The organism is Erwinia persicina, from assembly GCF_019844095.1.
Classification (GTDB): Bacteria; Pseudomonadota; Gammaproteobacteria; order Enterobacterales; family Enterobacteriaceae; genus Erwinia; species Erwinia persicina.
The window spans coordinates 1,379,340-1,494,196 of sequence record NZ_CP082141.1; the positions used below are offsets into that span (position 1 = coordinate 1,379,340).

Genomic DNA, 114,857 nt, shown 5'->3' on the forward strand with positions numbered 1-114,857 from the left:
TACCCCGGAAGGCCGGGCGCGGAACCGTCGTGTCGAAATCAGCCTGCTACCCCAGGCCGATGCCTGCCTGCTCCCGGGCAAACCTTCAGCATCAGCGCAGGATGATGACGTTTCACAACACTTTCGAGAGTAGTCCAGGGACCGCATCCTGACGGGCAGTCTCTTCTGCCCGTTCTTTGCTCAACGCCTGGCCGCGCGGGTTGAGTAAGGAAGCCCTCAAACTGCCAGCCCGACCGTATGCGCTTTGGTCCCCTTAAGAGGAAACAGCGATGGGCGGTAGCGTGTCCGGGAACCGACAAAGAAAAGGATTTATGGGACATCCAGCCATTCTGTTGCGACGTCTGACCCCTACTGTGCCCGTGCGGTGGAAGGCGCGGCTTCGCTCTGCCAGACCCGTGCCCATGCGGAAATTCACGCCGGGCTGACGCGAGGAAAAGGGTATCGGGCTGGCGTTTGATCTTACACAAGGAGTGTACATATGAGCAGTAATCCCACCATCATATTCAGCCACAGCCACCACCTGCTGGCGGTAAAAGGGTGTGAGTCAGCCCTCGACGTACTGGCCTTTGAGGGCGATGAAGCCCTGAGCACGCCGTTCAGCTACCGGATTGAATTTACCAGCGGTGACCATGCCATCAGCAAAGAGATGATGCTGATGAAAGCGGCCTCCCTGACGCTGCAGGCCCCGGTTGACCAGGGTTTCGGCATCAAAATGCAGCAGGTGGTGCGCACCCTTCAGGGCGTGGTGAGCGGTTTTGAACGCCTCAGCACCTCCAGGGATGAGACCCGTTACGCCCTGACGCTCCGGCCCCGCCTGGCGCTGCTCGACCGTTCGCACCAGAACGCGATTTATCAGGACATGTCGGTCCCGCAAATCGTCGAGAAAATCCTGCGCGAGCGTCACAGCATGCGCGGTCAGGATTTTCTGTTTTCGCTTGCAAAAGAGTACCCGCGACGCGAGCAGGTGATGCAGTACGGCGAGGATGACCTGCACTTTATTACCCGCCTGTTGGGTGAGGTGGGTATCTGGTTCCGCTTTACCACCGATACGCGCCTGAACATCGACGTGGTGGAGTTTTACGACGGTCAGCAGGGGTATGAAAAAGGCCTGACCCTGCCGTCGGTGCCGCCGTCGGGCCAGCATTCGGCAGGGGGGGACTCGGTGTGGGGGATGGAGAGCCATCATAACGTGGTGCAGAAGCAGGTCAGCACCCGTGATTACAACTACCGCCAGGCCACGAACGACATGAACACCCGGGTGGATGTGACCCGCGGGGATGCCACCACCTACGGGGATGCGTATCACTATGCCGACAACTACCTGACGCCGGGAAGCCACTATGACCGCAACCCGGCCCCGGAGTCGGGGGCGTTCTTTGCCCGCATCCGCCATGAGCGCTACCTGAACGGACAGACGCAGACGCGGGCCGTCACCAGCTGCCCGACGCTGGCCCCCGGCCAGGTGCTGAGGGTCACCGGCGGCATTGAGGTGGCGGAGGTCTTTGCTCATGGGGTGGTCGTTACGGCGATGCACAGCCATGCGCGGCGTGACGAGGACTTCTGCGTCAGGTTTGACGGCATCCCGGACAGCCCTGATTTTTGCTTCCGCCCGCAGCCCGGCACCCGCCCGGTGATGGCCGGCACGTTACCGGCCCGCGTCACCAGCACCACCGAAAACGACACCTACGGGCATATCGATAAAGACGGCCGCTACCGCGTCAGCATGCTGTTTGACCGGGATAACTGGGATGCGGGGTTCGAGAGCCTGTGGGTACGCCAGTCCCGCCCGTACGCCGGCGATACCTACGGCCTGCACCTGCCGCTGCTGGCGGGCACCGAAGTGGCGATTGGTTTCGAGGACGGCAACCCGGACCGGCCGTACATCGCCGGCGTGCTGCACGACTCTGCGCACGGCGACCACGTCACCATCCGCAACTACAAACGTAACGTGCTGCGCACGCCCGCCAACAACAAAATCCGCCTCGACGACGAGCGCGGGAAAGAGCATATCAAGGTCAGCACCGAGTACGGCGGCAAAAGCCAGCTGAATCTCGGCCATCTGGTCGACGGCGAAAAACAGCAGCGCGGCGAGGGCTTTGAGCTCAGAACCGACAGTTGGGGAGCCATCCGCGCGCAGAAAGGGATATTTATCAGCGCGGACGGGCAGGCTAAGGCGCAGGGCCAGGTGCTGGCGATGGAGCCAGCACTTGCGCGGCTGTCAGCGGCATTAGTGGAGATGGAATCACTGGCAGCAAGTGCACAACAAGCCCAAGCACTGGCTGCCGATGTCAGCCGTCAGCAAAAACTCCTCAAGCAGAAAATCGAACAGCTGCATGAAGAGGTCATCTTGGGCAGTGCGCCGAAAGGGATGGTGCTGGTGAGTGGTGAAGATATGCAGCTATCGGCCAGTGAGAATCTGATGCTGACAGCGGGTAAGCAACTGGATATCGGGGCCCAGAAGGATTTCACTCTGGCTGCTGGTAAACAACTCAGTCTATACAGCCGTGAGGGTGCAAAACTATTCAGCTCGAACAACGATATTGATATTCAGGCACAGGGCGGGAATATCACCACCTGGTCCACGCATGACACGCATATTTCGAGTGGCAAGAAACTGGTTGTTACGGCACAGGATGAGCTGACGATGATATGCGGTGGTGGTTATATCAAAATAACAGGTGGAAACGTTGAGATTGGCGGACCAGGCAAATTATTCATTAAGAACTCGGGTATTAAGAAAGCGGGTTCAGGGAGTCTGCAGGGGGTGATGAAGTCGTTTGAGCCCTCTACGTTTGATGAAAAGTTTGTTATCAGAAATGCGCTAACAAAAGAACCTGTACCAGGTAAAGCGTACAAAATAACTATGCCAGATGGTTCTGTTGTTTCAGGTGTGACGGATGCTTCGGGAGCAACGTCACTGAATTCATCTGATGTTATTGACAATATGCTCATTACTCTGATTAAGGCGCAATAATATGAAATGGAATCAGTCAGACAGAAAAGTTATTACCATTATAGTAATTACAGGTATTGTGCTTTACGCCATTTACAAAGGCTTGCAGTTCCTGGCAGGCGTCAGTATGGGGGCCAGTTTTGGTGTTGGGCTGGGTGGGATGAGTGGAACTCAAAAGGTAGAAGAGTCACGAAAATTTGAAACCGATGCCCCATCTCAAATTATTTATCGTATAGATAAAAATCGATACCTGACACTGGAGAACTACATCGCTTGTGATAAGGGTGGGCAGGTTTATTACAATGACTCTCAGCGGGGAATAAAAACCCAGTTGGGATGGGATACGGATTTTTATGATTTCTCATATCGGCGGGGTAATAATATTTCGGCTTATCAGGGGACCATTATTAATGGCGCAGACAATGGTTACCTGGCATTTCCAGGCGCTTCTACCAGACAATATTGTGGCAGTGGTCGTTCAGAAACAGGTTGCCCTGTGTTTTTCTTCTTTTCAGCGGATTATGGGAAAACCTTTATATATAAAATTGTGGCTAAGGAATACAGCACCCCTGCACGTTTTAGTCAGCTTAAAGTTGTAGTGGCGAATGATGGGGTTTATTTAAGGGATGAGTCAAAGGATGAGCCTTTATATGATAACTACAGACGATCTTACGATGATATTTCAAGGGTTGTTCACTATAGCTATGATTCCGGAGCGTTAATTAATGATTATGATGTTTGGAATAAGAAGATTAGTGATTTAGTGAAAAAAGAGCTTTTGAGAAAAAAAGTTCCTTATGCTGAGTTGTATAGCTCACGGTTTGACATTTATTCATATGCTCGTGCACTTAAACCGGCCCTATCGGATGACGATGTTAATAATATGGTCGATGAACTTAGCGATATCATATCTGATGTGGAGAAAAGCTTTTATAAGAACAAGATCACATTTCCTTCATTGTTGGATTTTAGTGTTAATGATCAGTATCAATGTAATGTAAGTAATAAAGCAACATATGCTACCTATGTTTCTAATAATGGCAAGAAAGAGGTGATTAAAGTTGACTAGTAAGATTGAGCCTGTTCGGGAGCTTGAGTGTCAGTTTGATGACAATGGACATCCTTCATGGTCTTCTTTTCCCTCACATAAAAACTGCCAGATTAGAGGCGGGTGTGATCTACCACCACACTTGCCCGGGATTATTATTTTAGTGCATGGTGTAAACTCTACGGGAGAATGGTTCAAAAATTCTGAAGATAATTTATGTTCCGGATTAAATAAACGTTTAGGACTTAGTGACTCATGTTATGCCATTAAACCAAAGAGTTACGATAGTGATGAAAAAATAGCGTATGAACCGCTAGTCGAACGGACCATTCCACTGACACGAAAAGAAGAGAGAGACTCTCCTGTTATTCGATTTTATTGGGGATACTCATCAGTTAAAGGTGAAGAGGATAAGTATATTATTCCTTTGGCGAATAGACAGGGTGTTGATTATCACCAACTAAAAAGAGATGGGATGCCTCACGACATTATTTTGAAGCAAGGGCCATTTTTTTGGGGCGGTGGACCATTCCAAAACGGTACAAATAATCTGCACTCTTTATGGAGTGAAAAAGGGTTTAAAGAGAGAGTCGCAGGTTTCAAAGTTCAGTGGTTTAATGAAGACAAAGATCGCCTTTTAACCAATGCCCCACCGCGAAAATATTACTCGCATGCGGCAAAACGTCTTGCGGATCTTGTCGACAGTATTCGTGACAAATATCCCAAAGATACGGTTACCATTATTTCTCACAGTCAGGGAACGATGGTAGCAATGGCTGCGGTCGCGATTGCTGGGCAAGCACCTGATGCACTGTTTGTGCTTAATTCCCCTTATGCACTGGATCACAACGATCTCAATGGCGCCTCGCTTCCTGCTGAAGAATGTATTTCTCCTGAAGGGCGGCAGAGCACATTATCTGCGATCGTTGACAAGGTTGCTTCCAGAAAAAATCACCTGTCATCACTCGGCTATGAGGGGCTTTGCGTAGGTCAGACAGCAGATAAAAAAAACTGGCGACCTGATGTTTCTATTACTGGTGAAAATAGCGCCAGTCTTGCCGAACGAGATAACCATGGGCGCACATATATCTACTTTTGTCCTCATGACCGTGTTATGGGGTCACGCCCGCTACGTTCAATCGGCTGGCAAGGATTACCCAATGATTCTCAGGGGCAACCCCATCCTTTACTGAAAAAACATCAGGGAAATTTATTTCAGCGCATGCTTGCACGCAGTACACCCTGTGGCGATGCACCTAATCCCGAAACACCATTCACAAAATTGCCGGATGGAAAACCGTTCTGGGATGATAAAGGTGACAAGTATCAAAGCAGCAGTTTCACCTATCCGGACCCTCCTGAATGGCAAACGGTTTTTATTAATGCTGAAAAAGTCCCTGAACCTATATATGCGGAAAAATTAGCTGATTTTGATGTATCACGAGTGGGAATGGAACATGACGCCAGGCAAATAGATGGCTGGGGAGAGGTCAACCCGGATAAAAAAATTAAAAACGACAATACCTATGACAATTACATCAATTTATACCCCAATCAGGATATTGTGATTGGCTTTAAAAACGTGGGTACGGAAGCGGAACCCCGAATGGTTCCCATAACCCGTAAAGAAACTTTTGAAGAAAAAGATCTTCGCCTGCGAACGTATGTTTCTCAGCCAACGGATCATAGCACTCTGCCAATGCATGCAGAGTTCATGTCGCAGGTGGTTGCATATGATTTACCTATTGGGTATTGCGATGCTACCTGGGATAAGGCATTTATGGCCGATTTACGACGAAAAGCGGACTGGGTGCAGGGTGAGGATCCTTATCTCTTCAGTGGAATGCCCGACAAAGTGCCTGAACCTGACTTAATTAGCCGAGATACGGTCACTGATGAATTTAATAAAGCGCAAAGTAATCTTCCTGCTTACAGAGCTGTAAATAAGGCATAAATATATTTTACTGATTTGGCGTGCTTTATAAAGTTAAATGAAATATTTAATTATAAAGAAGGGAATGGAAAGTGGGGAAAAACGTTGTTGTTTTAGGAGATGCCACTACACATGGCGGTAAAGTCACATCAGCCTCATCCAGTTTCGATATTTCAGGGAAGAATGCTGCTCTTTTAAACGATACAGTATCTTGCCCTGAGCACGGCACAAATAAAATTATTGAGTGCGATATTTCTGCGTATGAAGAAAATGGCCGAGGGATCGTTTTGCATAACTGTAAAACACAGTGCGGGGCGAGCCTTATCGCAAGCATGCAGGATATGGAGGTTGGCTGATGGGATGGTCTCTGCCGGAGGTGACTGAAAAAGAACAGGCACCGGTCTGGTCGCCGTGGGTTTGTCTGCTGATTATTATCCTGGGTCTTTTCATTGGGTTGCTTGTAGCAGTGTTGAAATCACCATCAACAGGGTTACCTTCGTTGAGCAGCGGGTACTGGTTACCACTGACGGCTAGGACATTTGCAGGCATTTTTGCAGCTATTGCTATCTACAGCTTCTGGTGGGAAACGCTGGCAATTGGTGTCTGGAACTGGAATGAATGGTGCCGTAACACACGTCTGAAGTGGCGCTTACGTGCGCACCAACATCACGTCATTCTTAGCCATGTTTTTATCGCTGCCGATACGGGCTTGTTGTCTCGCCTTGCACATACACAGGGAGGAGATAGCGCGGACACGCCGCCTTTAACGTTGTTGCCGGATGCCGCCATCACGCCCGGCATTTCACGTTTTGAGCAGCTACTTCGTCATCTTATTGCTCAGATAACACCTTCGATTCGGCGGCGATATCCTTCTGGCCTGCTCCAGATTATTGTTCTGACCAATGGCAGCGACAAAGATCGTGAATCTCAGTCTTTCCATCGTATCTGGACAGCAGGATCCCACCCCTGGAAAGTCGAGATTCATTTTCAGGACGCAGACTCATCCTTTGATGAATGGAATAAATTTGTCGGGTCCTCAAAGAGAGCAATACTAGTTCTAGCGATGCACTACCGCCAGCCCGACGATGTTCTGCAGGAATTTGCCACTGCGTTATTTTTGATTCCCCCGTCAATGCTGAATCCTGGTGAACAAAAAAGTACCTTACGGTTATTCCGGGCAATGCCGCTGAATACCAGTGCGCTCACAGCTGAACTCTGTGAGTTGCGCGATATGGCTGACCTTCCTGCAGGTAAAAAACATCTTGTCTGGTACAGCGGGTTGTCAGATGCACCGCGGCAGTCAATGAACAGAGTACTAAACGACCTTTCGATCTCACTTTATGACGGTATTGGCACTGGTGGCGTCATTGATTATGACACTGCATGCGCCCGCTATGGCTGTCTTGCCAGTTGGGCCATGGTGGGGGCTGCCGCTGAAATGGCCGAATATGGACCCGCCTGCCAGTGGTTGTTGCTGGAAGACGAACATGATGCATGGGCTGTTACGCTTGGAAATGCCGCTCCCGTGGTTGGGCAAGATCATTTCGTTATCCCGCCCCCCTTTCCCGGGGGCTCTATTCTGATGGCATTGCTGCTTAATATCGGACTGTACAGCCAGATAAGTCGCTATTTCCCTTCAATGGCATTTTCTTGGTCGGGGATCACTCTCTTGTTGTTGTCACTGGTTGTAACATTACCCGGGATCGCCTTTTTGCTGCGACGTGTTACAGCCCGTCTCCAGCGCCCCTTATTTATTAGGGCTGCACGACAGTCCGGAAAGGAATAACCGGCATGAAAAAGTCCTCAAATCTCCTAGGGGTGGGACTCCTGATCCTGCTCGTTCTGCTTCTGGTGCTCTTTGCTCTGGCACAGACAACGCAGTCACCATCCGGAGACGATGAAAATATGTTCTGGTACGTGGTGGCATTCTTTGTAGCCCTGACTGCGCTGTTGTGCACCCTTATCTTCTTTACGTTGTCCCGACAAAAAAATCCGTCTCCTATCACGCCTGACGACGAGATCAACAAAAATGAAGAGCAAACGACGGATCCATATGATTTTTCAGCGCTTAATAAATATCTCCGAAGACGTTACTCTCTGTTCTGGCGCCGCAAGGTCCGTCTGCTGCTGATCACCGGCGACGAAGCCGCCATCGAACAGCTGATCCCCGGCCTGCAGGAAAGTCAGTGGCTTGAAGGCAACCGTACCGTGCTGATTTACGGCGGCAGCCTGGCAGCAGAGCCCGATCGCGAAAAATATACTGCACTGCGCAAACTGCGCCGGGGTCGTCCACTGGACGGAATTGTCCGCGTATTACCGGAGTCGCTTAACCTGACACCACAAATCAGCGACAACGATTTACGCGGTCTGGAAAAAATCAGCGAGCTGCTGCGTTATTCCGCCCCGGTCTGGCTGTGGCAGCTGTGCGGCAGTAGGTGGTCGCAGGCAAAACGCACTGAACAGACGGTAGGGGCCAGTTTCCCGCTGCGGGCCACAGCCGGTGATATTACCCGCCAGCTTGAGCTAATGCTGCCGGCCCTGCGGACGCAGGGGGTGAGTCAGGTCGCGGAAAACAACAGTCACGACTTTCTGCTGCGCCTGGGCCAGCACCTGAAAGAGGGCGGTATCGCCCGCTGGACGCAGCAACTGGTACCATGGCTGTCCGTCTCACAGCAACGCGTTCCGCTGCGAGGCTTGATGTTCAGCCTGCCGGAGAATACCTCTGCTGATATCGCAACGTTAACGGCCAGCGCGGAGGGATTAGCCCCGGGATCACGGCGTCATGCGCTGCCCCTGCCCGCCACCTGGCAGGGTATCGTTGACGACTGCACCCGGCTACGAGGCCGCCGTGTCGGTATGGCCTGGGAGCAGACGCTCGCCTGGACACTGATGGCCATAATCGGCGTCTGGGGCGCGGGGCTGTTGCTCTCGTTTGCGCTGAACTACGGACAAATTTCTTCTGTAGCGGCAAAAGCCCGAAACCTGGTGGAGCATCCCGCTGTTTCCGATAGTCAGCTCACGGCCCTGCACATCCTGCGTAATGATGCCGGTCGGCTGCAGCACCGTATTCAGGATGGGGCCCCCTGGTATCAGCGCTTCGGTCTGGATCATAACCGGCAGCTGCTCGCTGCGGTGCTGCCCTGGTATGGCGTGGTGAATAACCGCCTGATCCGCGACCCGGCCAGTGCGGCCCTGACGCAGAAGCTCAGCGCGCTGGCAGGCTCTGCACCCAACAGTGACCGGCGGGCACAGCTGGCGAAGCCGGGCTATAACCAGCTGAAAGCCTGGCTGATGATGGCCCGTCCGGATAAGGCCGACGGCGCGTTTTACGCGCAGACCATGAAAAGCGTGCAGCCAGCGCGCACGGGTATCTCAACCGGCCTGTGGCAAAGTCTTGCGCCGGATTTATGGGCATTCTACATCGCCGCACTGCCAGAGCAGCCGCAGTGGACAATCACGCCGGACACGCAGCTGGTCAGCCAGAGCCGCCAGGTGCTGCTGCAGCAGATAGGACGGCGCAACGCGGAAAGCACCCTGTATGAAAATATGCTCAAATCCGTGCGGCGTAATTATGCCGACGTGTCTCTGGAAGACATGACCGGCGGCACCGATGCCCGCCGTCTTTTTACCTCCGGGGCTGTGGTACCGGGCATGTTCACCCGCCAGGCCTGGGAAGGCGGCATTCAGCAGGCGATCGAAAAAGCGGCGAACTCCCGCCGGGACGAAATTGACTGGGTGCTGAGCAACAGCCGAAAAGCCGTCTCCTCAGACCTGTCGTCGGAAGCGCTGAAAGCACGTCTGACGCAGCGTTACTTCACCGACTTTGCCGGCAGCTGGCTGAGCTTCCTCAACAGTCTGCGGCTTAACCCGGCAAAGAATATTGCAGACGTCACCGACCAGCTGACGCTGATGAGTGATGTCCGCCAGTCGCCGCTGATTGCCCTGCTGAATACTCTCGCCTGGCAGGGGCAGACCGGCCAGCAGAGCGAAGGCCTTTCGGACTCCATCATCAAATCGGCTAAAGACCTGGTCGGTGGAAAAGACAGACCGGCGATTGACCCGTCCGCGTCAGGCCCGCAGGGGCCACTGGATGAAACCTTTGGCCCCCTGCTGCAGCTTCTGGGCAAAAATAAGGGGCGTAACGTCATGTCGGCGGATAACTCTCTGAGCCTGCAGACCTATCTGACCCGCATCACCCGCGTGCGCCTGCGCCTGCAGCAGGTGGCGGGCGGCTCCGATCCGCAGGCGATGATGCAGACCCTGGCCCAGACGGTATTCCAGGGCAAAAGCGTGGATCTGACCGATACCCAGCAGTACGGCAGCCTGATGTCGGCAAGCCTTGGCGAAGAGTGGAGTGGCTTTGGCAACACGATGTTTGTGCAGCCGCTGACTCAGGCCTGGGAGACCGTGCTTCAGCCATCGGCAGCCAGTCTGAATGACAAATGGAGCCGCTCGGTCACGACGAACTGGCACACGGCCTTTGACGGACGCTTCCCGTTTGCTGCGGGTAAGAGCGATGCGTCCCTGCCGATGCTGGCCGAGTTTATCCGTAAGGACAGCGGGCGTATTGAACGCTTCCTGACCACGGAACTCAGCGGGGTGCTGCACAAGGAGGGCAGCCAGTGGGTGCCGGATAAGGTCAACAGCCAGGGGCTGAGCTTTAACCCGGCGTTTCTGCGGGCCATCAATCAGCTGAGCCAGCTGTCGGACATTCTGTTTACCGACGGCAGCCAGGGCATCAGCTTTGAACTGCAGGCGCGTCCGGTAGCGCAGGTGGTCGAGACTCAGCTGACCATTGACGGACAAAAGCTGCACTACTTTAACCAGATGGCCGACTGGCAGTCCTTCCGCTGGCCGGGAGACACGTTTAAGCCGGGGACGCTGCTCACCTGGACGTCAACCAGCGCAGGCGCACGCCTGTTCGGGGACTACAGCGGCACCTGGGGCTTTATACGCTGGCTGGATCAGGGCAGGCGCCAGCAGCTTGACCGCAGCCAGTGGATGATGAGCTTTAGCGCCCCGGATGGTCGCACCCTGCAGTGGGTGCTGCGCTCACAGCTGGGAAAAGGCCCGCTGGCGCTGCTGGATCTGCGCGGATTCACGCTGCCGGATCAGATATTCAGCGTCGACAGCGAGGCGGCGGCGCAGGCGCTGATGGCCAACGCCGCAAACCGTGATACAGACGGGATGGAATAACGGGGAGTTTGCATCACCCACCCTCATCACTGTCAGGCTGCTGTGCATGAAAGCCGTACGCAGCGAAACCGATACCTCACGGCTTCAGCCTGAGATGGATTTGCTGCTGTCCGGTCTGATTGCGCCCGACCCGGCAAGCCGTTCGGTGCTTCGCGGGAAGTGACACGTGGCATACCTTTAAAACACAATTACTCAGGTTCTTATGGATGATTTAACCTTACGTTATTATGACGCTGAAATGCGCTACCTGCTGGAAGCCGGCGAAGAGTTTGCCCGCGCTCATCCCGAGCAGGCGGCAATGCTCAATCTCGATAAAGCGGGCGCGCGCGACCCGTTCGTGGAGCGCCTGTTCGAAGGCTTTGCCTTCATGATGGGGCGGCTGCGCGAGAAGCTTGACGATGATTTGCCGGAGCTCACCGAAGGGCTGGTCAGCCTGTTGTTGCCGCATTACCTGCGCACCATTCCATCGATGTCGGTGGTGGAGTTCACCCCTGACTGGCGCGAAATGAAAGAGCATATGCGTATTGTTAAAGGTTTTGAGGTGCTCTCGCGGCCGATCGGTGAGAAGGGGACGCGCTGCCGCTACACCACCACCAAAGAGATAACCCTTCAGCCGCTGTCGCTGGAGTACGCCCGCCTGTCGACCGATCCTGACGGACGTTCGGTCATTAGCCTGCGCATCAGCTGCAGCCCTCTTGCCGACTGGAGCCGTGTCGATCTCAGTCAGATTCCGTTCTATTTCAACGCCGATGCCCCACTGGCCTGCGCCATGCACGAAGCCTTCACCATGAACACGGCCCGCCTCTGGCTGCGGATGCCGGGTGACGTGGACAGAAGACCGCTGGACGGGTATTTCACCGCACTGGGATTGGGCGATGACGACGGCCTGTGGCCGAAAGGGGACAGCAGCTTCAGCGGTTATCAGCTGCTGCTGGAGTACTTCACCTTCCGCGAGAAATTTATGTTTACGGGCCTGCGCGGGCTGGAAACGGTGATGTTTCCGGCTGAGCTCCCCTGGTTCGACATCGACGTGGTGCTGGCAGAGCGCTGGGAGCATGACTTCAGCTTTACTGAAAAGCATCTGCGCCTGAACTGCGTGCCGGTGATTAACCTGTTCCCGCTGGAATCTGACCCGCTGACGCTCAATTCTCTGCAGACCGAATACATGCTGCGCCCGATGCGCGTGCAGGATGGCCATACCGAGATTTACGCGGTGGATTCGGTGCAGTCATCGAGCCAGCATACCTACGTGCCATTCTCAAGCTTCCGCCACAAGGGGGGGATGATGCGCCATGAAGCACCGGAATATTACTACCACACCCGCGTGCGTCGCGGCCCGTCCGGGCTGCATAACACCTGGCTTATCCTCGGTGGTGAAGCGTTTGACAACCACACGGTGCCGCAGGACGAAAGCCTGTCCCTGACGCTCACGGGTACCAACGGCCAGCTGCCACGCCGTGCGCTGCAGAGCACCGTACTCGATACGGTAATGAAAACGACCTCGGCCAGTATCGCCGTGCGTAACCTGTGTGCGCCAACGCTGCCCTGTTATCCTCCGGCGCAGGACCGTTTCCACTGGCGCGTGCTGAGCCACCTCGGCAGCGGATTCCTGTCCATGATGGACAACGCTGACGTGCTGCGCGGAACCCTGGCGCTGTACGAGTGGACCGACAGTGAGATGAACCGCCGACGCCTGGAAGCCATTATCGACGTGAAGCACGGTGAAACCGAGCGCTTTGAGCAGGGCTACCTGGTGCGCGGCGTGCAGATTGAAGTGACGCTGGACAGTCACGGTTTTGCCGGGCGCGGGGACATCTGTCTGTTTGGCGAGATGCTGAGTCGCTTCTTCGCGCTGTACACCGACATCTATCTGTTTAACCGCCTGATTATCATCCTGCAACCGACCGGAGAGCGCCTGGAATGGGAAGAGAAGCACAACCGCCGCATCCCCGGCTGACCCCGCGGCTGGAAGCCGATCTGCACCGCATTAACTTTTACCGTTTATGCCAGCTGCTGGAGAAGCGGGATCCGGGCAGGCCACTGATGGGGTCGACCAGTCATCCCGCCGACGACCCGGTGCGGTTTGCCCCGCATCCGGGGATGGGGTTTCCGGCCAGTGAACTGAAGGCCGTCGAGTACGATGAGGACGATGACAGTAAACCACCGGTCATCCGCGCCACGTTTATGGGGATGTACGGCGTGGATTCGCCGCTGCCGACCGCCTATCTTGATGACATCACCCGGCGCCGGGAGGGGCACGAAGCCCTGCAGGACTTTCTGGATATCTTCAGCCACCGCATCCTGACGCAGTTCTATCGCATCTGGCGGAAATACTCGTATCCGGCCACGTTTGAGCCGGGCGGTAGCGATACTATCTCGCAGTCACTGCTGGGCCTGGTGGGGCTGGGCATTCCCGGTACGGCAGAACATATCGCCACGCCGGTGTCGCGCTTTCTGGCGCTGCTTGGCGTACTGCGCCAGCCGGGCAAAACCCAGGAGGGGATGCAGGCACTGGTGAGCCTGCTGGCACCCGATACCAGAGTACAGGTGAGTCCTTACTGCCTGCGGCCTGTAGAGATTGCTCAGCCCCTGGGCTTCTGCGGCGATGATGACTTTCTGCTGGACGGCAATACGCCGCTGGGCGACGAGGCGATGGATGCCAACAGCCAGCTGCTGGTTGCGCTGTCCAGCGATAACGAACAGGAGTCGCAGGGCTGGAAACCTGACGGCCTGCTGTATCAGGACTTTCTGGTGATGCTGCGGGTCTGGCTCGGCTGGCGCTTTAAGGCAAAAATCACCCTGACCACCCGGACCCGCCTGCTGGCCGCTTCGCCGCTCGGCGAGGGCCCATTCTGGCTTGGGATGAACGGCGTGCTGGGCGCGGAAGACGAAGACCTCCCGGACGATTTCCCGCAGACCTTTACAACGGAACTGGGCTATTACACCGGCCTGCAGCCCGCAACACCACAACAAGGAAACCGACGTGTTACGTACAAGCTTGACTAAATCCACGCGCTGGCTGTTACCCGTGCTGGCCATCGCACTTACCGGTTGCGGACTGACGCAAAGCGTCAGCGATGGCACCCAGTCGGCCTTTCGCGCGGTGTTTTATAAAAAGATTAAGGTGCTTCATCTGGATTTCACCGCACGCGAGGCCCTCAATACCGACGCGCGCGAGAACCACTCCTTGTCTGAGTCGGTGGTGGTACGAATTTATCAGCTCAAAGACATTAAAACCTTTAACAGAAGCGTCTATCAGCAATTGTTGCATGAGGGAGAAACGACGCCTGGCGCGGATTTACTGGTCACTCGCGATGTCGTGGTGAAGCCGGGGGGCGATGTGTCGCTGGATATGCCCATGGAAAGCGATGCGAAATATGTGGCGGTTGTGGGGCTGTTCCGTCATCCGGATACGCTGAAAAACAGCTGGAAGCTGACGATTGACCGTGAAGCGCTCGATGCTGACAAGGCGCGGGTGATTGAAGCCAGGGATAACCAGCTGCTGTTGTTACCGCTTAAGGATCAATAAAGCCTCATCCCCCTAACGCACCCCCGCGGTATGAAATGCTTTACGGCAACTACAGCGGCGGACTGGGTTTGCATCACGTCCGCGCCTCAACAGGCCATGACAGACTCGCGCCATTGTTAAGCTGATGAGGGTTTTCATGTGTTTTAGCGTCTTTAACGGGAATGTCAGATGTGAGTGATTTATCTGGTTATCAGGGATTTTTAGACTTTCTGGAACGTGCCGGGAAGGGTAAATGGTGTCCCCTGCAGGAATCGAACCTGCAACTAGCCCTTAGGAGGGGCTCGTTATATCCATTTAACTAAGGGGACAGCGGCGCGCAGTATAGCGCAATTCATGCCGCAGATTAACCACTTACCGCGCTGACTGCGCGATTAACCATCAATTGTCCTGTTCTGCGGCCTCTTTTTTCTGCTGGCGCTTCGCTTCTGCTTCTGCTTCCGCTTTGGCTTTGGCTTTGTTACTCATATCGTTGCGAATCTGCGCATGGCTGATCAGCGCGAAGATAAAGGTACCGCCAATAATATTGCCTGCCAGCGTCGGCAGGGCAAACGGCCAGATAAACTCCTGCCACGGGATATCGCCGTTAAACACCAGATAGAAGATCTCGACCGAGCCCACCACGATATGCGCCAGGTCGCCCAGCGCCACCAGCCAGGTCATCAGGATAATAATCCAGATTTTTGCCGCACCCGCTGAGGGGAACATCCACACCATGGTGGCAATGATCCAGCCGGACACCACCGCGTTGGCAAACATTTCGCCGGGAGTATTCTCCATCACTTTCTGACTGATGGTGACAAAGGCACCGCGAACGGCGTCGTCGAAAATCGGCATATGGTTAAAGGCCAGCGCGGCCAGCGCCGTGCCGATCAGGTTACCGAGCAGCACCAGGCCCCACAGGCGCATCAGCAGCAGCACGTTACTGCCGCTGGGTTTGTGCATCACCGGCAGAACGGCGGTCACGGTGTTTTCGGTAAACAGCTGCTGGCGCGCCATAATGACGATGATAAAGCCAAAGGTGTAGCCCAGATTCTCCAGCAAAAAGCCGCCGGGGACATCATGCAGATTCACCTGGAAGATCCCTTTCGCCATCAGCGAGGCTCCCATCGACAGCCCGGCGGCGATGGCGGAAAACAGCAGCGCCAGTCCGTCACGCTCCAGCTCCTTCTCCCCCTCCTGACGTATCTGCTCGTGAACGGCGGCAGCGCGGGAGGGAAGGGCATCTTCATCCACCTCAATCTCCTCACCCTGTTCGCTTTCCTCACTTTCTACCTGGTTTTCATTATCGTTTTGTGTGGTTTTCATCATCGTTCCCGAAAAAATAGTTATCCCCTAAGCGTAGCGGGTATTTGCTGATGTGATGTCAGGTCACCCTGTTTAAGATTAAGAGTAACAAAGCTTTAACCACAGGCTACAATCGTTTAAAAAGCCGCCATTTCAGGGGGTTTTAAGGGGGGAGACGGCCACAGACCGGGCCTGGTCAGCTTAGGCAGACACACTCTTTGTGGTACTATCCCGCCATTAAATTTAACACTGTGCGATTTTCCTCTCATGCTGGCAGCCCAAAATCTGACATGTGTTCGCGATGAGCGAACGCTCTTTAGCGATCTCAGTTTTACCGTTAAAGCCGGCGATATGGTGCAGGTGGAAGGGGAAAACGGCGCGGGCAAAAGCTCCCTGTTACGCATTCTGACCGGTCTCAGCCAGCCCGAGCAGGGGGCCGTGCTCTGGCAACAGCGCAACATCCGCCAGCAGCGCGACGCGTTTTACGCCAGCCTGCTCTACATTGGCCATCTGCCGGGGGTAAAAGCCGTACTGACCCCGCTTGAAAACCTCCGTTTCTGGTATCCGCACGCGTCGCAGGACGAACTCTGGCAGGCGCTGGAGCAGGTCGACCTCACCGGCTATGAAGACGTAGCCGTTGCCCGGCTGTCGGCCGGTCAGCAGCGGCGCGTGGCGCTGGCCCGGCTGTGGCTGTCCCGTGCTCCCCTGTGGATCCTCGACGAGCCGTTAACCGCTATCGATCAATCCGGTGTGGAAACGCTGATGTCACTGTTTATACAGCACGCCGGGCAGGGCGGGGCGGTGATCCTGACCACGCACCAGGCGCTGCCTGCGGCGGCGGCCAGCCTCAGCCGCATTCGCCTGACGTCAGGCGGGGTCGTCTGATGCTGTGGCCGGTCATGAAGCGGGAGCTGCGCATCGCGTTTCGCAGCGGGGCGGAAATCGTTAACCCTCTGTGGTTCTTTCTGATTGTCATCACCCTGTTTCCTTTAGGGATCGGGCCGGAGCCTGAGCTGCTGGCGCGGATTGCGCCCGGCATTATCTGGGTGGCGGCGCTGCTTTCGTCCCTGCTGGCGCTGGAGCGTCTGTTCCGTGACGATTTTCTCGACGGATCGCTGGAACAGCTGCTGCTGCTGCCCACGCCGCTGCCGCTGACGGTGCTCGGTAAGGTTGCCGCCCACTGGATGGTCACCGGCCTGCCGCTGTTGATCCTTTCGCCGCTGGTGGCGCTGCTGCTGTCGCTGGATTTTACCACCTGGCGTGCGGTGGCGCTGACGCTGCTGCTGGGGACGCCCACGTTCAGTCTGCTGGGGGCGATTGGCGTCGGGTTGACCGTCGGGCTGCGTCGGGGCGGAGTATTACTGAGTTTACTGGTGCTGCCGCTGGCCGTGCCGGTTGTCATTTTTGCCAGTGCGGCGATTGAAGCGGCCAGCCAGGGGCTGCCGGTTGATGGCTATCTGGCCCTGCTGGGCGCTCTGCTGGCCGGCAGTGCGACGCTGGCACCTTTTGCCACGGCGGCGGCACTACGAGTAAGCGTACACTAACCGGCTGATAAGACAGAATAACAGGCTGACGTACGTACGATTGACGAACAACACCAGAACGATGACTTTTTGACTGTGAGCAAAATAATAATGTGGAAATGGATACATCAGCTGGGCAAGCCGGAGCGGCTGTACCAGTTATGCGGTCGCTTTGTACCGTGGTTTGCGATCCCGGGCGTGGCCGTGCTGTTGCTGGGCTGGGTGTGGGGCTTTGGCTTCGCCCCGCCAGCCTCTGAGCAGGGTGACGGTTTTCGTATCATCTATATCCACGTGCCGATGGCCATGTGGTCGATGGGGATCTATGGCTCCATGGCCGTCGCCGCTTTTATCGGGCTGGTCTGGCAGTGGAAAACCGCCGATCTTGCCGCGATGGCCATGGCACCCATTGGCGCGGTGTATACCTTTATTGCGCTGGTGACCGGGGCCGCCTGGGGCAAGCCGATGTGGGGGGCGTGGTGGAAGTGGGACGCGCGTCTGACCTCTGAGCTGGTGCTGCTGTTCCTCTATATCGGTGCTATCGCGCTGTATCACGCCTTTGAGGATCGCCGGGCGGCCGGACGTGCCTCGGGCATTATGATCCTCGTGGGGGTCATTAACCTGCCGATTATTCACTACTCCGTTAACTGGTGGAACACCCTGCATCAGGGCTCCTCCGGGGTGCTGTTACAGGCTGTCGACCCGAGTATGCGTCCGCCGCTGCTGTGGGCGGTGCTGGGCGTCTGGCTGGTGTTTATCACCCTGACGCTGCTGCGCCTGCGCAATCTGCTGCTCCACAGCGAGCGCCACCGTCCGTGGGTGGCGGCGATCGCGGCAAAAGGAGGGCGCAGCGTATGACCCCTGCCTTTGCATCCTGGCATGATTTTTTTGCCATGGGCCACTATGCCTTCTACGTCTGGCTGGCCGTTGCCAGCACGCTGATCCCGCTGGCTCTGCTGGTGCTGCACACGCTGTGGCAGCGTCGTCGCCTGCTGGCCGGGATCCGCCAGCGCCAGGCACGTGAACAACGCATTCGTGCGGTAAAAATGAAAAAGGCCGCCCCCGCCGCGGCAGGAGAAAAATCGTGAATCCCCGTCGTAAAAACCGCCTGATTCTGGTGACGCTGGTGCTGGTCGGGTTGGGGCTCGCTACCGCGCTGGTGATGTACGCGCTGCGATCGAACATCGACCTGTTCTATACCCCGGGTGAAGTGATCAACGGCAAGGGGGACCAGCAGGTGAAACCGGAGCCGGGCCAGCGTCTGCGCGTGGGCGGGATGGTACTGCCGGGCAGCGTGAAGCGCGATCCGCATACGCTGAAAGTGTCGTTCAAGCTCTATGACGCGGTGGGAGTGATCAGCGTCAGCTACGAAGGGATCCTGCCGGATCTGTTCCGTGAAGGGCAGGGCGTAGTGGCGCAGGGCGTCCTGCAGGACGGCACTCACGTGACGGCCTCCGAGGTGCTGGCAAAGCATGATGAAAAATACACCCCGCCGGAAATTGAAGACGCAATGAAGAAAAATCACCGTTCCCCGGCGGCCACCGCAGCCACCGCCGCAGCGGGAGGCCAGCCATGATGCCGGAAGTGGGCAGTTTCCTGCTGTGCCTGGCGCTGGCACTCTCCCTGCTGCTGAGTGTTTATCCCCTGTGGGGGGCCGCACGCCAGGACCGGCGTCTGATGGGGCTGGCGCGTCCGCTGACCTACGGGCTGTTTGCGTGCATCGCCGGGGCCTTTGCCATCCTCGTCCATGCGTTTGTGGTGAATGATTTCAGCGTTGCCTATGTGGCCACCAACTCAAATACCCTGCTGCCGGTCTATTACCGTATTGCCGCTACCTGGGGGGCGCATGAGGGATCGCTGCTGCTGTGGGTGCTGCTGCTCAGCGTCTGGACGCTGGCGGTGGCGCTACTCAGTCGTTCCATGCCGGAGGATGCCATCGCGCGCGTACTGGCGGTAATGGGGATGATCAACCTCGGCTTCCTGCTGTTTATCACCCTGACGTCCAATCCGTTCACCCGCACGCTGCCGGACTTCCCGATCGACGGCAGCGACCTGAACCCGATGCTGCAGGATATCGGCCTGATCTTCCATCCGCCGCTGCTGTATATGGGTTACGTCGGTTTCTCCGTGGCCTTTGCTTTTGCCATTGCTTCACTGATGGCCGGGCGGCTGGATACGGCCTGGGCGCGCTGGTCGCGACCCTGGACCACGGCAGCCTGGGTGTTTCTCACCATCGGCATTGTGCTGGGGTCGGCCTGGGCTTATTACGAGCTCGGCTGGGGTGGTTGGTGGTTCTGGGATCCGGTAGAAAATGCTTCCTTTATGCCGTGGCTGGCCGGCACCGCACTGATTCACTCGCTGGCGGTGACGGAAAAACGCGGCACCTTCAAAGCCTGGACGGTGCTGCTGGCGATCACTGCTTTCTCCCTCAGCCTGCTGGGCACCTTCCTGGTGCGCTCCGGGGTGCTGGTATCGGTTCACTCCTTTGCCTCTGATCCGGCGCGCGGCATGTTTATCCTTGCCTTCCTGATTATTGTGATTGGCGGTTCGCTGCTTCTCTACGCCATTAAAGGCGGCAAGGTGCGCAGCCGGGTACAGAATGAGGCCTGGTCGCGCGAATCGTTCCTGCTGGGCAACAACGTGCTGCTGATCGCCGCGATGCTGGTGGTCCTGCTCGGCACGCTGCTGCCGCTGGTGCATAAGCAGCTGGGGCTGGGCACCATCTCTATCGGCGAACCCTTCTTCAATACCTTATTTACCTGGCTGATGGCACCGATGGCGCTGCTGATGGGCATCGGCCCGCTGGTGCGCTGGCGGCGGGATCAGCCACAGAAACTGTGGAAACGGCTCGGGCTGGCGCTGCTGGTCACGCTGCTACTGTCCGTCCTGCTGCCGTGGCTGATGCAGGATCGTATTGAGGCGATGACGGTGGTGGGCCTGCTGATGGCGGTCTGGGTGATTATCCTGACCTTGATGGAACTGCACGAGCGCGCTACTCACCGGCACGGCTTCTTCAGCGGACTGCGGCACCTGTCGCGCAGCCACTGGGGGATGGTGCTCGGCCACCTGGGTGTTGCGGTGACGGTGATCGGTATTGCCTTCAGTCAGAATTACAGCGTGGAACGCGATGTGCGTATGAAAGAGGGCGACGGCGTGGACGTGGCCGGTTACCACTTCACGCTGCGCGGCGTGGATCGCCTGGTGGGCCCGAACTATTCCGGTACGTCGGGGGTAATAGACGTCACCCGCGATGGAAAGCATGAGGCGACGCTGTCGGCGGAAAAACGCTTCTACAGCGCGGCGCGAACCATGATGACGGAAGCGGCCATCGACGGTGGATTCACCCGCGACCTTTACGCGGCGCTGGGCGAAGAGCTGGACGACAAATCCTGGGCGGTGCGTCTGTACTATAAACCCTTCGTGCGCTGGATCTGGTTTGGTGGCGTGTTTATGGCGATCGGTGGGGTGCTGTGCCTGCTGGATCCCCGCTACCGGTCGCGTAAAAAAGCCCTTAAGGAGGCGGTATGAATAAGAAAGTGCTGTATATCCCGCTGATCCTGTTTTTACTGCTGGCCGCGGCGCTGCTCTGGCAGCTCAGTCGCAATGCCAATGGGGACGACCCCACCCGGCTGGAGTCCGCGCTGGTCGGTAAGCCGGTGCCGGTTTTTAAGCTGGAGTCGCTGGAGCAGCCGGGAAAAACCTATGACCAGTCGGTGCTTAACGACGGCAAACCGATCCTGCTGAACGTCTGGGCCACCTGGTGCCCGACCTGCCGGGCCGAGCATCAGTATCTGAATACCCTGGCCGCGCAGGGCGTGCGCGTGGTGGGGCTGAACTATAAAGACAACCGGCAGAAAGCGGTCGACTGGCTGAACAGCCTGGGTAATCCGTATGCCCTGAGTCTGTATGACGGGGACGGAATGCTCGGGCTGGATCTGGGCGTGTACGGCGCACCGGAAACGTTTTTGATCGACGGTCACGGCATTATCCGCTATCGCCACGCCGGGGATATGAACGAACGGGTCTGGCATGATGAGGTGAAACCACTGTGGCAGAAATACAGCCAGGGGGTCGGATCGTGAGAGCGTACGGGATCCTGCTGGCGCTGGTGCTGTTCAGCGCGGGCGTACAGGCTGACAACATTGATACTTATTCCTTCGCGACAGTGGCCCAGGAGCAGCAGTACCGCCAGCTCACGGCGTCACTGCGCTGTCCGAAGTGTCAGAACAACAGTATTGCTGACTCAAACGCCATGATAGCGGGCGATATGCGCCTGAAGGTGTATCAGCTGTTACAGGCCGGACAGACGCCTGAACAGGTGAAGGCTTATATGGTGGCGCGCTACGGTAATTTTGTTTCTTACCAGCCGCCGGTCACCCCGTCGACGCTGATCCTCTGGGCCGGGCCGGCTCTGTTTGTCATTATCGGCGCGCTGGTGATCATCCTGCGCAGCCGTAAACGGGCCGTACGCGTCGAGCTGGATGCCGAACAGCAGCAGCGGCTGGATGCACTGTTAAAGAATGACGGGAAGCAATCATGAGTGCGCTTTGGTTAACGATCCTGATCCTGCTGGTGGCCGCCTGTGGGCTGCTTTTATTCGGCGCCGGGCGTCGCAGAAGCGATAGCACAACCGATCGCGACCAGTTGAATCAGGTCTTTTATCATCAGCGTCTGCAGGAGCTGGAAGAGGATGAGGGGCAGGGCGTCGTAGCCGATCGCCCCGAGATGGTGCGGGAGCTGCAGGAAACGCTGCTGCTGGATATTCCGCAGCAGACCTCGCCGCCGCAGGCACGTCAGATCAGCCGCTGGGTGCTGCTGCCCGGGGCGGTGATCCTCATACTGGTCAGCCTTGGCGTCTATTTTAAGACGGGAGGCCTGCAGCAGGTGATGGTCTGGCAGCAGGTGAAAAATGAGCTGCCTGCACTGCGGGCGCAGGTGATGGACCCTCAGGCGCGACCGCTCAGTATGGAACAACTGGCGCGTCTGGCGCTGGGCATCCGTTCCGGGCTGCAAACCGATCCCGGTAATCTTGATGACTGGAAAATGCTGGGCCGCCTTGGCATGGTGCTGAATAACGCCGCGATGGCCACCCAGGCCTTCCGTCATGCGCTACAGCTGGCCCCTGGCGACCTGGATGTCCGGCTCAGCTATGCCGATGTGCTGACGCGGTCTGCCGATCCGCAGGATAACCGCGAAGCCCTGATGATGCTGGAGCCGATGGCGGTGCAGTATCCCGACAGTGTGCAGGTGCAGGGGCTGTTAGCATTCAATGCCTACAGCCAGCAAGATTATGCGCAGGCGATTGCATCATGGAATAAGATGTTGTCACTGCTGCCTGAGGGTGACGGACGTGCGGTCATGATCCAGCGCAGCATTCAGCAGGCGAAAAGTGCGTCAGGTAAAGAGAACAGCCGCCTGGCATTAACGATCAGTCTGTCCCCGGCGGCAGAAAAAATGTTACCGAAGGACGGAGTGTTGTATATTTCTGTGTCTGACGGTATTTCGCAGGTTCCCGTAGCCGTGAAAAAAGTGCCGTTGAGTCATTTTCCTTTATCGATCACGCTGGATGACAGTAATGCCATGATGCCCGATCGGTTACTATCCGCGCAGCATCAGGTGCAGGTTCGCGTACGCATCTCACGCGACGGCAGCGTAAATCGTTCACCCGGCGACTGGTTCGGGTTGAGCGAGATACTGCCATTTTCAGGTCAACAGCAGCTTGCCGTTGAAATTAACCGGCAATAGCGGGCGATAATCTAAAAAGTACAGGGAGAAAACTATGAGCTATCGCCTGACGGGTTTAGCGCTGGCGAGCGTACTGATGGTCGGCTGTGCCAGTTCTAAGACAGGGGATCAACCTCAGGGACATGCCGATCCTCTGGAAGGTTTCAACCGGTCCATGTTCAACTTTAACTACAACGTGCTGGATCCGTATGTCCTGCGCCCGGTTGCCGTGGCGTGGCGTGATTATGTGCCGCAGCCTGCGCGTAACGGGCTGGGTAACTTCTTCACCAACCTTAACGAACCGTCGACGATGGTGAACTACTTTATCGAAGGCAATCCGTATAAGGCGATGGTGCACTTTAACCGTTTCTTCCTGAACACGCTGCTGGGCATGGGGGGGCTGATTGACGTTGCGTCGATGGCGAACCCGAAGCTGGCAAAAGAAGAGCCGCGCGCCTTTGGCAGTACGCTGGGTCACTACGGTGTGGGCTACGGTACCTACGTGGAAGTGCCGGCATACGGGGGGTTTACCCCGCGTGAAGATATCGGTGGCCTGGTGGATGATGTCTATCCGCCGCTGCTGTGGCTGACCTGGTGGATGTCGGCAGGGAAATGGGCGCTGGAAGGGATTGAAACCCGCGCGCAGCTGCTGGATTCCGACGCGATTCTGAAGAATTCAAACGATCCTTACGCCTTTATGCGTGCGGCTTATTTCCAGCATCATGATTTCCTGGCGAGTGACGGTAAGCTGATCCCGCAGGAGAACCCGAATGCGGCAGCGATTAAGAATGACCTGGGTGATATTGATGCCGAATAACGCCTGCGTTCAGGCTGAATGCTTAAGTCCGGGCATCAGTTTGTTCCGCTAATAAAAAACCCCACTGGCGTGGGGTTTTTTTTTGCTTTAACTCTGAAGGGGCGTCTCAGAATTTATAGTTGAAACTGGCGCCATACAGCCAGGCTTTACCGCTGGAGCTGAAGGTATAAGGCGTCGCCTGTCCATTCTGGGCGGTGGCAATCGGATCATTGCCTTCTTTAACGGTGACTTTTTTACCGTGCATATAGGAAACGCCTAAATCCACGGATGCGTCTTTATTAAAGGCATATGACGTACCGGCACTCAGCCATAAACGATCCTGATCGGGAATGGAAATAGAACGTTTATCTGACGGCACCGGGCTGTCATCAAAGGCAATACCGGTACGGAAGGTCCAGTTATCGTCGTAATAATAGCTGGTACCCAATGCGATACGATATGCATCGTGGAAGCTTTCGTCTTTATAGAACAGATCCTGGCCGTTGCTGCCGGTCGCTTTCAATTCCTGGAACTGGCTCCAACTGGTGTATGCCATGCTGTAGTGAACGGCCCACTGCGGTGCGACTTTATGATAGCCGGAGATTTCCCACATTTCAGGCAGGTTCAGCGACAGCGAGCCCGGAATGGTGCTGCCGCTGGTGCCGGTAGGCAACCCGAACTGGCTGCCGATAGGGTTAAAGGCGACCGGAATATCACTGCGGTAGTCACCGTCAAAGTCAATTTTCACTTCCGAGCGGTAGGTCAGACCGAAGCGGTTATTATCATCTACTTCATACAGCACACCGGCGTTCCAGCCGTAGCCCCATTCATCGCCTTTCAGGTGGGCAATCTGGGTATCGGCGGGCGCTGCAGGTAAACCGGCTGCGGGCAGGAAGGAACCCAGTTCGCCAATGGTTCGTTCGATTTTTGCCCGGGCGTAGACTGCATCAAAACCCACACCAAAGCTGAAATGCTGGTTAAGGCGGTAGGCCGTGCTGAGGTTCAGGTTCATCGTCAGCAGGTCGGTTTTACCGGCAAACGGACCGCCGGCATAGCCGTCATTAAACTCTGTTGCCAGACCGTAATTGCTGGTGGCTGAGGCACCGATCCACCACTGGTCATTCAGCGGTTGTACATAATGAATATTCGGCACCCACTGAGTCGGTGCAATATTATCGGCATTCAGACTGTTGCCTGCGCCAGACTGCCCCTGAATATTCACATCAGGATCAATAAATACCGCGCCAATAGAAAACATCGGACGGTCCATTAATGCCATGGTTGCCGGGTTACGGCTGGCCGATGCGGCAGAATCGCCCATCGCCCCTTCGCCTGCATAAGCACGACCCAGACCAATGGTAGAGAATTCGTTCAGTTGAAAGCCAGCTGAGAAAGCATTAGAAGAAACAAGCGCCACTGCTGCTGCGAGTGCAGACTTAGCAAACAGGTTTTTATGGTTCATAACCACAACCTCATTATCTGATTTTATAATTAAGCTCTGTTACTACACGTAACAAGGGATCGCGGATTCTAGTGACTGACAGACAACGAACAAATCAGACCAGTGGCGCAAGTATAGGTCTGACCTGTGTATGTGTTGCAATAATGTTTTTCAAATATTTCTAAATTGTTCACGGAAAAGAGATCTGGCTAACAAAAACCTTACATTCCTTTTTTGCCTCATTCCGTGTGAGTTGTTTCGGATCAATTAATAGTGTGATTTTCATCACTCAACGCGCTGTTTTCAGGGGATGACTGGAGCTGAAATAGTGTCGGGCGTAAACTGACGACAGTCTCAATTAATCTGCCGCCAGACAGACAGCGGCAAGCCGGAGGATGTATGACTGACGCGATTAACCGCTGTAATGCCAGCGAAACCGCAGCCTGTTGCTGTGTTGACGTGGGCACCGTGCTGGACAATACCGACTGTACTGCCAGCTACAGCCACACCTTTAACAGCCGTGATGAGGCGGAAGCGGTGCTGCGCTCACTCAGTGAAAAAGCCGCTGCCGTGGCCTCAGAGCCCTGTCAGATCGACAGCCGCTTCAGTGAGACCCCGCAGGGGGTTCAGCTTGACTGTGACTTCCTCTTCAGCTGCCAGGCAGAAACCATGATTTTCCAGCTCGGCCTGCGCTAATCTCCGGGTGGAGGGTGTGCCCCTCCACCAGAATCGTGTTTCCTCTCGCATTTTTATCTTCCTGCCGTAGCGCCCACCGTTATTCTGGTTAACACTGATCAGGTCAGACCTCTTGGCAGTGATGCCGTCGATCTAAAGACAGGCCTTCATTCACCCCATTGCCGCCAGTGCAGCTGTGATGTGATGTGATGTGATGCGGGCAGAAAGGTGAGAATAATGAGTAAAGCATTCCCATTGCTGACACGTCAGGGGGATCGCATCGCGATCACCCACGGACTGCGTACGCCCTTTGCCCGCCAGGCCACCGCCTTTCACGGCATCCCCGCTCTGGAGCTGGGCCGGATGGTGGTCAGCGAACTGCTGGCCCGCAGCGAGATCCCCGCAGAGGTGATTGAACAGCTGGTGTTTGGTCAGGTAGTACAGATGCCGGAAGCGCCTAATATCGCGCGGGAAATTGTGCTGGCCAGCGGCCTGAGCGTGCATACCGATGCCTACAGCGTCAGCCGCGCCTGTGCCACCAGCTTTCAGGCAGTGGCTAACGTCACCGAAAGCCTGCTGGCGGGGACGATTAGCGCCGGGATGGCCGGCGGGGCTGACTCCTCTTCCGTGCTGCCGATTGGCGTCAGCAAAACGCTGGCGCGGATGCTGGTCGACCTGAACAAGGCCAGGACCCTGTCGCAGAAACTCAAACTCTTCAGCCAGCTGCGGCCACGTGACCTGCTGCCGGTGCCTCCGGCCGTGGCGGAGTATTCCACCGGGCTGCGTATGGGCGACACCGCCGAACAGATGGCGAAAGATCATGGTATCACCCGTGAGCAGCAGGATGCACTGGCACATCGCTCCCACCAGCGCGCGGCCAGTGCCTGGCAGCGGGGCCTGCTGCAGGACGAGGTGATGACGGCGTATGTCCCGCCGTGGAAGCAGCCTTTCCTGCAGGATAACAGCGTGCGGACCGAATCACAGCCTGATGACTATGCCCGCCTGCGCCCGGCGTTTGACCGGCAGCACGGCAGCGTCACCGCCGCCAACAGCACCCCGCTGACCGATGGCGCTGCGGCAGTGGTGCTGATGACGGAATCCCGCGCGCGTGAACTGGGCCTGGTGCCGCTGGGTTATCTGCGCAGTTACGCCTTTAGCGCTATCGATGTTCACCGGGATATGCTGCTGGGCCCGGCTTATGCCTCGCCGCTGGCGCTCGAGCGCGCCGGTGTCACGCTGGCTGACCTTTCCCTGATCGACATGCATGAGGCCTTTGCGGCACAAACGCTGGCGAACCTGAAGATGTTTGCCGACGAGCGCTTTGCCCGTGAGGTGCTCAACCGGCCCCACGCGCTGGGTGAGGTCAATCAGGAGATCTTTAACGTATTGGGCGGCTCTATCGCCTACGGACACCCGTTTGCCGCCACCGGAGCGCGGATGATCACGCAGACGCTGAATGAGCTGCGGCGTCGCGGTGGTGGACTGGGGCTGGTCACGGCCTGTGCGGCCGGTGGCCTGGGTGCGGCAATGGTTCTGGAGGCAGAATAATGGATTTACCCACTGCATTTACACTGACGATGCGTCTGGATAACGTCGGGGTGATCACCATTGACGTTCCGGATGAAAAGATGAATACGCTGAAAGCGGCGTTCGCCGGGCAACTCCGGGCCGTGCTTCAGCAGGCGCGGGCCAACCCGCACCTCGCCGGGCTGGTGATTATCTCGGGCAAGCCGGATTCCTTCATTGCCGGAGCCGATATCAGCATGATAGCGGCCTGTACCTCGGCTCAGCAGGCTGGCGAGCTGGCGGAAGCCGGTCAGGCGGTGATGGCCGAGATCGCCGCACTGCCGGTCACGGTGGTGGCGGCGATACACGGGGCCTGTCTGGGCGGCGGACTGGAGCTGGCGCTTGCCTGTCATCGCCGGGTCTGTACCCTGGATGATAAAACCCGTCTGGGGCTGCCCGAGGTCCAGCTGGGGCTGCTACCCGGCTCCGGGGGCACGCAGCGTCTGCCGCGCCTGATCGGGGCATCCACCGCGCTGGATATGATCCTGACCGGAAAAACCCTGCGCGCGCGCGCGGCGCGGCGTTGCGGGCTGGTGGACGACGCCGTTCCGCACAGTATTCTGCTGGAAACCGCTGCCCGCCTGGCGCTGAAGCCGCGCAGCGCGACAAAAGCCCTCCCGCTGCGGGAACGTCTGTTAAACGGTCCGGCGGGCAGGGCGATCCTGTTTGCGCTCGCCAGACGCCAGACGCAGGCCAAAACGCACGGTAACTATCCGGCGACGGAAAAAATCCTCAGCGTGGTGCGCTGCGGGCTGGAGCAGGGCAGCGGCAGCGGTTATGCCGCTGAAGCAAAGGCCTTTGGTGAACTGGCTATGACGCCGCAGTCAGCGGCCCTGCGCAGCCTGTTTTTTGCTACCACGGCGCTGAAAAAAGATCCTGGTGCCAGCGCGACGCCGCGCGTGCTGAAACGGGTCGGCGTGCTGGGCGGCGGGCTGATGGGGGGCGGTATTGCCTGCGTCACTGCCACCCGTGCCGGGCTGCCGGTCAGAATCAAGGATATCAGCCCGGACGGCATTAACGCTGCGCTGAAAGCCAGCTGGCAGGTGTTGACCCGGCAGGTGAAGCGGCGGCGTCTGAGCGCCGCAGAGCGTCAGCAGCAGATGGCGCTGATCAGCGGCGGCACGGATTATCAGGGTTTCCGCCAGCGCGATATGGTGATTGAAGCGGTATTTGAAGATCTGGCACTGAAGCAGAAGATGGTGGCAGAAATCGAAGCGCACTGCTCGCCGGACACGCTGTTTGCGTCAAACACCTCCTCACTGCCGATTGCCGCGATTGCGGCTGAGGCGCAGCGTCCGGAGAATATTATCGGCCTGCACTACTTCAGCCCGCCGGAGAAAATGCCGCTGGTGGAGGTCATCCCCCATGCCGGCACCGCGCCTGAGACAATCGCTACTGCCGTTTCTCTGGCGAAAAAACAGGGAAAAACGCCGATTGTGGTGGCTGACCGGGCAGGTTTTTATGTCAACCGCATCCTGGCCCCGTATATGATTGAAGCCATGCACTGTCTGCTGGAAGGGGAGCCCATCGACTCCATCGATCGGGCGCTGGTGGAGTTTGGTTTCCCGGTGGGGCCGGTACAGTTGCTGGATGAGGTCGGCATTGATGTCGGGTCTCATATTATGCCGGTGTTGCAACAGGCCTGGGGCGATCGCTTTGCCCTGCCTGCCGCGCTGGATGCTGTCCTGAAAGATGACCGCAAGGGACGTAAAAACGGCCGGGGTTTTTACCTCTATCCGCAGAAAGGACGCAGAAAGCAGGTGGATAATTCGGTGTACCGACTGCTAAAACTCAGTGAGAAACACCACCTCAGCGCACAGAATATTGCTCAGCGCTGTGTGATGATGCTGCTGAATGAGGCGGCGCGCACGCTGGATGAACAGGTGATTTCCTGCGCACGTGACGGGGATGTCGGGGCGGTATTTGGCATCGGCTTTCCCCCCTTCCTGGGGGGGCCGTTCCGCTATATGGATCAACTGGGCCTTCGCGAGGTGGTGAAAAATCTGGAGCTACTGACGCAGCGTCACGGGCCACGTTTTACACCCTGTGAGCGGTTGATAAAAATGGTGGAAGCGGATGAAACCTTCTATAAACCGGAGGTCAAGCTGAATAGTCACACTGTTTCAGAGGGTTAGTCGGGTGGGGGAGTGAATGCTGTTTTGCGGGTCATTCTGCGGGGCGCTCACTAAGTAAACAATCGGTTGACTATACTCAAGGCATTGGGGTACAACACACCGTTCATTCTCTGGATGAAGAGTCGGATGGCGTTGTCCCCCGGCGTTTTTGTTTAACAACAGCGGTGCTATATGCAAGTTTTCATTATGCGTCACGGCGATGCAGCATTAGATGCAGCCAGTGATTCTGTCAGACCTCTGACCCACTGCGGCTGTGATGAGACTCGCCAGATGGCGAACTGGCTTAACGGCCAGTCTGTGGATATTGAGCGGGTTCTGGTCAGTCCCTATCTGCGTGCGCGGCAAACGCTAAACACGGTACGTGAAGTGTTGCCCCTGCCCGAAGGCGAAGATGTACTGCCGGAGCTGACGCCGGGAGGCGATCCAGGTCTGGTGGCCTGCTATCTGCAGGTTCTGGCTAACGAAGGGGCCACGTCGGCGCTGGTGATCTCTCACCTGCCGCTGGTGGGCTATCTGGTGGCCGAACTCTGCCCGCAGGAAGCGCCGCCGATGTTTGCGACCTCCGCGATTGCGTGCATTGAGTTCGATGCGGAGAATGCCACCGGCAAGCTGGCGTGGCAGGTCTCTCCTGCCAAACTCGCCAAAGCGATCTGACTGACTCCGGCGGGCCGAATCAACAGGCCCGCCCCTACGGCAACATCAGTTCTGGCGGAAGCCACTCTTCGATTTCAATCAGCACCAGCAGTGCTGCATCCCCACCGAATAATTTTGGCGCCTGATGAAAGGCCATCACCATGGGGTGCTGGGCCAGCCACAGTGGCGTCTGCTGTTTGAGCACATGCTTGCCGTGGCCATGCATGACGCTGGCGCAGAAGATGTGCTCACGGCGACAGGCAGCAATCAGCGCGCCCAGCTCCTCTTTGGCCTGTTTCTGTGTCAGTCCATGCAGGTCGAGAAAAATCTCCGGGCTGTAATCTCCACGACGCAGCTTTTTCAACTCGTAGTGGTCAACATCCGCACGCACATAACGTACGGCACCCTCACTGGCCAGCAGCGGCTGAAATTCATCTGAAAAATAGTGGCTGTTGTCCATCTGCTCTGACAGCAGGCGTTTCTGTGGCACCTGGCCGATCTTTTTACGTTGTGGCTTGTGGACGATGGTGTCCTGAGCCAGCTTACGCGTGCCGGCCATCAGCCCGCGAAACAGCGCCTGGTCTTCTGCGTTCAGGTTCTCTTTTTTACTCATTCTCTGCGATCGCTTTGCGTTAGGTGAGGGCGAGGGCGCCGGTTAAAGCGCCATAACGTCCATTATCTGCGGTCAGTCTACCTTTTCCATGCCTGTGGCTGAAACAAATCTCAGCTTTTTCACCCCCTCGCGCTGAATTATCTCAAGCTTCGTGGCAAACTAGCGCCCGGGTTTAACAGAACGGCCTGCGGAGGGCACTTTGGACAAAATTTTCGTCGATGAAGCAGTCAATGAGCTGCACACTATTCAGGATATGTTGCGCTGGTCGGTCAGCCGCTTTTCTGCCGCTGATATCTGGTATGGCCACGGCACCGACAATCCCTGGGACGAAGCCGTTCAACTGGTGCTCCCCACGCTCTATCTCCCGCTCGATATCCCGGAGGATATGCGTAACGCGCGCCTGACCTCCAGCGAGCGTCACCGCATTGTTGAGCGCGTGATCCGCCGTATTAACGAACGCATTCCGGTGGCCTACCTGACCAATAAAGCCTGGTTCTGCGGGCACGAATTTTATGTGGATGAGCGGGTGCTGGTGCCGCGTTCACCGATTGGTGAGCTGATTAACAGCCACTTTGACGGCATCATCAGTCAGGATCCACAGCACATCCTCGATATGTGTACCGGCAGCGGCTGTATCGCCATTGCCTGTGCGTATGCCTTCCCGGATGCGGAAGTGGATGCCGTTGACATCTCTACCGATGCGCTGGCGGTGACCGAGCAGAACATTGGCGCACACGGTCTTGACCATCACGTGACGCCGATCCGCGCTGACCTGTTCCGCGAGCTGCCAAAGACGCAGTACGACCTGATCGTGACGAATCCACCGTATGTCGATGCGGATGATATGGACGACCTGCCTAATGAATATCGCCACGAGCCGGAACTGGGCCTGGCCGCTGGCCGTGATGGCCTGAAGCTGGTACGCCGTATTCTGGCCTGTGCGCCGGACTATCTCAGCGATCGGGGCGTGCTGATTTGTGAAGTGGGTAACAGCATGGTGCATATGATCGACCAGTACCCGGATGTGCCTTTCACCTGGCTGGAGTTTGATAACGGCGGGGATGGCGTATTTATGCTAACTAAACAACAGATTATCGACGCACAGCATCATTTTAAAATGTATAAAGACTGATGATCACTTTTAGCGAGGAAGTAAGTCATGGCGGGTAATACCATTGGACAAGTATTTCGGGTCACAACGTTCGGCGAATCGCATGGCATCGCTCTGGGCTGCATCGTCGATGGCGTGCCGCCGGGCATCCCGCTGACCGAAGCTGATTTGCAGCACGATCTCGATCGCCGCCGTCCTGGCACTTCACGCTATACCACCCAGCGCCGCGAGCCGGACCAGGTGAAAATTCTGTCCGGGGTCTTCGAAGGGAAAACCACCGGTACCAGTATCGGCCTGCTGATTGAAAATACCGATCAGCGCTCGCAGGATTACGGCACGATCAAAGATCTCTACCGTCCGGGCCATGCCGATTACACCTACGATCAGAAATACGGCTTCCGCGACTATCGCGGTGGCGGGCGATCTTCTGCGCGTGAAACGGCAATGCGCGTGGCGGCCGGGGCGATTGCCAAAAAGTACCTGGAGATGAAGCACGGCATTATCGTGCGCGGCTATCTGGCCCAGATTGGCGACGTTGCCTGCGAACTGAAAGACTGGGATCAGGTTGAACTGAACCCGTTCTTCTGCCCGGACCCGGACAAAATTGAAGCGCTGGACGAACTGATGCGCGCCCTGAAAAAAGAGGGGGATTCCATCGGGGCCAAAGTGACCGTGATGGCGGAAAATGTCCCGGCGGGCCTCGGAGAGCCCGTCTTTGATCGTCTGGATGCCGATCTCGCGCACGCGCTGATGAGTATCAATGCGGTCAAAGGCATTGAAATTGGCGACGGCTTTGCCGTGGTCGGCCAGCGCGGCAGTGAACACCGGGATGAAATCCGTGCCAGCGGTTTCCAGAGCAACCACGCTGGCGGTATTCTGGGCGGTATCAGCAGCGGTCAGTGCATTATCGCTAACCTGGCGATGAAACCGACTTCCAGCATCACCGTACCGGGGAAAACGCTGACCCGCAGCGGTGAAGAAGTCGAGATGATCACTAAAGGCCGTCACGATCCGTGCGTGGGCATCCGTGCGGTGCCGATTGCCGAAGCGATGATGGCGATTGTGCTGATGGATCACCTGCTGCGCCACCGCGCGCAGAATGCTGATGTAGAAACCTCTTATCCGCGCTGGTAAATGATGAAAAAAACGCTGATGGCGCTGTGTGCGCTGCTGATCTCGACGACCGGTCAGGCCGCCACGCCGTGGCAGACCATTCAACAGCCGGTAGCCGGCGTGCCACAGTCCATCGGAGCCTTTTCTAACGGCTGCATTATCGGCGCGCAGCCGCTGCCGCTGGAAGCCTCCGGTTACCAGGTGATGCGTACCGATCAGCGTCGCTACTATGGTCACCCTGATCTGATCGCCTTTATTCAGCGTCTCAGTACCCGCACCCGTCAGCTGGGGCTGGGGGAGGTGCTGGTCGGTGATATGGGCATGGCGGCAGGTGGACGCTTCAGCAGCGGTCACGCCAGCCATCAGTCCGGGCTGGATGTTGATATCTGGCTTCAGCTACCGAAGCAGCGCTGGACACAGCAGATGCTGCTGAAGCCTCAGCCGCTCGATCTGGTGGCCGCCGACGGTAAAAATGTGGTGGCCCGCCACTGGCAGCCGGAAATCGACAGCCTGATCAAGCTGGCGGCGAAAGATGATGATGTGACGCGCATCTTCGTTAACCCGGCGATCAAAAAGCAGCTGTGTGCCGATGCCGGAGCCGACCGTGACTGGTTACGCAAAGTACGGCCGTGGTTCCAGCACCGTGCGCACATGCACGTGCGTCTGCGCTGCCCGGCGGGCAGCCTGGAGTGTCAGGATCAGCCCATCCCGCCGCCGGGCGACGGCTGCGGTGCCGAGCTGCAAAGCTGGTTCGCCCCGCCTAAACCGGGCAGTACACCGCCGGTGAAGCGCGAGCCACCGCCGTTACCGCCATCCTGCCAGGCTCTGCTGGATAACCATCGACTGTAAGGCGCTGAGAAAAAATGGAATGGGTCAACGTAGCTCCGTGGTTGCTCGGCGTACTGTTTCTGGTGGCCTTACTGGCGGGATTTATTGATGCCATCGCAGGTGGTGGCGGGTTACTGACCGTGCCTGCGCTGCTGGCGGCCGGGCTTTCTCCGGCGCAGGCGCTGGCGACCAATAAGCTGCAGTCGGTGGGGGGCTCGTTTTCGGCCAGCCTGTACTTTATCCGCCGTAAGGCGGTGGATTTGCGTGAACAGAAGCTGAACATCGCATTAACGTTTTTAGGTTCGATCAGTGGCGCGCTGCTGGTTCAGCACGTCAAGGGCGATATTCTGCGGCAGCTGCTGCCGCTGCTGGTGATCGCAATTGGCCTCTATTTCCTGCTGATGCCAAAGATTGGTGAAGAGGATCGCCAGCGTCGTCTGCACGGGCTGCCGTTTGCACTGGTAGCCGGGGGCTGCGTCGGCTTCTATGACGGATTCTTCGGTCCCGGTGCCGGCTCATTTTACGCGCTGGCGTTTGTCACCCTGTGCGGCTATAACCTGGCCAAGTCCACCGCCCACGCCAAAGTCCTGAACTTCACCTCCAACCTCGGGGGCCTGCTGCTGTTTATGCTGGGCGGGAAAGTGGTGTGGCTGGTGGGGCTGGTGATGCTGGCCGGGCAGGTATGCGGCGCCCGCCTGGGGGCGCGAATGGTGCTGACCCGCGGGCAGACGCTGATCCGCCCGATGATCGTCATTGTCTCGGCGGTGATGAGCGCCAAACTGCTGTACGACAGCCACGGCGCGGAGATCGCCGCATGGTTGCATCAGCTATCGTAAGGGGCGACTCTTTTCTCCTGTCGCCCCGTGTTGATGGTTTGCACCCCCTTGTTTTCCGTGTGGCCGGAACGGGGGGTTAACCTCTTCCCACCGCGATCCAGCGGCGCTGATCCATCGAATCCTCAATCGCCTGCAGGATGCGCTGATTCTCCCAGCCAAAGCTGAAGTTGGGATAACAGTCGTCGTCCCGGCAGATGCCCTGCACCAGGTCATGTATCTCCAGCACTTTGACATCGAAATAACCCAGGCCACCGCCGCCAAAATCAAAGCCGAAAAACGCCGAGTAGGAGGGAACCTGACTGCCGGCATACAGGGTTTTGAAACCGCGATCGCGCTTATCGTCGTTAAAACGAAACACCTGCAGCTCATTAAAGCGCTCGCCGTCCATATACAGCGTGCCTTCCGTACCGGTGACTTCCCAGTAGACGCCAAAAATTCGTCCGGCAGCAATGCGGGATGATTCAATCACCCCGGCGGCACCGCTGGTAAAGTTCACCAGACACTGCATCTGATCGTCGTTTTCCACCTCACGGCGTTCGGCATTGGCATCCACCTTACTGGCGTAGCCGCTGTCCACGCCGGGCACTGGCCGGGTTTTCAGATACGTCTGCCCGCTGGCGCAGACCTCAGACACGCCGCCCATCAGATACTGCGCCACCGACAGGGTATGCGCCCCCAAATCACCCAGCGAGCCGGAACCTGCCAGCGCTTTTGAGCAGCGCCATGACCACGGCAGTTCCGGGTCGTTGTAAAAGCCCTGGTCGAACGTGCCGCGAAAGCGCACCGGCGTGCCGATTTCGCCGCGCTCAATCAACTGTTTTGCCAGTTGGGCGGCCGGGGTTTTGATGTTGTTAAAGGCCACCATGGTTTTGACGCCGGCCCGCTGCGCCGCTTCTGCCATTTCGCGTGCCTGAGGCTCAGTCACCGCCAGCGGTTTCTCGCAGTACACATGTTTCCCGGCGGCGATCGCGGCCAGCGCCATCGGGTGATGAAGATGGTTGGGAGAGGTGATGTCAATCACGTCAATATTCGGGTCCTGTAACATTTCGCGCCAGTCGCCGTAAGCGTGCAGGGCACCGAAGCGCGTTGCCGCCTGGTCTGCCAGTGCCTGATTCTGGTCGGCGATAGCGTAGAGTACCGGCGTTTTCGGCAGGGCCGGGTAGAGCAGGGCGGCACGACGGATGGCGTCAGCATGGGCCTGGCCCATAAAGCCGGAGCCGATCAGGCCAATATTCAGAGTGTCAGACATAGCGTTCCCCTACAGCGAAAAAAGACGGTTAATATGGTGAAAAGCGCGGGTGACGGTGGGCACCGGCGGCGCTTTCAGTGGGTCCTGCTCGGCTTCAACGATCAGCCAGCCGCGATAGCCGCCATGGCTGACAAAGTCCACTACCGGCTGATAGTCGATGCCGCCGTCGCCGGGGACAGTGAACATGCCTCCGCGCACTCCCTGATTAAAACTCTCATCCTGCTCAAACACCTGATCCAGCCGCGCCCGGCGAATATCTTTCAGATGGATATGGCAGATGCGGCTGCCGAACTGGTGTATCAGTGCGCGGAGATCGCAGCCTGCGGCCACGGCGTGGCCGGTATCCAGCAACATACCGACGTCATCTGTCGTGGCGGTAAAGAAGCGCTCAATCTCATCCTGATGCTCAACCAGCATCATCAGATGATGATGGTAGGCCAGCGTCAGGCCATATTCTTCCTGCAGCGCGAAGGCGAACTGACTCATACGCCGCGCGTAGGCGTCGACGTCAATCCCGCTGAGTCTGGGGGAGTGAGAGAGTCCAGTATCGAGCGGCGTTTCACCGGGCATGCCGCCACATTCGCCATAGACCATCACCGAACAGCCCAGCGTCTGCAGCAGGCGGGCGTGGGCGGCAACATTATGCAGTTCCTGTTGGACGCTGATGTCTGCCAGGGTGCCGGAGAACCAGCCGGAGGCCAGCGACAGGCCGGTTTCCTGTAGCAGAGGCGCAAGTTGCGACGCTTCGCGGGGAAATTTACGGCCCAGCTCAATCCCCTGATAACCTGCAGCGGCCGCCTCCTGCATACACTGTAATGCGCTGACATCATCCCCCAGATCGTTCAACACGTCGTTGGTCCAGGCGAGCGGACTGACGCCCAGGCGCACGTTGGCATTGGCCATAATTTTCTCCTGTCTGAAATCAAAGTTTGAAGTGCGTCGCATAATCGCGCTCTGCGGGCAGTCCGGTGTTGCAATGGCCGCTATCCGGCTGAAGAGTGGAGAAAAGATAGCCTGTGTGGGGGCGGGGGGTACATGACCAGAGTGCTGAAAAAAATGTCTGATATCACACTGACGGTGCCCGTCATTGAGGGGTACTTCGGTCTGTCGCGCTATGCTGCGGGGGATATTTACGGACCGCGCATTCAGCGTGGGATTCAGTTTATTGCCCTGCTGAGTGGCAGCGTCACCATTGAGACGGCGCAGCGCTCCCTGATGCTCCTGCCCGGTACCCTGGCGCTGCTGCTACCGGGACAGCGTGAGCTGTTTCGCTTCGATCCGCTTATCCCCAGCGAACATATCTGGTGCCAATTGGATTTTGCCGCACTGCCGGGGGATTTTAATCGTGAACTGGCGCACCTGCCGCCCACTATCGCCTTCGATCATCAGGTCGAGCAGCTGATGGAGCTGGGTATCAGTCTGACCTCACAGCCGGGAGGGGCCCCGCGTGCACTGATCTCGCTGGCCGAAACCCTGCTCTATTACTACGCCTCCCGCGGCATTCCGCCGCGCGATGAGGGGCGGCAGACCATGCCCAAAGGGGTGCGGGAAGCCTGCCGCTATATTGCGATGCGTTACCCGCACCCGCTGGCGCTGGAGGATATTGCCGCGCGCGCCCACTGCTCTGTGAACCATCTGATCGCCCTGTTCCGGCGGCACCTGCGTCAGACGCCCGCGCGTTACCTGCGTGACGTGCGCCTGCGCCATGCGGAACGTCTGCTGACGCGCAGTGCGCTGCCGGTGGCGCTGATCGCCGAGCAGTGCGGGTTTGTCTCGCCGTTTCATTTTTCACGCCTGTTCAAAGAGCATTACGGCCTGGCACCTCTGGCATTTCGGCAGCAGGCGCTGGCGTCAGCCCCGCCAGAATGCTGATTCCTTCAGCCGCTCAATGGCCACCGGCTTGCCAATCAAATAGCCCTGCAGACTGTCACACTGCAGCAGGGTTAACTGCTCCAGCTGAGTCTGCGTTTCCACGCCTTCAGCGGTGACATCCAGCGAATAGGCCTTGCCAAGACCCACCATGTTTTCCACAATCTGACGTGCACCCACGGAGTCTTCCATTGGGAAAATAAAAGATTTATCGAGTTTGATGCCGTCAAAAGGGAACGTTCGCAGATAGCTCAGGGAGGAGAAGCCCGTGCCGAAATCATCGATCAGGAACTTCACCCCCAGCGCTTTAATTTTCAGCATAATCTGCTGGGTTTTAAGCGGATCCTGTAGCGTCACGTTTTCGGTCACTTCGATCTCCAGTCGTGAACTTTCCAGTCCTGTTTTTTCCAGCGTCTCTTTGATTCTGTTGTACAGCCCTTTGTCCTGAAACTCCCCGGCGGACAGGTTGACCGACACGGATAATCCCGGCAGATGGCAGCGGGTTTCAGCGCAGGCCGTTTCCAGTACCCAGTCGCTAAGCGCGTAGATCAGCCCGGTTTCTTCTGCCAGCGGAATAAACTGATCGGGCATCAGCAGGCCGTGATGCGGGTGCTGCCACCTGACCAGCGCCTCCACCCCGGTAATGCGGCAGGATTTGGTGCTGTAACGCGGCTGGTAAACCAGGCGCAGCTGGCCGCTGCGGATACCTTCGCGCAGCTCCTGCTCCATCTCACGACGCTGAACAATCTTTTCGCCCATATCGCGCTGGAAAAAAGCCCACTGATTGCGGCCCTCATTTTTAGCTTTATACAGCGCAATATCGGCATAGCGCAGCAGGTCTCCTGCCGTGCGTGCATCCTGGGGAGCAAGCGCAATGCCCAGACTGGCCCCGATAAAAATTTCACTGCTGCCCACCAGGAAGGGCGCGTTAATGTCCTGAATGATCCGACGGCATAACTGTTCGATATCGTCGTGGTGCGTTACCTCCGGCAGAATAATAATAAATTCATCCCCACCGTGACGGGTCACCATGCCGGACGCTTGCAGACAGCGACGCAGGCGGGCGGAAACCTCATGCAGCACCGTATCGCCTGCGCTGTGCCCGTAGACATCGTTGACGGGTTTAAACCTGTCCAGGTCGACCATGATGATGGCGAGCTGACAGTCGCCGGTGGGTTCAGAATTGAGTTTTCCCTCAAGGAACTCCTTCATCTGCACGCGGTTGGGCAGGCCGGTGAGGTCGTCAAAATGCGACAGATAGCGCACGCGCTCCTGTGCCTTCACTTCCTGAGTGACGTCCGTTGCGGTACCACGGAAACCCGTTTTCCCGTCCGGCAGTAACACGCGCTTGACGATCATATTGCAGTAGCGCTGATGCTGTTGTGCGGAAAGATAGTGGCTGTTTGGCAGACTGATACGTCCACCGGACTGGCAAAGATCGGTCAGTTGCGCCACGGCATTGCTGTCGTTCAGTAAAAACTCGCTTGCCGGGCGACCCAGCCAGTCTGAGATGTGGTAACCGGTAATGGCCGGAAAACGTTCGGAAATCCAGGTGAACCGCAGATTTTCATCGGCCTCCCAAATCCAGTCCGTGGTGGTTTCTGCCACATCTCTGAAACGGCATTCGCTGCTGTGCAGCGCCTGCTGGCTCTGCTCCAGCAGGAAACGCGCTTCATCACTCATCCGTGCTTTGCGCAGTGCATTCTTCATCAGCACAAAGGCAGTGAACAGAGTGGCCAGCATCAGTAACACCAGCGCGGGGAGCAGGCCCGTCAACAGGGCTTCACCAGGATTATCGCTCTGCCACTCAACAATAACCGGGCCGCCTGATGCGAGCAGGATCAGCCGGTTGCTGGCGGCCGGGCCGGGGGGGGCCTGTGGGCTGAGGATATGCGCCCCGTGAATGCCGTACTCAAGGGCCATTTTGTTCAGTTTTTCAGGCGTGAGGCGGTCGGCAAAAATCATTAACGATCGGGGGCCATTATCGGTGATGACGCTGCTGTCCCCGCCGGGGGAAATCCAGGCGGCACTCAACAGCGTGACCTGCCCCTCGGACACCATCAGGGTAGAGACGGCTTTCCCTACGGCGGTGCCAAGCAGTTGTTTAAGACGCGGAACCGGGTCCTTCCCCAGCCAGCTCTCAACCAGCTGCAAATTCAGCTTTCCGTTAATGACGCTGTACCGGGTTTGTCCATCCGGGGAAATAACAAAGATCCCCTCGTAATGAAAGGTCTGATAGAGCGATGCGCCAAGGTTCTGATTGTCCCACGCCCATTCGGTATTGATAGTCAGATGCAGGTTTTCATAGGCCTCGCCCCAGTCCGCGTTATCGATGGTGTGCGAATGCATAATTTCCTGGCGGTTTTCAATGGCCTTGCCCATCAGTAAATGAAAATGCTCATCTTCGTGGGCATTCTGTCTGCCGGCGATATAAAACAGTGCAGTAATGGCGAGGATGAATAATATGCCAAGCAAAAAAAGCATGGCGATCATTGGCTGTTTAACCAGCCCGCTCGCCTCCCGGTGGTGAATTATTCTTTTTATTGTCGATTTATGCTTCATGGACATTCGCCTGAAAAGGGCAATCGGGGATTAACACGGCTTTCGTGTCAGTTGTGGCGTCTGATGAACATATCTAACCCGATCTTACGAAGAAATAATGTACGGTGACGCATGGCGAATGAACTGATTTTTATCACCATTTATCTAGAAAAATGTGAAATCGGGCACCAGGGGTAATAATGAATTATCGGCCGGTAGAGTAAAAACTTGATGCTTTCAGCGATGCCGCTAAAAGGGGGGAATAGCCTGTTACGTGCACAACCTGCCGGTTTACCTCAGATACCTGAGCTGACTGACCTGCGGCTTTCTGGCGCGAAAACAGCAATAGTGCTCGAATCCTGTCTGACAAAATGTCAAAATTGCGCGTTTTTTACTTTGACGACAACCTGCTATGAGCCAGCAACACCACTATCAGGATCTGATCGATATCTTCGATCGCTGTTTTATGAATGATTTTCAGACCCGCCTGATTAAAGGCGATGATGAACCGATCTATCTTCCCGCTGATGATTCATCACCGTGGAACCGGGTCGTGTTTGCTCACGGGTTCTACGCCAGCGGAATGCATGAAATCTCACACTGGTGTATTGCCGGGGCTGAACGACGCAAACTCGTGGATTTTGGCTACTGGTATTGCCCGGACGGGCGCGATGCGGAAACGCAGAGTCAGTTTGAGTCCGTCGAGGTGAAGCCGCAGGCGCTGGAGTGGATGTTCAGCGTGGCGGCGGGCTTTCCGTTCAATGTCAGTTGTGACAATCTGGAAGGCGATTGTGAACCCGATCGCATTGCGTTTCAGCGCAAGGTGCATGCCCAGGTGATGGCGTATCTTGAAAAAGGCATTCCTGACCGTCCGGCACGTCTGATTGCTGAACTGCGCGCGTTTTACTCCACTCCACCGCTGACGTCAGCACAGTTTCCCTGGCCGGAAGACCTGAGCTGAACGGGGAGCGAATAGTTTACAGAGGTTTTTATGATCGATGAATTTGAGGCGCGTATTCTGGGCCTGATTGATGACATGGTCGAACATGCCAGTGACGACGAACTTTTTGCCGGCGGCTACCTGCGCGGTCACCTGACTCTGGCCGTGGCCCAGATCGAACTGTCCGGTGAGCATACGCCAGAAGCCTTGCAGATTCAGGTACAGAAAAGCCTGGAAAAAGCGATTCAGGCGGGGGAACTCTCTCCGCGTGACCAGGTGCTGGTCACCAGCATGTGGGACAAACTCTTTCTGCAGGCGCAGTAAGCGCGGTCTGAGCGAGGGCAGCAGCGTCTCTGCCCGCACTCAGACGCCATTTTTTACCCGCACGATATCCGCCATAATGGCCAGCGCAATCTCTGGCGGGGTTTTGCTGCCGATAGCCATCCCCACCGGGGCGCTGATCCGTGCCAGCTGTTGTTCCGATAATTCGCCCATGTCTGCCAGACGTCCCCGCCGGCGCTCACTGTTACGCTGTGAACCGAGCGCACCGATATAAAAGGCCGGGGTCTGACAGGCTTCCGCCAGCGTCAGATCGTCTATCCGTGCGTCATGCGTCAGACTGAGCACTGCCGTTTGTGCCGTGCAGCCGTTCAGCTCCAGGTGGCGCGCAGGAAAGCGACGAACAAGCGTCACCCCGGAATGCAGGTCAGGACGTCCGGCAAAGTCTGCCAGATAGGATCCGCGGTGCTCGCATACCACCACAGGAAAACCCAGCATACGCGCATAATGGATGCAGTACTCTGCCACTGGCGACAGCCCGGCAATCAGCAGAGAGGTGGCTGCGGCCAGTGTCAGGCTGACACCGGCTGCGGCAGGGAGCGCCGACGTTCCCGCAGGCCTCAGGCGGGCAGGTTGCCCGTTGATCACCTGCTTTTCCAGCGTCAGTTCACCGCGCAGCGCCCGTAGCATCTGTGTCAGGTATTCGGCCGAATCTGGCGACGGCGGCAGGTATTCTATCAATACCGCCAGGCTGCCGCCGCAGGGCAGGGCGACATCCGGCGTCAGGCCATCTGCACCATAGCGTACCTGCTGGCTGGGCTGACTGTATTCACCCGCTGCCACCCGCCGCAAAAAATCCTGCTCAATGCAGCCCCCGGAAAGCGAACCACACACTGTTCCGTCCTCACTGACGGCCAGTAGCGCCCCGGGCGCACGCGGAGCTGACCCCCACGTCTGCAGTACGGTACACAGCCATAAACCCTGCTGTTTACCTGGCCAGAGGCGTGCGTTTTCCAGCACGGTGATATCCAGTGAACCGACCATCATTCTGCCTGCATCCAGTCGCCCGGAACATCGACGTCGCGAACGCAACCGGGATCGTTCACTTTTAACAGCAGGGGGGGCGCACCCCGGAGAATACTGCGTGCGCCATCCTCGCCTTTCAGGGCGAGCAGGGCCTCATAGACATCCGCGCTGAAGCCAACCGGGTGACCCGGCTGCTGCTGCCACTGGGGGCGGACAATATCGGCAAAGGCCAGCGCCTGGCAGATCCGTCTGACTGTACTCAGCTGCAGCCAGGGCATATCGGCCAGCATGACCAGCCACCCGGACCAGTGGGGCTGTGCCGCCACACCGGCGGCAACCGAGTCCCCCAGGCAGCGGCTGTCCACCAGGGTCATTCCGCAGCGGTAGCGTTGCACGATGTCGATCAACGGGCCATCTTCTGGACGCAGCATCACATTTACCCGCTTGCCGCACGCCGCCGTTGCTAACTGCAGACTGTGCGCCAGCAGCGGCAGATTGCTACATGCCGGATGCCTGACCAGCAACTTATGCTGTCCGTTCAGTTCCCGGTAGCGGCAGCTGTGACCCGCCGCCATCACTAACACGCCGATGCCCATTTATCCTTCCTCGTGCTGCTGGCGGATCTCAGCCACCTTACGTTCGAGCTCCTTCCACGGTGCCTGCCCGGCGAGGTCTGTCCGCAGCCAGTTCAGCAGTGTGGCAATCTGCTGGTCACTCAACTGGTGCCGGAAGCCGGGCATGGTACCCAGGCCCGCCGTGGCCGGATGGTCGATGCCGTCCAGCACGATGTGGATCAGATTTTCAGGCGAGTCGGTATACAGGTTGCTGTTCAGCACCAGCTGTGGACGTACGCCGTACAGATGCGGGCCTTTCTGCTGCGCGTGACAGGCCATACAGGAACCAGCGTACTGACGCGCCCCGGCAGAATCCTGCCGCTGTCCCCGCCGCGCGGCGAGCGCAACTAACGTTGCCGCCTGACCGGAGGCGGGCGACTTGAAGCTCATCAGCCAGTGTGCCAGCGCCCGGATATCCTCCTCCGACTGATGCACCAGTCCGGCACTGATTACCGGCCCCATCGGACCCGCAGCGATGCCGTGCTCAGGGGAAAACCCGGTTCGTAAATAGTGTTGAAACTGACTTTCGTCCCAGGCCACCGGCGCGGGTGAACGTGCATTCAGAGCAGGCGCGACCCATCCTTCGGCAACGCCGCCGCTCAGGGCGGCGTCTCCCTGTTTTTCAGCAGCGGCCAGGTTGCGAGGTGAATGGCAGGCGCTGCAGTGACCAAGCCCTTCAGCCAGATAGGCTCCCCGGTTCCATACGGCGCTATGTTCTGGATCGGGTGTGCGTTCACCCGGGTGCAGAAACAGCCAGTTCCATGCCGCCATACCCTGGCGGATATTAAACGGAAAGCTCAGGCGGGTTTCCGGTACCCGGTAGCTGACGGCGGGCTGGCTCATCAGGAAGGCATAGAGATCCTGCAGGTCTTCATTACTGGTATGAGTAAAAGCGGTGTAGGGAAAAGCGGGGTAGAGATAATGACCCCGACGGTCTATACCGTAGCGCATGGCACGCAAAAACGCCGGATAAGACCAGCGGCCAATTCCGTTATCCGCATCCGGGGTAATGTTGCTGGTATAGATAGTACCGAAGGGGGTGTCCATCGCCAGCCCTCCGCTGTTGGGCTCGCCGCCCGCGCGTGTATGGCAGGCGCTGCAATCACCCAGTGCCGCCAGCGTTTTACCCCGGGCAATGCTGGCGGCTGAAAACTGTATAGTTTCCGGCGGGTCGATGGGGGTGATCTCCGGCTGCAGGCTGAACAGGGCAGCGATGACTACGGCAGCCAGCACAACGGTTCCTGAAATTCCCAGCCACTTATTTCTGCGGGTCATGCTTTACCTCCCTGTAAAGCGCGTAGTACGCGATCCGGTGTAAACGGCGGTGCACGAAAGCGGATGCCAGTCGCATCAAACAGTGCATTGGCAATGGCCGCTGCTCCCGGAACGGAGGCCGATTCCCCGGCCCCCATAGCGGGCTCTTCCGGGTAGTCGAGCAGGGCAATGTCGACGTCGGGCAGTTCATCAAAACGCAGCAGTGGATAACTGCCCCACTCAAGTGATGTGGTGCCGCTGGCGTCGAAGGTAACATACTCTTTCAGCACCCGGCTGGCACACTGAATGACGTTACCGTGCACCTGATGGCGAACCCCGGCCGGATTGACCATTTCTCCGCAGTCGTGGCAGACATAAATTTTATCCAGCCGGATCTCTCCGGTCAGGGTGTTAACGCTTAAATCACACACCCAGGCCGCCCAGGCGGCACCGAAGCCGGGAAACGTGCTGTGGATGTAACGAGCCCACGCAAAACCGCGCCCGCGCAGCCAGTCGCCCTCTTTTTGCGTTCGGTGATGTGGGGGGCCATTCTTCCATTCAGCCATTTTTTTCAGATGGTTAATCATGGTTATCGCCCGGGAATCGTCCAGATAATCCAGACGCAGATCAATAGGATCACGTCCGGCGTGCCACGCGACCTCATCCACCCAGCTCTCGTGAGCAAAGACATTGGGCAGCGCAGAGACACCCCGCATCCAGGAGGCGCGCACCAGCGGTGCAGCATCTTCACAAATCATGCGCATGTGAGGGAAACGGTATAGCGGAATGGCGGTACGATCCCCCATGGACTGTACCACAGGCTCATTGGTCACTTTCCCCGTCAGGATCAACGGCAGAGTGGGAGCGTTGTTAGAGGGGTAGCAGGTACGAAGCTCATAACAGGAGATATTCATCATACGATCCAGCCCCCCGCTGACACGGATTAACTGAGCGGCACCTTTTGGCTCCCAGGCCGCCTCCTGTTCACGCATCAGTTGGACGCGGACGGGCTGGCCCGTGGCTCTGGACAGTAGCGCCGCGTCGGCAGCGACATCATCCGCACAGTTACGTCCGTAGCAACCGGAGGCCTCCATACGCTTTACCTCAACGGCCGGGATATCCATGTCCAGCAGCAGCGCAATATCCTTGCGCAGATCGTGCGGGTTCTGCGTACCTGACCAGATCTTTGCTCTGCCATCGCGAATATCAGCCACGGCGCAGGAAGGGCCGATCGAGGCGTGCAGCTGATAAGGCCAGACATAGTCGGCATCTATTGAGATATGACGGTTTTTTAGCGCGACATCTGTGCCCTGATCGTCACGCAGCACGCGCGGCTGTTTTTCGCAGTCAGCCAGTGTGTCATGCAGCTGATCCAGGCCGAGTCCGGGCAGACCGGCCCAGGGTGTCCAGCTGACTTTCAGGGCGTACATGGCGGCTATGGCCTGCTCTTCACGCCGGGCGACAATACCGACAAAGTCTTTGATCACCACCACACGGACGATACCCTCCAGGTGAGCAATGGAGCTTTCGTCAACGGCAATCAGACTGTGGCCCAGCGGGGCGCTGCTGTCGGCGCCGCCATAGGGTGGGCGCACAACCCGCCCGTGCAGCATACCGGGCACCCGCAGATCGTGAACCCAGGTCAGCTTACCGCTCACCTTGGCAGGAATATCCACGCGGGCGACCGGGGTGCCGACGTAGCGTCGCGCAGAGTACAGCGGAACCGTTGTATCCAGAGGAAGATGAGTGTCTTTTTCGTGGGTCAGCTGGCCATAGGCCAGACGACGAGCGGGCCGCTGACTGTCGATCACCCAGCCTGCCTCGGTGCGCAGTTGTTTAACGGGAACATTCATGACGCTGGCGGCGAGCCGCATCAGCTGCAGACGCAGCTGGCTGGCCGCCTGACGCAGGGGCAATGCTGTCACCTGAAGCGTCGCACTGGCAATGGTTGGGCCCTGATCCGGCGTCAGTGTCGTATCGCCAAGTATCATCGTTACGGCGCTGAAGGGGACATCAAGCGCATCGGCAACATACTGCGCCAGTGAGGTTCTTACCCCGGTGCCCAGGTCGACATGCCCGTTAAAGGCGCTCACCTTACCGTCTGCAGAGAGCGCAATAAAGCTCCCCACCCGGTTACCAGGGCGGTCGGCAGACGGCGGGGATCCTGCCCTTGCGCTGCCCGGCAGCAGGATACTGACACCGATAAAGCCTCCGGCCTGCAGCAGGCGTCGGCGGGTGAGCTGAAACATATTCATGACCGCACCTCGCTGGCGATAAGCTCACGGGCTTTCTGTGCCGCACGTAAAATCTCCAGGTGAGTTCCGCAGCGGCACAGATTAAACGCCAGTTCATCCTTTATCTGCTGTTCGGAGGCCAGAGGGACCCGACGGAACAGAGAGACCAGCGTCATGATCATCCCGTTGGTACAGTAGCCGCACTGAGCGGCTTGCTCGTCGATAAACCCCTGCTGCACCGGATGCAGCTTCTCCCCGTCCGCCAGCCCTTCGAGGGTGGTGACGTGTTTTCCTGCCACCGTATGAGCAGGCACGCTGCAGGCGCGGGCAGCGATGCCGTCGATGTGTATGGTGCAGGCGCCGCATTCACCGATGCCGCAGCCATATTTGGGGCCGTTTAACTGAAAGTCATTACGTAAAATATAGAGAATGGGGGTGTCTGAATGCGCATCATCAAGGATGACGCGCTGGCCGTTAAGCGTGAATTCCATAGTAAATCATCCATTGATGGCCCGTCCTTTCCGTGTCGAGTCTGCGGGGCCAGAGACAAAAATGCCCCTGACGTGTTCAGGGGCAAGGATGAAATATTATGCTATTTAGTGCGATTTAGTAACGTTATTTAGTGGTATAAGCATTTTTCAACAAAGATAATTCTTACTTCAGCGATTTCCCCTTCAGCAGCTTACGTATCCAGAACCGGTTGGGACTGGTGGCGGCCAGTGTTGCGTTATCGAGTGGGATCGGTTCGCCACAGAGCTGGGCGGCCAGCACTTCTGCAGCCAGTGGGCCGCTGCATAATCCGCGCGAGCCGAGGGCCCCCAGCACAAACAGCCCGGTATGAACCGGTGCCGGGGCTGCCTGCGCCTGCTGTGCCAGAGTGGTGTACTGTTGCAGGGTGGCCTCGTAATCCGGCAGGGCCCCCATCATGGGCAGATGGTCGCGCGTGGCAGCCCGTACGCCGCAGCGTGCTTCACCGTCACTGACGTTAATATCCTCTGGCCAGGCGGCATCGGGAAGACAGCGGAGCAGCCGCGCCCGGTTTTCCTGTTGATCATCATCACGGTAGTCGGTCGCGGTGTCGCCACGATGGTAGCTGGCGCCGATGCAGTGCTGTTGAAACTGCGGGCTGACCGGAGTGAGGTAGCCGTCGTAGCACAGAACCTGTTTGAGGGATGACAGGGCCGGGGTGGTCGGTACGTGGCTGACCTGGCCGCTCACCGCATAAACCGGTAGCTTTTCACTTTGTATGAAATCCGTCAGACGGTGACCGGTGGCCAGTACCACATTGCGGTGCGTGACGTCAGGCTGGTGGGTAAAGCTTAACTGCCAGCCCGACGGATGCGGCAGCATCTGTACGATCGCCTGCTGCCAGTGAAGCGTGGCTCCCTGCTGCTCTGCCCGTTGCCACAGTGCAGCGGTGAGCTCCGCCGGAGAGAGCCAGCCGCCCAGTGGATAGGCAATCCCGCCGCAGCCGGTGGTGACACCGCACAGTGCCTCCGCTTCTTCAACGGTCAGCGCGGATGCCAGCGCAGCCGGCAATGCCATCTGTAACATCTTGCTGATTTTATCTGCGCTTTTTTCATCAAAGGCCAGTTGGGTAACGCCGCACCAGTCGTGTTCAAAGGGCAGAGCGAGATGGTCGTAAACGCGGCGTGCGAAGGTGAACGCGGTGGGAAAGAACTGTGTCAGCGCCGGATCATGCGGGTTCAGCAGCGGATACACCGCCCCCTGGCGGTTACCGGACGCGCCCTGCGCCGGGCGGTCATCGGCGCAGTAAAGCGTGACTTTCTTGCCGCGCCGCAACAGGGCCAGCGCCAGCAGTGCGCTGGCAATACCGCCACCCGCGAGGGCAATATCCTCACCCTCCGCCGACGGACGGGCATACCAGGGGGTTCGTGCAGAGGAAGGTACCGCTGCTGGCAGGCGGCCGGTCAGCATTTCACGCTTCTCGCCAAAGCCTTTGCGCTTACTGACCTCGAATCCGGCCGCAATCAGTCCGCGCCTGACGAATCCGGCAGCGGTAAAGGTCGCCAGCGTTGCCCCGGGACGAGCCAGGCGGGCCATGCACTCAAACAGCTCCGGTGTCCACATATCCGGGTTTTTCGCCGGCGCAAAGCCGTCCAGAAACCAGGCATCCACCTGCTGATTGAGCGTGTCATCAAAAGTATGGATAAGCTGGTTAATATCGCCAAACCACAGATCGAGCGTGATGCGCCCGCCATCCAGTAGCAGACGATGGCAGCCCGGCAGCGCCAGTGGCCACTGCGCCCGCAGCTGGTGCGCGATATCGGCTAACTGTGGCCAGCTGGCGTGTGCGGCCTCAAGATCGCTGACCGTTAACGGGAATTTCTCACAGCTGATAAAATGTAAGCGCTGGAGTCTGGCGTCTGGCTGGCTGGCGCTGAAGGTATCAAAGGCCTGCCACAACGTCAGAAAGTTCAGACCCGTTCCGAAACCGGTTTCGGCTACGATAAACAGATCGCGCGGATGAGTGGCAAAACGTTCCGGCAACTGGTTGCCGTCAAGAAAAACGTAGCCGGTCTCTTTCAGACCATTCTGGTTAGAGAAATAGACATCATCAAATTCTCGGGATACAGGTGTACCCTGATCGTTCCAGCGTAGCTCTGCGTACTCTATTGGTGCGGTTTTCACGGCAAAGGCTCATTGCTCAGGCAGTGGCGGGATTTTAACGAGGTGCTTGACCCTACGCAAATTTACACAAGGAAAATGCTGATCGGACTTGTTCGGCGTACAACTGTACGCTAGAGTGCCTCTCGAATCCTAATTAGAAGTGAAAGAGGTATTGAATGAAACGTGCTGTGATTACTGGCCTAGGGATCGTTTCCAGTATTGGTAATAACCAAGAGGAAGTTCTGGCATCATTACGCGAAGGACGCTCTGGTATTACCTTCTCGCAGGAACTGAAAGATTCCGGTATGCGTAGTCACGTCTGGGGTAACGTTAAGTTAACGAAAGACGATATTTCAGCCCGTATCGACCGCAAAATGCTGCGTTTTATGAGCGATGCGTCCATTTATGCTTTCCTTTCCATGCAGGATGCAGTGAAAGATGCTGGCTTGTCCGATGAGCAGTACCAGAATAACCCTCGCGTGGGTCTGGTTGCCGGTTCAGGCGGTGGTTCACCGTTCTATCAGGCCGCCAGCGTTGACGGCATGCGCGCTAAAGGTCTGCGCGGCGTAGGTCCCTATATGGTGACCAAAGCCATGGCATCCGGCGTTTCTGCCTGCCTCGCTACGCCGTTTAAAATTCATGGCGTCAACTATTCTATCAGTTCTGCCTGCGCCACTTCTGCACACTGCATCGGTAACGCGGTAGAGCAGATCCAGCTGGGCAAACAGGATATCGTGTTTGCTGGCGGCGGCGAAGAGCTGTGCTGGGAAATGTCCTGTGAGTTCGATGCCATGGGCGCGCTGTCGACCAAATATAACGAAACCCCGGAAAAAGCCTCCCGTACCTACGATACCAGCCGTGACGGCTTTGTTATCGCCGGCGGTGGCGGTATGGTCGTGGTGGAAGAGCTGGAACACGCGCTGGCGCGCGGTGCTCACATCTATGCTGAGATCGTGGGTTACGGCGCTACCTCTGATGGTGCTGACATGGTAGCGCCGTCAGGCGAAGGCGCAATGCGCTGCATGCGTATGGCGATGGAAGGTGTGGATACCCCTATCGACTACCTGAACACCCACGGTACCTCTACGCCGGTAGGCGATGTGAAGGAACTGGGCGCTATCCGTGCTGTCTTCCCGGACAAAACGCCGGCAATGTCGGCTACCAAAGCCATGACCGGCCACTCGCTGGGTGCCGCAGGCGTGCAGGAAGCCATCTACTCCCTGCTGATGCTGGAACACGGCTTTATTGCGCCAAGCATCAATATCGACGAGCTGGACCCGGCGGCAAAAGGCCTGGATATCGTGACTCAGCCGACTGAACGTAAGCTGAATACCGTGATGTCCAACAGCTTCGGCTTCGGCGGAACCAACGCCACGCTGGTGATGCGCAAGCTGGCATAATTTGCCATCCTGCCGTGCTGACAAAGGGGCGACTAAGGTCGCCCCTTTGTTTTGTCGGCTACTTTTCCCGCAGCGCCAGCGGGCGCAGCCGTTTTGGCATGCCGGCAACCACCCGATCATACGACTCCTGCACCAACTGCCTGACTAATCCTTCCGTAATCTTTTCACCGGCATAAATCGAAATCCAGTGGCGTTTGTTCATATGGTAGCCCGCATGGATGCTGTCGTAGATGGCCCGGTGCAGTTCACCCTCTTCAGGGCGGCACTTGAGGTTGACTATACGTTCACCCCGTACCTGTGACATCAGGACAAATATCTTGCCGCGTACCTTAAATACCTCATACTCCGGGCCAAACGGATAACAGAGCTCCGCCTCCGGCTGCTCACCCGCGACCTGTCTGGCAATGTTCTGTATCTGCTCTCCATCCATTGTCGCTCTCCTTCGGAATAATGTTCTTCCCGCAGGCTAGCACAAAGGGCGCGCTTACTTCACTGGCGCTGACGATTTCTTTGTCTTAGCGGGAGTTTCCGGGGTGTGGTAGTAGTGCCAGGTATCATAAGGCAGCATCAGCGTGTCCCCGACAATCGACACGGGCAGATCCAGCCAGCACCAGAAGCAGTCGTGCAGCGTGTGGTAGTCGAGCTGCGTACCCGCATAAAACGAATTTTTCGGGTTATTACCGACGGTATGGCTGGTGATGGTAGCACAACCGCAGAGCAGCAGCATGGCGCAGATGAGGCCGATTTTTCTGAGCATAATTCACGTCCCTGTTTTAATACCGCTAACAGGGTAGGGGAAAGGCCCGGCAGAAGGAGGATCAAACGTGCGGGATGCGGCGTTGATTGCCTGTAAGGCCTTCTGGGTTAGCGAGTAATTTCAGAGGACGTTGCAGAAAACTTGAATATTCTCTTAAGCCAACCTTCATTTTTAAAGATAATTCCCCGGTACAGAGATACCCATCATGTCTTATTGCATCTCCTTCCGGGATTATCCCATCAGGAATAATCCCAGTTAAAGCTCACCAGTCCGCAATGGCGACAGACAAACTTATAAACACCCTGATCGCCACCTGGCTGGTAGCCTGCCATCATCTGTGACCAGCTGTCTTCATCCATTTCGTAATCGCTCATCCACTTCTGGCGAGTTTCTGCACTGGCTTCGGCAACGTCTTTCGCACTGGCATCGCCGTGATAAACGCAGGCATCGTTGCAGTGAGTTACCCAGCTCTGATCCTGCCAGGAACTGTAACCCGGCGTGCGTTCGCAAACTTCCGCCGCGATGGCATCATCAAGTGCTTCATCATAAAGATCGTTAAAACTGCAGGCGTACTTAGCGGCTGCGCTGCCATCATGGATGCACCACGGGCACAGGGTGATATCGCTGTCACCGACCCTGTATATGGTGCCGTTATAGTGGTGTTCAGTGTCTTTACCACAGCAGTGGCACGTGGCGGATTGTTGAATAAACACATTGCGAGTGAAGTCATCGCTGAGGTAGGTAAACTGCGGTAACGACCTGTTCATATGAGGGCTTCCATAAAGGTATTAACGGATAATATCGCATCGTTATCCGTGAGAACACCTTATCAATGAACCTGTAGAGTAAATTCATAGGGCCACACCACCGACAGTATGAACTTTGAGGATCCTGAGGCAGAAGAGTTGATGAATGATGTCTTTGAGACATTCAATATTGAAACATATTGCCCCGATGCTCCTTGTTTGTGAGCCTGTTGAAACCAGCCCGGGTCGACCGGAAAAAGGTCCACCCCTACAGGAAAACGGAGTGCGGTGTGGGTTTAAAACCTACAGCGAACACGGTCTTGCGGGGATGGGGCCAGTTTGAGGTAAGCCGGACGTCACGCGGCAGGGACGCCGCGTGACGAGGCCCGCATGGATGTGAACGTTGCCGATCCGGCGTGCTCAAACTGGCACCAGACCTGAAGCTGAACGATTAGCGACTAAAAATGTGTGGAGATCCCTCAGGGTCACTCCTCCCGCAACACCTTCCCCACATTCCCCCCGGGATGCACGGTCAGCAGCGTCTCCTTGCTGTAGCCACTCTGCGACATCAGCACTGCGATCATTGCGTCAAACACCGCCAGCACACTGATAATGGACGTGGTAGCCAGCATGTTCAGCGGATCGATCTCCTGCGATTTTGGCATCAGCAGCAGCCGGTCGGCGGCCAGAGCGATGGCTGAGTGCGCATTCTCCGTGACGCTAATCAGCGTGCAGCCTTTGGTTTTTACCGTCGGCAGCAACCGGGTGAGTTCATCGGAGTTGCCGCCGCGTGACAGCATAATCACAATATCGTCGTGGCGCAGAAAACCGATATCACCGTGGGCGGCATCGGTGGCGCTTAACCAGATCGCCGGATGTTCAATGCACGACAGCATGTGGGCAATTTTACGTGCCGCAATGCCGGAGGTGCCGATCCCGGTCACAGCAATTTTGCCGCGACAGGTGGCGAGGGCGTCCAGTACCGCCAGCCACTGCTGACGATCCAGCTGAGTTTCCAGGGCATCCAGCGCCTGACGGTAAGTTTTCCAGCCTGCGCAGGCCTGTTGCCAGCTCTGCCCGGGAGTCATCTCTCCTCCTGCATCATTTGCTGATATTTCATATGGTCGTGATACAGCTCGCGGAAAACGCGGTATTTACGGTCGTAATAGCGTTTGATCTCATTGGTCTGCGGCGTCACGGTTTTGCCGATGCGGCTCATGGCGTTCATCGCTTCCGGCAGGGTGTCATAGACGCCTGCCGCTACGGTGCCCATCATTGCGCTGCCCAGCAGCATCGATTCGCTCTCCTCCGCCAGCAGCATGGTACAGCCAGAGGCGTTAGCGTGCTCCTGCACAAAGAGAGGGTTTTTGGTGCCGCCGCCGCTGGCCATAATGGTGTCAATGCTGTAACCGGTCTGGTTCATGGTTTCGATAATATGTCGGGTGCCAAGGGCAATGGCCTGAATGGTTGCCAGGTAGTGCAGGGCCATATCTTCCGGGGTGCGCGACAGCGTCAGCCCGGTCAGGATGCCGGTCAGGTTCGGGTTGGCGCGGGGCGAACGGTTGCCGTGGAAGTAGGGCAGCATATGGATATCCCGGGTCAGAAAAGCGATTTTATCCGCGTCACCGGCCATCTTGCGCAGCAGGGCATTGAGAACCTCATAAATGGTCTTGCCCTGCGTCTGCCCCTGCTCACGTAGCTGGGTATAGCAGGGGTGTGACTGGATCACATGGTCAATCAGCGCCCCGGTGGCGGACTGTCCGCCTTCGTTCAGCCAGAAGTCAGGCAGCACCGCTGAGAGGTAAGGCCCCCACACCCCTTTAATAAAGCGCGGCTCGCGGGAGATGGCCATATGGCCGGTGGATGTCCCGCCAATCAGCGCAATGCGGCGGTCAAAGTCTGCCAGCTCACCAGAGGGCCCGGCAGCGCCCAGCGTTCCCAGGCTCCCGGCATGGGCGTCGATAATAGAGGCACTGACCGGCGTGCCGGGCAGCAGGCCTAACTCGCTGGCCGCTCGCTGCGTCAGGCCACGCCCGAGCGGTTCGCCCATGCTTTTGACATCGCTACCCATTTTCGCGGCATCGTGCTCCAGCAGGTCTTCCAGCCCAATCTGTCTGAAGTAGCTGGCATCCCAACCGTCCTGATGCGCCAGCCACGTCCATTTACAGACCAGCGAACAGACCGAGCGGGTGGTATCACCGGTGGCACGCCAGGTCAGGAAGTCGGGCAGGTCAAACAGGTGGCCGACGTTTTGCCAGCTGGCGGGCATATGCTGCTTCAGCCACAGCAGTTTTGGCGTCTGCATCTCCGGTGAAATCACCCCGCCGACATAATCCAGTACCGGGTGTTTTAATGCATTGATACGTTCCGCCTGAACAATGGCGCGGTGATCCATCCACACGATAATATTCTGCTCGCTGCGCCCGGACGGGCTGACCGTTAGCGGCTGGCCCTCTTTATCCAGCACCACCAGCGAACAGGTGGCATCAAAACCCAGCCCTTTAATCTGCACCGGATTGATATTGGTCTGATTAATCGCGTCGCGCACGGACTGGCAAACCGCCTGCCAGATATTGTCAGAAGACTGTTCAACAAAGTTGGCCTGCGGACGATACAGCGCGATCTCACGGCTCGCCTGGCCCATCATGCGCCCGGTAACATCAAAAATGCCCGCACGGGCGCTGCCGGTTCCCACATCCACACCAATATAATAGCTCGACATTTTTATCCTCAGTCTCAGGTTCTGCGATGTTGCAACGCAATAAACAGGATCAGTACACCACCCCAAAGGGCCATAGTGAGGTAGCTGCTCACCCCCAGCAGGTTCAGTCCGCTTTCCAGCATCTGGAGCACGATCAGCGCCAGGATCAGGCCGGGAATGCGCCCGAACCCGCCGTCAGGATTGATGCCACCCAGCACGGAGGCAAGGATGGTCACCAGCAGCCAGGACTCGCCGTAGCCGGCTTTGGCGGAGTTAAACATCGACATCATCAGCAGCGCCGCTCCCCAGCTCATCAGCGCCGACAGGATATACACCACAATCGTCACGCGGGTGGTGTTGACCCCGCTAAAGCGCGTGGCCTTTTCGTTACTGCCCAGCAGCAAAATGGCGCGTCCCAGCGTGGTGCGTTCCAGCAGCAGCCACATCAGGGCGGCCACGGCGAGGAACAGCAGCAGTGACAGCGGCACGCCGGCAATATCGCCATTGCCGAGCATCTGGATCAGCGGCGGGAAGCCGGAGATCACTGCCCCGTCAGACAGCAGGATATTCAGCCCGGCAATCAGTGTCATGGTGCCCAGCGTCGCCAGAATCGGCGACACACCAATCACCGCAATCAGTACGCCGTTCACCACGCCAATGGCCACCGCGAGTGCCAGTCCGGCCAGCAGCGCCAGGGCTATCCACTGCGGTTGATCAGGGTGGGCGACAATCAGTGCGGCCATCAGCAGCGAACAGGCGTTAGCGCTGGCGATGATCGACAGGTTTATGCCGCCCGTCAGCATGGTGACGCCCATACCCAGTGCCAGCAGCCCCAGCACCGGCAGCTGGCTGGCGATTGACTGGAAGTTACCGACGCTAAAGAAGCGTCCGCCCAGCGTCAGTGAGAACAGCACCAGTACCGCCACCAGCATCAGGACCTGCAGGCGGATAATGCGGTCGCCCGGTAGTTTATTCAGTAACGTTTGCATCTCAGTTCCCCTTTGCGCGCTGGTGTTTTTCATTCCAGGCCGTAGCGCTGACGCTGACCAGAATAATGATGCCGCTAAACACCATATGCCAGTAGGACGACACCGCCAGCAGCGTCAGGCCGTTTTGCAGAAAAGCCAGCAGCAGCACGCCCAGCAGGGTACCGGTCAGCGTACCGCGTCCACCGCTCATGCTGGTCCCGCCGAGCACCACCGCCGCCAGCACCGTCAGCTCGTAGCCCACCAGTGAGTTGGGGGCAACGGACTGCGTGGTCTGCGCCTGAACAACGGCCGCCACCCCGGCCAGCACGCCCATATAGCCATATACCGCCAGATGCAGGCTGCGCAGGTTGATACCAAGACGTGACGCCGACTCGCGGCTGCCGCCCATGGCGTAGATCTGCCGCCCGACGCGGGTAAAGTTCATCAGCACCCCGGTCAGGATGAAAACCGCCAGAAGGCAGAGTAACGGCAGCGTCAGGCCATATTCGTAGCCGTCGGCGGCGGTGAAGGAGAACCAGTTAATGCCGTTCATAAACCAGTCGGGGAAGCCGTAAAGCCAGGTGCCGTTCGTCGCCCAGACCAGCAGTCCGTAAAACAGGTTCAGCGTGGCGATGGTGATAATGATCGCCGGGACCCGCAGCAGAAAGACCAGCAGACCGTTGAGCATTCCCAACAGCAGGCCACAGGCGATGGCCACCGCGAAGGCGCTGAACAGGTTGCCACCGTGCGCCAGCATGGTGCTGGCCATCACGTACTGTGCAATGGCGGTCATGGCCGGGAACGAGATATCAATCCCTCCGGCGATCAGCACCACAAACAGACCGCAGGCCAGAATGCCGAGGATGGCGTAGCTGGTGGCAACGTCGGTCAGGTTGCCGAGCGTCAGAAACTCGCTGGTACGCAGGCTGAGGCCCAGCGCCAGCAGCACAATCAGCATCCCCAGCCAGAACTCGTGCTGGCTGGCCAGATGTCGTAATTTGTTATTCATTGACCACCCCGGCAATCTCCTCTTCGCGGCACTGATGCGGGGCGAAGCTGGCGACCAGCTCACCTTTGCGCATCACCAGCACGCGGTGGCTGTTGTAGTAAGCTTCCGGGATCTCATCGCAAATCATCAGCACCGCCATACCGGACTCGGCCAGCTCACGGGCAATGCGATAGATCCCCTCTTTATTCGCGATATCGACGCCGACGGTAGGAGAGTCAAGGATCAGCACCTTCGGCCGGGTGGCGACCCATTTACCGATCGCCACGCGCTGCGCATTACCGCCGGACAGGGTCTGAACCGCGAGCTGACTGTCGGAGACTTTGATATTCAGCTCGCGGATCAGTGTTGATGCCCGCTGGCGAGCCTCATCACGGTCCATCAGCCCCAGGCGGTTGCGCAGGTGCGGGAAGATCGGCACCAGCAGGTTATCGAAGATCGACTGCGTCATGATCAGCCCTTCGGTCTGCCGGTCTTCCGAGACGTAAGCAATGCCGTGGCGGATGGCATCGCGATTGCTGCGCAGTTTCACCGGCTTTCCGTCAAGGATGATTTCGCCGCTGTCGGGCCGGGTAATGCCAAACAGTGACAGGCACAGTTCAGTGCGCCCGGCGCCCAGCAGGCCGACGATGGCCGTGATTTCGCCGCTTCTTAACTGTAAATTGATCTGCTGATACTGGTTGCGGCGTGAGAGGTTGCGCACTTCCAGCAGCGGCGTGTCACTGCGGTCGGCGCGCTCCGGCAGGTGGCTGAAGCTGAAGCGCTGTCCGGTCATCAGCCAGGCCAGTTCATCGCTGTCCAGCTTGCTGGCGGCATAGGTGCCGACCAGTTTGCCGTCGCGGATGACGCTGATGCGGTCAGAGACCTCCATCACTTCATCCAGCTTATGACTGACGAACACCACGCAGATCCCGGCGGCTTTCAGTTCACTGACCACCCGCAGCAGGCCGTTAACCTCGTGGCGGGTCAGAGAAGCGGTAGGTTCGTCCATGATCACCAGGCTGGCATCGGCAGCCAGCGCGCGGCAGATAGCCACTAACTGGCGGTCGGCTATCGACAGTTTTTCAACCTTGCGCGACGGGTCAAGCTGTACGCCAATGCGCGCCATGGTCTCCTGCGCCAGCTGGCGCATCGCCCGGCGGTTGACCCAGAAGTTACCGCCTGGCAGATAGCGATGGGCGGCGATATTTTCCATCACCGACAGATTCGGGAACAGAGAGAGATCCTGATAGATCACCTGGATGCCGTAGTAGGCAGAAAGGGCCGGTGTTAAGTGGGTCAGCAGCTTACCATCAATGCTGATATGCGATCCTTTGTCCGGCTGGTAGACCCCGGAGATCACCTTGATCAGCGTGCTTTTTCCGCAGCCGTTTTGCCCGGCCAGACAGTGTACTTCACCCCGGTTAAGCGTCAGCGTAACCGCATCCAGGGCGCGTACGCCCGGGAAGGACTTGCTGATATTTTCCAGTGAGATAAACGGTGTTTGCGTGGACATAATTCAGTACCCTGGTGTGGAACAGGGCCAGCAGAGACTGGCCCGATACGATCAGAAGCCGAGGGATTTCGCGTTATCTTTGGTCACTTCAAGGATGCGGTTAAAGCGGATCACATGGTGCTCCATATCCACATCCGCTTTACCCAGCCCGTCAATGGTCAGATCCGGCGTAACCTGCTTGCCGTCCAGCAGCTGGTCCGCCAGGCTGACCAGCGCAAACCCGGCATCTTTCGGATCCCACAGCAGGGCTTTTTTGATATCGCCGCTGGCCAGGTAGGGGGCCGCCTGGGCTGGCATCGCAATGCCGACGACGGCAATTTTATTTTTCGCCCGTTTGCTCTTCACCGCCTGTCCGGCACCAATCGGGCCGAGTGAACCGAAGCCGATTATGCCTTTCAGATCCGGGTAGGTGCGCATCAGGTCGAGTGTGGTGGCGTAAGATTTATCAATGCTTTCCGCCACTGGCAGGCGCGAGGTGACTTCGTGCATATCAGGGTATTTTTCTTTCTGATATTTGATAGCCGCATCCGCCCAGGCGTTGTGCAGCGGCACGGTCAGGGAACCGACATAGATGGCATAGCCGCCTTTACCGCCCATGCTGCTGGCCAGTTCATCCATGTTCTTTTCAGCATATTTGACGCTGTCGATGGTCTCGACATCCCACTGGCCAATCGGCTGGTCCGGGGATTCATGGGTCAGGACCACGATGCCCTGAGCGCGTGCTTTTTTCAGTACCGGCTCAAGCACTTTGGCATCGTTCGGTACCACGATAATCGCATCGACTTTTTTGGCGATAAGGTCTTCAATCACCTTGACCTGCTGCGCCGGGTCAGCGGTGGATCCGCCGACCTGGTAAGCGTTAACATCCAGTTTTTTCGCGGCTTCATCCACTCCGACAGCCATACGGGTGAACCAGGGAATACCGGTCACCTTGGCTACCACGGCGATATCATGTTTTTCTGCGGCCAGCAGAGGAGTCGCGAACAACATGCAGGCAGAGACGACACAGGCGTTGAGTAACGAGAGGTTAAATTTCATAGCAGTACCTTGTTATCCGGTTCGTTGTTTTTGTCAGGTAAGAGGTGGTATTGACCACCGGAACAAGATAGCAAGAAGATTTTGGTGAAGAGTTGAGCAGAAGGCAGAAGTGTGATCGCTAACTTTTAATGTTAAAAATAGTGTTAAATATGGTTGAATTTTTGTTTAAATGGATGTCATTGTTGTTTTTTTACGACGTTAAAATGTTATTTATTTGTTTCTTTTTATTTTTGTTAACTTTTATTTAACAAGGTGGCTGGTTGGTCGGGGCGTTCTTCTTCGTAGAGCGGCAACCAGGACGAGATTCAGGCTGTGATGTGCGCATAATGCGAGAGTCCTCGCGATTTCCCCCTCATTTTTTACCGAGGTGAACGAAAAAAAAGAAGGGGAGAAACGTAATTTAATTACATAAGGTCAGTCCAGGTTCGTTATCTTCCTCACGGTGCAATGGACTGCCGGCTATTTCGTCTTTTCTGCCAGGCGATACACGCTATCGAAGCGCACGTTCATCCCACCGCAGTTACTGTTGTCGCGCACGATAAGGTTACCGTTAACCAACAGCATTTCGCCGCCGCACTCATACGTCGTTGAGTCCGGCACGCCAAAGGTCAGACGGTTTCCTTTCACCGTGGCGTCATCGTCAATTTCGCCTACATGTACCACCTGTTCACCGTAGCTGTTGATACCGCCGTGCCAGTCTGCGTTACCGCTGACGTGCAGGCGGCCACCACGGCGGGAGAGGGTAATCACATTATTACCTTCGACGGGCAGCCAGCGTCCCAGCCAGTCCGCTTCCTGCACGGCGCGGGTCGGGATTGGGCTCAGGCTGGCAGAGGGGATCCAGCTGGTAAAATCGCGTTTTTTGGCAAAATACCAGACGCAGCTCCAGCCGGGTTTGGTTTGCGCGACCAGCACCCTGTTGCCCGGCACCAGCCAGGCCTTCCGTGCACAGCTTTCGCCTTTTTCCGGGCAGCCGTTCATATCATCATAGAAATGCACCTGACCGGCCCCGGCGCGAATTTCCGCCTGGTGATACTCGCCCTGGTAGCCGGGGAAAAAGCCGTTACGACAGCTCTCCTCTTCGGCGGAAAAGGCAGAGGTACTGGCCAGCAGTGCGGAAAGCGTGAATGCGATAGCTCCTGTTTTCAATTTCTTATTCCCGAATAACCCATGTTGCCGTGATAATAAACGACACCGGGCTGACTCACGAAGGGCATTTTGCCCTATTGAGGGGGATAAAACCTTTTCGCTGCTGTTTAGCCACGGTGTATTCCTTTGAAAATAAAATTTCATCCAGACCGGATCGGCGGCACAGGCTGTGCCGCAGGGGTCACCAGGAGACGTTCACCATGTCCACCCTTTCAGATGTCAGCCCGAAGCAGGGGACACGTGCGCTGGCGCGTATTGCCTTTGCTGTTTTTCTTACTTACCTCACGGCGGGCCTTGCCCTGCCGGTAATCCCTCTGTATGTGCACCATGAACTGGGGCTGAGTAATGTGATGGTGGGACTGGCGGTGGGTGTACAGTTCTTTGCCACACTGCTGACGCGTGGCTATGCCGGGCGGCTGGCCGACCAGCGCGGGGCGAAGCGGTCGACCCTGCAGGGGATGCTGGCGCTGGCGCTGGTAGGCGTTGCCTATCTTCTGGCGGCGCTGCTGCCGTTACCGGTGATGGGGAAGTTTGGCCTGCTGGTAGCCGGCCGTCTGCTGCTGGGCTTTGGTGAAAGTCAGTTGCTGACCGGAAACCTGACCTGGGGGATGGGGCTGGTGGGACCTAAGCGCGGGGGACAGGTAATGTCGTGGAACGGCATGGCCATTTATGGTGCGCTGGCCGCCGGTGCTCCGCTGGGGCTGTGGCTGCACAGCCTGTGGGGCTTTAAGGCGCTGGGTGTGGCCACGCTGCTGCTGCCGCTGGTGGCGCTGCTGTTCAATGTCGGTATCCGCGGCGTGCCCGTCCATGGCGGGCAGCGCCCTTCGCTGTGGAAGGTGGTGGGCCTGATTACCCGGCCGGGTCTGGCGCTGGCCTTACAGGGTGTCGGTTTCGCAGTGATCGGTACCTTTACGTCGCTCTATTTTGCTGATCAGCAGTGGGGCAATGCCGGTTTTGCCCTCACCGCTTTTGGGCTGGCCTTTGTACTGGTTCGCGTGCTGTTTGGCGGGCTGCCGGATCGTCTCGGAGGTATTCGCGTTGCGCTGATCTCTCTGGCGGTTGAGGCCTGCGGCCTGCTGCTACTGGCAGGGGCGACCAGTGGCGGTATGGCGCTGGCGGGCGCGGCACTGACCGGCTGCGGCTGTTCACTGGTCTTCCCGGCGCTGGGCGTGGAGGTGCTGAGGCGCGTGTCTCCGCAGGTACGCGGTACCGCGCTGGGCGGATTTTCGGCATTTCAGGATATCGCCTACGGCGTCAGCGGGCCGCTAACGGGCGTGCTGGCCACGACGATGGGCTACGGAGCGGTATTTGCTGCCGGTACGGTCTGTGCGCTGGCGGGCATAGCGATCACCTTCAGTTTCTCTCGCACGACCGTCAGTAGCGCAGACGGCTGAGTTTACCTGCTGCCTGCACGATTTCGGCAGGCTGTAGAGCCGAAAACCCCAGTAGCCAGCCTTCCTGCGCGGGCTGCTGCTGATACAGCGGCGACAGTCGCGGCAGCAGCAGCCCGTTTTGCGCGGCCTCCTGCGTCAGCCGTTTTTCTCCCCCTGTTTTCAGACCGACCGTCAGTTGTAGCCCGCCCTGATGCGGGAACAGGACCAGGCGATCCGCCAGCTTATTATTGAGTTGATCAATCAGCAGATGACGGCGGCTGGCGTACAGTTGGCACATCAGCCGCAGGTGGGCGGCAAAGTGTCCGTGCTGGATAAAGTCAGCCGTCACCGCCTGCATCAGCTGGGCGCTGTGGCCGTCCATCACGCTGCGCAGTCGGCGCAGCGGATCAATCAGTGCGTCGGGCACTACCAGATACGCCAGCCGCAGCGACGGAAACAGCACTTTGGAAAACGTACCCATATAGAGAACCCGAGCCCTCTCTTCCAGCCCCTGAAGAGCGGGCAGCGGACGTCCATCGTAATGAAACTCGCTGTCGTAGTCGTCCTCCACCAGCCAGCGCTGATGCTGATGTGCCCACGCCAGCCATGCCTGACGCCGCTGCATGCTCATCGTCACGCCGGTGGGGTACTGATGTGCCGGGGTCAGATAAACCAGGCGAGGCAAAGGGGCTTCAATGATAACCGCGCCCTCATCATCGGTGGGAATGCCGGTCACCTGCGCGCCTGCGCTGGAAAAAGCATGCCATGCCCCCCGGTAGCCCGGATCTTCCATCCATATCCGATCGCCCGCATCGCACAGCAGCAGGGCAATCATCTGTAGCGCCTGCTGCGAGCTGGTCAGGATCACCACCTGGTCAGCGTTACAGCGCACGCCGCGTGACTGACCCAGATAGTGAGCCACCGCCTGGCGCAGGTCGGGCAACCCCAGTGGATCGCCATAACGCATCAGTGCTTCGCCCGACCGCAGACGGTGCTGCGTCAGACGGCGCCATAGCATTTGGGGGAAAGCACGTAAATCGGGTGAACCTGAGGCAAAAGCCCGGGGGTAAAGGGGATCTTCGCAGCCACCACTACTGACGATCTGCTTTCCGCGCAGCGACAGGGAGAGCGCCGGAGAAGGAGACTGCGGCACACGCACAACCGGGGAAGGCGCGATGGCGACAAACGTGCCCCGTCCGCTATGTCGCGACAGATATCCCTCGCTCTCCAGCTGGCTATAGGCGGCTTCAATCGTGACACGGGACAGGGCGAGATCGCTGGCCAGTACGCGTGACGAGGGCAGGCGCGCGCCAGCGGGCAGCACGGCGCTGGCAATGGCCTGACGCAGCATGGTGCACACTTTTTCTCGAAGCGTGGCGGCCCTCTGCCGGGAAAACAGGGCAGGGAAGGGGACAGAAGTGGCGGTCATCGTGGTCTTATCATCTCAAGGAAATGGGTCTTATGATTAAGACCCATTCACTTTATGATGGCAACCTTAATGATCCCGAGGAGTTTTCCATGAGTCAGCTTTCCGCCGTTTTACAATTTCCCCCGCCGTCTCCCCAGCAGAGTGCGTCATGGCTGCACGATAAGCTGGCGCACTATGCCGATGCCTGGGATGTCGCTCAGGATCTCTCCCGGGGGATCGCCGGAATTGTGGTGATCGATACCCGCTCTGAGCAGCAGTATCATGCCGGGCATATCTGCGGTGCCTTAAGCTTTCCCCATCGGCTGATGAATGCCGACACGCTGGCCGGGTGGGATCGCGAGACAGTTTATATCACTTACTGCGATGGCATTGGTTGTAATGGCTCGACCAAAGGTGCCTGGAAGCTGGCGTCTGCGGGACTGAAAGTGAAGGAACTGATTGGCGGGCTGGATTTCTGGCGTCGCGACAGCCATCCGGTCACCGAAGGCAATGAACCCGGTCACTGGCCGGAAGAGCCGGGCCTGCACGACTGCGGCTGTTAGTTTCCTGATAAATTGGCGAAAACTGTGACGGAGTCTACACTTTTAGCCCGACTCACCGTGTAAGCGATTTCACAAGCCGTGTGAGCGTCACAGGCCTTTCTTTTTATTCAGGGATTATATGAACACAACATCTGCTGACTCATCGGGTGATGAGTCTGAGCGCGCAGTCACCGTCAGACAACGCATTTTCTTTGTGGTGCTGGTGGCCACGATGGGCGCGCTGGCCTTTGGCTACGACACCGGGATTATTTCGGGGGCGTTGCCCTATATGTCTGCGCCTGCCGCACAGGGCGGGCTGGGGTTAACTTCCTTTACCGAAGGGCTGGTAGCGTCATCGCTGGTCTTCGGCGCTGCACTGGGGTCTTTCCTTAGCGGCTTTTTTTCGGACAAATTTGGCCGTCGGCTCACCTTGCGCAGCCTGGCCGTGCTGTTTGTTCTGGGTTCCCTCGGCACGGCCCTTGCCCCTTCCGTCCCTGTGATGGTGGCCATGCGTTTCCTGCTGGGGATTGCCGTCGGCGGCGGTTCGGCCACCGTTCCGGTCTTTATTGCTGAAATCGCCGGGCCTAAATTAAGGGCACCGCTGGTCAGCCGCAATGAGCTGATGATCGTCACCGGGCAACTGGTGGCTTATGTGGCCAGTACCTTACTCAGCTACCTGCTTCACGATGAACATCTGTGGCGCTATATGCTGGCGATTGCCATGATCCCCGGTCTGCTGCTGTTTATTGGCACCTTTTTTGTTCCTGCCTCGCCTCACTGGCTGGTGGCAGAAGGGCGGCTGAAGGAAGCGAAGAACATCCTGAAATACCTGCGTGAAACGCCGCGTGAGGTACGTAAGGAAATGAATGAAATGAAAAAACAGGCGCGGAAAGCGGAGCGCGGGCCAGACGTGCGCACCCTGATCCGGGAGAAATGGGTATTACGTTTGCTGTTAACCGGCACAGGGCTGGGTTTTGTGATCCAGTTTACCGGCGTTAATGGGTTTATGTATTACACGCCGATCATTCTTAAATCTACCGGCCTCGGTACCAGTGCCGCCATTGCGGCAACCATCGGTAATGGTGTGGTCTCGGTGCTGGCAACCTGTGTCGGGATCTGGGCCGTCAGCCGCTTCCCGCGCCGGAAGATGCTGATGACCGGGCTGTTTTTTGTGATTGCTGCTCAGGTGTTGCTGGGGCTGGTCATGACGCTGGTTCCGGTCGGATTAACTCAAAGCTATCTGGCGCTGGGGCTGATCCTGCTGTTTCTGTTCTTTATGCAGATGTGCATCTCGCCAGTGTACTGGCTGCTGATGTCAGAACTGTTCCCTATGCAGCTTCGCGGCGCACTCACCGGCACTGCGGTGTCCATGCAGTGGATCTTTAATGCAGTGGTGGCCTTCGGCTTCCCGCCGCTGATGGCGTTTGCCGGCAGTAAGGTCTTCTTTATTTTCGCCATTATTAATATCGGCTCGCTGGCCTTCGTGGCCTTTATGCTGCCAGAAACACGCGGGAAAAGTCTGGAGGAGATTGAGCAGCATATGCGTGACAAATTTGGCGAAAACAAGGTCAGCGAAGCGACGGCGTAGAACAGGCCGGCTCAGAGCGGGAACCTCCGGGCCGGCAAAACCGTCTGAATTAAAACAGCATCCAGAGGAACAGCACCAGCAGCAGCAGCACGGCGAACGCGGTAAATACCGGACGGTTGGCCAGCGGCTGCAGAACGGGCGGCAGTGCACCCCACAGCGGGACGGTGACCGGGCGCGGATTCAGTTCGCTGTCGGCCAGCGGCTGTTCCTGCAGGCGTTCTGCGCGGCGGCTGAACAGCTGGTTGAGCAGATCCTGGGTCTGAGTGGGGGTCAACAGGGTCTGCGGCGTGGCGTTAAAGCGCTGCTGGCTGTAGTCTTCCAGCATTCGCTGTTCTCCCGCATCCGGCGGCTGTTTCAGCGTGGTTGTCAGCAGATGGAGCGTCGGTGCGGCGTGCTGGCTCAGGGTCTGGCTGGTCTGTAAATACTGGTTCATCAGCGGAAAAAAGCGCGAGGGGATCGGGTCGCCGCTGTGCAGGTTGACCACTTTTAGCAGCGAGGCCCACAGTTTGACCGGCTGTTCCCCGGTGGCTGCCGCCAGGCGTGAAATTTGCTGGTTCAGCGTCTGATGTTCCGCAGGCAGCAGGGAGCGGTCGGTGACGCGGTTCTGCTGCGGCTGGGGGATGGCCATCTGACCATTCTGCAGCATCGTCAGTACCTGACGCATCTGGTCAGGATTGAGGGAGCTGAGTACAGTGTGGCCAAACTGCTGACGAATAAAATCGCTCACCGCCTGGCGGTTATTGCCGGTCGGCAGCAGGTCGGTCAGCTGTTGCAGCAGTTGACGCGTGGCGTGCGTGTTCTGCACCTGCGACAGGCGGGTATTCAGAAACTGTTCCGCAGGCGGGAAATGACGCGCCTGTAAACCGGCATCATTTTTCACTCCCACTTCATGGCGCAGACCCGCCCACAATTCGGGCGACTTCAGCGAACTGAGCGACATAATTTTGACGATCAGGCGTTCCAGCGTGGTGCGCTGGGCAGGCGTTAAAGGCTGTTCGCCCGCGGCGGTGGTGCCCGCAGGGCTACCCGGGCGTACACTGCCGGGAGGGGCATCGATCGTCGGGCGATCGCCGGGTAACGGCGCGCCGGGGCCGCTTATAGGTTGCATGGCGAAGTCCTTCAGTCAAAGTCAACGTCCGGGGAGCGCCGGAGCAGAGTAGTCATCCACTATGATAACAACCCCGCCCCATGATAGGTAGAGCCGACGGCGCAATCGCGCCCCTTTATACGATATTTATTGCCGTGAGAGGGGAATACGCAGTCGCTGGGCAAGGATCACTCCTGCCAGCGTGATCCCTCCGCCAATAAAGTGGTAGCTGTGCAGCGATTCATGCAGAAAGGTGACGGCAATGATCGCGGTGAAAATGGGTACCAGGTTCATAAAAATACTGGCGGTGCTGGCCCCCATCCTCATGACGCCCTGGATCCACAGGAAGGGAGCGATCACCGACGCCGGGATGGCAGCAAACAGGACTAACGGAATATTCTGCGCATTCAGTGACACGTCCGGTGCCATCAGAAAATTGGGTGTCAGTAACAGCACCCCGAAGAAGATCTGCACCCACAGGCTCTGCCAGTTGGGTAGCGGAATGGCCCAGCGCTTGGTCAGTACGCCGTAAAGGGCATAAGAAGCCGAAGCGGCAAACATCATCATCTCCCCTTTGCCCAGACCGTGCGACAATAGCTGCGCAGGTTGACCGGCGCTGACCAGCCAGACCAGGCCGCAGAACGAAAGCAGGCTGCCCAGCAGGATGCCCACCGTCGGGGCCAGCCGCATGACGACCACACTTAACAGCACCGTCAGCAACGGGATCAGCGCGTTCAGAATGCCCATAAACAGGGCGCTGACGCTGTGCGCCGCATAGTAGGCCAGGCTCTGGTACAGCACCATGCCGAGCAGACCCAGCACCAGCAGTTTCCACCACGACCGGGCGATCTGCTGGCGGTGACGCCAGACGCCAGGCAGGGCAAATGGAGTCAGCACCAGCAGCGCCAGCAGCCAGCGGTAAAAGGAGATCGCCGCCGGATCGATCGCGGCAGCCGACATTTTGCTGACAATGGCGTTAACCGACCAGATCAGCACCGCCAGCAGGGGAAACATAAAACTCATCACTCTTCTCTTCATCTGTACGACAGCGGAGCAGTGTAAGCTTGTCGCATTTAATACAGATAACGATAATAAGACAAAAGTACCATGGAACCGGACAAGATGATCCAGCAACTCACTTATAGCGCCCCGGCGGATGCAGAACAGCTCAGGCTTTTCTTTCGCTACGAGCAGGCCAATGCCCGCACGGAGTACCTTCCTCACCAGCACCGCTGGGGGCAGGTGATCTTTGTCAAATGTAATGTGCTGGAGATGCAGGTGGAAGGAGAACGTCTGCTGACCCCACCGAATCTGCCTATCTGGGTGCCGCCGGGCCAGCAGCACGCCAGCTACAACCATAAACAGGCACACTTTCGCACGCTGAATATTGCGGCAGAAGCCTGTGACGGATTACCTGACCGCGCCTGCCTGCTGCGCGTCAGCCCGGTGGTTCATGCGATTATCGAAGAGTGTGCCCGGCGGGAGCTGGGAGTACCGAAGACAGAGCAGGATCAGCGTCTGTGTGAGGTGCTGCTCGACCAGTTACGCACGGCGGAAAGCCAGCAAAGCTATCTGCCCTCCACGCCGGATAAGATGCTGTCGCCGGTGCTGCTAGCGCTGGAACAGAACCCGGGGGATAACACCACGCTGGCGCAGTGGGCAAAACGCGTCTACACCACCGAGCGTACGCTGTCCCGGCGCTGTCAGTCGCAGCTGGGGATGTCGTTCAGCGAGTGGCGGCAGCGCCTGCGGTTTCTGCATGCCATTTCTCTGCTCGAACAGGGAAAAAGCGTACAGGAGGTGGCGCTGGATCTGGGCTACAGTTCGGCTTCAGCGCTGATTGTGATGTTTCAGCAGCAGTCGGGCACCACGCCGGAGCGCTACCGTCACCGCAGCGTGGGATGACCAGAAAAAAGGGCGGCCCCTGAAGGGCCGCCCTGTGCGGTTTCACCCGGTTATGACAGATCGCTGCGCGCCTGCAGGCGCTGACGCCGCCAGCGTTTCCAGATGGGTGGCACGACCAGAACGCCGACGGCCAGTACCAGCAGCAGCTTACAGATCAGGCTTTCCCAGAGGATCGGCAGATTGCCATTACTGATGGACAGCGCCCGACGGAGGTTCTGCTCCAGCATCCCCCCGAGCACGAAACCCAGGATCAGCGGCGACATCGGGAAATCCATCTTACGCAGGATATAGCCGAATATCCCCAGTCCCACCATCAGCAGCAGATCAAAGGTGGTGCTGTGGACGGCATACACGCCCACCGCCGAGATCGCGGCAATGGCCGGGACCAGGAACCACAGCGGGATGGTCAGCATGCGGGCAAAGATATTGATCATCGGGATGTTCATAATCAGCAGCATCACGTTGCCGATCAGCAGTGCGGCAATCAGCCCCCAGACGATATCCGGTTGTTCGGTAAACATGGCCGGGCCGGGGGTAATGTTATACAGCGTCAGCGCACCGACCATAACCGCCGTGGTGCCCGACCCCGGAATACCCAGCGTCAGCATCGGAATAAAGGAGCCGCAGGCCGACGCGTTATTCGCGGCTTCCGGCGCGGCCACGCCGCGAATATCGCCTTTACCGAAGGTCTCCCCGCCAGCGATCTTTTTCTCACTCATATAGGCGATGGCGCTGGCGATGGTTGCACCGGCACCCGGCAGTACACCCACAAAGAAGCCGATCAGCGAAGAGCGCAGGGTGGCGCCTGTACACTGTGCGGCTTCTTTCATATTGAACAGCATCCGGCCGCTGGCACGCACCACTTTCTGCCCACCGCTGGTCGACTCCAGCATCAGCAGGATTTCACTGACCGAGAACAGGCCAATGACCACCACCACGAACTGAATGCCGTCAGAGAGATGTACGCTGTCAAAGGTGAAACGGTACACCCCGGTATTGGCATCAACACCGACCGTGGCCATGCTCAGGCCAATCAGCGCAGAGAGGAAGGATTTCAGAGGGTTCTGGCTCATCATGCTGCCAAGGCAGGCTATGGCGAACACCATCAGCGCAAAGTACTCCGCCGGACCAAAGGCCAGCGACCAGTTGGCGAGGATCGGCGCGAACAGAATGATCCCGACAATGGCAATGGTTGAACCGATAAAAGAGCTGACCGCCGAGATGGACAGGGCCACGCCGGCCCGTCCCTGCTGCGCCATCGGATACCCGTCTAACGCTGTCATGATGGCTCCGGCATCCCCCGGTACGTTGAGCAGGATTGAGGAGATGCGTCCGCCGTACTCGCAGCCAATGTAAACGGTCGCCAGCAGGATCAGCGCAGATTCCGCCGGCAGGTGCAGGGCAAAGGCCAGCGGCATCAGAATGGCCACGCCGTTGATCGGGCCCAGCCCGGGCAGCAGGCCGACGATGGTACCGATAAAGCAGCCGATTAAGGCGATCAGCAGGTTTTCCGGCGTCATGGCGACGGCAAATCCCTGCATCAGAAAGGACCAGGTATCCATATTATTCTCCGTTAGCTCAACCAGATGCCGAGCGGTAAGGTCACTTCAAGCAGGCGATCGAAGGCGTAGAACAGCGTGATACCCATCACCACGCCCGATAACGCGGCTGCCCACCAGCTGGCACCAAACAGCAGCCCGATGGCAAAGGTCAGTAACGTCGTTGACAGCGGGAATCCGAGGCTTTCAAACAGCGCCCCATACAGTCCGAGGCTGACCATCAGCAGCAGCAGGCGCTGCAGGGTTCCCCGGGCAGGCCAGTGGATGGCGTCGGGTTTACGCAGAAGAAGACAAAAAGCACACAGTGCCATCAGCCCGAGAATAATCATCGGGAAAGGGCGCGGCCCCACGGGCTCATAGCTGTATTCGCTCTGGATGCCCCAGGCGATCACCAGGCCGCCAATACACAGCAGCAGCCAGACGCTGGCAAAAATTCGATCGCTCATGGTCGCCTCCTTTATTTCGCCAGGCCGAAGGATTTGGCCTTCTCGCGATAGTCAGCCACCTGCTGCTTCACGTAACTGTCCAGCTCTTTACCGAACAGATTGAATTCAAACAGGCCCCGCAGGTCGCGCTGATGTTTAAATTCGTCGGTCTGGGACATTTTTCTGAAGGCGTCTTCCCACCACTGATATTCGGCATCGGTCACTTTCGGCCCGAGATAGAAGCCGCGAATGATCGGCCAGACCACATCCACTCCCTGCTCTTTGGCGGTGGGCACGTCGGCCAGCACGCCCGGCAGGCGTTTATCGGACATCACCGCCAGCACGCGCAGTTTACCCGCCTGCAAATGGGGCACCATTTCACTGATATCCCCTGAGACCACCTGGATATGGTTGCCTAACAGTGCGGTGACCGGTTCGCCGCCACCTTCAAAGGCGACATAGCGCATCTTACGTGGATCAATACCGGCATCGCGGGCCAGCAGGGCGGTTTTCATCCAGTCCTGGCTACCGATAGACGCTCCGGCACCGATCACCACTTTATTCGGATCGTCCTTCATGGCTTTCAGCAGATCCCCAAGGTTTTTGTACGGTGAATCACTGCGTACCGCCACCATGCCGTAGTCCGTGCCTACTGCCGCGAGCCACTTCACGTCGTCCACGGAATAACGGCCAAATTTCCCCTGGGACAGATTCAGCAGCGAGCCACCGGAGAACGCTACCACCGTGCCGGGTTCGGCCGGACGCTGCGCGACAATGGCGTTATAGGCCACAGCACCGACGCCGCCGGGCATGTAGGTGACGCGCATCGGCGTCTTAATCTGCTGGGTTTCCTGCAGTGTGACCTGCAACAGTTTGCAGGTCAGATCGAAACCGCCGCCGGGTTTGGCCGGGGCAATGCACTCCGTACGGGAAGGGGCCTCAGCGGCAAAGACGGTCGGGGTAGTCAGCAGCAGCAGGGCGCTGGCTAAAGTGGTGCGGATCATTATTTTCATCACTGCTCCCTTCTTATCATTCAGTTTGTGAGCCTTCCCAAAAAATGGGGTTGTAAAATTGTTAACTTAGTAACCTTTCATTTACCTTTCAGCCAACGGAAAAAGATAACAGGGTGTGATATGCGTCTCTTACTGGTGGAAGATACGGCGGAACTGGCGTGCTGGCTGCAGAAGGCACTGACCCAGGCAGGCTTTGCGGTTGACTGGATGGCGGATGGTGTCGCCGCCGATCATCTGCTGCAAACCGAGCACTATGAACTGGTGCTGTTAGATATTTCGCTGCCACGGCTGAACGGCCTGGAGCTGCTGGGCCGCCTGCGCAAGCGTGGGCAGACCATGCCCGTCCTGTTGCTGACGGCGCGCAATGAGCTGACGGATCGGGTACGCGGGCTGAATCAGGGGGCGGATGATTATCTGAGTAAACCGTTTGAACTGGAGGAGCTGGAGGCGCGCATCCGCGCGCTGCTGCGCCGTAGCCAGGGGCAGGTCAGGGAGGCACAGACCTTCGGGGAACTGGTGTTCCACAATGAAGGGTATTTTGAACTGCAGCACCGACCGCTGGCGCTGACGCCGCGTGAAAGCAGCGTACTGATCACGCTGATGCAGCGACGCGGCAGGCCGGTATCGCGCCAGCAGCTTTACGAGCAGACCTTTACCCTGGCGGATGAGGCCAGCCTGGAGAGTATTGAGCTTTACGTTCACCGCGTGCGGAAAAAGCTGTCGGGCAGTAATGTCTCGATTGTGACGCTGCGCGGACTGGGATACAGCCTTGAGCATCATCTATGAAACTGGCCTCCCTGCGCGCACATCTGCTGCTCTGGCTGGGTCTGCCTCTGCTCACCCTCTGGGCACTGTCGGTTTATACTCATTACGCCAGCGCATTACAGGCGGCCAATCAGGCTTATGACCGCTCGCTGCTGGCATCGGCCCGCACTGTGGCCGAGCGTATCCGCGTGCATCAGGGGCATCTTGAAGTGGATGTGCCCTGGGTGGTGCTCGACAGTTTTGAGCGCAATATGAACGACCAGCTGTACTATCAGGTGATCTCACCCGAAGGCAAAACCCTGTCCGGCTATGACGATCTGCCCCCCTTGCCAAAAAATACCCCGTTGTCACGTCATTACCCGGCGCTGGTTCATTTTTATTATGCCGATTATAACGGGCTGCCTATCCGGGTCGCTGCCCTGTGGCAGCCGGTGAATGAAGAGAATGTGCAGGGAATGGCGCAGGTGCTGGTGGCGGAAACACTGACGTCGCGTCGGGACTTCGCCGGCGGACTGCTGTATAACGCCATTTTAAGTCAGGGGGCGCTGGTGCTTATCACGCTGCTACTGGCGAGTTGGGTACTGCATAAGGTTCTTCGCCCGCTGCGTCGTCTTTCCGGAGTCATGCTGCTCCGCGATCCGGGCGATCTGACGCCCCTGCCGGCGGTGCTGCCCTGGTCGGAGATCCAGCCGCTGATGGTGGCGGTCAACCGCTATATCGAGCGACTGCGGGCGATGGTGGCGCGACAACAGCGTTTCAGCGCCGACGCCTCGCACCAGTTAAGAACGCCGCTGACGATCCTGAAAACCCAGGTCAGCGTTGCGCTGAACAGCCAGAACCCCGCCCTCTGGCAGGAAAGTTTACAGGGGATGCGCGACACCCTGGACGATACGATTATGCTCACCGACCGGTTACTGCAGCTGTCGCGCATCAAAGCGATGCAGCAGCATCAGCCGATGACAACCCTCGACCTGGCGGAGCTGGTGCGCGAAGCCTGCCTGCTGCGCTATCCGCAGGCGCGCAGCAGGCAGATTGATCTTGGCTACGAAGGCGATGAGCACTGCCAGGTACGCGGGGATGTGCTGTTACTGACGGAGCTCTGCGCTAACCTGCTGGATAACGCCATTAAATATACGCCGGAAGGCGGCATAATCACCGCCAGCGTTATTCAGGGCGTGCTGTATATTGAGGACAGCGGGCCAGGGATTGCGGAGTCGGAGCGCCAGCAGGTGCTGCAACCCTTTTACCGGCTGGAGCACGGCAGCCAGGTGGCGGGGACCGGGCTGGGGCTGGCCCTGGTGAAAGATATTGCCCGCTGGCACGGCAGCCAGGCCCGGCTGTCACAGAGTCCCACCCTCGGCGGTCTGCAGGTCGGGATTGCCTTCACACCGGTTCCTTCCGTGCGCTGAGGATGCCCCTGTCCGTCGCTTTGTGGCAGAATACTCCCCCTCACCGAACCGACTGGAAACCGACTGTGAAAATCCTCGTTGATGAAAATATGCCCTACGCCCGTGAACTGTTCAGCCGCACCGGCGACGTCGTGGCCGTGCCGGGGCGTCCGATCCCCCAGGCTGCCCTGGACGATGCTGACGGACTGATGGTGCGCTCGGTCACCAAAGTGAATGCAGAGCTGCTTAACGGCAAGCCGGTGAAATTTGTCGGTACCGCCACGGCAGGGACGGATCATATTGACGAGACCTGGCTGAACCAGCAGGGCATCGCCTTTTCGGCGGCCCCCGGCTGTAATGCCATTGCCGTTGTCGAGTATGTGTTCTCCTCGCTGCTGCTGCTGGCCGAACGTGATGGTTTCCAGTTAACCGATCGTACGGTCGGCATTGTCGGCGTGGGCAACGTCGGCAGCCGCCTGCAGGCGCGGCTGGAGGCACTGGGGATCCGCACGCTGCTCTGCGATCCGCCGCGTGCCGACCGTGGTGATGCGGGGGCTTTCCTGCCGCTGGCGGAGCTGGTCGCAGAAGCGGATATTCTCACTTTCCACACCCCGCTGTTTAAACAGGGGCCTTATCAGACGTGGCATATGGCCGATGAGGCGCTGCTGCGGGGCCTCCAACCGGGCACCATTCTGATCAACGCCTGCCGTGGTGCGGTAGTTGATAATGCCGCACTGCTGGCGGTGCTGGGTCAGCGTAACGATCTCAGCGTGGTGCTGGACGTCTGGGAGCCGGAGCCGGACCTGTCGCTGCCGCTGCTGGAGAAGGTCGATATCGCCACCGCCCACATCGCCGGCTACACCCTGGAAGGAAAAGCACGCGGCACCACGCAGGTGTTTGAAGCCTGGACACAGTTCATCGGTCAGCCACAGCAGGTGGCGCTGGAGACGCTGCTGCCCGCCCCGGAATTCGGCCGTATCACGCTGCGCGGTGAACTGGATCAGGCAACGCTGAAACGTCTGGTGCATCTGGTGTATGATGTGCGCCGCGATGATGCGCCGCTGCGCCATGTGGCGGCAATCCCGGGTGAGTTTGACCGGCTGCGCAAGCATTATCAGGAGCGGCGCGAATGGTCTTCGCTGCGGGTTGAGTGTGATAACGCCGACACCGCCGCGCTGCTGAACAGGCTGGGTTTTAACGCCACCGGCCTTTAAGTATTTTCCTAATTTTCAGGCGGTTATGCGACCGCCTTCTATTTTTGTGTCATTGTCTGGAGTAAACCAACATGTCTGACGGCTGGAATATCGCAATCTTAGGTGCGACAGGCGCAGTAGGGGGAGCTTTACTGGAATTGCTGGCGGAACGCCAGTTCCCGGTTGGTGAGCTGTATGCGCTGTCAAGCGAACGCAGTGCGGGCGAAGTCCTGCGCTATGAAGGTAAGTCGGTTCGCGTGACCGATGCCAGCGAATTTGACTGGTCACAGGTTCAGCTGGCGTTCTTTGTCGCGGGCCGCGAAGCCTCGGCGCGCTATGCGGATGAGGCGGCCAACTCGGGCTGTCTGGTCATTGACAGCAGCGATCTGTTCGCGCTGGAGCCGGATGTGCCGCTGGTGGTACCGGAGGTGAACCCGCAGGTGCTGGCGGATTACCGCAACCGCAACATTATCAGCGTGGCCGATGCCCTGACCAGCCAGCTGCTGTGCGCGATCAAACCGTTGATCGACCAGGCGGGTCTGGGACGTTTGCAGGTCACCAACCTGCTGGCGGCTTCCTCCCATGGGAAAGCGGCGGTGGATTCGCTGGCGGGTGAGAGTGCCCGACTGCTGAACGGCCTGCCCGCTGAAGAAGGCTACTTTGGCCGTCAGCTGGCTTTCAACGTCCTGCCGCTGCTGGCAGATAAAGAGGGCAGCGTGGCGCAGGAGCGCCTGCTGGTAGAGCAGGTCCGTAAAGTACTGCAGGACGAAGGGTTGCCGATTGCGGTCAGCACCATTCAGGCCCCGGTGTTCTACGGTAATGCGCAGATTGTTTATATTGAAAACCTGCGCCCGCTCTCCGCTGAAGAAGCGCGTGATGCGCTGGGTCAGGTGGATGACATCAACCTGACGGCAGAAGATGACTTCCCGACGCAGGTAGGGGATGCCTCCGGCAGTTCGCATCTCAGCATCGGTAGCGTGCGCAACGATTACGGCATTCCTGAGCTGTTACAGTTCTGGTCAGTGGCCGATAACGTTCGCTTTGGTGGCGCACTGATGGCGGTCAAAACCGCTGAGAAGCTGGTGCAGGAGTATTTCTACTGATGTCCGACATCGCCGTGCCACAGCCGACCATGAAACTGGCGCTGGGCATTGAATATGACGGGAGCCGTTATTACGGCTGGCAGCGGCAGCAGGAAGTCCGCAGCGTGCAGGAAAAGCTGGAAAGGGCGCTGACGAAAGTGGCTAACCATCCGGTAGAAGTGCTCTGCGCCGGGCGGACTGATGCCGGCGTTCACGGTACGGGGCAGGTGGTGCATTTTGAAACCACTTCGCAGCGTAAGGACGCCGCCTGGACGATGGGTGTCAATACCAACCTGCCCGGCGACATCGCCGTGCGCTGGGTGAAAGCGGTGCCGGATGATTTCCACGCCCGCTTCAGCGCGACGGCACGCCGCTATCGTTATGTGATTTATAACCAGCGGCTGCGCCCGGCGATCCTGGCCGGTGGCGTCACCCATTTTTATCATCCGCTGGATGTGGACAGGATGCAGCGTGCCGCACAGTGCCTGCTGGGGGAGAACGATTTTACTTCGTTTCGCGCCGTGCAGTGTCAGTCGCGGACGCCGATGCGCAACGTGATGCATGTTAATGTCACCCGCCACGGTGCTTACGTGGTGGTGGACATTAAAGCGAACGCATTTGTTCATCATATGGTGCGCAATATCGTTGGCAGTCTGATGGAAGTGGGCTGTGGGAATCAGCCGGAAGGCTGGATCGCAGAGCTGCTGGCGGCAAAAGACCGTAAGCTGGCGGCGGCAACCGGGCGTGCAGAAGGTCTTTATCTGGTGGCCGTCGACTATCCCGCTCGTTATGAGTTACCTCGTCCACCGATGGGACCGCTGTTCCTCGGGGATTAACCCTGGCCTGGAGTATCATAGGAAGCCCGTATGGAATTGATTCGTTTTGTTGTCGACTTCATTTTGCATATCGACGTCCACCTCGCGGAGCTGGTGGCCCAGTACGGTATCTGGGTCTATGCCATTCTGTTTTTGATCCTGTTCTGCGAAACCGGTCTGGTGGTGACACCGTTCCTGCCGGGGGATTCTCTGCTGTTTGTGGCGGGTGCGCTGGCGGCACTGCCGGGGAACGATCTGAACGTGCACACCATGGTGGCTCTGATGGTGGTGGCGGCCATCCTAGGCGATGCGGTGAACTATACGATCGGGCGGCTGTTTGGTGATAAGCTGTTCAGCAACCCCGATTCGAAAATTTTCCGTCGCAGCTATCTGGATAAAACCCATGCGTTTTACGCGCGGCACGGTGGCAAAACGATTATTCTGGCGCGTTTCGTGCCGATTGTGCGGACGTTCGCGCCGTTTGTGGCGGGAATGGGTAAGATGTCCTATCGTCATTTTGCCTTTTACAATGTCACAGGCGGTGTGCTGTGGGTGCTGCTGTTCACCTATGCCGGCTACCTGTTTGGGAATTTCCCGGTGGTACAGGAAAACCTTAAGCTATTGATTGTCGCGATTATCCTGCTCTCTGTGATGCCAGGGGTGATTGAAGTGGTGCGACATCGCCGTGCGGCGCGCCAGCAGAAACAGTAAATAAATAAATCCTCAGCCCGGCCCCCTCCGACCAGATTTTTATCCACAGTGACGGGCGGTTATGGTTTAATGAGCGATAAATTATGGTTTGCGCTACTGCATCAGGCGGCAGCGTAGAAAAGAAAAACTGGCCCCCCCAGCTGGGGCGCCAGGTTCAAACAGAAAGGTCATCAATGAGCTGGATTGAACGAATTCTCAATAAGAGCACGATTACCCCCTCGCGCAAAGCAAGCATTCCTGAAGGGGTCTGGACGAAATGTGATAGCTGCGGGCAGGTTCTCTACCGCGCCGAGCTGGAACGTAATCTGGAAGTCTGCCCGAAGTGCGACCACCATATGCGTATGCACGGTCGCGACCGTCTGCACAGCGTGCTGGACGAAGGCTCACTGGTTGAGCTGGGCAGCGAACTGGAACCAAAAGATGTGCTCAAGTTCCGGGATTCAAAAAAATATAAAGATCGTCTGGTCGCGGCTCAGAAAGAGACCAACGAAACCGACGCGCTGATCGTGATGAAAGGCACCCTGCACGGGATGCCGGTGGTGGCTGCCGCGTTTGAGTTCTCCTTTATGGGTGGCTCAATGGGTTCCGTGGTAGGCGCGCGCTTTGTGCGTGCGGTAGAACAGGCGCTGGAAGATAACTGTCCGATGATCTGTTTCTCAGCCTCTGGCGGTGCCCGTATGCAGGAAGCGCTGATGTCGCTGATGCAGATGGCAAAAACCAGTGCGGCCCTGGCGAAGATGCAGGCCCGCGGTCTGCCGTACATCTCCGTCCTGACTGATCCGACCATGGGCGGGGTGTCTGCCAGCTTTGCGATGCTGGGCGATCTGAACATTGCTGAACCTAAAGCGCTGATCGGTTTTGCCGGCCCTCGCGTCATTGAGCAGACCGTACGCGAGAAACTGCCGCCGGGCTTCCAGCGCAGTGAGTTCCTGATTGAAAAAGGGGCGATCGATATGATCGTTCGCCGCCCGGTGATGCGCTTCAAGTTGGCCAGCGTGCTGGCGAAAATGATGAATCTGCCTGCCCCGCAGGAAGATGAAGTCAAAGAGGTAGCGGATGACGCCGCGCCTCAGAGCCACGAAGCCTGACCGATGATGAGAAAGGGGCCCCGTGCCCCTTTTACCAATGAACCGTAACGCTGTGAACGGGACACATGGATAATCTTCCTCACGCCACGTCGCCTCTTGCCACGTGGCTTTATTATCTTGAGCATTTGCACACTCAGGCTATCGAACTCGGGCTGGATCGCATCCGCCACGTTGCCACATCTCTCGACCTGCTGAAACCCGCCCCCGTGGTGTTCACCGTAGCCGGAACTAACGGTAAAGGCACGACCTGCCGAACCCTTGAAACCGTGCTGATGGCGGCCGGTTATCGCGTGGGCGTTTACAGTTCACCGCATCTGGTTCGCTACACCGAACGGGTGCGTATCCAGGGTGAAGAACTGGCAGAATCAGCGCATACGGCCTCCTTTGCCGCCATTGAAGCCGGGCGCGGTGCGACCTCGCTGACTTACTTCGAATACGGCACGCTGTCAGCGCTGTGGCTGTTCAGGCAGGCGGCGCTTGACGTGGTGATCCTGGAAGTGGGGCTCGGCGGGCGTCTGGATGCCACCAATATTGTGGATGCCGATGTCGCCGTCGTGACCAGTATCGCGCTGGATCACACCGACTGGCTCGGGCCGGATCGCGACAGCATCGGCCGTGAAAAAGCCGGGATTTTCCGTGCGAATAAACCTGCCGTGGTGGGCGAGCCGGATATGCCGCTGACGATTTCAGCAGTTGCTGCAGAGAAAGGCGCACGGCTGCTACAGCGCGATCGCCACTGGTTCTGTAGCATCACCGCTGAAAGCTGGTCTTTCCGCGATGCTCAAGGCTGCATAGAGGGACTGCCGCTGCCGCAGGTGCCGTTACCTAATGCCGCGACGGCACTGGCTGCCCTGCGCGCCTCACCGCTGAACGTAGAGGAGGCGGTGATCCGTCGTTCACTGCATCAGGCGATGCTGCCCGGTCGCTTTCAGACGGTGGCTGAATCACCGCGCGTGATCCTTGATGTGGCGCATAATCCCCATGCGGCAGGCTACCTGGCCGGTCGCCTGGCAGAAGTGCCGCGCAGCGGCAAGGTGCATGCCGTCGTGGGTATGCTGCATGATAAGGATATTGCCGGTACGCTGGCCTGCCTCAGTCCGCAGGTGGATTACTGGTACTGCGCGCCGCTGGACGGCCCGCGCGGCGCGACAGCGGCGCAGCTGATGGCGCATCTGAACGGTGCGCAGGCGTTCGACTCGGTTGAGCACGCCTGGCAACAGGCGCGGCAACAGGCGTCAGAGCAGGATATCGTGCTGGTGTGTGGATCCTTCCACACCGTAGCGCAGGTTATGGAAACGATGGAAACGGAGAACGGCAGTGGCCAGTAAGTTTCAAAACCGTTTAGTCGGAACCATCATCATTGTGGCGCTGGGCGTAATTGTGCTGCCCGGCTTGCTCGATGGTAAGAAGAAACATTATAAAGAGGAGTTCGCTGCCATTCCGCTGGTGCCGAAACCGGAAGACCAGCAGGAAACCGATCTGGTGCCGCCGGTTACGCAGTCGCTGCCGGGGCAGCCACCGGAAGGGGCAGGGGCCGCGATCAGCGCAGGCAGCGGCTCTGCGGAAAACACGTCCCAGGCCGACAGTGGATCCACTGCGCCGCAGTCGCATAATCAGCCTACGGTTGTGACGCCACCGCCGGTGAAAACGGTGCAGCAGCCGCCGAAAGTGGTGGAAAAACCAAAGCCGCAGCCGAAGCCCGTGGAGAAACCGGTCGAGAAACCGAAGCCGGTGGAAAAACCGAAAGCGGTTGAAACGCCTGCGCCAAAAGTGGAAACTCCGGCGCAGACTAAGCCGGCCGCCACGGAGACCGCGCCGACAGGGCAGGCCTGGGTCGTGCAGCTTGGTGCGCTGAAGAACGCCGCGAAAGTGAATGAGATAGTCGCGCAGCTTCGACTGTCAGGCTATCGTGCCTTTACCGTTCCGGCCACGCCGGTTCAGGGGCAGATCACCCGCATCTATGTCGGGCCGGATGCATCAAAAGCGAAGATGCAGGCTGCTGTTGGCACGTTGCAGGGCATTTCGGGACTGGGCGGCGTAGTGAAACCTTACTCCGTTCGTTAACGGGTTTGGGCCCGCCGTTTTCTCAGGCGCCGGGTGCTTATTGAGACAGTCCACCCCCCACGCGCCCGGAGCCGACACTGTGCTGTTCCGGGCGTTGTGCGTGAGGGGACTGGCAAATCAAGGTATTGCGTCAGGGGATTTCGCAGCGGCAATCCGCCCCTGCGTAGGTTTTTTTTAACCTCGTTGTTAATTTAAACCGTACCAGGAAAACCCTACGCAAACGTTTTCTTTTTCTGTTAGAATTCGCCCCGAACTGAGGCAGCATCTCCCTGACACTGTGCAACAGGGGGATACAGGCTGTGACAGGGGCTTGGTCACTGGAAGCGTTCATGATCTGGATAGATTACGTCATTATTGCGGTTATTGGTTTTTCGGCTCTTGTCAGCCTGATCCGAGGATTTGTCCGGGAAGCTCTTTCTCTCGTCACCTGGGGTTGCGCATTTTTTGTCGCCAGTCATTACTACTCTTTCCTTGCCGTCTGGTTCACCGGATTTGAAGATGAACTGGTTCGAAATGGAATAGCCGTTGCGGTGTTATTCATTGCCACCCTGATTGTCGGGGCCATTGTTAACTATGTGATCGGCTCGCTGGTTGAAAAAACCGGTCTGTCGGGAACCGACAGAGTCCTTGGCGTCTGTTTTGGGGCATTACGCGGCGTGCTGATTGTGGCAGCCATGCTGTTTTTCCTCGACACATTCACCGGCTTTTCCAAAAGCCCGGACTGGCAGCAGTCCCAGCTAATCCCTCAGTTCAGTAGCATCATCAGGTGGTTTTTTGATTACCTGAAAAGCACGTCGAGTTTTTTGCCCCGGTAATCGCACCGGGGTCGCGGCTTATGAGGAAATGTCAATATGTGCGGTATTGTCGGGATCGCCGGTTTTGCACCGGTCAACCAGTCGATTTATGACGCGTTAACGGTGCTTCAGCACCGTGGGCAGGATGCCGCAGGCATCGTTACCATTGATGCATTGAATTGCTTCCGTCTGCGTAAAGCAAATGGCCTGGTCAGCGATGTATTTGAAGCCCGCCACATGCAGCGTATGCAGGGCAACATGGGTATCGGCCACGTGCGTTACCCAACGGCAGGAAGCTCCAGCGCTTCTGAAGCCCAGCCTTTCTACGTGAACTCCCCCTACGGTATTACTCTTGCCCATAACGGCAACCTGACCAACGCCCACGAACTGCGCAAAGAGCTGTTCGAAACCGGACGTCGTCATGTTAATACCACTTCGGATTCCGAAATTCTGCTGAATATCTTTGCGCAGGAAATCGATCGCTTCCAGCACGACCCGCTGGAAGCTGAAAACATCTTCTCTGCGGTGGCCGCCGTGCATCAGCGCGTGCGCGGTGCTTACGCCTGCGTCGCGATGATCATCGGCCACGGCCTGGTGGCCTTCCGCGATCCTAACGGTATTCGCCCGCTGGTCATTGGCAAACGTGCCATGGCCGACGGCCGCATCGAGTATATGGTGGCCTCCGAAAGTGTGGCGCTGGATACACTCGGTTTTGAATTCCTGCGCGATGTGGCACCGGGCGAAGCCGTGTACGTGACTGAGAAGGGCCAGCTCTCTACCCGCCAGTGTGCGGAGAATCCAAAATGGAACCCGTGCCTGTTTGAGTATGTGTACTTTGCGCGTCCGGATTCCTTCCTCGACAAGATTTCGGTGTACAGCGCCCGCGTGCGCATGGGCACCAAGCTCGGTGCCAAAATCGCCCGCGAGTGGGAAGATCTGGATATCGATGTGGTGATCCCGATCCCGGAAACGTCCTGTGATATCGCTCTGGAGATGGCGCGCATTCTTGATAAGCCTTACCGTCAGGGCTTTGTGAAGAACCGCTACGTGGGCCGTACCTTTATTATGCCGGGCCAGCACCTGCGCCGCAGCGCGGTCCGCCGTAAGCTTAACGCCAACCGTGCTGAGTTCCGGGGTAAAAACGTCCTGCTGGTGGATGACTCCATCGTGCGCGGCACCACCTCTGAGCAGATTATCGAAATGGCGCGCGAAGCCGGCGCGAAGAAGGTTTACCTTGCCTCTGCGGCACCGGAAATTCGCTTCCCGAACGTTTATGGCATTGATATGCCAAGCGCCACTGAGCTGATCGCTCACGGCCGCGAAGTGGAAGAGATCCGCCAGCTGATTGGTGCCGATGCGCTGATCTTCCAGGATCTGAGCGACCTGATTGAAGCGGTGCGGGAAGAGAACCCGGATATTGCCCAGTTTGAATGCTCGGTGTTCGATGGTATCTACGTAACGAAAGACGTAGACCAGCAGTACCTTGAATATCTGCAGTCACTGCGTAATGACGATGCGAAAGCGATGCAGCGTCAGAACGAGACTGAAAATCTGGAAATGCATAACGAAGGCTAATGCCCGTCATACTTCGAAGGCGCCTGGCGTTGGCTGCGTCTGTTCATCCCCGTCACTGCGTGATTTGTATTGCCGGGGATCCGCAGTTCAGCTGACGTTATCTGACTCGAACTGTTCAGGGTATTTAGGCTAAGATGGGCCGGAAGCGATTCCGGCCCATTTTTTTTAAGGATTATCTATGAAGCGACTCATTATTGGCATCTCTGGCGCCAGCGGGGTGATTTACGGCATCCGCACGCTGCAAATCTTGCAGCAGGTGAGCGGTGTAGAGACGCACCTGATAATGAGCCAGGCCGCGCGTCAGACGCTGGCGCTGGAGAGTGACTATTCCCTGCGTCAGGTGCAGGCGCTGGCCGATGTGGTTCATGATGCGCGCGATATTGCGGCCAGCATCTCGTCGGGTTCCTATAAAACCGACGGCATGGCCATTCTTCCCTGTTCGATGAAGACCCTGTCCGGCATTGTTCACAGCTACAGCGATGGTCTGCTGACGCGCGCCGCCGATGTGGTGCTTAAAGAGCGCCGCCGTCTGGTGCTGTGCGTGCGCGAAACGCCACTCCATCTGGGGCATTTACGCATGATGACCACTGCTGCTGAACTGGGTGCCATCATTATGCCGCCGGTACCGGCTTTTTATCACCGTCCGCAAAACGTAATGGATATTGTTGACCAGACAGTAAATCGCGTACTGGATCAGTTCGATATTGAGCTGGATGAGGATCTTTTCACGCGCTGGCAAGGTGCATAGTACGCTGAAAGGCGCACTACTAAAGTGCAAATGTTGGTGCTGAATCGCTTTTCGTGCAAGTTGTGCACCAACATGAAACATTGTTCCCCCCGCCTGCTAACAAATCTGCTATAAATTTCCCTGCAAACTGCGTCATCACGGTGTCAGGGGCATCCTGCGATATAAACAGCCCTTTGCCACAAAATGTGGCACGGAACCTGCTAATTGTATTGTGCAAGTCACTGTGCAGAAACATCACGAACATAAAAAATAATATTCGAAACTGAGGATAGTTTATGAAAAAGCAGGTCCTGGCTCTCTCCCTGTTAATGTCCATCACAGCTGCAGGCAGCGCATTTGCTGCGGGTCCAAAAACGCTGCGTATTGGTACCGATCCGACCTACGCCCCGTTCGAAATGAAAAATGCACAGGGTCAACTGGTCGGTTTTGATATCGATCTGGCGACCGAAATCTGTAAACGCATGGAGACCAAGTGTACATTTGTGGAAAGCGATTTTGATGCGCTGATCCCATCGCTGAAAGCGAAGAAGATTGATGCCATCATTTCTTCCCTGTCGATCACTGAAAAACGTCAGCAGGAGATCGCCTTTTCTGAAAAACTGTATGCAGCAAACTCCCGTCTGATTGCGCCGAAAGGCTCTAAGATCCAGCCAACCCTCGACTCCCTGAAAGGCAAAACCATTGGTCTGCTGCAGGGCACCACCCAGGAAACCTATGCTAACGAAAACTGGCGTCCAAAAGGCGTAACGGTCACCCCTTATGCCAACCAGGACCTGGTGTATCAGGATCTGACCGCAGGCCGTATTGATGCCGCCTTCCAGGATGAAGTGGCTGCCAGCGAAGGCTTCCTTAAGCAGCCCGCCGGTAAAGAGTATGCTTTCGCCGGCCCGGCAGTAAAAGATGAGAAAATTTTCGGTGTGGGCACCGGTATGGGCATGAGCAAGGATAATCCTGAACTGAAAGCCGCTATCGATAAAGCGTTCGATGAAATGCGTAAAGATGGCACCTACGATAAATTAGCCAAAAAATATTTCGATTTTGACGTGTACGGCGGTTAAGTAAAAACCTGTCTGCTGGCCCCATCGTCAACGGCGGTGGGGCTGCTGTTCGTAAGATTAAGATAGAAAGACAGGATGTGCTTATGCTGTATGGCTACTCTGAAGTCATTTTTAAAGGCGCGATGGTGACCCTGGAGCTGGCCCTCAGCTCGGTGGTGTTCGCCGTGGTGCTCGGATTGATTGGCGCCGGGGCCAAACTCTCCAACAGTCGTGTGCTGGTGATTATTTTTGAAGGCTACACTACGCTGATCCGTGGGGTACCCGATCTGGTTCTGATGCTGCTGATCTTCTACGGTCTGCAAATTGCGCTGAATCAGGTAACGGATTTCTTCGGCCTGTCGCAGTTCGATATCGATCCGATGGTCGCCGGGATTATCACTCTGGGCTTTATCTACGGAGCCTATTTCACCGAAACCTTTCGCGGAGCCTATATGGCGGTGCCGAAAGGGCAAATCGAGGCCGCCACGGCCTTCGGCTTTACCCGTTCCCAGACCTTTCGTCGCGTGCTGTTCCCCGGCATGATGCGCTTTGCGTTACCGGGCATCGGCAACAACTGGCAGGTGATCCTTAAAGCGACGGCGCTGGTATCGCTTCTGGGCCTGGAAGACGTGGTTAAAGCCACGCAGCTGGCCGGCAAGTCGACGTGGGAACCGTTCTATTTCGCGATTGTCGCGGGTGTTATCTACCTGATTTTTACCACGCTTTCCAACGGGGTGCTGTGGTGGCTGGAACGGCGTTATACGGTGGGTGTGAAAAGGGCTGATCTATGATTGAGATTATTCAGGAGTACTGGAAAGCCCTGCTGTGGACCGACGGTTACCGCTTCTCTGGCGTGGCCATCACGCTCTGGCTGTTGGTCGTGTCCGTGGTACTGGGCGGCTGTATGGCGGTGCTGATGTCGATTGCCCGCGTGTCTCCCATCAGAGCCATCCGTTTTCCGGTGTGGCTGTTTACCTATATTTTTCGCGGTACGCCGCTGTATGTTCAACTGCTGGTGTTCTACTCCGGGATGTACACCCTGGAAGTCGTGAAAGGCACTGAGATGCTGAATGCTTTCTTCCGCAGCGGGCTGAACTGTACGCTGCTGGCGCTGACGCTCAACACCTGTGCTTACACCACGGAAATTTTTGCCGGTGCTATTCGTTCCGTCCCGCACGGCGAGATTGAGGCCGCCCGCGCGTATGGTTTTTCTACGTTTAAACTCTATCGCTGCATTATTATGCCTTCGGCGCTGCGCTCCGCACTGCCGGCCTACAGTAATGAAGTTATTCTGATGCTGCACTCCACGGCGCTGGCATTTACTGCCACCGTGCCCGACCTGCTGAAGGTGGCCCGCGACATCAACTCTGCCACCTATCAGCCGTTTATTGCCTTCGGCATCGCGGCCGTGCTGTATCTGATTATTTCTTATGTGTTGATTAGTCTGTTCCGTAAAGCGGAAAAACGCTGGCTGGCGCACGTTAAACCTTCATCTTCGCATTGAGTAAAACACCATGGCTGATAATAAATTAAGCGTCACCGAGCTGCATAAACGTTACGGTGAGCACGAAGTGCTGAAGGGGGTTTCGCTGCAGGCAAACGCCGGAGATGTGATCAGTATTATTGGTTCATCCGGCTCCGGCAAGAGTACCTTCCTGCGCTGTATTAACTTCCTCGAAAAACCGAGCGAAGGCACCATCGCGGTGAACAACCAGAATATCAATCTGGTTCGTGATACCGATGGCCAGCTGAAAGTCTCCAATAAAGAACAGCTGCGTATGCTGCGGACGCGCCTGACCATGGTATTCCAGCATTTCAACCTCTGGAGCCATATGACGGTGCTGGAGAACGTCATGGAGGCTCCGGTGCAGGTGCTGGGCTTAAGTAAGGCCGAAGCCCGCGACCGCGCCATTCGCTATCTCGACAAAGTTGGGATTGATGAGCGTGCGCGCGGTAAGTATCCGGTTCACCTGTCGGGCGGTCAGCAGCAGCGCGTCTCTATCGCCCGTGCGCTGGCGATGGAGCCGGAAGTGCTGCTGTTTGATGAACCGACCTCTGCACTTGACCCGGAGCTGGTGGGGGAGGTGCTGCGCATTATGCAGAAGCTGGCAGAAGAGGGAAAAACCATGGTGGTGGTCACGCATGAGATGGAGTTTGCGCGCCATGTCTCCAGCCATGTCATTTTCCTGCACCAGGGGAAAATTGAAGAGGAGGGGCCGCCTGAAGAGGTATTTAACCAGCCGAAGAGTACGCGACTGCAGCAGTTTCTGTCAGGGGCGTTGAAATAATTAAAGCCGTTCAGGGCGGATCGGCTGTTTCGGTCCGCCCTGAAAACGCGCCCCTCTCTTTTGGGCCGTTCGGAAAAAGGAGGGGCGCGTTCTACGGGATCACATCCGCCAGTGCCTTGTCTAATTCATACCAGCGAAAACGAAACCCCGACGCCTCCAGCCGCTGCGGAACCACATGCTGCCCGCCCAGCACCAGCACAGATGATTCCCCCATCATCAGCCGGATAGCGGCGGCGGGCGTACGTACAAACGCCGGCCGGTGCATCGCTTTACCCAGCGCGGCGGCAAACTGCTCGTTGCGTACCGCATAGGGGGCAACCAGATTAAAGGGGCCATTCAGTTCAGGATGATCCAGCAGCCAGATAATACCGTTGACCGCATCCTCCAGATGCACCCAGGGTAAATACTGCTTGCCGTCACCCAGCGGCCCGCCAATTCCGAGCTTAAAGGGCAGCTTCATCTGCTCCAGAGCGCCTCCTTTCTCAGACAACACTACCCCTGTCCGTAGAAGACAGACGCGGGTGTGCTCACTTTGCGCCTGCAGGGCCAGCTGTTCCCAACGGGCACACAGCTCATGGGTAAACTCGGCATGTCCGGGATCGTCCTCTGTCACGACCGGGTCGCCGCTGTTGCCATAGAAGCCTGTGGCGGAGCCAGAAATCAGCACCGCAGGCGGCGTGCCGCTGGCCACAATCAGTTCGGCCAGTCGCTGGGTGATCTGCCAGCGACTGTCGCACAGCCGTCGTTTCTGCGGCTCGCTCCAGCGCTTTGCGGCAATAGGCTCTCCGGCCAGATTGATCACGGCATCAATGCCGTTCAAATCCCGCTGCTGATCCAGCCCCGACCACAGGCTGACCTGGTCGCTCAGGCTGTGGCGTGCGGCAGCGACATCACGCGTCACCACGTTGATCTGGTGGCCGGCCTGGAGCAGTCGGGCGATGAGTGGGCGTCCAATCAGCCCCGTACCGCCGGTAATCAGAATATTCATGCGGTTTATCCTCCAAGGTGGCAGCAAGTTATCCTGCATTCAGCATAGGATAATATGGCGGGATTGCGCATGGGCCTGCATTGGTATAGGGAAAAATGTCACATGTTCTCAAAGAGAAAACATAACCCGCGTGGAGATTGCCTTCGGCAGAAAAAATCGGTAAACAAGATGTTCCTTTCCGTGAACACCAGAGGACGTCCTGATGAGCTATCCCCCGATTCTGCTGTGGTCTGATTCCCAGTTTTATAGCCCCTATGTGATGTCTGTGTATGTTGCACTGAGGGAAAAAGGCCTGCCCTTTACCCTGAAGCCTGTGGATCTGGGCAGTCAGGAGCAGCAGCAGCAGGCGTACAGTGAGATATCACTAACGCGGCGCGTGCCAACGTTACAGGTAGATAGCTTCGTGCTGTCAGAGTCCTCTGCCATTACGGAGTATCTGGAAGACCGATTTTCGCCGCCAGACTATGAGCGACTCTATCCGCGTGATAGTGAAAAACGGGCGAAAGCGCGTGAAATTCAGGCATGGCTACGCAGTGATTTTCTGCCTGTTCGCCAGCAGCGCCCAACGGAGGTGCTTTTTGCCGGTAAGCGTTTTGCGCCACTGGATGCTGCTGCACAGCAGGCGGTGCAAAAGCTGGTTGACGCCATTGAGCGCCTCCTGCCAGAGGGCCAGCACAACCTGTTTGGCGAGTGGTCAATTGCAGATACTGACCTGGCAGTGATGCTGAATCGCCTGGCACTTCACGGCGACCCGCTGCCATCGCGTCTGGCAGATTATGCGCATTTTCAGTGGCAGCGAGCGTCGGTACAGCTGTGGCTGGCAGAGTCAGTGAAGGGGACCCGCAGATGAGCACAAATTGATGATTGCGTCGCAACGCGTTACACATTAATTTAGGGCGGATCGCACAATCGTGCGCGAAAACGTTTGATTCAACTGTGCGCCAGGCGCCAGAACAAAAAGGGTTACGGATGGTGGAGCAAGATCAGGGCACGGAGTGGGTGGATATCGTTAGTGAAGATAACGAGGTCATTGCACAGTCCAGCCGTGTGCAGATGCGTGCGCAGTGTTTGCGCCATCGCGCAACCTACATCGTGGTTCACGATGGTATGGGCAAAATTCTGGTGCAGCGTCGGACCGAGACCAAGGATTTTATGCCGGGAATGCTCGATGCCACCGCCGGGGGCGTGGTGCAGGCGGGCGAAGAGATGCTGGGGTCCGCGCGGCGTGAAGCGGAAGAAGAACTGGGCATCGCCGACGTGCCGTTTGCCGAACACGGGCAGTTCTATTACGAAGATGAACACTGCCGCGTGTGGGGCGGATTATTCAGCTGTGTGTCACATGGCCCGTTTGCCATGCAGGAAGAGGAGGTGGATGAGATCTTCTGGATGACACCAGAGGAGATCACCGCCCGCTGCGACGAGTTCACCAATGACTCGCTGAAGGCGCTGTCGCTATGGCTGACGCGTAATAACGAGTCAGGCCGCCACGACTGATCCCCTCCGTGGCGCAGACCCCCTGCGCCACGTTGATCCCTTTCTCACTGCAGCCCTCCGGTCTGCCTCACCGATATCAGCGCCGCAATAAATCCGAAAGAACGTTGAGGGCGGTTTTAAACTGCGCATCGGGAATGGTCAGTGGATAAAGGAAACGGATCACATTGCCGTAGACGCCGCAGGTCAGCAGGATCAATCTCTGCTCCAGCGCACGTTGCTGAATGTCGCGTGCGATGGCGGGGGAGGGGGCGCCGGTCAGCGGATCGTTAAACTCAGCGGCCACCATTGAACCACGGGCACGGACTTCAGCCAGCGCGGGATGTCCGCTGGCGTTCAGCGTTTCCTCCAGCCAGGCCCCCAGGCGCAGGGCACGGTCGCACAGCTGCTCTTCCTCAATCACTTCCAGCACTGCCAGCGAGGCCGCGATGGCCAGAGGGTTGCCGGCATAGGTACCGCCCAGGCCACCGGGCTCCGGGGCATCCATCAGTTCAGCGCGGCCGGATACCGCCGATATGGGCAGCCCACCCCCCAGGCTTTTTGCCATGGTCATCAGGTCAGGTCTGGCTTCCGGGTAGTAGTCGCTGGCAAACAGTTTGCCGCAGCGGGCAAAGCCGCTCTGGATCTCGTCAGCAATCATCACAATGCCGTGCTGGTCGCACAGCGTACGCAGGGCGCTGACAAACTCCACGGGTGCAATATTGAAGCCGCCTTCCCCCTGAACAGGTTCATAGATAATCGCCGCCACCTGCTGCGGGCTGATATCGCATTTGAACAGGTTCTCCAGGCTGGCCATCGCCTCGTCCACACTGACGCCGTGCAGGGCGTTCGGATAGCGGGCGTGGAACACCGATCCGGGAAAGGGGCCAAAGCCGGTTTTATACGGCGACACCTTGCCGGTCAGTCCCATGGTCATCAGTGTGCGGCCGTGGAAAGCACCGCTGAAAGCAATCACGCCGGGACGCCCGGTAGCGGCGCGGGCGATTTTTACCGCGTTTTCCACGGCTTCAGCGCCGCTGGTAAAGAAGGTGGTTTTACACGGGCCGTCGATCGGCACTCGTGCATTCAGCGCTTCGGCCAGGGCGATGTAGTTCTCGTACGGGATCACCTGGAAGGCGGTATGGGTGAAGCTCGCCAGCTGATCTCTGACGGCCGCCATCACCTTCGGATGGCGGTGCCCGGTATTCAGTACGGCAATGCCGGCGGTGAAGTCGATATATTCCCGGCCCTGATGATCCCATAGCGTGGCATTTTCCGCTTTAACCGCATAGAAATCGCACATCACGCCGACGCCGCGCGGCGTGGCGTTCAGACGGCGCTGCTCTGTTTCACTGTTGCTCATGGTGTCACCTCATCCGGTATTTCGCGTTTTCTCAACGTCTCTGTCGCCGCCCTGGGGCGGGTTCCAGACGCATGTTTATTCTGTCCTGCCTGTTTAGCAATACGGCACGCCCGCCCGCGACGTCATCAGGGGGCAGGCATAGTCGACGTAACGGATAGTGTATGTCATAGGCAAAAAAAAGGGCGAACCTGTGAAGGTCCGCCCTGTTGCCTGCGGGTTACCCCGCGCGTTTAGCCTTCAGCCTGTTTCGACTGAATGGCGGTCAGGGCGATGGTGTAAACGATATCGTCTACCAGGGCACCGCGTGACAGGTCATTCACCGGCTTGCGCATCCCCTGCAGCATTGGCCCGATGGAGATCAGGTCAGCAGAGCGCTGTACGGCTTTGTAGGTGGTATTACCGGTGTTCAGGTCCGGGAAGATAAACACCGTGGCACGACCGGCTACCGGTGAGTTGGGAGCCTTAGATTTGGCCACATCGGCCATGATCGCGGCGTCGTACTGCAGCGGCCCGTCGATCACCAGGTCAGGACGTTTTTCCTGAGCAATACGGGTCGCTTCGCGAACCTTCTCAACATCGCTACCGGCACCGGAGGTTCCGGTGGAGTAGGAGATCATGGCCACGCGGGGTTCGATGCCGAACGCCAGTGCAGAGTCGGCAGACTGGATAGCAATTTCTGCCAGCTGCTCCGGGTTCGGATCCGGGTTGATTGCGCAGTCACCGTATACCAGCACCTGTTCCGGTAGCAGCATAAAGAACACGGAAGAAACCAGTGAACTGTTCGGCGCTGTTTTGATCAGCTGTAACGGTGGACGAATGGTGTTGGCCGTGGTGTGAACAGCACCGGAGACCAGGCCGTCAACTTCTCCACGCTCCAGCATCATGGTGCCGAGCATCACGTTATCTTCCAGCTGCTCCTGCGCGACCACTTCGGTCATGCCCTTGCTCTTACGCAGCTCAACCAGGCGGGCCACGTAGTTTTCACGCGCCACGGCCGGGTCGACAATCTCGATGCCTTTGCCCAGTTCAACGCCCTGTGCGGCGGCAACGCGCTGGATCTCTTCCGGGTTACCCAGCAGGATACAGGTGGCAATACCACGTTCAGCACAGATAGCTGCCGCTTTGACGGTACGCGGTTCGTCGCCTTCCGGCAGCACGATGCGTTTGCCCGCTTTACGTGCCAGCTCGGTCAGCTGGTAGCGGAAGGCCGGCGGTGACAGGCGGCGGCTGCGCTCAGATTCAGCGGTCAGCGATTCAATCCAGTCCGCATTGATGTGGCTGGCGACATATTCCTGTACGCGCTCAATACGCTGGGTATCGTCGCTTGGTACTTCCAGGTTGAAGCTCTGCAGGCTGAGAGAGGTCTGCCAGGTGTTGGTGTCGACCATAAAGACCGGCAGGCCGGTCTGGAAGGCACGTTCGCACAGCTTCTGGATCGGGGCATCAATGGCGTAGCCACCGGTCAGCAGAATGGCACCAATTTCAATGCCGTTCATGGCCGCCAGGCAGGCGGCGACCAGCACGTCCGGGCGGTCAGCCGAGGTGACCAGCAGGGAGCCTGGACGGAAATGTTCCAGCATGTGTGGCAGGCTGCGGGCACAGAAAGTCACGGACTTCACGCGGCGCGTCGCGATATCGCCTTCGTTGATGACGCGTGCATTCAGGTGACGACACATATCGATGGCGCGGGTGGCGATCAGCTCGAAGCTCCACGGCACACAGCCCAGAACGGGCAGCGGGCTGTTAGCGAACAGCTGCTTAGGATCGATATTGGCAACGCTGGCTTTGTTGGAATCGTCGAAGATTTCTGACAGATCCGGGCGGGTGCGCCCCTGATCGTCAACCGGAGCGTTCAGTTTGTTAATAATGACGCCGGTAATGCTTTTATTTTTGCTGCCGCCAAAGCTGCTCTGCGTCAGTTCAATACGCTCTTTCAGCTGCGCCGCTGAGTCATTGCCCAGTGCCATCACGAAGACGATTTCTGCATTCAGTGTCTTGGCAATTTCATAGTTCAGCGCATTGGCGAACTGATGTTTACGCGTGGGCACCAGGCCTTCTACCAGCACCACTTCGGCATCTTTGGTGTTTTCATGGTAGCGGGCGATAATATCTTCCATCAGCACGTCCTGCTGGTTGGAACCGAGCAGCGACTCCACGCGGCTCATCGGCAGCGGTTCAGCAGCCGGGATGCTGGAGTTTTTACGAATGATGGTGGTGGTCTGGTCAGGGCTGTCACCGCCGGCACGAGGCTGGGCGATGGGTTTGAAGACGCTGAGACGCACGCCTTTACGTTCCATCGCACGGATAACGCCCAGGCTGACACTGGTCAGGCCGACGCTGGTGCCGGTAGGAATAAGCATGATAGTTCGGGACACGTTGTACCTCCGATAACGCCATATTTCTCGCTACAGGTGCGCTGAACCGCCTTCCTGTACCCCATCAGGCCCCCTGGGGGGACGTGAAATAGTGAGCTATATAAAATGGTGTCTGAAACCACTCCGCCAGCCTGAGCTGACGGAGCGTAACGGTTCTTATGCGGTCAGGCGGCTGGCGTCCTGCGCGATAACCAACTCTTCATTGGTCGGGATAACGATCGCCGGGCGGGTGCCTTCTTTATTGATAAAGCCTGATTTGCCGAAGCGTGCGGCCAGGTTGCGCTCATGGTCAACTTCGAAGCCCAGCAGCGCCAGTTTAGCCAGTGAGAGTTCGCGCACCATCGCGGCGTTTTCACCGATACCACCGGTGAAGATTACGGCGTCAAGGCGGCCATCCATCAGCGCGGTGTAAGAACCGATGTATTTCGCCAGGCGGTGGCAGAACACGTCCATCGCGCGCTTCGCGTCAGCTTTGGTGGCGTAGTTATCTTCAACGTAACGGCAGTCGCTGGTGACTTCGGTCAGGCCCAGCAGGCCGGACTCTTTGGTCAGCAGTTTGTTGATAGCATCCACGCTCATGCCCAGGGTGTCGTGCAGGAAGAAGATGATCGCCGGGTCGATATCGCCGCTGCGCGTGCCCATGACCAGGCCTTCCAGCGGGGTCAGGCCCATAGACGTATCCACGCACTCGCCGTTACGGATTGCAGAGACTGAGCCACCATTGCCGAGATGGCAGGTGATGATATTCAGTTCTGACACCGGTTTGTTCAGGACTTTCGCTGCTTCCTGAGTCACATAGAAATGGCTGGTGCCGTGCGCGCCATAGCGGCGGACGCCATGCTCTTTATACAGTTTGTACGGCAGGGCGTAGAGATAAGATTCTTCCGGCATTGTCTGATGGAAAGCGGTGTCGAAAACAGCGACATTTTTATCTGACAGGTGGGGGAAGTTTTTCAGCGCTTCATCGATACCGATCAGGTGCGCCGGATTATGCAGTGGTGCAAAGGAGGAGGCATCTTTGATGCCCTGGATTACCGATTCGTCAATCACCACTGACTGCGTTAACTTTTCGCCACCGTGTACGATGCGATGACCGATTGCAACGATTTGTGCCGACAGTTCTGGTTTTTGTGCCAGAATAGTTTTAACCATGAAGTTCAGTGCTTCGCTGTGCGCTGCGCCAGCACCCAGAGCCGCTTCTTGTTTAGCGCCGTCCAGTTTCCACTTGATGCGGGCTTCCGGCAGGTGGAAGCATTCAGCTAAACCTGACAGATACTCGTCTCCATTTGCCGGGTCGATAATGGCAAATTTCAGGGAAGAGCTACCGCAGTTCAGAACCAGTACTAACTTACTCGACATGGAAAGTCCTATTTATTAAAAGTGGCGAAATAAAAGTCAAACAGACTATCAGCGTAGCGCATGAAAGCTGGTACATTAATGATGAACGTCAGGCTTCCGATAAGTTTTGTCCGAAAGCAAAAAAATTTGAAATACTACAATGTTTTTTTAAATGTCGTCTGCTTCATCATGACTTGTCTGATTGTTGACTCAGTGTTGCTCGCAGTCCAGGGTGTTTACCCAATATGACGGGTACAAAACGCGCACAGGATAAACCAGTGTCACTCGTAAAGACAAAATATTTTGAATCATGTTAGGTAAAGTTGGTGAGTTACAGGTTTATTTTAAAATTTATCTCTGAAGTTGAGGTCAGACATGGCAAATGACTCCGGCAGTGTCGGTTGGTTTAAGCTGTTCCAGCACGGTCAGCACTATATGAAAACGTGGCCTGTCGATAAACGCCTTGCACCCATGTTTCCTGAAAACAGAGTAACGCGTGCCACGCGTTTTGCTATCCGTATTATGCCACCGGTCGCTATTTTTACCCTCACCTGGCAAATTGCGCTGGGTGGCCAGTTGGGGCCGGCGGTGACCACGGCACTGTTTGCCTGCAGCCTGCCCATGCAGGGACTGTGGTGGCTGGGCAGGCGTTCAGTGACACCTTTGCCGCCGTCACTGCTTGGCTGGTTCCATGACGTCCGCGGTAAGCTGCAGGAGGCCGGGCAGGCGATAGCGCCGGTCGAAGGCAAACCGACCTATCAGTCGCTGGCTGATGTGCTGAAACGGGCTTTCAAGCAGCTGGATAAAACCTTCCTCGACGATCTTTGATGTTGTCGCGGGTTTCCTCTGCGCAAACCGGAGGAAACCCGCTTTACGTCAAAGAAGCCTTTCCCTGCGCTGTGCGATCCTTTTGTGACTTTCAGACTGCCCCCGTGGCCGAGGAGCCCCAAATGGATATGTCCCATGCCCAACGTTTAATTCTTTCTAATCAGTATCAGCTCATGGCCATGCTTGACCCGGAAAATGCCGCGCGCCATCGTCGCTATCAGACTATTGTTGAGCGCGGTTACGGACTTCAGCTGCGTGAGCTGGATAATGAATTCAGCCAGTTGCCTGAAGCGGAGTGTCGCACGCTGGTGGCCATGATGGAGATGTATCATGCGCTTCATGTGTCCTGGACTAATCTGAAAGAGCCTCAAACCGTGGACGCACGCCGTCTGGTTTTCCTCGGCTTTGATGCGGCGACAGAAGGGCGATACCTTGGCTACGTGCGCTTCCTGGTGAATGTGGAAGGGCGATACGGGCATTTTTCAGCCGGCAGCCACGATTTTAATGCTCAGGTACCGATGTGGGAAAAGTACCAACGTATGCTGACTGTGTGGCACAATTGTCCCCGACAGTACCATCTGAGTGCGAATGAGATCGCGCAAGTTATCAACGCCTGAGAAGGAAAATGCAGTGAAGTGTAAAGGTTTTCTGTTTGATCTGGATGGCACGTTAGTCGACTCTCTTGCAGTGGTCGAACGTGCCTGGAAAAACTGGGGTCAGCGCCACGGGATTGCTCCTGACGAGGTGCTGGGCTTTATCCACGGTAAGCAGGCTATTACCTCACTGCGCCATTTTATGGCAGGTGCCTCCGCCGAGGCGATCCAGCAGGAGTTTACTGCGCTGGAAAAGCTGGAAGCTGAAGACACCGACGGCATCGTTGCTCTGCCAGGGGCGTTAGCCCTGCTGGCCCGACTTGATGAACTGGCGATCCCCTGGGCCATCGTCACCTCCGGTTCTGTGCCGGTCGCCAGCGCCCGTCATGCGGCAGCAGGATTACCCGCACCGGCGGCGTTTGTCACGGCAGAGCGCGTGGAGCGTGGTAAGCCGGAGCCGGATGCTTATCTGCTGGGAGCCCAGCTGCTCGACCTGGAGCCGGAGGAGTGCGTGGTGGTGGAAGACGCCGCAGCGGGTATTCTTTCTGGTCTTGCTGCCGGCTGTCATGTCATTGCCGCAAACGTGCCTGCCGATGCGCCGCGTCTGGAGGATGTCGATATGGTACTCACCTCGCTGGATGAGCTGATTATTCATAAAAATCCCGATGGCAGCGTGGATGTTCACCGCAGACACTGAGTTATTCAGCCCCGCCACCGCGGGGTTTTTTATGCTGGCTGATTTTTTTTTCGCCACGGCGAGGGCGTGATCACTGTTGCGCTGACAACCCGGAATACACTTACAGCGAGTCCTGGCTAATCTCATCCAGAGACAGGCTGAAGCTGGGTACAAACACCTCCACGAAATAGTCCATCTCCGGGCTGTGGCGCTGCGCCAGCGTTTTTTCCAGCCGCGCCTTTGCCAGCAGAAACTCGTTGTTCCCCGCTGACAGCTCTTCCAGACATTTCAGGTAGGCACAGAGTGCATCAGCCTGCTTGACGATGGCCGTTTCGGCCTCGCTATGCTGATGTTCATCGATCAGCGGGGCATAAGCCGAACGCAGCTCTTCCGGCAGCATTTCAATCAGCTTTTGCTGCGCAATTTTCTCAATTTTCTTGTACTCGTGGGCGATCTGCGCGTTGTAATACTTCACTGGCGTGGGCAGATCGCCGGTCAGCACTTCGCTGGCATCATGATAAATTGCCATCATCGCGATGCGTTCAGCATTGAGATTGCCGTTAAATTTCTTGTTCTTAATCAATGCCAGTGCATGCGCGACCATGGCGACCTGCAGGCTGTGCTCAGAAACGTTTTCCGTGCGCACGTTGCGCATCAGCGGCCAGCGATTAATCAGTTTCAGACGGGAGAGGTGAGCAAAGAAGTGGCTCTGGTTCATGGTCTTTTTCCCTTACGTCACAATGCGAAGAGCGGCCTGAGCCGCCCTTCGGGGAGAAGATTACAGCTGGCGGTATCCGCCGAGGAAACGGCCAAATTTATTGATAGCCATCTCCAGTTCATCTACGCGGGGCAGGGTGACGATACGTACGTGGTCCGGCCACGGCCAGTTAAAGGCCGTACCCTGCACCAGCAGCACTTTTTCCTGCAGCAGGAAATCGAGGACCATTTTCTGATCGTCATGGATGTTAAATTTTTTCGCGTCGATTTTCGGGAACATATACAGCGCTCCCTGCGGCTTCACGCAACTGACACCCGGGATCTCGTTTATCAGTTCCCATGCACGGTTACGCTGTTCATACAGGCGGCCGCCGGGCTGAATAAACTCACTGATGCTCTGATAACCCCCCAGCGCCGTCTGAATCGCGTGCTGGGCGGGGACGTTTGCGCACAGGCGCATTGAGGCCAGCATCTCCAGCCCTTCAATATAACCTTTAGCGTGCTTCTTCGGCCCGTTAAGCACCATCCAGCCCTGACGGAAACCCGCCACGCGATAGGTTTTAGACAACCCGTTAAAGGTGATGGTCAGCAGGTCGGGCGCCAGGGCCGCAATGGAGTGGTGCTGGGCAACATCGTAAAGGATCTTGTCGTAGATCTCATCGGCAAAAATAATCAGGTTGTGCTGACGGGCCAGTTCAACCACCTCCATCAACAGCTCTTTGCTGTAGACGGCACCCGTCGGGTTATTCGGGTTGATGATCACGATACCGCGCGTACGCGGGGTGATTTTGCTGCGAATATCGTCGAGGTCCGGGAACCAGCCTGCGGACTCATCACACAGGTAGTGCACGGCTTTCCCACCGGACAGTGAAACAGCGGCGGTCCAGAGTGGGTAATCCGGGGCCGGGACCAACATTTCGTCGCCGCTGTTCAGTAGCGCCTGCATCGACTGTACGATCAGCTCTGAAACACCGTTACCAATATAGATGTCTTCTACCGTGATATCGCGCATACCGCGCGCCTGGTAGTGCTGCATGATCGCTTTACGGGCGGAATAGAGGCCTTTCGAATCACAGTAACCCTGCGCGCCTGGCAGATTGCGGATGACATCGACGAGGATTTCGTCGGGGGCTTCAAAACCGAAGGGGGCAGGGTTGCCGATATTCAGTTTAAGAACTTTATTGCCTTCTTCTTCGAGGCGTTTTGCTTCTTTTAGCACCGGGCCGCGAATGTCGTAACACACGTTATCCAGTTTGCTGGATTTATCAATTGGGGTCATCTCTGTCGCCTTGACTGGCAGAAGCGGTTTCCTGCCGTGGAAAACTAAACATTGCACAATGTACTCCTCTACCGGTTTTTTTTGAAGGGCAGCAGCAGGCTTTGGTGTGTTAAAGGAGGATTTTTTCATTCTGATGGCAGTGGGTCGCGCTAACAGGTTCTGGAGGGATATTTCATGCTACATATTGAGCCTATTCCGATGCTAACGTCTGGAAGGTCGTTTTAACATAACAAGATAACGAGACGGCTTTTACTGTTTCCCGACGTAATGATTAAATTATTTAGTAAAAAAACGTGCACTAATGATGGCAGAAACAGTCAAATAACCCTTACATGACTGTTTATTTTTTAACCAATGCGTCGTTTGCATCAACATGGGGCAGGGAGGGGATACCCGGTCCGATGCCCGGGGCGTGATTCTCGCAAAGGGTGTATTAAGACAGATAATGCAGTGAAAAAGCCTGTCATGTAGCCCCTTGCCGATAAAATCTTACTTTAGTGATAAGAATATTGGGTTTTAGGCTTAAAAAGTAAACGACAGTATGTCAGGATAACCTTCAGGAGGCTTTGCACCGTGCGTGCAGGTCGCCCGGGAAATAAAAAAAACATTTTTATTACCTTGAACAGTAAGTACTGCTTAACATTTTTCGCTGCTATCACAGCGTGTTGGTAACTTAATTTTCAATGGTTGTTTTAGACTAACGACACCGCAACTCGTCTCTGATTGAGTTTTGTCGGCGTTAATAAACTATAACGACGCGGCTTCCTGCAACTTATGGGTTAGTGCAGCGTGCATTAGCGATGTATCAGACGTGAGAATCTTTATCTTCCTTTCAGCTCTTTTAAGCTGGAAGGAATTAACAGAGTAGAAACGGCGTGATCGTCTGCTAATGAGAGTAATGCATAAGGTAATACTTTATTACTTAACACTGTAGCCATTACGCAATTGTTATCGTTTTATCCCTTTGATAAAGCAGGTAATAACACCAGGGTAGCTGTTTGTAAAAAACTTATAAAGTGAAGAAAAACATGACTAGTGCAAATCGTCCAGTACTCAATCTCGACCTCGATCTGCTGAGAACCTTCGTTGCTGTTGCCGATCTGAACACTTTTGCTGCGGCCGCAGCGGCGGTGTGCAGAACGCAGTCAGCGGTGAGTCAGCAAATGCAGCGTCTGGAACAATTGGTAGGCAAAGAGCTGTTTGCCAGGCATGGACGCAACAAGTTATTGACGGAACATGGTATTCAACTGCTGGGTTACGCCAGAAAGATACTGCGCTTCAATGATGAAGCCTGTACTTCTCTGATGTACAGCAACATTCAGGGGGTTCTGACTATCGGCGCATCCGATGATACCTCTGACACTATTTTGCCGTTCCTGCTTAACCGCGTGACTTCGGTCTACCCAAAACTGGCTATTGATGTCCGGGTGAAGCGCAACCCGTTTATGATGGAAATGCTGAACCAGGGCGAAGTTGATTTGGTGGTAACGACCTCCAGTCCGATGAACTTCACCTGGCAGGTCTTACGTACCTCACCAACGCTCTGGTACTGTGCGGCAGACTATATCTTCCAGCGCGGGGAAGCGATCCCACTGGTCCTGCTGGATGAGCCAAGTCCTTATCGTGATATGGCCATTGACCATCTGAACGAAGCCGGTATTCCGTGGCGCATTTCTTATGTGGCCTCGACGTTGGCTGCTGTTCGCGCAGCCGTTAAAGCAGGGCTGGGAGTGACTGCCCGCCCAGTTGAGATGATGAGCCCTGAACTGCGTGTGATGGGGGCTGCTGAGGGTTTGCCAATGTTGCCTGATACGGAATACTTACTTTGCCGTAATCCTGATAGCGACAACGAGCTGGCCCTGGCTATCTTCAATGCGATGGAATCACGTAACGATCCCTACAATCTGACCGTTACGGCTCAGGATGACGCAGCATTTGCAGATGAAGAAGAGTAATGAGTAAACGCTAACGATTATTTTTATCATTAAAAATGATTTTTTTTAGTTTTACTGCATAAAACAGGCCTTTCAGATGAATACATCACTGGAAGGCCTTTTTTTTGCGATTATGTCGAGTGATATCAGGATTTTCTTGCCTTCATTACGTTGTTGAGTGTCAAAAATTGCGCGATGTTGTTTTTACTGAATATTCCGGTGCTTTTTTCTGCCCTGGTCCGATCAGTGAATTGATTCTGCACAAATAAAACTGCCCATTTTTCTGCCAAAAAACACCAAAGTGTGTCCTGGATCAAAAAAATAACCCCATTAAGGGGCAGGAAAACCCGCTCTTTCCTGCCAAAATAGACCTTGTTAAATACAGGATCCAAACAGGTTTTTTACCGCTACACTTTGATCACATGATGCCACTGACACGATTTAGCCCACTTTTTAAGCATCATGTGTTAAAAAAATGTTGTCTGTGTAAATTAATGTGCGGATAGTTTTGTCAAAGTTGACAAAAGGTCAGTTAAAGGAGTAAAAAACCACATAAAATTACTGCCTAATCATGAAAGTCAGTATAATTTATCCGGTTTTTCATTCTTCCCTTGAATCGATGTGGTGTGTTAACTGCCAAATATGAGAGCAGAACGCAAAACGCCACTTTTGGTGAGTAAGCAAGAGTATGTCAACAACCACAGAAGTCGTCGCCCATCATTGGGCATTTGCTGTTTTCCTGATCGTCTCGATTGGTCTCTGCTGCCTGATGTTGGCTGGGGCATGGTTTTTGGGCGGAAAAGCCCGTGGAAGGCATACAAATACCCCTTTCGAATCCGGTATAGCCTCCGTTGGCACGGCAAAACTGCGCCTGTCTGCCAAGTTTTATCTGGTTGCCATGTTCTTCGTCATCTTCGACGTTGAAGCCCTCTATCTTTACGCATGGTCGACGGCGATTCGCGAAAGCGGATGGGTCGGCTTTGTCGAAGCCGCCATTTTCATTTTGGTTCTGCTTGCTGGTCTGTTTTATCTGGTTCGCATAGGCGCACTGGATTGGGCACCTGCCCGTCGTCAGTTTGACGTCAAACCTACCACCATCTCGCACGCCAACCGTCACAAGCAGTAACAGCGAGGCAAAAACACATGGACTATACGCTCACCCGCATAGACCCGAACGGTGAGAATGACCGTTACCCACTGCAAAAGCAGGAGATCGTCACCGATCCCCTGGAAAAGCACGTTCATCAAAACGTCTACATGGGCAAGTTAGAACATGCCCTGCACGATATGGTGAACTGGGGTCGTAAGAATTCCCTCTGGCCGTTCAACTTCGGTCTTTCTTGTTGCTACGTCGAGATGACAACGTCGTTTACTTCGGTACACGACGTGGCGCGATTTGGTTCTGAAGTTATCCGTGCTTCACCACGTCAGGCAGACTTTATGGTGGTAGCAGGAACCTGTTTTACCAAGATGGCCCCGGTTGTGCAGCGCCTCTATGATCAGATGCTGGAACCTAAATGGGTGATTTCGATGGGTGCCTGTGCTAACTCCGGCGGCATGTACGATATCTACTCTGTGGTGCAGGGTGTGGACAAATTCCTGCCGGTTGATGTGTATATTCCTGGCTGCCCGCCTCGTCCGGAAGCCTATATGCAGGCGCTGCTGCTGCTGCAGGAGTCGATCGGCAAAGAACGTCGCCCGCTGTCGTGGGTCGTCAGCGATCAGGGTGTTTATCGCGCGAATATGCAGTCTGAGCGCGACAGGAAAAACGCCGAGCGTATTGCAGTGACCAATCTGCGTACCCCTGACGAAATTTAAGACAGCAGTTTATGGATGTGGTCATTAAAAGCGCAATAAAAACACAACGTCATCTGCGCTGACCCACCTGACGCCAACACTGAGTGCCTGTCAGACAGGCCAGCATGGTGAACAACTTATGACAGATTTAACCACGCAAGATCTCGCCCAGCCGTTATGGCAAACCCGAGATCACCAGGATGACCCGGTGATCGGCGAGCTGCGTAATCGTTTTGGGCCTGATGCCTTTACAGTACAAGCGACCCGTACCGGCGTGCCGGTGGTCTGGGTAAAACGTGAGCAGTTGCTTGAGATTATTGAGTTCCTGCGCAAGCTGCCTAAACCCTATGTGATGCTGTATGACCTGCATGGCATGGATGAGCGCCTGCGTACTCACCGTGCCGGTTTACCGGCGGCGGATTTTTCCGTTTTCTATCACTTCATCTCCATTGAACGTAACCGCGACATTATGCTCAAGGTGGCGTTGTCTGAAAACGATTTGAATGTGCCCACCATCACCAAAATTTTCCCGAATGCCAACTGGTATGAGCGTGAAACCTGGGAGATGTTTGGTATCAATGTTGAAGGCCACCCGCACCTGACGCGCATTATGATGCCGCAGAGCTGGGAAGGGCATCCGCTGCGCAAAGATTACCCTGCGCGTGCGACCGAGTTCGATCCGTTTGAACTGACCAAGCAGAAAGAAGATCTGGAGATGGAATCTCTGACCTTCAAGCCTGAAGACTGGGGCATGAAGCGTTCGACCAACAATGAGGACTTCATGTTCCTCAACCTGGGCCCGAACCACCCTTCTGCGCACGGCGCGTTCCGTATCATCCTGCAACTGGACGGTGAAGAGATCGTCGACTGCGTGCCGGATATCGGATACCACCATCGTGGTGCCGAAAAAATGGGTGAACGCCAGTCCTGGCACAGCTACATTCCGTATACCGACCGTATTGAGTATCTCGGCGGCTGCGTAAACGAAATGCCGTACGTGCTGGCGGTAGAAAAGCTGGCTGGTATCAAAGTCCCTGAGCGCGTGGAAGTCATTCGCGTGATGCTATCAGAGCTGTTCCGTATAAACAGCCACCTGCTGTACATCTCTACGTTTATCCAGGACGTCGGTGCTATGTCCCCGGTGTTCTTTGCCTTTACAGACCGCCAGAAAATTTACGACGTGGTAGAAGCCATTACCGGCTTCCGTATGCATCCGGCCTGGTTCCGCATTGGTGGCGTGGCGCATGATCTGCCTAAAGGGTGGGAGCGCCTGCTGCGTGAGTTCCTGGACTGGATGCCTAAGCGTCTGAAAGCCTATGAGCAGACCGCACTGAAAAACTCCGTGCTTATTGCCCGTTCCAAAGGGGTTTCTGCCTATAACATGGAAGAAGCACTGGCCTGGGGCACGACGGGGGCTGGCCTGCGTGGTACCGGTCTGGACTTTGATGTGCGTAAATGGCGTCCCTATTCCGGTTATGAAAACTTCGATTTCGAAGTGCCAATCGGAGATGGCGTAAGCTGTGCTTACACCCGTGTCATGCTGAAGATGGAAGAGATGCGCCAGAGTATGCGCATCCTGGAACAGTGCCTGAAGAACATGCCAGCAGGCCCGTTCAAGGCTGACCATCCGCTGACCACGCCGCCGCCGAAAGAGCGCACGCTGCAGCATATCGAAACCCTGATCACTCACTTCCTGCAGGTTTCGTGGGGCCCGGTAATGCCGGCAAACGAATCCTTCCAGATGATTGAAGCGACCAAAGGGATCAACAGTTACTACCTGACCAGTGATGGCAGCACGATGAGCTACCGCACCCGCGTGCGTACGCCGAGCTTCCCGCACTTGCAACAGATCCCATCGGTGATCAACGGCAGCCTGGTATCCGATCTGATCGTATACCTCGGTAGTATCGATTTTGTTATGTCAGACGTGGACCGCTAATTATGCACGATCAGAGAATTGCGATCGAAACGATCGACGAAACCGGAGCTTTTGTGCTGAGTGCGGCAGAGCGCGATGCCATCGAGCATGAAAAGCACCACTATGAAGATGCCCGCGCGGCATCTATCGAAGCGCTGAAAATCGTTCAGAAACACCGAGGCTGGGTACCGGACGGTGCCATCCATGCGATCGCTGAAGTGTTGGGCATCCCGGCCAGCGATGTCGAAGGGGTGGCCACGTTTTACAGCCAGATCTTCCGTACGCCGGTGGGGCGTCATGTGATCCGCTATTGCGACAGCGTGGTGTGTCACATCACCGGTTTCCAGGGGATTCAGTCAGCACTGGAAAGCAACCTGAATATTAAACCGGGACAGACCACGGCAGACGGGCGTTTCACGCTGCTGCCAACCTGCTGCCTCGGTAACTGCGACAAAGGGCCGGTGATGATGGTGGATGAAGATACCCATGTTCATCTCACGCCGGAAGGTATCGCCAACTTACTGGAGCAGTATCAATGAGACAGATCGTGCGTACTGCCGAAATGCATCCGCTGACCTGGCGGATGCGTGAAGACAAGCAGCCGGTATTCCTCGAAGAGTACCGCAGTAAGAATGGTTATGCCGGTGCTGAAAAAGCGCTGAAATCCCTGTCGCCGGAAGAGATTGTTAACCAGGTGAAAGACTCCGGTCTGAAAGGGCGCGGTGGTGCAGGCTTCTCTACGGGTCTGAAGTGGAGCCTGATGCCAAAAGACGAATCCATGAACATCCGTTACCTGTTATGTAATGCTGATGAAATGGAACCGGGCACTTATAAAGACCGCCTGTTGATGGAGCAGATGCCCCATCAACTGGTGGAAGGTATGTTGATTGCTGCTTTCGCGCTGAAAACCTATCGCGGCTACATCTTCCTGCGCGGGGAGTATATCGAGGCCGCCGTTAACCTGCGCCGGGCGATTGCTGAAGCGACTGAAGCGGGCTTACTTGGCAAGAACATTCTCGGTACGGGCTTTGACTTTGAGCTGATTGTCCATACCGGTGCGGGACGTTATATCTGCGGTGAAGAAACCGCCCTGATTAACTCGCTGGAAGGGCGTCGTGCAAACCCTCGCTCCAAGCCGCCGTTCCCGGCATCTGCGGGTGCCTGGGGCAAGCCAACCTGCGTAAACAACGTAGAGACGCTCTCCAACGTTCCGGCGATCATCGCTAACGGTGTTGACTGGTACAAAGGCATCTCCACCAGCGATGATACCGGTACCAAAATGATGGGCTTTTCCGGTCGCGTGAAGAATCCTGGCGTGTGGGAGTTGCCCTTTGGTACCACCGCTCGTGAAATCCTCGAAGAGTATGCCGGTGGCATGCGTGATGGCCTGAAGTTTAAAGCCTGGCAGCCGGGCGGGGCAGGGACAGACTTCCTGACCGAGGCACACCTTGACCTGCCAATGGAATTTGCCAGTATCGGCAAAGCCGGGAGCCGTCTGGGGACTGCACTGGCAATGGCCGTCGACCACGAGATCAATATGGTGTCGCTGGTGCGTAACCTGGAAGAGTTCTTCGCTCGCGAGTCCTGTGGCTGGTGTACCCCCTGCCGCGATGGTTTGCCGTGGAGCGTAAAAATCCTGCGCGCACTGGAAAATAAGCAGGGCCAGCCTGGGGATATTGAAACCCTGCTGCAGCTCTGTCGCCAGCTTGGCCCGGGTAAGACCTTCTGTGCGCATGCGCCTGGTGCAGTAGAGCCACTGCAAAGTGCCATTAAATACTTCCGTGAAGAGTTTGAAGCGGGTATGGCACCTCAGGTATTCAGCAACGCACACGCGATTAGCGGCATCCAGCCCAACCTGTTAAAGGCGCGCTGGTAAGCAAAGTTTAACGCCCGTGTTCGCACGGGCCTTACGGAAGCATGTTCACTATGGCTACAATTCATGTAGACGGTAAAGAATATGATGTTGATGGCGCAGACAACCTGTTACAGGCGTGTCTCTCCCTCGGCTTAGATATTCCTTATTTCTGCTGGCACCCGGCGCTCGGTAGCGTCGGTGCCTGCCGCCAGTGCGCGGTGAAGCAATTTCAGAATGCCGAAGATACCCGTGGTCGCCTGGTTATGTCCTGCATGACACCGGCGTCTGACGGTACCTTCATCTCTATTGATGACGGTGAAGCAAAAGAGTTCCGCGAAAGTGTGGTGGAGTGGTTAATGACCAACCATCCGCACGATTGTCCGGTCTGTGAAGAGGGCGGTAACTGTCACCTGCAGGATATGACAGTGATGACCGGCCACAGCTTCCGCCGCTATCGCTTCACTAAACGTACGCACCGTAATCAGGATCTCGGCCCGTTCATTTCGCATGAGATGAACCGCTGTATTGCCTGCTATCGCTGCGTGCGTTACTACAAAGATTACGCAGACGGAACTGACCTCGGTGTTTACGGTGCGCATGACAACGTCTACTTCGGCCGCCCTGAAGATGGTGTGCTGGAAAGTGAGTTCTCCGGCAACCTGGTTGAAATCTGCCCAACCGGCGTATTTACCGATAAAACCCACTCCGAGCGTTACAACCGTAAGTGGGATATGCAGTTTGCGCCCAGCATCTGCCAGCAGTGCAGCATCGGCTGTAACACCAGCCCGGGTGAGCGCTACGGTGAACTGCGCCGTATTGAAAACCGCTATAACGGCACGGTAAACCATTACTTCCTGTGCGATCGCGGCCGCTTCGGTTATGGCTACGTGAATCTGAAAGATCGTCCGCGTCAGCCTATGCAGCGTCGCGGCGATGACTGGATTTCACTGAATGCCGATCAGGCTATGCAGGGCGCGGCAGATGTACTGCGCCAGGCTAAGAAAGTGATTGGTATTGGTTCCCCACGTGCCAGCGTAGAGAGCAACTTTGCCCTGCGTGAGCTGGTGGGTGCTGACAACTTCTCTACCGGTATTCCGGCAGGGGAGCAGGGGCGTCTGGATCTGATGCTGAAAGTGCTGCGTGATGGCGGGATCCATACGCCGGCGCTGCGTGAAATTGAAAGCTATGATGCGGTGCTGGTGCTGGGCGAAGATTTGACCCAGACCGGCGCACGGGTGGCGCTGTCCGTGCGGCAGGCCGTCAAAGGGAAATCCCGTGAGATGGCAGCTGCGCAAAAAGTGGCAGACTGGCAGATCGCGGCGATCCTCAACATCGGGCAGAACGCTAAACATCCCCTGTTCGTGACTAACGTCGACCAGACGCGTCTGGATGACATCGCAGCATGGAGCTATCGCGCACCGGTAGAAGACCAGGCGCGCCTTGGTTTCGCTATCGCTCACGAACTGGATGCCAGCGCACCAGCCGTTGCTGACCTTGATAAATCACTGGCCGGAAAAATTGACGTTATTGTTCAGGCCTTAGCCGGAGCGAAAAAACCGCTGATTATCTCCGGGACCAACTCCGGTAGCGAAGCGATGATTCAGGCGGCCGCCAACGTGGCGAAAGCGCTGAAAGGGCGCGGTGCCGACGTGGGCATTACGCTGTTGGCCACGGCGGCGAACAGTGTCGGGCTGGGTATGATCGGCGGTAAATCCCTCGATTCCGTCTTGTCCGAGCTGGAAAGCGGTGCGGCTGATGCCGTGATCATTCTGGAAAATGACCTCTATCGCCATCTGCCAAAAGCGAAAGTAGATGCGGCCCTGGCCAATACGCCGAATGTCATCGTTCTGGATCATCAGCGTACGGCGACCACCGAGAAAGCCGGTCTGATCCTCTCCAGTGCCAGTTTTGCAGAAAGCGATGGCACGGTAGTGAATCAGGAAGGCCGCGCGCAGCGCTTCTTCCAGGTGTATGACCCGGCTTATTACGATGAAAAAGTGCAGATGCTGGAAAGCTGGCGCTGGCTGCACTCGCTGCAGAGCACCATCAACAGCCGCGAAGTGGACTGGAGCCAGCTCGATCATGTGATCGATGCCTGCGTCGTTGCATTGCCACAACTGGCCGGAATTAAAGATGCGGCCCCGGATGCCAGCTTCCGTATCCGCGGTCAGAAACTGGCGCGTTCACCGCACCGCTCCAGCGGGCGTACCGCGATGCGCGCCAATATCAGTGTGCATGAGCCGCGTCAGCCACAGGACAAAGACAGCATGTTTGCCTTCTCTATGGAAGGGAATAACCAGCCGGGTGCTGCCCGTTCGCAGATACCCTTTGCCTGGGCACCTGGCTGGAACTCACCGCAGGCATGGAACAAATTCCAGGTTGAAGTGGGTGGTAAACTGCGTAACGGCGACCCAGGTGTGCGTCTGATCGAAGCCGGTGTGGCTCAGCTGGGCTGGTTCGAAAATGTGCCTGCTGCCTTCGCTGGCAGCCATGATGGCTGGCGTGTAGCGCCATACTTCCACCTGTTCGGCAGCGATGAAATGACCCAGCGCGCACCGGTTATCCAACAGCGTATGCCAGAAGCCTATGTGATGGTGAACCCGGAAGATGCCGCGAAGCTGGGCGTGAATGCCGGTACAGCGGTTGAATTTACCTGTCAGGGTGAAACACTGCGCCTGCCGGTCCGCTTCTCCAGCACGTTGCAGGCGGGGCAGGTCGGTCTGCCGCTCGGTTTACCGGGTATTCCACCGTTCCTGGCGGGTAGCGACATCGACAATCTGCGGGAGGCAGTACAATGAGCTGGCTGACACCGGAAGTTATCGACGTGCTGATTGCCGTCGTTAAAGCACTGATCATCCTGTTTGTGGTGGTGGGCTGCGGCGCCTTTATGAGCTTTGGTGAGCGTCGCCTGCTCGGTCTGTTCCAGAACCGCTACGGACCTAACCGTGTCGGCTGGGGGGGCTCACTGCAGCTGGTGGCGGACATGATCAAAATGTTCTTTAAAGAGGACTGGATCCCGCCATTTACCGACCGCGTGATCTTCACCCTTGCGCCAATGATTGCCTTTACCTCGCTGCTGCTGGCGATGGCAATTGTGCCTGTGACGCCAACCTGGATGGGCGCAGACCTGAACATTGGTCTGTTGTTCTTCCTGATGATGGCAGGGCTGGCGGTCTATGCCGTGCTGTTTGCGGGCTGGTCGAGTAATAACAAATACTCACTGCTGGGGGCGATGCGTGCATCGGCTCAGACCCTGAGCTACGAAGTGTTCCTCGGCCTGTCGCTGATGGGTGTAGTGGCACAGGCAGGTTCGTTTAACATGGTCGACATCGTGAACAGCCAGCAGCATCTGTGGAACGTCATTCCGCAGTTCCTCGGCTTCCTCACTTTCTGTATCGCCGGTGTGGCAGTGTGTCACCGCCATCCATTTGACCAGCCAGAAGCGGAGCAGGAACTGGCCGACGGTTACCACATTGAATATGCCGGGATGAAATTCGGCCTGTTCTTCGTCGGTGAATACGTCGGTATTGTTACCGTTTCGTCACTGATCGTTACGCTGTTCTTCGGCGGCTGGAACGGTCCGTGGCTGCCACCGATTTTCTGGTTCGCGATTAAAACGGCATTCTTCATGATGATGTTTATTCTGATTCGTGCTGCGTTACCGCGTCCGCGCTATGACCAGGTGATGTCGTTCGGCTGGAAAGTCTGTCTGCCGTTGACGCTGTTGAATCTGCTGGCAACTGCCGCAGTCATTCTGTACACGGCGCAGTAAGGGGTTAAGAAGATGACATTAAAAGACCTTGTTGTTGGTTTCGGGACAACCGTACGCAGTATCTGGCTGATAGGGATGAACGCCTTCGCCAAACGCGAAACCATGATGTATCCGGAAGAGCCGGTTTATCTGCCACCCCGTTATCGTGGTCGTATTGTACTGACGCGTGACCCCGATGGTCAGGAGCGCTGTGTTGCCTGCAACCTGTGCGCCGTGGCCTGTCCGGTTGGCTGTATCTCGCTGCAGAAAGCAGAGATGGCCGACGGACGTTGGTATCCGGAGTTTTTCCGTATTAACTTCTCGCGCTGCATCTTCTGTGGCCTGTGTGAAGAGGCCTGCCCGACCACTGCGATTCAGCTTACCCCCGATTTCGAACTGGGTGAGTTCAAGCGTCAGGATCTGGTGTATGAAAAAGAGCACCTGCTGATTTCCGGCCCGGGTAAATACCCGGAATATAATTTTTACCGGATGGCGGGTATGGCGATCGATGGCAAAGACAAAGGCGACGCAGAAAACGAAGCCAAACCCATCGACGTCAAGGGCTTGTTACCTTAAGGAGCCAGGCATGGAATTTGCTTTTTACGTTTGTGGTCTGGTGTCTGTGCTGGCGACGTTACGTGTCATCACGCATACCAACCCGGTACATGCGCTGCTGTACCTGATTATTTCTCTGCTGGCGGTTGCCGGGGTGTTTTTCTCGCTCGGTGCTTACTTTGCCGGGGCGCTGGAAATTATCGTTTATGCCGGCGCCATTATGGTGCTGTTCGTTTTCGTGGTGATGATGCTGAATCTTGGCGGCCAGGAAGTCGAGCAAGAACGTCAGTGGCTGAAGCCCTCCATGTGGATGGGCCCGGCTGTACTCTCGCTGGTATTACTGGTGGTACTGGTTTACGCCATCAGCGGCATCAACGACCAGGGTATTGACGGTAAGATGATCGATGCGAAAGCCGTCGGTATCAGCCTGTTCGGTCCTTACGTTCTGGCCGTTGAGCTGGCATCAATGCTGCTTCTGGCAGGTCTGGTGGTGGCATTCCACATCGGCCGCGAACAGCGTCCAGGTGAGGTTCTGAGCAACCGCCCGTCTGATGCGGCGAAAAGTAACAAGGAGGAGCGGGTATGATCCCTCTGCAGCATGGACTTATTCTGGCGGCCATTCTGTTTGTCCTCGGACTGACAGGCGTGGTAATCCGCCGCAATCTGCTGTTTATGTTGATTGGTCTCGAAATCATGATTAACGCCGCAGCACTGGCGTTTGTGGTGGCGGGAAGCTACTGGGGACAGGCCGACGGTCAGGTAATGTATATCCTGGCAATCAGCCTGGCCGCGGCTGAGGCCAGCATTGGCCTGGCGCTGCTGTTGCAGCTCCATCGCCGCAGCCAGACCCTCAACATTGATAAAGTGAGCGAGATGCGCGGATGAACCTTCTCTATTTAACAATCCTGTTTCCGCTGATTGGCTTCCTGTTACTGGCCTTCTCCCGTGGCCGCTGGTCAGAAAACCTGTCCGCGACCGTGGGCATGGGGTCTGTCGGTCTTGCGGCGCTGGTCACGGCTTATGCGGGCTTCGACTTCTTTAATCACGGCCAGCAGGTGTTTAACCAGGCGCTGTGGACCTGGATGCAGGTCGGAAACTTTAAAATTGACGTGAACCTGACGCTGGATGGCCTCTCGCTGACCATGCTGTCGGTCGTGACCGGGGTTGGCTTCCTGATCCACATGTTTGCCTCCTGGTACATGCGTGGGGAAGAGGGCTACTCGCGGTTCTTCGCCTATACCAACCTGTTTATCGCCAGCATGGTCGTTCTGGTGCTGGCCGATAACCTGATGCTGATGTATCTCGGCTGGGAAGGCGTCGGCCTCTGCTCTTACCTGCTGATTGGCTTCTACTACACCAACCCGAAAAACGGCGCGGCGGCGATGAAAGCCTTTATCATCACCCGCGTGGGGGATGTGTTCCTGGCATTTGCGTTGTTTATTCTTTACAACGAGCTGGGCACGCTGAACTTCCGCGAAATGATGGCGCTGGCACCGGCGCACTTTGCGGCGGACAACCATATGCTGCAGTGGGCAACTCTGATGCTGTTAGGTGGTGCGGTCGGTAAATCGGCACAGCTGCCCCTGCAGACCTGGCTGGCTGATGCGATGGCCGGTCCGACGCCTGTTTCCGCATTGATCCATGCCGCGACGATGGTGACCGCCGGGGTTTACCTGATTGCCCGTACTCACGGCCTGTTCCTGATGACGCCTGAAGTGCTGCATCTGGTTGGGATTATTGGTGCGGTAACGCTGGTGCTGGCCGGTTTTGCCGCGCTGGTGCAGACCGATATCAAGCGCGTGCTGGCTTACTCTACGATGAGTCAGATTGGCTACATGTTCCTGGCGCTGGGTGTTCAGGCCTGGGATGCAGCGATTTTCCATCTGATGACCCATGCGTTCTTTAAAGCGCTGCTGTTCCTCTCTTCCGGTTCGGTGATCCTTGCCTGCCACCACGAGCAGAACATCTTCAAGATGGGCGGCCTGCGTAAAAGTATTCCCCTGGTGTATGTCTGCTTCCTGGTGGGCGGGGCCGCACTGTCTGCGCTGCCGCTGATCACCGCAGGCTTCTTCAGTAAGGATGAGATTCTGGCGGGTGCGCTGGCTAACGGTCATCTTAATCTGATGATTGCGGGTCTGGCCGGGGCGTTTATGACCTCGCTCTACACCTTCCGCATGATCTTTATTGCTTTCCACGGGGAAGAAAAAATTCACGCACATGCGGGCAAAGGTATCACTCACCATCTGCCGCTGGTTGTGTTGTTAATTCTCTCTACCTTTATTGGCGCGATGATCGTTCCGCCGCTGAGAGGCGTTCTGCCAGAAACCAGCGAGCTGGCACACAGCAGCGTCCTGACGCTGGAGATTGCTTCCGGTGTTGTGGCCATTGTGGGCATCCTGCTGGCGGCCGCACTGTGGCTGGGTAAACGCACGCTGGTGACCGCGATAGCGAACAGTGCCGTGGGGCGTTTCTTTACCACCTGGTGGTTTGCCGCCTGGGGCTTCGACTGGCTGTATGACAAAGTCTTTGTTAAGCCTTACCTCGGTGTGGCCTGGCTGCTGTCGCGGGATCCGCTGAACGCTCTGATGAATATTCCGGCTTTACTGGCGCGCGGCGCGAATAAAGGTCTGGTCGTCAGTGAAAACGGCTACCTGCGCTGGTATCTCGCTTCCATGAGCATCGGTGCCGTTCTGGTACTGGCGCTGCTGCTGGTGATCTAAAGGTTAGTGAGTGGGGTGGGGCAGAGCCACACCCTATAAAGAATAAAAATCGCAATAAAGGGAAAACCGCCATGTTATTACCTTGGCTAATATTCATCCCGTTTGTCGGTGGATTACTGTGCTGGCAGCTGGAGCGCTTCGGGCCTAAGCTGCCACGCTGGATTGCACTGATCGCAATGGGGCTGACCTTTGTACTCTCGCTGCAACTGTGGCTGCAGGGAGATTACTCACTGACTCAGGCTGCGGGTATTCCGCAGTGGCAAGCTGAGTTCTCCGTGCCGTGGATCCCACGTTTCGGCATTGAGTTCCATCTTGCGCTGGATGGACTTTCGCTGTTGATGGTCGTGCTGACCGGCCTGCTGGGCCTGATGGCTATCCTCTGTTCGTGGAACGAAATCGAGAAGTGGCAGGGCTTCTTCCACCTTAACCTGCTGTGGATCCTCGGTGGCGTTATCGGTGTGTTCCTGGCAATGGACATGTTCCTGTTCTTCTTCTTCTGGGAGATGATGCTGGTACCGATGTACTTCCTGATCGCGCTCTGGGGCCATAAAGCCTCCGACGGGAAGACGCGTATTTCAGCGGCGACCAAATTCTTCATCTATACCCAGGCGAGTGGTCTGGTGATGCTGATTGCCATTCTGGCGCTGGTGTTTGTGCATTACAACGCGACGGGAATATGGACGTTTAGCTACGAAGAGCTGCTGAAAACGCCGATGACGCACGGCGTAGAATACCTGCTGATGCTGGGCTTCTTTATCGCTTTCGCCGTGAAAATGCCGGTCGTTCCGCTACACGGCTGGTTGCCGGACGCTCACAGTCAGGCACCGACGGCGGGTTCCGTTGATCTGGCAGGTATCCTGCTGAAAACGGCGGCTTATGGTCTGCTGCGTTTTGCTCTGCCGCTGTTCCCGAATGCGTCTGCCGAATTTGCACCGATTGCCATGTGGTTGGGGATTATCGGTATCTTCTACGGCGCGTGGATGGCGTTCTCGCAGTACGATATTAAGCGTCTGATTGCTTACACCTCGATTTCCCATATGGGCTTCGTGCTGATTGCTATCTACACCGGCAGCCAGCTGGCGTTCCAGGGCGCGGTGATTCAGATGATTGCTCACGGCCTGTCGGCATCTGCACTGTTTATTCTCTGCGGTCAGCTGTATGAGCGCCTGCACACCCGCGACATGCGTCAGATGGGTGGCCTGTGGTCGCGCATCAAATGGCTGCCGGGTCTGTCGCTGTTCTTTGCTGTGGCTAACCTGGGGATGCCGGGTACCGGTAACTTTGTCGGTGAATTTATGATCCTGACGGGCAGCTTCCAGACGGTACCGGTGATTATTGTTATCGCTACCTTTGGCCTGGTGTTCGCCTCGGTATACTCGCTGATTATGATGCAACGCGCTTACTACGGTGCGCCTAAGTCA

The 114,857-nt window shown here is 56.9% G+C and carries 103 protein-coding genes, 1 tRNA gene and 2 pseudogenes (2 of these 106 cut by a window edge); 71 read left to right on the forward strand and 35 right to left on the reverse strand.

Annotated elements, in window-relative coordinates; all coding sequences use genetic code 11:
- The 11 genes and pseudogenes from K6L24_RS06295 to tssJ form a co-directional block, all read left to right on the forward strand.
- Positions 1-133 carry the final stretch of an OmpA family protein gene (locus tag K6L24_RS06295; RefSeq protein WP_222682061.1) on the forward strand. The gene continues 1,592 nt to the left of window position 1, outside the view, so the window shows 133 of its 1,725 coding nt (coding positions 1,593-1,725); its start codon lies beyond the left edge, outside the window; its stop codon occupies positions 131-133.
- Positions 134-311: 178 nt separating this feature from the next.
- Positions 312-412 (forward strand): annotated as a pseudogene (locus K6L24_RS22460) (Clp protease N-terminal domain-containing protein); the annotation flags it as partial.
- A gap of 66 nt (positions 413-478) precedes the next feature.
- A complete protein-coding gene (locus tag K6L24_RS06300; RefSeq protein WP_222682062.1) occupies positions 479-2,974 on the forward strand; it encodes a type VI secretion system Vgr family protein in 2,496 nt (831 codons plus the stop codon).
- Position 2,975: 1 nt separating this feature from the next.
- Positions 2,976-4,022, forward strand: a complete 1,047-nt coding sequence (locus K6L24_RS06305) for a T6SS immunity protein Tli3 family protein (protein WP_062743042.1) — start codon at positions 2,976-2,978, stop codon at positions 4,020-4,022.
- Entirely contained in the window at positions 4,015-5,955 is a 1,941-nt protein-coding gene (locus K6L24_RS06310; protein ID WP_062743041.1) for a T6SS effector phospholipase Tle3 domain-containing protein, read from the forward strand. Before K6L24_RS06305 ends, K6L24_RS06310 begins: the two co-directional genes overlap by 8 nt.
- Positions 5,956-6,026: 71 nt before the next feature.
- The gene (locus K6L24_RS06315; RefSeq protein WP_072277382.1) at positions 6,027-6,290 is read left to right on the forward strand and encodes a PAAR domain-containing protein; all 264 of its coding nucleotides are present in this window, start codon (positions 6,027-6,029) and stop codon (positions 6,288-6,290) included.
- Complete coding sequence (locus K6L24_RS06320; protein ID WP_062743040.1) at positions 6,290-7,720, forward strand: hypothetical protein; 1,431 nt, start codon at positions 6,290-6,292, stop codon at positions 7,718-7,720. Before K6L24_RS06315 ends, K6L24_RS06320 begins: the two co-directional genes overlap by 1 nt.
- A gap of 5 nt (positions 7,721-7,725) precedes the next feature.
- The gene (locus K6L24_RS06325) at positions 7,726-11,130 is read left to right on the forward strand and encodes an ImcF-related family protein (RefSeq protein ID WP_222682063.1); all 3,405 of its coding nucleotides are present in this window, start codon (positions 7,726-7,728) and stop codon (positions 11,128-11,130) included.
- Between the two features lie 202 nt (positions 11,131-11,332).
- Positions 11,333-13,087, forward strand: coding sequence for a type VI secretion system baseplate subunit TssF (gene tssF / locus K6L24_RS06330; protein WP_062743038.1), 1,755 nt, complete (start codon positions 11,333-11,335; stop codon positions 13,085-13,087).
- Positions 13,051-14,136 carry a type VI secretion system baseplate subunit TssG gene (gene tssG / locus K6L24_RS06335; protein ID WP_222682064.1) on the forward strand — a complete coding sequence of 362 codons (1,086 nt, stop codon included), beginning with the start codon at positions 13,051-13,053 and terminating at the stop codon, positions 14,134-14,136. Before tssF ends, tssG begins: the two co-directional genes overlap by 37 nt.
- A complete protein-coding gene (tssJ, locus tag K6L24_RS06340) occupies positions 14,114-14,659 on the forward strand; it encodes a type VI secretion system lipoprotein TssJ (RefSeq protein WP_222682065.1) in 546 nt (181 codons plus the stop codon). Before tssG ends, tssJ begins: the two co-directional genes overlap by 23 nt.
- A 233-nt stretch (positions 14,660-14,892) precedes the next feature.
- Here tssJ and K6L24_RS06345 read toward each other — a convergent pair.
- Positions 14,893-14,967: transfer RNA gene (locus tag K6L24_RS06345), tRNA-Arg, on the reverse strand.
- A 70-nt stretch (positions 14,968-15,037) separates the two neighbouring features.
- A complete protein-coding gene (locus K6L24_RS06350; RefSeq protein WP_187509826.1) occupies positions 15,038-15,964 on the reverse strand; it encodes a formate/nitrite transporter family protein in 927 nt (308 codons plus the stop codon).
- A gap of 246 nt (positions 15,965-16,210) precedes the next feature.
- Here K6L24_RS06350 and ccmA point away from each other — a divergent pair, with 246 nt between their 5' ends.
- The 10 genes from ccmA (at position 16,211) to mlaA (ending at position 24,004) form a co-directional block, all read left to right on the forward strand.
- Positions 16,211-16,828 (forward strand): cytochrome c biogenesis heme-transporting ATPase CcmA, encoded by a 618-nt coding sequence (gene ccmA, locus K6L24_RS06355; RefSeq protein WP_222682066.1) that lies wholly within the window; start codon positions 16,211-16,213, stop codon positions 16,826-16,828.
- Complete coding sequence (gene ccmB / locus K6L24_RS06360; RefSeq protein WP_222682067.1) at positions 16,828-17,487, forward strand: heme exporter protein CcmB; 660 nt, start codon at positions 16,828-16,830, stop codon at positions 17,485-17,487. The genes ccmA and ccmB overlap by 1 nt, the downstream gene beginning before the upstream one ends.
- Positions 17,488-17,577: 90 nt before the next feature.
- Positions 17,578-18,321, forward strand: a complete 744-nt coding sequence (locus K6L24_RS06365) for a heme ABC transporter permease (protein WP_062743032.1) — start codon at positions 17,578-17,580, stop codon at positions 18,319-18,321.
- A complete protein-coding gene (ccmD, locus tag K6L24_RS06370) occupies positions 18,318-18,551 on the forward strand; it encodes a heme exporter protein CcmD (protein ID WP_062743031.1) in 234 nt (77 codons plus the stop codon). Before K6L24_RS06365 ends, ccmD begins: the two co-directional genes overlap by 4 nt.
- Positions 18,548-19,039 (forward strand): cytochrome c maturation protein CcmE, encoded by a 492-nt coding sequence (gene ccmE, locus K6L24_RS06375; RefSeq protein WP_222682068.1) that lies wholly within the window; start codon positions 18,548-18,550, stop codon positions 19,037-19,039. Before ccmD ends, ccmE begins: the two co-directional genes overlap by 4 nt.
- The gene (locus K6L24_RS06380) at positions 19,036-20,991 is read left to right on the forward strand and encodes a heme lyase CcmF/NrfE family subunit (protein WP_062743029.1); all 1,956 of its coding nucleotides are present in this window, start codon (positions 19,036-19,038) and stop codon (positions 20,989-20,991) included. The genes ccmE and K6L24_RS06380 overlap by 4 nt, the downstream gene beginning before the upstream one ends.
- The gene (locus K6L24_RS06385) at positions 20,988-21,545 is read left to right on the forward strand and encodes a DsbE family thiol:disulfide interchange protein (RefSeq protein WP_062743028.1); all 558 of its coding nucleotides are present in this window, start codon (positions 20,988-20,990) and stop codon (positions 21,543-21,545) included. The genes K6L24_RS06380 and K6L24_RS06385 overlap by 4 nt, the downstream gene beginning before the upstream one ends.
- Entirely contained in the window at positions 21,542-22,003 is a 462-nt protein-coding gene (locus K6L24_RS06390; RefSeq protein WP_062743027.1) for a cytochrome c-type biogenesis protein, read from the forward strand. The genes K6L24_RS06385 and K6L24_RS06390 overlap by 4 nt, the downstream gene beginning before the upstream one ends.
- On the forward strand, positions 22,000-23,208 hold the full coding sequence (gene ccmI / locus K6L24_RS06395) for a c-type cytochrome biogenesis protein CcmI (RefSeq protein WP_118663666.1): 1,209 nt from the start codon (positions 22,000-22,002) through the stop codon (positions 23,206-23,208). Before K6L24_RS06390 ends, ccmI begins: the two co-directional genes overlap by 4 nt.
- Before the next feature lie 34 nt (positions 23,209-23,242).
- Positions 23,243-24,004, forward strand: a complete 762-nt coding sequence (mlaA, locus tag K6L24_RS06400; protein WP_062743025.1) for a phospholipid-binding lipoprotein MlaA — start codon at positions 23,243-23,245, stop codon at positions 24,002-24,004.
- A 106-nt stretch (positions 24,005-24,110) separates the two neighbouring features.
- On the opposite strand, the gene fadL is transcribed toward mlaA, so the two are convergent.
- The gene (gene fadL / locus K6L24_RS06405; protein ID WP_062743024.1) at positions 24,111-25,445 is read right to left on the reverse strand and encodes a long-chain fatty acid transporter FadL; all 1,335 of its coding nucleotides are present in this window, start codon (positions 25,443-25,445) and stop codon (positions 24,111-24,113) included.
- A 378-nt stretch (positions 25,446-25,823) separates the two neighbouring features.
- Between fadL and K6L24_RS06410 the strand changes: the two genes are divergently transcribed.
- The 4 genes from K6L24_RS06410 (at position 25,824) to sixA (ending at position 30,454) form a co-directional block, all read left to right on the forward strand.
- On the forward strand, positions 25,824-26,120 hold the full coding sequence (locus K6L24_RS06410; RefSeq protein ID WP_072277380.1) for a YfcZ/YiiS family protein: 297 nt from the start codon (positions 25,824-25,826) through the stop codon (positions 26,118-26,120).
- A 216-nt stretch (positions 26,121-26,336) separates the two neighbouring features.
- On the forward strand, positions 26,337-27,647 hold the full coding sequence (fadI, locus tag K6L24_RS06415; protein WP_118663668.1) for an acetyl-CoA C-acyltransferase FadI: 1,311 nt from the start codon (positions 26,337-26,339) through the stop codon (positions 27,645-27,647).
- Positions 27,647-29,800, forward strand: coding sequence for a fatty acid oxidation complex subunit alpha FadJ (gene fadJ, locus K6L24_RS06420; protein ID WP_222682069.1), 2,154 nt, complete (start codon positions 27,647-27,649; stop codon positions 29,798-29,800). Before fadI ends, fadJ begins: the two co-directional genes overlap by 1 nt.
- 171 nt (positions 29,801-29,971) lie before the next feature.
- Positions 29,972-30,454 (forward strand): phosphohistidine phosphatase SixA, encoded by a 483-nt coding sequence (gene sixA / locus K6L24_RS06425; RefSeq protein WP_062743021.1) that lies wholly within the window; start codon positions 29,972-29,974, stop codon positions 30,452-30,454.
- Between the two features lie 34 nt (positions 30,455-30,488).
- Here the strand turns inward: sixA and smrB are convergent, their stop codons facing one another.
- Entirely contained in the window at positions 30,489-31,046 is a 558-nt protein-coding gene (gene smrB / locus K6L24_RS06430; protein ID WP_062743020.1) for an endonuclease SmrB, read from the reverse strand.
- 199 nt (positions 31,047-31,245) lie between these two features.
- Here smrB and prmB point away from each other — a divergent pair, with 199 nt between their 5' ends.
- Genes prmB through K6L24_RS06450 form a run of 4 tightly spaced genes read left to right on the forward strand, consistent with a single transcriptional unit; the run spans position 31,246 to position 34,934 of the window.
- On the forward strand, positions 31,246-32,178 hold the full coding sequence (prmB, locus tag K6L24_RS06435; protein ID WP_062743019.1) for a 50S ribosomal protein L3 N(5)-glutamine methyltransferase: 933 nt from the start codon (positions 31,246-31,248) through the stop codon (positions 32,176-32,178).
- Between the two features lie 27 nt (positions 32,179-32,205).
- Positions 32,206-33,291 (forward strand): chorismate synthase, encoded by a 1,086-nt coding sequence (aroC, locus tag K6L24_RS06440; protein WP_062743018.1) that lies wholly within the window; start codon positions 32,206-32,208, stop codon positions 33,289-33,291.
- A gap of 3 nt (positions 33,292-33,294) precedes the next feature.
- Positions 33,295-34,119: a penicillin-insensitive murein endopeptidase gene (gene mepA / locus K6L24_RS06445; RefSeq protein WP_118665680.1), complete on the forward strand. Its 825-nt coding sequence runs from the start codon at positions 33,295-33,297 to the stop codon at positions 34,117-34,119.
- A 14-nt stretch (positions 34,120-34,133) separates the two neighbouring features.
- Entirely contained in the window at positions 34,134-34,934 is an 801-nt protein-coding gene (locus tag K6L24_RS06450) for a sulfite exporter TauE/SafE family protein (protein ID WP_062743017.1), read from the forward strand.
- 76 nt (positions 34,935-35,010) lie between these two features.
- Here K6L24_RS06450 and K6L24_RS06455 read toward each other — a convergent pair whose 3' ends face one another.
- Both K6L24_RS06455 and iolE read right to left on the reverse strand, forming a co-directional pair.
- A complete protein-coding gene (locus tag K6L24_RS06455) occupies positions 35,011-36,183 on the reverse strand; it encodes a Gfo/Idh/MocA family protein (RefSeq protein WP_062743016.1) in 1,173 nt (390 codons plus the stop codon).
- A gap of 9 nt (positions 36,184-36,192) precedes the next feature.
- Positions 36,193-37,086 (reverse strand): myo-inosose-2 dehydratase, encoded by an 894-nt coding sequence (iolE, locus tag K6L24_RS06460; RefSeq protein ID WP_062743015.1) that lies wholly within the window; start codon positions 37,084-37,086, stop codon positions 36,193-36,195.
- A gap of 153 nt (positions 37,087-37,239) precedes the next feature.
- Here iolE and K6L24_RS06465 point away from each other — a divergent pair, with 153 nt between their 5' ends.
- Positions 37,240-38,055 carry a helix-turn-helix domain-containing protein gene (locus tag K6L24_RS06465; RefSeq protein ID WP_162900952.1) on the forward strand — a complete coding sequence of 272 codons (816 nt, stop codon included), beginning with the start codon at positions 37,240-37,242 and terminating at the stop codon, positions 38,053-38,055.
- On the opposite strand, the gene K6L24_RS06470 is transcribed toward K6L24_RS06465, so the two are convergent.
- A complete protein-coding gene (locus K6L24_RS06470; RefSeq protein ID WP_245006722.1) occupies positions 38,035-40,614 on the reverse strand; it encodes a bifunctional diguanylate cyclase/phosphodiesterase in 2,580 nt (859 codons plus the stop codon). The two genes, K6L24_RS06465 and K6L24_RS06470, sit on opposite strands and share 21 nt — an antisense overlap.
- A 391-nt stretch (positions 40,615-41,005) precedes the next feature.
- Between K6L24_RS06470 and K6L24_RS06475 the strand changes: the two genes are divergently transcribed.
- A complete protein-coding gene (locus tag K6L24_RS06475; RefSeq protein ID WP_062743012.1) occupies positions 41,006-41,554 on the forward strand; it encodes an elongation factor P hydroxylase in 549 nt (182 codons plus the stop codon).
- 30 nt (positions 41,555-41,584) lie between these two features.
- On the forward strand, positions 41,585-41,857 hold the full coding sequence (locus K6L24_RS06480; RefSeq protein ID WP_062743011.1) for a YfcL family protein: 273 nt from the start codon (positions 41,585-41,587) through the stop codon (positions 41,855-41,857).
- Positions 41,858-41,896: 39 nt separating this feature from the next.
- On the opposite strand, the gene K6L24_RS06485 is transcribed toward K6L24_RS06480, so the two are convergent.
- From K6L24_RS06485 to mnmC, 6 genes are all read right to left on the reverse strand, one after another.
- Entirely contained in the window at positions 41,897-42,859 is a 963-nt protein-coding gene (locus K6L24_RS06485) for an XdhC family protein (RefSeq protein WP_240043864.1), read from the reverse strand.
- Positions 42,856-43,434 carry a nucleotidyltransferase family protein gene (locus K6L24_RS06490; protein WP_222682070.1) on the reverse strand — a complete coding sequence of 193 codons (579 nt, stop codon included), beginning with the start codon at positions 43,432-43,434 and terminating at the stop codon, positions 42,856-42,858. The genes K6L24_RS06485 and K6L24_RS06490 overlap by 4 nt, the downstream gene beginning before the upstream one ends.
- A complete protein-coding gene (locus tag K6L24_RS06495) occupies positions 43,435-44,727 on the reverse strand; it encodes a c-type cytochrome (RefSeq protein ID WP_187509833.1) in 1,293 nt (430 codons plus the stop codon).
- The gene (locus K6L24_RS06500) at positions 44,724-46,961 is read right to left on the reverse strand and encodes a xanthine dehydrogenase family protein molybdopterin-binding subunit (protein ID WP_222682071.1); all 2,238 of its coding nucleotides are present in this window, start codon (positions 46,959-46,961) and stop codon (positions 44,724-44,726) included. The genes K6L24_RS06495 and K6L24_RS06500 overlap by 4 nt, the downstream gene beginning before the upstream one ends.
- Entirely contained in the window at positions 46,958-47,431 is a 474-nt protein-coding gene (locus K6L24_RS06505) for a (2Fe-2S)-binding protein (protein ID WP_062743006.1), read from the reverse strand. Before K6L24_RS06505 ends, K6L24_RS06500 begins: the two co-directional genes overlap by 4 nt.
- Positions 47,432-47,594: 163 nt before the next feature.
- The gene (mnmC, locus tag K6L24_RS06510) at positions 47,595-49,592 is read right to left on the reverse strand and encodes a bifunctional tRNA (5-methylaminomethyl-2-thiouridine)(34)-methyltransferase MnmC2/FAD-dependent 5-carboxymethylaminomethyl-2-thiouridine(34) oxidoreductase MnmC1 (RefSeq protein ID WP_222682072.1); all 1,998 of its coding nucleotides are present in this window, start codon (positions 49,590-49,592) and stop codon (positions 47,595-47,597) included.
- Positions 49,593-49,747: 155 nt separating this feature from the next.
- Between mnmC and fabB the strand changes: the two genes are divergently transcribed.
- Complete coding sequence (fabB, locus tag K6L24_RS06515; RefSeq protein ID WP_222682073.1) at positions 49,748-50,971, forward strand: beta-ketoacyl-ACP synthase I; 1,224 nt, start codon at positions 49,748-49,750, stop codon at positions 50,969-50,971.
- 58 nt (positions 50,972-51,029) lie between these two features.
- Here the strand turns inward: fabB and K6L24_RS06520 are convergent, their stop codons facing one another.
- From K6L24_RS06520 to K6L24_RS06565, 10 genes are all read right to left on the reverse strand, one after another.
- On the reverse strand, positions 51,030-51,401 hold the full coding sequence (locus tag K6L24_RS06520; RefSeq protein WP_137269899.1) for an MmcQ/YjbR family DNA-binding protein: 372 nt from the start codon (positions 51,399-51,401) through the stop codon (positions 51,030-51,032).
- Positions 51,402-51,455: 54 nt separating this feature from the next.
- Complete coding sequence (locus K6L24_RS06525; RefSeq protein ID WP_062743002.1) at positions 51,456-51,728, reverse strand: YceK/YidQ family lipoprotein; 273 nt, start codon at positions 51,726-51,728, stop codon at positions 51,456-51,458.
- A gap of 239 nt (positions 51,729-51,967) precedes the next feature.
- Positions 51,968-52,495 carry a CbrC family protein gene (locus K6L24_RS06530; RefSeq protein WP_062743001.1) on the reverse strand — a complete coding sequence of 176 codons (528 nt, stop codon included), beginning with the start codon at positions 52,493-52,495 and terminating at the stop codon, positions 51,968-51,970.
- A 464-nt stretch (positions 52,496-52,959) separates the two neighbouring features.
- Positions 52,960-53,562, reverse strand: a complete 603-nt coding sequence (locus tag K6L24_RS06535; RefSeq protein ID WP_222682074.1) for a KpsF/GutQ family sugar-phosphate isomerase — start codon at positions 53,560-53,562, stop codon at positions 52,960-52,962.
- Complete coding sequence (locus tag K6L24_RS06540; protein WP_222682075.1) at positions 53,559-55,196, reverse strand: FGGY-family carbohydrate kinase; 1,638 nt, start codon at positions 55,194-55,196, stop codon at positions 53,559-53,561. Before K6L24_RS06540 ends, K6L24_RS06535 begins: the two co-directional genes overlap by 4 nt.
- A gap of 14 nt (positions 55,197-55,210) precedes the next feature.
- Positions 55,211-56,164 (reverse strand): ABC transporter permease, encoded by a 954-nt coding sequence (locus tag K6L24_RS06545; protein ID WP_062742998.1) that lies wholly within the window; start codon positions 56,162-56,164, stop codon positions 55,211-55,213.
- A 1-nt stretch (position 56,165) separates the two neighbouring features.
- On the reverse strand, positions 56,166-57,152 hold the full coding sequence (locus K6L24_RS06550; RefSeq protein ID WP_118663686.1) for an ABC transporter permease: 987 nt from the start codon (positions 57,150-57,152) through the stop codon (positions 56,166-56,168).
- Positions 57,145-58,644, reverse strand: coding sequence for a sugar ABC transporter ATP-binding protein (locus K6L24_RS06555; RefSeq protein ID WP_118663687.1), 1,500 nt, complete (start codon positions 58,642-58,644; stop codon positions 57,145-57,147). Before K6L24_RS06555 ends, K6L24_RS06550 begins: the two co-directional genes overlap by 8 nt.
- Positions 58,645-58,695: 51 nt before the next feature.
- Positions 58,696-59,682, reverse strand: a complete 987-nt coding sequence (locus K6L24_RS06560; protein WP_062742995.1) for an autoinducer 2 ABC transporter substrate-binding protein — start codon at positions 59,680-59,682, stop codon at positions 58,696-58,698.
- Positions 59,683-60,141: 459 nt separating this feature from the next.
- On the reverse strand, positions 60,142-60,831 hold the full coding sequence (locus K6L24_RS06565) for a hypothetical protein (protein ID WP_222682076.1): 690 nt from the start codon (positions 60,829-60,831) through the stop codon (positions 60,142-60,144).
- A gap of 200 nt (positions 60,832-61,031) precedes the next feature.
- On the opposite strand from K6L24_RS06565, the gene K6L24_RS06570 reads away from it, so the two are divergent.
- A complete protein-coding gene (locus K6L24_RS06570; RefSeq protein ID WP_222682077.1) occupies positions 61,032-62,225 on the forward strand; it encodes an MFS transporter in 1,194 nt (397 codons plus the stop codon).
- Here the strand turns inward: K6L24_RS06570 and pdxR are convergent.
- On the reverse strand, positions 62,206-63,633 hold the full coding sequence (gene pdxR, locus K6L24_RS06575) for a MocR-like pyridoxine biosynthesis transcription factor PdxR (protein ID WP_222682078.1): 1,428 nt from the start codon (positions 63,631-63,633) through the stop codon (positions 62,206-62,208). The genes K6L24_RS06570 and pdxR overlap by 20 nt on opposite strands.
- Positions 63,634-63,722: 89 nt before the next feature.
- Here pdxR and K6L24_RS06580 point away from each other — a divergent pair, with 89 nt between their 5' ends.
- Positions 63,723-64,175 (forward strand): rhodanese-like domain-containing protein, encoded by a 453-nt coding sequence (locus K6L24_RS06580; RefSeq protein WP_062743106.1) that lies wholly within the window; start codon positions 63,723-63,725, stop codon positions 64,173-64,175.
- Between the two features lie 118 nt (positions 64,176-64,293).
- Complete coding sequence (locus K6L24_RS06585) at positions 64,294-65,742, forward strand: sugar porter family MFS transporter (RefSeq protein ID WP_137269906.1); 1,449 nt, start codon at positions 64,294-64,296, stop codon at positions 65,740-65,742.
- Positions 65,743-65,791: 49 nt separating this feature from the next.
- On the opposite strand, the gene flk is transcribed toward K6L24_RS06585, so the two are convergent.
- Positions 65,792-66,850, reverse strand: a complete 1,059-nt coding sequence (flk, locus tag K6L24_RS06590; protein ID WP_062742990.1) for a flagella biosynthesis regulator Flk — start codon at positions 66,848-66,850, stop codon at positions 65,792-65,794.
- A 126-nt stretch (positions 66,851-66,976) separates the two neighbouring features.
- A complete protein-coding gene (locus K6L24_RS06595) occupies positions 66,977-67,852 on the reverse strand; it encodes a DMT family transporter (protein ID WP_118663692.1) in 876 nt (291 codons plus the stop codon).
- Positions 67,853-67,951: 99 nt separating this feature from the next.
- Between K6L24_RS06595 and K6L24_RS06600 the strand changes: the two genes are divergently transcribed.
- Positions 67,952-68,734 (forward strand): AraC family transcriptional regulator, encoded by a 783-nt coding sequence (locus K6L24_RS06600; protein WP_222682079.1) that lies wholly within the window; start codon positions 67,952-67,954, stop codon positions 68,732-68,734.
- 50 nt (positions 68,735-68,784) lie between these two features.
- Here K6L24_RS06600 and K6L24_RS06605 read toward each other — a convergent pair whose 3' ends face one another.
- The 3 genes from K6L24_RS06605 to K6L24_RS06615 are packed head-to-tail and all read right to left on the reverse strand — an operon-like array spanning position 68,785 to position 71,731.
- Positions 68,785-70,296: a tripartite tricarboxylate transporter permease gene (locus K6L24_RS06605; RefSeq protein WP_062742987.1), complete on the reverse strand. Its 1,512-nt coding sequence runs from the start codon at positions 70,294-70,296 to the stop codon at positions 68,785-68,787.
- 11 nt (positions 70,297-70,307) lie between these two features.
- Positions 70,308-70,739: a tripartite tricarboxylate transporter TctB family protein gene (locus tag K6L24_RS06610; protein WP_062742986.1), complete on the reverse strand. Its 432-nt coding sequence runs from the start codon at positions 70,737-70,739 to the stop codon at positions 70,308-70,310.
- 11 nt (positions 70,740-70,750) lie between these two features.
- Positions 70,751-71,731: a Bug family tripartite tricarboxylate transporter substrate binding protein gene (locus K6L24_RS06615; RefSeq protein ID WP_062742985.1), complete on the reverse strand. Its 981-nt coding sequence runs from the start codon at positions 71,729-71,731 to the stop codon at positions 70,751-70,753.
- 120 nt (positions 71,732-71,851) lie between these two features.
- Between K6L24_RS06615 and tctD the strand changes: the two genes are divergently transcribed.
- The 16 genes from tctD (at position 71,852) to hisP (ending at position 87,279) form a co-directional block, all read left to right on the forward strand.
- Positions 71,852-72,517, forward strand: a complete 666-nt coding sequence (tctD, locus tag K6L24_RS06620; RefSeq protein ID WP_062742984.1) for a transcriptional regulator TctD — start codon at positions 71,852-71,854, stop codon at positions 72,515-72,517.
- Positions 72,514-73,905: a sensor histidine kinase gene (locus K6L24_RS06625; protein WP_222682080.1), complete on the forward strand. Its 1,392-nt coding sequence runs from the start codon at positions 72,514-72,516 to the stop codon at positions 73,903-73,905. Before tctD ends, K6L24_RS06625 begins: the two co-directional genes overlap by 4 nt.
- 65 nt (positions 73,906-73,970) lie before the next feature.
- Positions 73,971-75,098: a 4-phosphoerythronate dehydrogenase PdxB gene (gene pdxB / locus K6L24_RS06630; RefSeq protein ID WP_245006723.1), complete on the forward strand. Its 1,128-nt coding sequence runs from the start codon at positions 73,971-73,973 to the stop codon at positions 75,096-75,098.
- Positions 75,099-75,169: 71 nt separating this feature from the next.
- Entirely contained in the window at positions 75,170-76,180 is a 1,011-nt protein-coding gene (locus K6L24_RS06635; RefSeq protein WP_062742981.1) for an aspartate-semialdehyde dehydrogenase, read from the forward strand.
- Positions 76,180-76,995: a tRNA pseudouridine(38-40) synthase TruA gene (gene truA / locus K6L24_RS06640; RefSeq protein ID WP_062742980.1), complete on the forward strand. Its 816-nt coding sequence runs from the start codon at positions 76,180-76,182 to the stop codon at positions 76,993-76,995. Before K6L24_RS06635 ends, truA begins: the two co-directional genes overlap by 1 nt.
- Before the next feature lie 30 nt (positions 76,996-77,025).
- On the forward strand, positions 77,026-77,685 hold the full coding sequence (locus K6L24_RS06645; RefSeq protein WP_062742979.1) for a DedA family protein: 660 nt from the start codon (positions 77,026-77,028) through the stop codon (positions 77,683-77,685).
- 173 nt (positions 77,686-77,858) lie between these two features.
- A complete protein-coding gene (accD, locus tag K6L24_RS06650; RefSeq protein ID WP_222682082.1) occupies positions 77,859-78,773 on the forward strand; it encodes an acetyl-CoA carboxylase, carboxyltransferase subunit beta in 915 nt (304 codons plus the stop codon).
- Between the two features lie 65 nt (positions 78,774-78,838).
- Complete coding sequence (gene folC, locus K6L24_RS06655; protein WP_062742977.1) at positions 78,839-80,101, forward strand: bifunctional tetrahydrofolate synthase/dihydrofolate synthase; 1,263 nt, start codon at positions 78,839-78,841, stop codon at positions 80,099-80,101.
- Positions 80,091-80,837, forward strand: coding sequence for a cell division protein DedD (gene dedD, locus K6L24_RS06660; RefSeq protein ID WP_222682083.1), 747 nt, complete (start codon positions 80,091-80,093; stop codon positions 80,835-80,837). The genes folC and dedD overlap by 11 nt, the downstream gene beginning before the upstream one ends.
- A gap of 329 nt (positions 80,838-81,166) precedes the next feature.
- A complete protein-coding gene (cvpA, locus tag K6L24_RS06665; protein ID WP_062742975.1) occupies positions 81,167-81,652 on the forward strand; it encodes a colicin V production protein in 486 nt (161 codons plus the stop codon).
- Positions 81,653-81,688: 36 nt separating this feature from the next.
- Positions 81,689-83,206 carry an amidophosphoribosyltransferase gene (gene purF / locus K6L24_RS06670; RefSeq protein ID WP_062742974.1) on the forward strand — a complete coding sequence of 506 codons (1,518 nt, stop codon included), beginning with the start codon at positions 81,689-81,691 and terminating at the stop codon, positions 83,204-83,206.
- A gap of 178 nt (positions 83,207-83,384) precedes the next feature.
- The gene (locus tag K6L24_RS06675) at positions 83,385-83,954 is read left to right on the forward strand and encodes a UbiX family flavin prenyltransferase (protein WP_062742973.1); all 570 of its coding nucleotides are present in this window, start codon (positions 83,385-83,387) and stop codon (positions 83,952-83,954) included.
- A 275-nt stretch (positions 83,955-84,229) separates the two neighbouring features.
- Positions 84,230-85,012, forward strand: coding sequence for a lysine/arginine/ornithine ABC transporter substrate-binding protein ArgT (gene argT, locus K6L24_RS06680; protein ID WP_062742972.1), 783 nt, complete (start codon positions 84,230-84,232; stop codon positions 85,010-85,012).
- An 83-nt stretch (positions 85,013-85,095) separates the two neighbouring features.
- Positions 85,096-85,782: a histidine ABC transporter permease HisQ gene (locus K6L24_RS06685; RefSeq protein ID WP_062742971.1), complete on the forward strand. Its 687-nt coding sequence runs from the start codon at positions 85,096-85,098 to the stop codon at positions 85,780-85,782.
- The gene (locus K6L24_RS06690; protein ID WP_062742970.1) at positions 85,779-86,495 is read left to right on the forward strand and encodes an ABC transporter permease; all 717 of its coding nucleotides are present in this window, start codon (positions 85,779-85,781) and stop codon (positions 86,493-86,495) included. The genes K6L24_RS06685 and K6L24_RS06690 overlap by 4 nt, the downstream gene beginning before the upstream one ends.
- 10 nt (positions 86,496-86,505) lie before the next feature.
- The gene (hisP, locus tag K6L24_RS06695) at positions 86,506-87,279 is read left to right on the forward strand and encodes a histidine ABC transporter ATP-binding protein HisP (protein ID WP_062742969.1); all 774 of its coding nucleotides are present in this window, start codon (positions 86,506-86,508) and stop codon (positions 87,277-87,279) included.
- A 91-nt stretch (positions 87,280-87,370) separates the two neighbouring features.
- Here hisP and K6L24_RS06700 read toward each other — a convergent pair whose 3' ends face one another.
- Positions 87,371-88,267 (reverse strand): TIGR01777 family oxidoreductase, encoded by an 897-nt coding sequence (locus K6L24_RS06700; protein WP_222682084.1) that lies wholly within the window; start codon positions 88,265-88,267, stop codon positions 87,371-87,373.
- Between the two features lie 202 nt (positions 88,268-88,469).
- On the opposite strand from K6L24_RS06700, the gene yfcF reads away from it, so the two are divergent.
- Together yfcF and yfcD are read left to right on the forward strand one after the other, a co-directional pair.
- A complete protein-coding gene (gene yfcF, locus K6L24_RS06705; protein WP_062742967.1) occupies positions 88,470-89,117 on the forward strand; it encodes a glutathione transferase in 648 nt (215 codons plus the stop codon).
- 119 nt (positions 89,118-89,236) lie between these two features.
- Positions 89,237-89,761: an NUDIX hydrolase YfcD gene (gene yfcD / locus K6L24_RS06710; protein WP_062742966.1), complete on the forward strand. Its 525-nt coding sequence runs from the start codon at positions 89,237-89,239 to the stop codon at positions 89,759-89,761.
- 76 nt (positions 89,762-89,837) lie between these two features.
- On the opposite strand, the gene K6L24_RS06715 is transcribed toward yfcD, so the two are convergent.
- The 3 genes from K6L24_RS06715 to ackA form a co-directional block, all read right to left on the reverse strand.
- The gene (locus K6L24_RS06715) at positions 89,838-91,100 is read right to left on the reverse strand and encodes a 4-aminobutyrate--2-oxoglutarate transaminase (protein WP_222682085.1); all 1,263 of its coding nucleotides are present in this window, start codon (positions 91,098-91,100) and stop codon (positions 89,838-89,840) included.
- Positions 91,101-91,330: 230 nt separating this feature from the next.
- Positions 91,331-93,475, reverse strand: a complete 2,145-nt coding sequence (gene pta, locus K6L24_RS06720; RefSeq protein WP_222682086.1) for a phosphate acetyltransferase — start codon at positions 93,473-93,475, stop codon at positions 91,331-91,333.
- 156 nt (positions 93,476-93,631) lie between these two features.
- Complete coding sequence (ackA, locus tag K6L24_RS06725; RefSeq protein WP_062742963.1) at positions 93,632-94,834, reverse strand: acetate kinase; 1,203 nt, start codon at positions 94,832-94,834, stop codon at positions 93,632-93,634.
- 354 nt (positions 94,835-95,188) lie between these two features.
- Between ackA and yfbV the strand changes: the two genes are divergently transcribed.
- The 3 genes from yfbV (at position 95,189) to K6L24_RS06740 (ending at position 96,931) form a co-directional block, all read left to right on the forward strand.
- Positions 95,189-95,641 (forward strand): terminus macrodomain insulation protein YfbV, encoded by a 453-nt coding sequence (gene yfbV, locus K6L24_RS06730; protein ID WP_062742962.1) that lies wholly within the window; start codon positions 95,189-95,191, stop codon positions 95,639-95,641.
- Between the two features lie 122 nt (positions 95,642-95,763).
- Positions 95,764-96,258, forward strand: coding sequence for a YfbU family protein (locus K6L24_RS06735; protein WP_062742961.1), 495 nt, complete (start codon positions 95,764-95,766; stop codon positions 96,256-96,258).
- A 13-nt stretch (positions 96,259-96,271) separates the two neighbouring features.
- Positions 96,272-96,931 (forward strand): sugar phosphatase, encoded by a 660-nt coding sequence (locus K6L24_RS06740; RefSeq protein WP_062742960.1) that lies wholly within the window; start codon positions 96,272-96,274, stop codon positions 96,929-96,931.
- A gap of 100 nt (positions 96,932-97,031) precedes the next feature.
- Here K6L24_RS06740 and yfbR read toward each other — a convergent pair whose 3' ends face one another.
- Positions 97,032-97,628 carry a 5'-deoxynucleotidase gene (yfbR, locus tag K6L24_RS06745; RefSeq protein WP_062742959.1) on the reverse strand — a complete coding sequence of 199 codons (597 nt, stop codon included), beginning with the start codon at positions 97,626-97,628 and terminating at the stop codon, positions 97,032-97,034.
- 60 nt (positions 97,629-97,688) lie between these two features.
- The gene (locus tag K6L24_RS06750) at positions 97,689-98,906 is read right to left on the reverse strand and encodes a pyridoxal phosphate-dependent aminotransferase (protein WP_062742958.1); all 1,218 of its coding nucleotides are present in this window, start codon (positions 98,904-98,906) and stop codon (positions 97,689-97,691) included.
- A 1,028-nt stretch (positions 98,907-99,934) separates the two neighbouring features.
- Here K6L24_RS06750 and lrhA point away from each other — a divergent pair.
- The 13 genes and pseudogenes from lrhA to nuoM form a co-directional block, all read left to right on the forward strand.
- Positions 99,935-100,861: a transcriptional regulator LrhA gene (gene lrhA, locus K6L24_RS06755; RefSeq protein WP_062742957.1), complete on the forward strand. Its 927-nt coding sequence runs from the start codon at positions 99,935-99,937 to the stop codon at positions 100,859-100,861.
- A 667-nt stretch (positions 100,862-101,528) separates the two neighbouring features.
- Entirely contained in the window at positions 101,529-101,966 is a 438-nt protein-coding gene (nuoA, locus tag K6L24_RS06760; protein ID WP_004158614.1) for an NADH-quinone oxidoreductase subunit NuoA, read from the forward strand.
- Positions 101,967-101,983: 17 nt separating this feature from the next.
- Positions 101,984-102,658 (forward strand): NuoB/complex I 20 kDa subunit family protein, encoded by a 675-nt coding sequence (locus K6L24_RS06765; RefSeq protein ID WP_062742955.1) that lies wholly within the window; start codon positions 101,984-101,986, stop codon positions 102,656-102,658.
- A gap of 104 nt (positions 102,659-102,762) precedes the next feature.
- Positions 102,763-104,576 (forward strand): annotated as a pseudogene (gene nuoC / locus K6L24_RS06770) (NADH-quinone oxidoreductase subunit C/D).
- A gap of 2 nt (positions 104,577-104,578) precedes the next feature.
- Positions 104,579-105,094 carry an NADH-quinone oxidoreductase subunit NuoE gene (gene nuoE / locus K6L24_RS06775; RefSeq protein WP_062742953.1) on the forward strand — a complete coding sequence of 172 codons (516 nt, stop codon included), beginning with the start codon at positions 104,579-104,581 and terminating at the stop codon, positions 105,092-105,094.
- On the forward strand, positions 105,091-106,431 hold the full coding sequence (nuoF, locus tag K6L24_RS06780; protein ID WP_062742952.1) for an NADH-quinone oxidoreductase subunit NuoF: 1,341 nt from the start codon (positions 105,091-105,093) through the stop codon (positions 106,429-106,431). The genes nuoE and nuoF overlap by 4 nt, the downstream gene beginning before the upstream one ends.
- A gap of 50 nt (positions 106,432-106,481) precedes the next feature.
- Positions 106,482-109,208, forward strand: coding sequence for an NADH-quinone oxidoreductase subunit NuoG (nuoG, locus tag K6L24_RS06785; RefSeq protein ID WP_118663696.1), 2,727 nt, complete (start codon positions 106,482-106,484; stop codon positions 109,206-109,208).
- The gene (gene nuoH / locus K6L24_RS06790; protein ID WP_062742950.1) at positions 109,205-110,182 is read left to right on the forward strand and encodes an NADH-quinone oxidoreductase subunit NuoH; all 978 of its coding nucleotides are present in this window, start codon (positions 109,205-109,207) and stop codon (positions 110,180-110,182) included. The genes nuoG and nuoH overlap by 4 nt, the downstream gene beginning before the upstream one ends.
- Positions 110,183-110,194: 12 nt before the next feature.
- Positions 110,195-110,737, forward strand: coding sequence for an NADH-quinone oxidoreductase subunit NuoI (gene nuoI, locus K6L24_RS06795; RefSeq protein WP_048915455.1), 543 nt, complete (start codon positions 110,195-110,197; stop codon positions 110,735-110,737).
- A gap of 10 nt (positions 110,738-110,747) precedes the next feature.
- Complete coding sequence (nuoJ, locus tag K6L24_RS06800; protein ID WP_062742949.1) at positions 110,748-111,302, forward strand: NADH-quinone oxidoreductase subunit J; 555 nt, start codon at positions 110,748-110,750, stop codon at positions 111,300-111,302.
- The gene (gene nuoK, locus K6L24_RS06805) at positions 111,299-111,601 is read left to right on the forward strand and encodes an NADH-quinone oxidoreductase subunit NuoK (protein WP_048915457.1); all 303 of its coding nucleotides are present in this window, start codon (positions 111,299-111,301) and stop codon (positions 111,599-111,601) included. The genes nuoJ and nuoK overlap by 4 nt, the downstream gene beginning before the upstream one ends.
- Positions 111,598-113,436, forward strand: a complete 1,839-nt coding sequence (nuoL, locus tag K6L24_RS06810) for an NADH-quinone oxidoreductase subunit L (protein ID WP_222682087.1) — start codon at positions 111,598-111,600, stop codon at positions 113,434-113,436. Before nuoK ends, nuoL begins: the two co-directional genes overlap by 4 nt.
- Positions 113,437-113,507: 71 nt before the next feature.
- A protein-coding gene (gene nuoM, locus K6L24_RS06815; RefSeq protein ID WP_062742947.1) for an NADH-quinone oxidoreductase subunit M crosses the window boundary here: on the forward strand, positions 113,508-114,857 show its 5' portion. Its footprint extends 171 nt past the window's final position; only the first 1,350 of its 1,521 coding nucleotides appear in the window; its start codon is at positions 113,508-113,510; the stop codon falls past the right edge of the window.

What these genes read in the sequence shown, in the direction of transcription:
- K6L24_RS06300 (WP_222682062.1), top strand. Translation starts at nt 479, where the DNA reads ATGAGCAGTAATCCCACCATCATATTCAGCCACAGCCACCACCTGCTG.
- K6L24_RS06305 (WP_062743042.1), top strand. Translation starts at nt 2,976, where the DNA reads ATGAAATGGAATCAGTCAGACAGAAAAGTTATTACCATTATAGTAATT.
- K6L24_RS06320 (WP_062743040.1), top strand. Translation starts at nt 6,290, where the DNA reads ATGGGATGGTCTCTGCCGGAGGTGACTGAAAAAGAACAGGCACCGGTC.
- K6L24_RS06325 (WP_222682063.1), top strand. Translation starts at nt 7,726, where the DNA reads ATGAAAAAGTCCTCAAATCTCCTAGGGGTGGGACTCCTGATCCTGCTC.
- tssF (WP_062743038.1), top strand. Translation starts at nt 11,333, where the DNA reads ATGGATGATTTAACCTTACGTTATTATGACGCTGAAATGCGCTACCTG.
- tssG (WP_222682064.1), top strand. Translation starts at nt 13,051, where the DNA reads ATGGGAAGAGAAGCACAACCGCCGCATCCCCGGCTGACCCCGCGGCTG.
- K6L24_RS06350 (WP_187509826.1), bottom strand. Translation starts at nt 15,964, where the DNA reads ATGAAAACCACACAAAACGATAATGAAAACCAGGTAGAAAGTGAGGAA.
- ccmA (WP_222682066.1), top strand. Translation starts at nt 16,211, where the DNA reads ATGCTGGCAGCCCAAAATCTGACATGTGTTCGCGATGAGCGAACGCTC.
- ccmB (WP_222682067.1), top strand. Translation starts at nt 16,828, where the DNA reads ATGCTGTGGCCGGTCATGAAGCGGGAGCTGCGCATCGCGTTTCGCAGC.
- K6L24_RS06365 (WP_062743032.1), top strand. Translation starts at nt 17,578, where the DNA reads ATGTGGAAATGGATACATCAGCTGGGCAAGCCGGAGCGGCTGTACCAG.
- ccmD (WP_062743031.1), top strand. Translation starts at nt 18,318, where the DNA reads ATGACCCCTGCCTTTGCATCCTGGCATGATTTTTTTGCCATGGGCCAC.
- K6L24_RS06380 (WP_062743029.1), top strand. Translation starts at nt 19,036, where the DNA reads ATGATGCCGGAAGTGGGCAGTTTCCTGCTGTGCCTGGCGCTGGCACTC.
- K6L24_RS06385 (WP_062743028.1), top strand. Translation starts at nt 20,988, where the DNA reads ATGAATAAGAAAGTGCTGTATATCCCGCTGATCCTGTTTTTACTGCTG.
- ccmI (WP_118663666.1), top strand. Translation starts at nt 22,000, where the DNA reads ATGAGTGCGCTTTGGTTAACGATCCTGATCCTGCTGGTGGCCGCCTGT.
- mlaA (WP_062743025.1), top strand. Translation starts at nt 23,243, where the DNA reads ATGAGCTATCGCCTGACGGGTTTAGCGCTGGCGAGCGTACTGATGGTC.
- fadL (WP_062743024.1), bottom strand. Translation starts at nt 25,445, where the DNA reads ATGAACCATAAAAACCTGTTTGCTAAGTCTGCACTCGCAGCAGCAGTG.
- K6L24_RS06410 (WP_072277380.1), top strand. Translation starts at nt 25,824, where the DNA reads ATGACTGACGCGATTAACCGCTGTAATGCCAGCGAAACCGCAGCCTGT.
- fadI (WP_118663668.1), top strand. Translation starts at nt 26,337, where the DNA reads ATGAGTAAAGCATTCCCATTGCTGACACGTCAGGGGGATCGCATCGCG.
- fadJ (WP_222682069.1), top strand. Translation starts at nt 27,647, where the DNA reads ATGGATTTACCCACTGCATTTACACTGACGATGCGTCTGGATAACGTC.
- sixA (WP_062743021.1), top strand. Translation starts at nt 29,972, where the DNA reads ATGCAAGTTTTCATTATGCGTCACGGCGATGCAGCATTAGATGCAGCC.
- smrB (WP_062743020.1), bottom strand. Translation starts at nt 31,046, where the DNA reads ATGAGTAAAAAAGAGAACCTGAACGCAGAAGACCAGGCGCTGTTTCGC.
- aroC (WP_062743018.1), top strand. Translation starts at nt 32,206, where the DNA reads ATGGCGGGTAATACCATTGGACAAGTATTTCGGGTCACAACGTTCGGC.
- mepA (WP_118665680.1), top strand. Translation starts at nt 33,295, where the DNA reads ATGAAAAAAACGCTGATGGCGCTGTGTGCGCTGCTGATCTCGACGACC.
- K6L24_RS06450 (WP_062743017.1), top strand. Translation starts at nt 34,134, where the DNA reads ATGGAATGGGTCAACGTAGCTCCGTGGTTGCTCGGCGTACTGTTTCTG.
- K6L24_RS06455 (WP_062743016.1), bottom strand. Translation starts at nt 36,183, where the DNA reads ATGTCTGACACTCTGAATATTGGCCTGATCGGCTCCGGCTTTATGGGC.
- iolE (WP_062743015.1), bottom strand. Translation starts at nt 37,086, where the DNA reads ATGGCCAATGCCAACGTGCGCCTGGGCGTCAGTCCGCTCGCCTGGACC.
- K6L24_RS06465 (WP_162900952.1), top strand. Translation starts at nt 37,240, where the DNA reads ATGTCTGATATCACACTGACGGTGCCCGTCATTGAGGGGTACTTCGGT.
- K6L24_RS06470 (WP_245006722.1), bottom strand. Translation starts at nt 40,614, where the DNA reads ATGAAGCATAAATCGACAATAAAAAGAATAATTCACCACCGGGAGGCG.
- K6L24_RS06475 (WP_062743012.1), top strand. Translation starts at nt 41,006, where the DNA reads ATGAGCCAGCAACACCACTATCAGGATCTGATCGATATCTTCGATCGC.
- K6L24_RS06480 (WP_062743011.1), top strand. Translation starts at nt 41,585, where the DNA reads ATGATCGATGAATTTGAGGCGCGTATTCTGGGCCTGATTGATGACATG.
- K6L24_RS06485 (WP_240043864.1), bottom strand. Translation starts at nt 42,859, where the DNA reads ATGATGGTCGGTTCACTGGATATCACCGTGCTGGAAAACGCACGCCTC.
- K6L24_RS06490 (WP_222682070.1), bottom strand. Translation starts at nt 43,434, where the DNA reads ATGGGCATCGGCGTGTTAGTGATGGCGGCGGGTCACAGCTGCCGCTAC.
- K6L24_RS06495 (WP_187509833.1), bottom strand. Translation starts at nt 44,727, where the DNA reads ATGACCCGCAGAAATAAGTGGCTGGGAATTTCAGGAACCGTTGTGCTG.
- K6L24_RS06500 (WP_222682071.1), bottom strand. Translation starts at nt 46,961, where the DNA reads ATGAATATGTTTCAGCTCACCCGCCGACGCCTGCTGCAGGCCGGAGGC.
- K6L24_RS06505 (WP_062743006.1), bottom strand. Translation starts at nt 47,431, where the DNA reads ATGGAATTCACGCTTAACGGCCAGCGCGTCATCCTTGATGATGCGCAT.
- fabB (WP_222682073.1), top strand. Translation starts at nt 49,748, where the DNA reads ATGAAACGTGCTGTGATTACTGGCCTAGGGATCGTTTCCAGTATTGGT.
- K6L24_RS06520 (WP_137269899.1), bottom strand. Translation starts at nt 51,401, where the DNA reads ATGGATGGAGAGCAGATACAGAACATTGCCAGACAGGTCGCGGGTGAG.
- K6L24_RS06525 (WP_062743002.1), bottom strand. Translation starts at nt 51,728, where the DNA reads ATGCTCAGAAAAATCGGCCTCATCTGCGCCATGCTGCTGCTCTGCGGT.
- K6L24_RS06530 (WP_062743001.1), bottom strand. Translation starts at nt 52,495, where the DNA reads ATGAACAGGTCGTTACCGCAGTTTACCTACCTCAGCGATGACTTCACT.
- K6L24_RS06535 (WP_222682074.1), bottom strand. Translation starts at nt 53,562, where the DNA reads ATGACTCCCGGGCAGAGCTGGCAACAGGCCTGCGCAGGCTGGAAAACT.
- K6L24_RS06540 (WP_222682075.1), bottom strand. Translation starts at nt 55,196, where the DNA reads ATGTCGAGCTATTATATTGGTGTGGATGTGGGAACCGGCAGCGCCCGT.
- K6L24_RS06545 (WP_062742998.1), bottom strand. Translation starts at nt 56,164, where the DNA reads ATGCAAACGTTACTGAATAAACTACCGGGCGACCGCATTATCCGCCTG.
- K6L24_RS06550 (WP_118663686.1), bottom strand. Translation starts at nt 57,152, where the DNA reads ATGAATAACAAATTACGACATCTGGCCAGCCAGCACGAGTTCTGGCTG.
- K6L24_RS06555 (WP_118663687.1), bottom strand. Translation starts at nt 58,644, where the DNA reads ATGTCCACGCAAACACCGTTTATCTCACTGGAAAATATCAGCAAGTCC.
- K6L24_RS06560 (WP_062742995.1), bottom strand. Translation starts at nt 59,682, where the DNA reads ATGAAATTTAACCTCTCGTTACTCAACGCCTGTGTCGTCTCTGCCTGC.
- K6L24_RS06570 (WP_222682077.1), top strand. Translation starts at nt 61,032, where the DNA reads ATGTCCACCCTTTCAGATGTCAGCCCGAAGCAGGGGACACGTGCGCTG.
- pdxR (WP_222682078.1), bottom strand. Translation starts at nt 63,633, where the DNA reads ATGACCGCCACTTCTGTCCCCTTCCCTGCCCTGTTTTCCCGGCAGAGG.
- K6L24_RS06580 (WP_062743106.1), top strand. Translation starts at nt 63,723, where the DNA reads ATGAGTCAGCTTTCCGCCGTTTTACAATTTCCCCCGCCGTCTCCCCAG.
- K6L24_RS06585 (WP_137269906.1), top strand. Translation starts at nt 64,294, where the DNA reads ATGAACACAACATCTGCTGACTCATCGGGTGATGAGTCTGAGCGCGCA.
- flk (WP_062742990.1), bottom strand. Translation starts at nt 66,850, where the DNA reads ATGCAACCTATAAGCGGCCCCGGCGCGCCGTTACCCGGCGATCGCCCG.
- K6L24_RS06595 (WP_118663692.1), bottom strand. Translation starts at nt 67,852, where the DNA reads ATGAGTTTTATGTTTCCCCTGCTGGCGGTGCTGATCTGGTCGGTTAAC.
- K6L24_RS06600 (WP_222682079.1), top strand. Translation starts at nt 67,952, where the DNA reads ATGATCCAGCAACTCACTTATAGCGCCCCGGCGGATGCAGAACAGCTC.
- K6L24_RS06605 (WP_062742987.1), bottom strand. Translation starts at nt 70,296, where the DNA reads ATGGATACCTGGTCCTTTCTGATGCAGGGATTTGCCGTCGCCATGACG.
- K6L24_RS06610 (WP_062742986.1), bottom strand. Translation starts at nt 70,739, where the DNA reads ATGAGCGATCGAATTTTTGCCAGCGTCTGGCTGCTGCTGTGTATTGGC.
- K6L24_RS06615 (WP_062742985.1), bottom strand. Translation starts at nt 71,731, where the DNA reads ATGAAAATAATGATCCGCACCACTTTAGCCAGCGCCCTGCTGCTGCTG.
- tctD (WP_062742984.1), top strand. Translation starts at nt 71,852, where the DNA reads ATGCGTCTCTTACTGGTGGAAGATACGGCGGAACTGGCGTGCTGGCTG.
- K6L24_RS06625 (WP_222682080.1), top strand. Translation starts at nt 72,514, where the DNA reads ATGAAACTGGCCTCCCTGCGCGCACATCTGCTGCTCTGGCTGGGTCTG.
- K6L24_RS06635 (WP_062742981.1), top strand. Translation starts at nt 75,170, where the DNA reads ATGTCTGACGGCTGGAATATCGCAATCTTAGGTGCGACAGGCGCAGTA.
- truA (WP_062742980.1), top strand. Translation starts at nt 76,180, where the DNA reads ATGTCCGACATCGCCGTGCCACAGCCGACCATGAAACTGGCGCTGGGC.
- K6L24_RS06645 (WP_062742979.1), top strand. Translation starts at nt 77,026, where the DNA reads ATGGAATTGATTCGTTTTGTTGTCGACTTCATTTTGCATATCGACGTC.
- accD (WP_222682082.1), top strand. Translation starts at nt 77,859, where the DNA reads ATGAGCTGGATTGAACGAATTCTCAATAAGAGCACGATTACCCCCTCG.
- folC (WP_062742977.1), top strand. Translation starts at nt 78,839, where the DNA reads ATGGATAATCTTCCTCACGCCACGTCGCCTCTTGCCACGTGGCTTTAT.
- cvpA (WP_062742975.1), top strand. Translation starts at nt 81,167, where the DNA reads ATGATCTGGATAGATTACGTCATTATTGCGGTTATTGGTTTTTCGGCT.
- purF (WP_062742974.1), top strand. Translation starts at nt 81,689, where the DNA reads ATGTGCGGTATTGTCGGGATCGCCGGTTTTGCACCGGTCAACCAGTCG.
- K6L24_RS06675 (WP_062742973.1), top strand. Translation starts at nt 83,385, where the DNA reads ATGAAGCGACTCATTATTGGCATCTCTGGCGCCAGCGGGGTGATTTAC.
- argT (WP_062742972.1), top strand. Translation starts at nt 84,230, where the DNA reads ATGAAAAAGCAGGTCCTGGCTCTCTCCCTGTTAATGTCCATCACAGCT.
- K6L24_RS06685 (WP_062742971.1), top strand. Translation starts at nt 85,096, where the DNA reads ATGCTGTATGGCTACTCTGAAGTCATTTTTAAAGGCGCGATGGTGACC.
- K6L24_RS06690 (WP_062742970.1), top strand. Translation starts at nt 85,779, where the DNA reads ATGATTGAGATTATTCAGGAGTACTGGAAAGCCCTGCTGTGGACCGAC.
- hisP (WP_062742969.1), top strand. Translation starts at nt 86,506, where the DNA reads ATGGCTGATAATAAATTAAGCGTCACCGAGCTGCATAAACGTTACGGT.
- K6L24_RS06700 (WP_222682084.1), bottom strand. Translation starts at nt 88,267, where the DNA reads ATGAATATTCTGATTACCGGCGGTACGGGGCTGATTGGACGCCCACTC.
- yfcF (WP_062742967.1), top strand. Translation starts at nt 88,470, where the DNA reads ATGAGCTATCCCCCGATTCTGCTGTGGTCTGATTCCCAGTTTTATAGC.
- yfcD (WP_062742966.1), top strand. Translation starts at nt 89,237, where the DNA reads ATGGTGGAGCAAGATCAGGGCACGGAGTGGGTGGATATCGTTAGTGAA.
- K6L24_RS06715 (WP_222682085.1), bottom strand. Translation starts at nt 91,100, where the DNA reads ATGAGCAACAGTGAAACAGAGCAGCGCCGTCTGAACGCCACGCCGCGC.
- ackA (WP_062742963.1), bottom strand. Translation starts at nt 94,834, where the DNA reads ATGTCGAGTAAGTTAGTACTGGTTCTGAACTGCGGTAGCTCTTCCCTG.
- yfbV (WP_062742962.1), top strand. Translation starts at nt 95,189, where the DNA reads ATGGCAAATGACTCCGGCAGTGTCGGTTGGTTTAAGCTGTTCCAGCAC.
- K6L24_RS06735 (WP_062742961.1), top strand. Translation starts at nt 95,764, where the DNA reads ATGGATATGTCCCATGCCCAACGTTTAATTCTTTCTAATCAGTATCAG.
- yfbR (WP_062742959.1), bottom strand. Translation starts at nt 97,628, where the DNA reads ATGAACCAGAGCCACTTCTTTGCTCACCTCTCCCGTCTGAAACTGATT.
- K6L24_RS06750 (WP_062742958.1), bottom strand. Translation starts at nt 98,906, where the DNA reads ATGACCCCAATTGATAAATCCAGCAAACTGGATAACGTGTGTTACGAC.
- lrhA (WP_062742957.1), top strand. Translation starts at nt 99,935, where the DNA reads ATGACTAGTGCAAATCGTCCAGTACTCAATCTCGACCTCGATCTGCTG.
- nuoA (WP_004158614.1), top strand. Translation starts at nt 101,529, where the DNA reads ATGTCAACAACCACAGAAGTCGTCGCCCATCATTGGGCATTTGCTGTT.
- K6L24_RS06765 (WP_062742955.1), top strand. Translation starts at nt 101,984, where the DNA reads ATGGACTATACGCTCACCCGCATAGACCCGAACGGTGAGAATGACCGT.
- nuoE (WP_062742953.1), top strand. Translation starts at nt 104,579, where the DNA reads ATGCACGATCAGAGAATTGCGATCGAAACGATCGACGAAACCGGAGCT.
- nuoF (WP_062742952.1), top strand. Translation starts at nt 105,091, where the DNA reads ATGAGACAGATCGTGCGTACTGCCGAAATGCATCCGCTGACCTGGCGG.
- nuoG (WP_118663696.1), top strand. Translation starts at nt 106,482, where the DNA reads ATGGCTACAATTCATGTAGACGGTAAAGAATATGATGTTGATGGCGCA.
- nuoH (WP_062742950.1), top strand. Translation starts at nt 109,205, where the DNA reads ATGAGCTGGCTGACACCGGAAGTTATCGACGTGCTGATTGCCGTCGTT.
- nuoI (WP_048915455.1), top strand. Translation starts at nt 110,195, where the DNA reads ATGACATTAAAAGACCTTGTTGTTGGTTTCGGGACAACCGTACGCAGT.
- nuoJ (WP_062742949.1), top strand. Translation starts at nt 110,748, where the DNA reads ATGGAATTTGCTTTTTACGTTTGTGGTCTGGTGTCTGTGCTGGCGACG.
- nuoK (WP_048915457.1), top strand. Translation starts at nt 111,299, where the DNA reads ATGATCCCTCTGCAGCATGGACTTATTCTGGCGGCCATTCTGTTTGTC.
- nuoL (WP_222682087.1), top strand. Translation starts at nt 111,598, where the DNA reads ATGAACCTTCTCTATTTAACAATCCTGTTTCCGCTGATTGGCTTCCTG.